The organism is Herpetosiphon gulosus, assembly GCF_039545135.1.
Classification (GTDB): Bacteria; Chloroflexota; Chloroflexia; order Chloroflexales; family Herpetosiphonaceae; genus Herpetosiphon; species Herpetosiphon gulosus.
On sequence record NZ_BAABRU010000018.1, the window covers coordinates 1 to 101993 of the forward strand.

Annotated in this window: 93 protein-coding genes; 51 read left to right on the forward strand and 42 right to left on the reverse strand. The window is 50.7% G+C overall.

The genetic code is table 11. The annotated features are described in order from the left end of the window. The first annotated feature begins 284 nt into the window (after window positions 1-284). From ABEB26_RS20680 to ABEB26_RS20710, 7 genes are all read left to right on the forward strand, one after another. On the forward strand, window positions 285-947 hold the full coding sequence (locus ABEB26_RS20680; protein WP_345723967.1) for a hypothetical protein: 663 nt from the start codon (window positions 285-287) through the stop codon (window positions 945-947). Window positions 948-1062: 115 nt separating this feature from the next. Next, window positions 1063-1617 carry a hypothetical protein gene (locus ABEB26_RS20685; RefSeq protein WP_345723968.1) on the forward strand — a complete coding sequence of 185 codons (555 nt, stop codon included), beginning with the start codon at window positions 1063-1065 and terminating at the stop codon, window positions 1615-1617. A 453-nt stretch (window positions 1618-2070) separates the two neighbouring features. Then, window positions 2071-3480 carry an FtsK/SpoIIIE domain-containing protein gene (locus ABEB26_RS20690; protein ID WP_345723969.1) on the forward strand — a complete coding sequence of 470 codons (1410 nt, stop codon included), beginning with the start codon at window positions 2071-2073 and terminating at the stop codon, window positions 3478-3480. A 135-nt stretch (window positions 3481-3615) separates the two neighbouring features. After that, window positions 3616-4044, forward strand: a complete 429-nt coding sequence (locus ABEB26_RS20695) for a thioredoxin domain-containing protein (protein WP_345723970.1) — start codon at window positions 3616-3618, stop codon at window positions 4042-4044. Between the two features lie 444 nt (window positions 4045-4488). Continuing rightward, window positions 4489-5256 (forward strand): CHRD domain-containing protein, encoded by a 768-nt coding sequence (locus tag ABEB26_RS20700; protein ID WP_345723971.1) that lies wholly within the window; start codon window positions 4489-4491, stop codon window positions 5254-5256. 116 nt (window positions 5257-5372) lie between these two features. Further along, window positions 5373-6488: a glycosyltransferase family 4 protein gene (locus ABEB26_RS20705; protein ID WP_345723972.1), complete on the forward strand. Its 1116-nt coding sequence runs from the start codon at window positions 5373-5375 to the stop codon at window positions 6486-6488. A 21-nt stretch (window positions 6489-6509) separates the two neighbouring features. Beyond that, entirely contained in the window at window positions 6510-8366 is a 1857-nt protein-coding gene (locus ABEB26_RS20710; RefSeq protein WP_345723973.1) for a serine/threonine-protein kinase, read from the forward strand. Window positions 8367-9369: 1003 nt separating this feature from the next. Here ABEB26_RS20710 and acnA read toward each other — a convergent pair. Continuing rightward, window positions 9370-12087 carry an aconitate hydratase AcnA gene (acnA, locus tag ABEB26_RS20715; RefSeq protein WP_345723974.1) on the reverse strand — a complete coding sequence of 906 codons (2718 nt, stop codon included), beginning with the start codon at window positions 12085-12087 and terminating at the stop codon, window positions 9370-9372. A gap of 703 nt (window positions 12088-12790) precedes the next feature. Here acnA and priA point away from each other — a divergent pair. Beyond that, a complete protein-coding gene (priA, locus tag ABEB26_RS20720) occupies window positions 12791-15280 on the forward strand; it encodes a replication restart helicase PriA (RefSeq protein WP_345723975.1) in 2490 nt (829 codons plus the stop codon). Window positions 15281-15470: 190 nt separating this feature from the next. On the opposite strand, the gene ABEB26_RS20725 is transcribed toward priA, so the two are convergent. Beyond that, window positions 15471-16502: a hypothetical protein gene (locus tag ABEB26_RS20725; protein ID WP_345723976.1), complete on the reverse strand. Its 1032-nt coding sequence runs from the start codon at window positions 16500-16502 to the stop codon at window positions 15471-15473. A 709-nt stretch (window positions 16503-17211) separates the two neighbouring features. On the opposite strand from ABEB26_RS20725, the gene pfkA reads away from it, so the two are divergent. From pfkA to ABEB26_RS20740, 3 genes are all read left to right on the forward strand, one after another. Continuing rightward, the gene (pfkA, locus tag ABEB26_RS20730) at window positions 17212-18207 is read left to right on the forward strand and encodes a 6-phosphofructokinase (protein ID WP_012191626.1); all 996 of its coding nucleotides are present in this window, start codon (window positions 17212-17214) and stop codon (window positions 18205-18207) included. A gap of 128 nt (window positions 18208-18335) precedes the next feature. Then, a complete protein-coding gene (locus ABEB26_RS20735) occupies window positions 18336-19130 on the forward strand; it encodes a DUF2270 domain-containing protein (RefSeq protein ID WP_345723977.1) in 795 nt (264 codons plus the stop codon). Between the two features lie 23 nt (window positions 19131-19153). Next, window positions 19154-20575, forward strand: coding sequence for a dihydroorotase (locus ABEB26_RS20740; protein ID WP_345723978.1), 1422 nt, complete (start codon window positions 19154-19156; stop codon window positions 20573-20575). Between the two features lie 186 nt (window positions 20576-20761). On the opposite strand, the gene ABEB26_RS20745 is transcribed toward ABEB26_RS20740, so the two are convergent. Both ABEB26_RS20745 and ABEB26_RS20750 read right to left on the reverse strand, forming a co-directional pair. Continuing rightward, window positions 20762-21814, reverse strand: coding sequence for a dipeptidase (locus ABEB26_RS20745; RefSeq protein ID WP_345723979.1), 1053 nt, complete (start codon window positions 21812-21814; stop codon window positions 20762-20764). A 6-nt stretch (window positions 21815-21820) separates the two neighbouring features. Beyond that, window positions 21821-22306, reverse strand: a complete 486-nt coding sequence (locus ABEB26_RS20750; RefSeq protein WP_345723980.1) for a DinB family protein — start codon at window positions 22304-22306, stop codon at window positions 21821-21823. 62 nt (window positions 22307-22368) lie between these two features. Here ABEB26_RS20750 and ABEB26_RS20755 point away from each other — a divergent pair, with 62 nt between their 5' ends. After that, complete coding sequence (locus ABEB26_RS20755) at window positions 22369-23538, forward strand: alanyl-tRNA editing protein (RefSeq protein ID WP_345723981.1); 1170 nt, start codon at window positions 22369-22371, stop codon at window positions 23536-23538. On the opposite strand, the gene ABEB26_RS20760 is transcribed toward ABEB26_RS20755, so the two are convergent. The 6 genes from ABEB26_RS20760 to pheT all read right to left on the reverse strand — a co-directional run bounded on the left by ABEB26_RS20760 (window position 23530) and on the right by pheT (window position 30321). Then, complete coding sequence (locus ABEB26_RS20760; protein WP_345723982.1) at window positions 23530-24411, reverse strand: ATP-binding cassette domain-containing protein; 882 nt, start codon at window positions 24409-24411, stop codon at window positions 23530-23532. The genes ABEB26_RS20755 and ABEB26_RS20760 overlap by 9 nt on opposite strands. Next, window positions 24398-25303 (reverse strand): ABC transporter ATP-binding protein, encoded by a 906-nt coding sequence (locus ABEB26_RS20765; RefSeq protein WP_345723983.1) that lies wholly within the window; start codon window positions 25301-25303, stop codon window positions 24398-24400. The genes ABEB26_RS20760 and ABEB26_RS20765 overlap by 14 nt, the downstream gene beginning before the upstream one ends. 15 nt (window positions 25304-25318) lie before the next feature. Continuing rightward, entirely contained in the window at window positions 25319-26005 is a 687-nt protein-coding gene (locus ABEB26_RS20770) for a hypothetical protein (protein WP_345723984.1), read from the reverse strand. A 12-nt stretch (window positions 26006-26017) separates the two neighbouring features. Beyond that, the gene (locus tag ABEB26_RS20775; protein ID WP_345723985.1) at window positions 26018-26860 is read right to left on the reverse strand and encodes a hypothetical protein; all 843 of its coding nucleotides are present in this window, start codon (window positions 26858-26860) and stop codon (window positions 26018-26020) included. A gap of 68 nt (window positions 26861-26928) precedes the next feature. Beyond that, window positions 26929-27354, reverse strand: coding sequence for a hypothetical protein (locus ABEB26_RS20780; RefSeq protein WP_345723987.1), 426 nt, complete (start codon window positions 27352-27354; stop codon window positions 26929-26931). Window positions 27355-27804: 450 nt separating this feature from the next. Further along, window positions 27805-30321, reverse strand: coding sequence for a phenylalanine--tRNA ligase subunit beta (gene pheT, locus ABEB26_RS20785; protein ID WP_345723988.1), 2517 nt, complete (start codon window positions 30319-30321; stop codon window positions 27805-27807). 408 nt (window positions 30322-30729) lie between these two features. On the opposite strand from pheT, the gene ABEB26_RS20790 reads away from it, so the two are divergent. From ABEB26_RS20790 to ABEB26_RS20815, 6 genes are all read left to right on the forward strand, one after another. Next, on the forward strand, window positions 30730-31149 hold the full coding sequence (locus ABEB26_RS20790) for a hypothetical protein (protein WP_345723989.1): 420 nt from the start codon (window positions 30730-30732) through the stop codon (window positions 31147-31149). Between the two features lie 272 nt (window positions 31150-31421). Beyond that, complete coding sequence (locus tag ABEB26_RS20795; RefSeq protein ID WP_345723990.1) at window positions 31422-32423, forward strand: hypothetical protein; 1002 nt, start codon at window positions 31422-31424, stop codon at window positions 32421-32423. Between the two features lie 125 nt (window positions 32424-32548). Next, window positions 32549-33709, forward strand: coding sequence for an aminotransferase class I/II-fold pyridoxal phosphate-dependent enzyme (locus ABEB26_RS20800; RefSeq protein ID WP_345723991.1), 1161 nt, complete (start codon window positions 32549-32551; stop codon window positions 33707-33709). A gap of 17 nt (window positions 33710-33726) precedes the next feature. Beyond that, entirely contained in the window at window positions 33727-34002 is a 276-nt protein-coding gene (locus ABEB26_RS20805; RefSeq protein ID WP_345723992.1) for a hypothetical protein, read from the forward strand. 37 nt (window positions 34003-34039) lie between these two features. Beyond that, window positions 34040-34732: a glycosyltransferase family 2 protein gene (locus ABEB26_RS20810; RefSeq protein WP_345723993.1), complete on the forward strand. Its 693-nt coding sequence runs from the start codon at window positions 34040-34042 to the stop codon at window positions 34730-34732. Window positions 34733-34770: 38 nt separating this feature from the next. Beyond that, entirely contained in the window at window positions 34771-36057 is a 1287-nt protein-coding gene (locus ABEB26_RS20815) for an adenylosuccinate synthase (protein WP_345723994.1), read from the forward strand. Window positions 36058-36181: 124 nt separating this feature from the next. Here the strand turns inward: ABEB26_RS20815 and ABEB26_RS20820 are convergent, their stop codons facing one another. The 3 genes from ABEB26_RS20820 to murJ form a co-directional block, all read right to left on the reverse strand. Continuing rightward, window positions 36182-37357 (reverse strand): ArsA family ATPase, encoded by a 1176-nt coding sequence (locus tag ABEB26_RS20820; RefSeq protein ID WP_345723995.1) that lies wholly within the window; start codon window positions 37355-37357, stop codon window positions 36182-36184. Window positions 37358-37471: 114 nt separating this feature from the next. After that, window positions 37472-37915 carry a YqaA family protein gene (locus ABEB26_RS20825; RefSeq protein ID WP_345723996.1) on the reverse strand — a complete coding sequence of 148 codons (444 nt, stop codon included), beginning with the start codon at window positions 37913-37915 and terminating at the stop codon, window positions 37472-37474. Beyond that, window positions 37912-39411: a murein biosynthesis integral membrane protein MurJ gene (gene murJ / locus ABEB26_RS20830; protein WP_345723997.1), complete on the reverse strand. Its 1500-nt coding sequence runs from the start codon at window positions 39409-39411 to the stop codon at window positions 37912-37914. The genes ABEB26_RS20825 and murJ overlap by 4 nt, the downstream gene beginning before the upstream one ends. A 39-nt stretch (window positions 39412-39450) precedes the next feature. Here murJ and ABEB26_RS20835 point away from each other — a divergent pair, with 39 nt between their 5' ends. The 5 genes from ABEB26_RS20835 to ABEB26_RS20855 are packed head-to-tail and all read left to right on the forward strand — an operon-like array spanning window position 39451 to window position 42062. Beyond that, window positions 39451-39948: a pyridoxamine 5'-phosphate oxidase family protein gene (locus ABEB26_RS20835; protein WP_345723998.1), complete on the forward strand. Its 498-nt coding sequence runs from the start codon at window positions 39451-39453 to the stop codon at window positions 39946-39948. Continuing rightward, window positions 39945-40352 (forward strand): pyridoxamine 5'-phosphate oxidase family protein, encoded by a 408-nt coding sequence (locus ABEB26_RS20840; protein WP_345723999.1) that lies wholly within the window; start codon window positions 39945-39947, stop codon window positions 40350-40352. Before ABEB26_RS20835 ends, ABEB26_RS20840 begins: the two co-directional genes overlap by 4 nt. A 9-nt stretch (window positions 40353-40361) precedes the next feature. After that, window positions 40362-40802 (forward strand): SRPBCC family protein, encoded by a 441-nt coding sequence (locus ABEB26_RS20845; RefSeq protein WP_345724000.1) that lies wholly within the window; start codon window positions 40362-40364, stop codon window positions 40800-40802. Window positions 40803-40812: 10 nt separating this feature from the next. Next, a complete protein-coding gene (locus ABEB26_RS20850; RefSeq protein WP_345724001.1) occupies window positions 40813-41430 on the forward strand; it encodes a sugar transferase in 618 nt (205 codons plus the stop codon). After that, the gene (locus ABEB26_RS20855) at window positions 41430-42062 is read left to right on the forward strand and encodes an acetyltransferase (protein ID WP_345724002.1); all 633 of its coding nucleotides are present in this window, start codon (window positions 41430-41432) and stop codon (window positions 42060-42062) included. Before ABEB26_RS20850 ends, ABEB26_RS20855 begins: the two co-directional genes overlap by 1 nt. 257 nt (window positions 42063-42319) lie before the next feature. Here ABEB26_RS20855 and ABEB26_RS20860 read toward each other — a convergent pair whose 3' ends face one another. Continuing rightward, complete coding sequence (locus ABEB26_RS20860) at window positions 42320-43780, reverse strand: trigger factor (protein ID WP_345724003.1); 1461 nt, start codon at window positions 43778-43780, stop codon at window positions 42320-42322. Window positions 43781-44019: 239 nt separating this feature from the next. Further along, window positions 44020-45216, reverse strand: a complete 1197-nt coding sequence (nifS, locus tag ABEB26_RS20865) for a cysteine desulfurase NifS (protein ID WP_345724005.1) — start codon at window positions 45214-45216, stop codon at window positions 44020-44022. A gap of 213 nt (window positions 45217-45429) precedes the next feature. Here nifS and ABEB26_RS20870 point away from each other — a divergent pair, with 213 nt between their 5' ends. The 4 genes from ABEB26_RS20870 (at window position 45430) to pnp (ending at window position 49988) form a co-directional block, all read left to right on the forward strand. Further along, window positions 45430-46464 carry an NAD(P)H-dependent glycerol-3-phosphate dehydrogenase gene (locus ABEB26_RS20870; RefSeq protein ID WP_345724006.1) on the forward strand — a complete coding sequence of 345 codons (1035 nt, stop codon included), beginning with the start codon at window positions 45430-45432 and terminating at the stop codon, window positions 46462-46464. A 15-nt stretch (window positions 46465-46479) separates the two neighbouring features. Beyond that, window positions 46480-46926, forward strand: coding sequence for a GNAT family N-acetyltransferase (locus ABEB26_RS20875; RefSeq protein WP_345724007.1), 447 nt, complete (start codon window positions 46480-46482; stop codon window positions 46924-46926). 212 nt (window positions 46927-47138) lie between these two features. Then, complete coding sequence (gene rpsO, locus ABEB26_RS20880) at window positions 47139-47411, forward strand: 30S ribosomal protein S15 (protein WP_012191408.1); 273 nt, start codon at window positions 47139-47141, stop codon at window positions 47409-47411. A 243-nt stretch (window positions 47412-47654) separates the two neighbouring features. Beyond that, complete coding sequence (pnp, locus tag ABEB26_RS20885) at window positions 47655-49988, forward strand: polyribonucleotide nucleotidyltransferase (RefSeq protein WP_345724008.1); 2334 nt, start codon at window positions 47655-47657, stop codon at window positions 49986-49988. Window positions 49989-50176: 188 nt separating this feature from the next. On the opposite strand, the gene ABEB26_RS20890 is transcribed toward pnp, so the two are convergent. From ABEB26_RS20890 to ABEB26_RS20935, 10 genes are all read right to left on the reverse strand, one after another. Continuing rightward, window positions 50177-50986 (reverse strand): AAA family ATPase, encoded by an 810-nt coding sequence (locus ABEB26_RS20890; RefSeq protein ID WP_345724009.1) that lies wholly within the window; start codon window positions 50984-50986, stop codon window positions 50177-50179. A gap of 3 nt (window positions 50987-50989) precedes the next feature. Then, window positions 50990-52168, reverse strand: a complete 1179-nt coding sequence (gene xseA / locus ABEB26_RS20895) for an exodeoxyribonuclease VII large subunit (protein ID WP_345724010.1) — start codon at window positions 52166-52168, stop codon at window positions 50990-50992. 214 nt (window positions 52169-52382) lie between these two features. Then, a complete protein-coding gene (gene accB / locus ABEB26_RS20900) occupies window positions 52383-52850 on the reverse strand; it encodes an acetyl-CoA carboxylase biotin carboxyl carrier protein (protein WP_345724011.1) in 468 nt (155 codons plus the stop codon). A 98-nt stretch (window positions 52851-52948) separates the two neighbouring features. Continuing rightward, the gene (gene efp / locus ABEB26_RS20905) at window positions 52949-53506 is read right to left on the reverse strand and encodes an elongation factor P (RefSeq protein WP_012192247.1); all 558 of its coding nucleotides are present in this window, start codon (window positions 53504-53506) and stop codon (window positions 52949-52951) included. A 33-nt stretch (window positions 53507-53539) separates the two neighbouring features. Continuing rightward, complete coding sequence (locus ABEB26_RS20910) at window positions 53540-54625, reverse strand: M24 family metallopeptidase (RefSeq protein ID WP_345724012.1); 1086 nt, start codon at window positions 54623-54625, stop codon at window positions 53540-53542. Window positions 54626-54765: 140 nt separating this feature from the next. Beyond that, on the reverse strand, window positions 54766-55473 hold the full coding sequence (locus ABEB26_RS20915; RefSeq protein ID WP_345724013.1) for a class I SAM-dependent methyltransferase: 708 nt from the start codon (window positions 55471-55473) through the stop codon (window positions 54766-54768). 189 nt (window positions 55474-55662) lie between these two features. Then, a complete protein-coding gene (locus tag ABEB26_RS20920) occupies window positions 55663-56502 on the reverse strand; it encodes an SDR family NAD(P)-dependent oxidoreductase (RefSeq protein ID WP_345724014.1) in 840 nt (279 codons plus the stop codon). 13 nt (window positions 56503-56515) lie between these two features. Next, the gene (locus ABEB26_RS20925; RefSeq protein ID WP_345724015.1) at window positions 56516-57436 is read right to left on the reverse strand and encodes a hypothetical protein; all 921 of its coding nucleotides are present in this window, start codon (window positions 57434-57436) and stop codon (window positions 56516-56518) included. Window positions 57437-57446: 10 nt separating this feature from the next. Continuing rightward, window positions 57447-58121 carry an HAD family hydrolase gene (locus ABEB26_RS20930; protein WP_345724016.1) on the reverse strand — a complete coding sequence of 225 codons (675 nt, stop codon included), beginning with the start codon at window positions 58119-58121 and terminating at the stop codon, window positions 57447-57449. After that, a complete protein-coding gene (locus ABEB26_RS20935; protein WP_345724017.1) occupies window positions 58118-58708 on the reverse strand; it encodes a hypothetical protein in 591 nt (196 codons plus the stop codon). Before ABEB26_RS20935 ends, ABEB26_RS20930 begins: the two co-directional genes overlap by 4 nt. Before the next feature lie 338 nt (window positions 58709-59046). On the opposite strand from ABEB26_RS20935, the gene gatA reads away from it, so the two are divergent. From gatA to meaB, 4 genes are all read left to right on the forward strand, one after another. Then, on the forward strand, window positions 59047-60501 hold the full coding sequence (gene gatA / locus ABEB26_RS20940) for an Asp-tRNA(Asn)/Glu-tRNA(Gln) amidotransferase subunit GatA (protein WP_345724060.1): 1455 nt from the start codon (window positions 59047-59049) through the stop codon (window positions 60499-60501). 173 nt (window positions 60502-60674) lie between these two features. Continuing rightward, window positions 60675-61994: a hypothetical protein gene (locus tag ABEB26_RS20945; RefSeq protein WP_345724018.1), complete on the forward strand. Its 1320-nt coding sequence runs from the start codon at window positions 60675-60677 to the stop codon at window positions 61992-61994. 115 nt (window positions 61995-62109) lie between these two features. Beyond that, window positions 62110-62523 carry a cobalamin B12-binding domain-containing protein gene (locus ABEB26_RS20950; RefSeq protein WP_345724019.1) on the forward strand — a complete coding sequence of 138 codons (414 nt, stop codon included), beginning with the start codon at window positions 62110-62112 and terminating at the stop codon, window positions 62521-62523. 7 nt (window positions 62524-62530) lie between these two features. Then, on the forward strand, window positions 62531-63502 hold the full coding sequence (gene meaB, locus ABEB26_RS20955; protein ID WP_345724020.1) for a methylmalonyl Co-A mutase-associated GTPase MeaB: 972 nt from the start codon (window positions 62531-62533) through the stop codon (window positions 63500-63502). Window positions 63503-63672: 170 nt separating this feature from the next. Here meaB and ABEB26_RS20960 read toward each other — a convergent pair whose 3' ends face one another. Further along, window positions 63673-64800 (reverse strand): citrate synthase/methylcitrate synthase, encoded by a 1128-nt coding sequence (locus ABEB26_RS20960; RefSeq protein WP_345724021.1) that lies wholly within the window; start codon window positions 64798-64800, stop codon window positions 63673-63675. Window positions 64801-64939: 139 nt separating this feature from the next. Here ABEB26_RS20960 and ABEB26_RS20965 point away from each other — a divergent pair, with 139 nt between their 5' ends. From ABEB26_RS20965 to sucC, 12 genes are all read left to right on the forward strand, one after another. Next, window positions 64940-66127, forward strand: a complete 1188-nt coding sequence (locus ABEB26_RS20965) for a citrate synthase family protein (RefSeq protein ID WP_345724022.1) — start codon at window positions 64940-64942, stop codon at window positions 66125-66127. A gap of 392 nt (window positions 66128-66519) precedes the next feature. Continuing rightward, window positions 66520-67530: an N-acetyl-gamma-glutamyl-phosphate reductase gene (gene argC, locus ABEB26_RS20970; protein WP_345724023.1), complete on the forward strand. Its 1011-nt coding sequence runs from the start codon at window positions 66520-66522 to the stop codon at window positions 67528-67530. Between the two features lie 9 nt (window positions 67531-67539). Further along, a complete protein-coding gene (gene argB, locus ABEB26_RS20975; protein ID WP_345724024.1) occupies window positions 67540-68286 on the forward strand; it encodes an acetylglutamate kinase in 747 nt (248 codons plus the stop codon). Then, complete coding sequence (locus ABEB26_RS20980) at window positions 68286-68807, forward strand: NUDIX domain-containing protein (protein ID WP_345724025.1); 522 nt, start codon at window positions 68286-68288, stop codon at window positions 68805-68807. Before argB ends, ABEB26_RS20980 begins: the two co-directional genes overlap by 1 nt. Before the next feature lie 159 nt (window positions 68808-68966). After that, entirely contained in the window at window positions 68967-69470 is a 504-nt protein-coding gene (locus ABEB26_RS20985) for a GNAT family N-acetyltransferase (protein WP_345724027.1), read from the forward strand. A 147-nt stretch (window positions 69471-69617) separates the two neighbouring features. After that, a complete protein-coding gene (locus ABEB26_RS20990) occupies window positions 69618-70829 on the forward strand; it encodes an argininosuccinate synthase (RefSeq protein WP_345724028.1) in 1212 nt (403 codons plus the stop codon). 2 nt (window positions 70830-70831) lie between these two features. Next, entirely contained in the window at window positions 70832-72019 is a 1188-nt protein-coding gene (gene argJ, locus ABEB26_RS20995) for a bifunctional glutamate N-acetyltransferase/amino-acid acetyltransferase ArgJ (protein WP_345724030.1), read from the forward strand. A gap of 191 nt (window positions 72020-72210) precedes the next feature. Further along, on the forward strand, window positions 72211-73575 hold the full coding sequence (gene argH / locus ABEB26_RS21000; protein WP_345724031.1) for an argininosuccinate lyase: 1365 nt from the start codon (window positions 72211-72213) through the stop codon (window positions 73573-73575). A 50-nt stretch (window positions 73576-73625) separates the two neighbouring features. Then, window positions 73626-74594: an ornithine carbamoyltransferase gene (gene argF, locus ABEB26_RS21005; protein ID WP_345724032.1), complete on the forward strand. Its 969-nt coding sequence runs from the start codon at window positions 73626-73628 to the stop codon at window positions 74592-74594. Between the two features lie 430 nt (window positions 74595-75024). Next, window positions 75025-75999, forward strand: a complete 975-nt coding sequence (locus ABEB26_RS21010; RefSeq protein ID WP_345724033.1) for a dienelactone hydrolase family protein — start codon at window positions 75025-75027, stop codon at window positions 75997-75999. A 123-nt stretch (window positions 76000-76122) separates the two neighbouring features. Then, window positions 76123-77898, forward strand: coding sequence for an arginine--tRNA ligase (argS, locus tag ABEB26_RS21015; RefSeq protein ID WP_345724034.1), 1776 nt, complete (start codon window positions 76123-76125; stop codon window positions 77896-77898). Window positions 77899-78177: 279 nt separating this feature from the next. Next, window positions 78178-79314, forward strand: a complete 1137-nt coding sequence (gene sucC, locus ABEB26_RS21020; protein WP_345724035.1) for an ADP-forming succinate--CoA ligase subunit beta — start codon at window positions 78178-78180, stop codon at window positions 79312-79314. A gap of 1 nt (window position 79315) precedes the next feature. On the opposite strand, the gene ABEB26_RS21025 is transcribed toward sucC, so the two are convergent. Next, window positions 79316-79747, reverse strand: a complete 432-nt coding sequence (locus ABEB26_RS21025; protein WP_345724036.1) for a helix-turn-helix transcriptional regulator — start codon at window positions 79745-79747, stop codon at window positions 79316-79318. A 139-nt stretch (window positions 79748-79886) separates the two neighbouring features. On the opposite strand from ABEB26_RS21025, the gene gmd reads away from it, so the two are divergent. Together gmd and sucD are read left to right on the forward strand one after the other, a co-directional pair. After that, entirely contained in the window at window positions 79887-80864 is a 978-nt protein-coding gene (gene gmd / locus ABEB26_RS21030; protein ID WP_012192089.1) for a GDP-mannose 4,6-dehydratase, read from the forward strand. A 204-nt stretch (window positions 80865-81068) separates the two neighbouring features. Next, entirely contained in the window at window positions 81069-81950 is an 882-nt protein-coding gene (gene sucD / locus ABEB26_RS21035) for a succinate--CoA ligase subunit alpha (protein WP_345724037.1), read from the forward strand. Window positions 81951-82030: 80 nt separating this feature from the next. On the opposite strand, the gene ABEB26_RS21040 is transcribed toward sucD, so the two are convergent. The 4 genes from ABEB26_RS21040 to ABEB26_RS21055 all read right to left on the reverse strand — a co-directional run bounded on the left by ABEB26_RS21040 (window position 82031) and on the right by ABEB26_RS21055 (window position 87029). Then, entirely contained in the window at window positions 82031-83173 is a 1143-nt protein-coding gene (locus ABEB26_RS21040; RefSeq protein ID WP_345724038.1) for an ABC transporter permease subunit, read from the reverse strand. Further along, window positions 83166-84203, reverse strand: coding sequence for a carbohydrate ABC transporter permease (locus tag ABEB26_RS21045; RefSeq protein WP_345724039.1), 1038 nt, complete (start codon window positions 84201-84203; stop codon window positions 83166-83168). The genes ABEB26_RS21040 and ABEB26_RS21045 overlap by 8 nt, the downstream gene beginning before the upstream one ends. A gap of 167 nt (window positions 84204-84370) precedes the next feature. After that, on the reverse strand, window positions 84371-85675 hold the full coding sequence (locus ABEB26_RS21050) for an extracellular solute-binding protein (protein ID WP_345724040.1): 1305 nt from the start codon (window positions 85673-85675) through the stop codon (window positions 84371-84373). Between the two features lie 109 nt (window positions 85676-85784). Next, entirely contained in the window at window positions 85785-87029 is a 1245-nt protein-coding gene (locus ABEB26_RS21055; RefSeq protein WP_345724041.1) for an ROK family transcriptional regulator, read from the reverse strand. Window positions 87030-87172: 143 nt separating this feature from the next. On the opposite strand from ABEB26_RS21055, the gene ABEB26_RS21060 reads away from it, so the two are divergent. Continuing rightward, complete coding sequence (locus ABEB26_RS21060; RefSeq protein WP_345724043.1) at window positions 87173-88534, forward strand: anaerobic glycerol-3-phosphate dehydrogenase subunit C; 1362 nt, start codon at window positions 87173-87175, stop codon at window positions 88532-88534. On the opposite strand, the gene ABEB26_RS21065 is transcribed toward ABEB26_RS21060, so the two are convergent. Together ABEB26_RS21065 and ABEB26_RS21070 are read right to left on the reverse strand one after the other, a co-directional pair. Continuing rightward, complete coding sequence (locus ABEB26_RS21065; protein ID WP_345724044.1) at window positions 88527-89405, reverse strand: tetratricopeptide repeat protein; 879 nt, start codon at window positions 89403-89405, stop codon at window positions 88527-88529. The two genes, ABEB26_RS21060 and ABEB26_RS21065, sit on opposite strands and share 8 nt — an antisense overlap. 88 nt (window positions 89406-89493) lie before the next feature. Further along, window positions 89494-90189 carry an aspartate/glutamate racemase family protein gene (locus tag ABEB26_RS21070; protein WP_345724045.1) on the reverse strand — a complete coding sequence of 232 codons (696 nt, stop codon included), beginning with the start codon at window positions 90187-90189 and terminating at the stop codon, window positions 89494-89496. Between the two features lie 175 nt (window positions 90190-90364). Between ABEB26_RS21070 and ABEB26_RS21075 the strand changes: the two genes are divergently transcribed. Next, complete coding sequence (locus ABEB26_RS21075; RefSeq protein ID WP_345724046.1) at window positions 90365-91213, forward strand: CPBP family intramembrane glutamic endopeptidase; 849 nt, start codon at window positions 90365-90367, stop codon at window positions 91211-91213. 57 nt (window positions 91214-91270) lie between these two features. Here ABEB26_RS21075 and ABEB26_RS21080 read toward each other — a convergent pair whose 3' ends face one another. The 4 genes from ABEB26_RS21080 to ABEB26_RS21095 form a co-directional block, all read right to left on the reverse strand. Beyond that, window positions 91271-91681 (reverse strand): ADP-ribosylation/crystallin J1, encoded by a 411-nt coding sequence (locus ABEB26_RS21080; protein WP_345724048.1) that lies wholly within the window; start codon window positions 91679-91681, stop codon window positions 91271-91273. A gap of 338 nt (window positions 91682-92019) precedes the next feature. Next, the gene (locus ABEB26_RS21085) at window positions 92020-92544 is read right to left on the reverse strand and encodes an O-acetyl-ADP-ribose deacetylase (protein ID WP_345724049.1); all 525 of its coding nucleotides are present in this window, start codon (window positions 92542-92544) and stop codon (window positions 92020-92022) included. A gap of 437 nt (window positions 92545-92981) precedes the next feature. Next, window positions 92982-94241, reverse strand: coding sequence for a Glu/Leu/Phe/Val family dehydrogenase (locus ABEB26_RS21090; RefSeq protein WP_345724050.1), 1260 nt, complete (start codon window positions 94239-94241; stop codon window positions 92982-92984). 50 nt (window positions 94242-94291) lie between these two features. Then, the gene (locus ABEB26_RS21095) at window positions 94292-94969 is read right to left on the reverse strand and encodes a GNAT family N-acetyltransferase (protein ID WP_345724051.1); all 678 of its coding nucleotides are present in this window, start codon (window positions 94967-94969) and stop codon (window positions 94292-94294) included. A 207-nt stretch (window positions 94970-95176) separates the two neighbouring features. Here ABEB26_RS21095 and ABEB26_RS21100 point away from each other — a divergent pair, with 207 nt between their 5' ends. Both ABEB26_RS21100 and ABEB26_RS21105 read left to right on the forward strand, forming a co-directional pair. Continuing rightward, window positions 95177-95353 carry a hypothetical protein gene (locus tag ABEB26_RS21100; protein ID WP_345724052.1) on the forward strand — a complete coding sequence of 59 codons (177 nt, stop codon included), beginning with the start codon at window positions 95177-95179 and terminating at the stop codon, window positions 95351-95353. A 62-nt stretch (window positions 95354-95415) separates the two neighbouring features. Then, window positions 95416-95592, forward strand: coding sequence for a hypothetical protein (locus ABEB26_RS21105; protein ID WP_345724053.1), 177 nt, complete (start codon window positions 95416-95418; stop codon window positions 95590-95592). 43 nt (window positions 95593-95635) lie between these two features. Here the strand turns inward: ABEB26_RS21105 and ABEB26_RS21110 are convergent, their stop codons facing one another. Then, window positions 95636-96526: an MBL fold metallo-hydrolase gene (locus tag ABEB26_RS21110; protein WP_345724054.1), complete on the reverse strand. Its 891-nt coding sequence runs from the start codon at window positions 96524-96526 to the stop codon at window positions 95636-95638. A 26-nt stretch (window positions 96527-96552) separates the two neighbouring features. Between ABEB26_RS21110 and ABEB26_RS21115 the strand changes: the two genes are divergently transcribed. Then, window positions 96553-97041, forward strand: coding sequence for a hypothetical protein (locus tag ABEB26_RS21115; protein ID WP_345724055.1), 489 nt, complete (start codon window positions 96553-96555; stop codon window positions 97039-97041). Here ABEB26_RS21115 and ABEB26_RS21120 read toward each other — a convergent pair. From ABEB26_RS21120 to ABEB26_RS21130, 3 genes are all read right to left on the reverse strand, one after another. After that, complete coding sequence (locus ABEB26_RS21120; RefSeq protein WP_345724056.1) at window positions 97022-97450, reverse strand: methyltransferase family protein; 429 nt, start codon at window positions 97448-97450, stop codon at window positions 97022-97024. The two genes, ABEB26_RS21115 and ABEB26_RS21120, sit on opposite strands and share 20 nt — an antisense overlap. Window positions 97451-97478: 28 nt before the next feature. Next, a complete protein-coding gene (locus ABEB26_RS21125) occupies window positions 97479-98273 on the reverse strand; it encodes a GNAT family N-acetyltransferase (protein WP_345724057.1) in 795 nt (264 codons plus the stop codon). Between the two features lie 192 nt (window positions 98274-98465). Beyond that, window positions 98466-99722 carry a carboxypeptidase regulatory-like domain-containing protein gene (locus tag ABEB26_RS21130; protein WP_345724058.1) on the reverse strand — a complete coding sequence of 419 codons (1257 nt, stop codon included), beginning with the start codon at window positions 99720-99722 and terminating at the stop codon, window positions 98466-98468. 179 nt (window positions 99723-99901) lie between these two features. Here ABEB26_RS21130 and ABEB26_RS21135 point away from each other — a divergent pair, with 179 nt between their 5' ends. Further along, window positions 99902-101350 carry a hypothetical protein gene (locus ABEB26_RS21135; protein ID WP_345724059.1) on the forward strand — a complete coding sequence of 483 codons (1449 nt, stop codon included), beginning with the start codon at window positions 99902-99904 and terminating at the stop codon, window positions 101348-101350. A gap of 343 nt (window positions 101351-101693) precedes the next feature. On the opposite strand, the gene ABEB26_RS21140 is transcribed toward ABEB26_RS21135, so the two are convergent. Next, a complete protein-coding gene (locus ABEB26_RS21140) occupies window positions 101694-101885 on the reverse strand; it encodes an HNH endonuclease (protein ID WP_345724062.1) in 192 nt (63 codons plus the stop codon). Window positions 101886-101993 lie beyond the last annotated feature (108 nt).

The window sequence follows — 101993 nt, forward strand, 5'->3', positions numbered from 1 at the left end:
CGCGATATCACTGCAAAATGGGTCACGCTGCCAAACTGGGCACGGATTCGCAACCAATTGGCCATTCGCTTTGACGGACGCTTTCCGGGGTAATGGGGCGAAATACACAATCTACTTGACAGTCCCTCGTGGTTATTAAAACTTCAACCCTGTTCCCTCGTGGATCAATCTTCATCATGCATGCTATTGCTGAGTCCACTATCTTCAACCCTGTTCCCTCGTGGATCAATCACTGCTAAATGGTACAATCGCCAGCAGTTTAGCGCCATTGCTTGGAGGATTACATGCGCTTTTGGCCATTATGGCTTATCGTGATAATCGGCAGCTTGGTGAGTTGTGGATCTACTGCGCCAGCCTTGCCACCAATCGCCGCCAACCAACCAAACCAAATTTTGTTGCTCAACGAGCTAGATGGAATTGGAGCCAACAGCACAATCACCGTGCTAACCCCAGCATTATTGAGCCAGCCCAATACTATTTTAGCAGCAGCGATCGAGCTAGGTGATCAACCAATTGCCTACCAACCAACTCTCGCAATTCCCGCCCAAACCTTCGCAATAACCAATAGCTATGGCGTTTTGCGGGTGAATGGTGTACTCAAAAGTAGCACCGAATTCGAACCAATCACAGTTAAAGTGGTTGAGCCAACCAGCATTAACCTTGGCGAGCTTAACCAAAATTTGTCAGTCTACAACAACCAAGTCTTGCGGCTCAATGGCACGTTGTTGCTTAAAGATCAAGCAGCCTTGCTGGTTGAAGAGGTTGGTAGCGGTGGCGTACCGACCGCTAATGCTGCCCAAATCACGGTTGAACAAATTCCCAGCCAATCGCCGCTTGTGCAACAATTGCCCAACGAACAAGGCAACATCCGCTATGGCCAAATCACGCTAGTTGGCATGTTGCGCGGCAAAAGCTTGCATGTGTTTTGGGTGGAAGCCCAGCCCTAAGCTAGAAATGGACTCGATTTTAGCCCGTTTGCAGGCCAGCAAAACGGGCTTTTTTTAATGCGCTGAATGTGCTACGCTCGATGTTAAAAACTGTGTTCAGGCTGCGAGGCGATGCATGAAAGATTCCAAGTCGATGCCACTGATGCCGACTGCAAGCACACCCCGATCAACCGCTAGTTTCTTGCAGGAACTGGTGAATGAGCCTGTGCCCAGCAGCCCGATTGCTAACCTGCCCCGCCGCACAGCTCCAATGGGCATGTATGAACGTTGGTTGAGCACCTTGGCCTATCTGAGTATTATCGGCTTGGCAATTTTAATTTGGTGGATTGGGGCACAGTTTACTTTGGCATTTTTGGCTGGGCTAGGCTTGAATTTGGCGTTGCTTGGTACGGCTCAATGGTTTATTCCAATCGTCATCACAGCAATCGAAGTGGCCTGTTGGCCACGCCGCGCGATCAATCAACATGTATTGGCGGTATTTGCCTTGGTCGGCGGCTTGGATTTAATTACCAGCGTGATTGGTTGTGTGCGCTGGCTCAGCAACCAGCAATTACCACTCTCAACAACCTGGCTTTGGATTTTGAGCCTCGCGATTGCAGCGTTATGTGCCTTCTGGCCTGAACGGCTTGCACGAGCAGCAGTCGGCGAATTAAGCCGTTTGTGGCGGTAATTGAGGCTATAGGCTTTTGGCTATCGGAAATTTTCGAATTATGGATGAGTGGGCTAGCCTTGAAGGATAGATCGCCATCACGTTCCGAACCACGAAATCCGAGGTTCATCGATGGATGCCTGGTGTCCACTGATTGTCCTTGAGGGGGTGCAGGGGGATTAAAGCCCCCTGCGTTTCCCGCCTTGAGGCGGGACGGAAGGGTGGTGATCACCCATAAGCTTATATCATCAGCCGATGATTAAAAACCACAAATACCCATGCTAGCAAGCGCTGGGTATTTGCGATTTTGTTCGAGACCAGACCAGGAAAACTATCGGAGGCTGCGTTGATTGTTGGCGTGTCGGTTCAGCAATCAACATAAACATAATAGCACAAAAGTTCTATTCTGGCAAGTAGTTAATTCACAACCATGGAGCCAATTTCGGGGTTGCATCTGGATAAAGGTGGTTGGGCTTGGACGCTGAGGCAGTACAAATTGGGGCATTAATTTTGGCAATGGCCTTGGTGGCCTTGATGTTTCGTCAGCGCTTTGGCCGCGATTGGCGCGAATTTCGGCTGTGGCAAGCTCAACAACGGGCGAATCAGCCTGAACCAACCACCATCAGCCAATTTAAACCCTTGGCGACCAGTCTCGATCCACGGACTTTGCCCGAAGCTGGCACAGCATTGCTCAATCCACCCCATGATCTACGAGTTTTAGCCCACGAATTGCGTCAAACCAACAAACGTTTTGTGTTGCCCTTGGGCTGGCGTAGTGTTCAGGGCGTGGTTTCGTTGGTGCATGGCTCGTTGATCGACGATTTTACCCATGTACAAGTCAGCGGGGCAACTGGCTCGGGCAAAGATGGTTGGGTGCGCACCGCGCTGCTCTATCTGTGTCTCACCAATCCTGCTGAGCGCTTGCAATTGGCCTTGGTTGATGGTAAGGCGGGCTTATCGTGGCTAGGTTGGCGCGAAAAAGCCCATGTTGGCTTATTTGCTGAAGCGGAGCATGAACTAGCTCCAGCCTTGACATGGCTGACTGAACAGCGTTTGCAGCGCCAAAAATTGCTCAAGGCCGCTGAATGCGAGCGCTGGGAAGAATATCAAGCTCACGATCTGCCCTTATTAGTTGTGTTTATCAGCGAATTGACCTTGCTCGAACAAGCAATCGGAGCTAAACAGCTTGAGCAATGGCTCAATAGCGAGTTGACCAGTGGCCGCGCCGCTGGCATTCGCTATATTATCGCCACTCAAACATTTAGCAATTTGAGCACCCGTTTTCGTTCGCAAATCAGCTTGGCTGTGGCTGGCTATCAACCGCGTGATGATGCTGATGAGCCAAATACGACGCTTCCAACCAAAGCCTTCCCCAGTAGTGCCTTGCCACCATCGCGTTTGCCCTGCCCACCCGCAGGCGCTGGCGTATTTAGCTGTGTTCAAGGCCGCAATGCCGTCACGGTACGTACCAGCTTTATCGATAAAACTCAGCGCCAACAATTGCTGAGCCTCTTGCCAGACCGCCAACAAGCCCTGCCAATTCTCGAAGTTGCACCAACTAAAGCAGCCAGTTTGCCGATTGCCACCGAACAACCTTTGATTGCCCTCGCCCAAACCCCCAGCCAAAGCTACAATCGCTATGATTTGGCCCAACTTTTGTTGCAATACCTCAATCGCCCCGACCAATTGCTCGATAGCGAGCTTTTTCGCAATGCTTGCAGCATCGAATACAAACGGTTGCGCAGTTATGCTGGTGTGGCACGCTTGTTTTGGGGCAAAGATGCCGCTCCCAACAAAAGCCGCCTGATCAAGCAAGCCCTCGAACGCCAAGCTAACCCCAATGAGCAAGAAATGTTAGCCAATTTGCTTGGCACGGTTGCCTAAACCTCAATTGTGTACTAAAAAGGTTGTTAAATCTTTCACAAAGAGAATTAAATCAACACGCAGTAATCAACGCAAACGCGGTACACTTTCTGCAATGAATTGATAAGCGAACCACGATCAGTTGAGGAATAAACGATGCAAACTCTGCAAGCAGGCACTATCGTACCGAATTTCACCCTTCAAACCGCAATGGGCGAACGATTTAGCCGCAATGATCTCCGTGGCAAAGCCGCCCTTGTCATTGTGTTTTTGCCCGCCTACGATGGCTTGAATCCAACCTATTTGGCTAATCTCAGCACCGCCGTTCAGCGCTGGTCGCATGAACAAAAAGCTGTGGTTATTTCAGCTGAGGCCTTGCCGCCAACCGAAGGCTTAATCGTGCTGCGCGACCCAGAGGCCAAGGTCATTACCCAATTTTTGGGCGAAGGCAAGGGCGGTTGGTTTATCACCGATCGCTATGGCGAGCTGTATGCCCAAGGTCAAGCACTCTCGACTGCCGATTTACCCAAACCCATGAGCCTCAGCGAATGGCTCGAATACGTCAATATGCGCTGTAGTGGCTAGACAAAAGGATGAGGGATGAAGGATAAAGGATGAAATTGATCCACGAAGAACATAAAACATAGGGATGCGCGATTGATTGATTGGGATCGTGGGCGATGGTTTAAGTTATCAGTAACAGAAGTATAATTTGTGAAATCTGTGTAATTCGTGGCTAAAAATATATATTCCTATTGCCAATAGCCATTTATAGAACCGAGATAAATATGGTTTATCCAACCACTTCCAGCGATTAAGGCTGCTCCAGCTTTAATCGCTGGTTTGTTTTAGTTGGGGATCGGGGGCCAGACAGCTTAATTTCAATAGTTTCAAAACTCTGATCCCTGAACCCTAGCCTCTGATCCCTCAATTAATTTTGGGTATTGACACACAGTGTGTCATTTGAGATAATAGCAGTCATGCGGCGCAGGATTGAATCAAAAAAATCAAGCATATAGGAGTGTGTTTATGATCAAGCAAGCGATGGTTCGTGGCATTGCAGGATTGACCTTGATTGGCTTGTTGACAGCGTGTCAATCGGCGGAATCGACCCAACCAAGTGCAACGACGGCTCCAGCAGCGGCTCACACCCAAATGGCGCATGCCAGTAACACTACCGCCAGCCAACCAGCCAACAATCCAGCGCTTGATACAGCGCTTGATCCTAGCCGTGGGCAAGAAATTGGCTATGTTTATGAAGCATTTTTAAGCCCGCACCAAGAGCCAGGCGAAGAAGAAGATGCGCCAGCGTTTACGCCCGATGAGCTACTTTCAAGCGCTCCATCGCAGCCCCGCGCCAATCGCACTTCACGCGGCCACGGTTTCTTGCGAATTACCAAAGATCTCAGCAAGGCCTATGTTGATGTTAAACTCGAAAACGTCAAACCCGAAGATGTGGTGATGTTTCATATTCACTGTGGCAAGCCCGATATCCTTGGCCCAATCTTGATCGACTTCGCCTTCTCGGGCAATATTCAAGAAAATTTGGCTGATGGGACGTTTTCGGTCGAGCTAACCAATACCGATATCGAAAAGGAAAGCGAAGCAGGTTCGGGCTTATTGGGCTTGTTCACGGCTGGGTGTCCGATTGTCCCAGGCTTGCCCGATGAAGTTCAAACAATTTCGGGCATGCAGCATATCGCAGAGCAAAGTGAGCTTTATTTCAATCTGCACACCAAAGGCCAAACCTTCTATGGCGATATTCGTGGCAAATTGCAACCAGTCAAAAATCCTTAAATTGGCCGAAGCTGCGCTCCCTGCTCATATCTGGGCAGGGAGTTGCATTTAACAAATCAACCCCAAATGCGATATGCTACAATGCCTAAGCTAGTTTTGGCGAGAAATAGGGCTGTATGCAGATTGCAATTGATGCTAGTCGTTTGGCGGTTGGGCAGCGCACTGGCACCGAATCATATACAACTGAATTAGTGCGAGCGCTGGCTCAAACTGACCGTACCAACCACTATTGCTTATATGTTAATCAACTCCCCGCAGCGTTGCCCCCGTTAGGCCGCAATTGGCAGATCAAGCCGATTCCTGCGCCACGTTTGTGGACGCACTTGCGACTTGGCCCAACGTGGCAGATCGATCGGCCAGATGTGGCGTTTGTGCCAGCCCATGTCTTGCCAAGTTTGCCGCCGCGCCGTAGCGTTGTGACGATTCACGATTTGGGCTACGAGCACCACCCTGAATCGCACCCCGCCCGTCAACGGCTATATTTGCGCTACTCAACCTTGTGGAGCGCTCGTATGGCCAGCCAAATTATTGCGATCTCCGAAGCCACCAAGCGCGATCTATTGCACTACACCGGCATTGCCGCCGAAAAAATTAGTGTGATCTACCACGGTGTGCACGAGCGGTTTTATCCCCATTCAAGCGAGCAAATTAAAGCAACTGCCGCTAAATATGGCTTGCATGACAAATACCTCTTATTTATCAGCACGATCCAGCCGCGTAAAAATTTAGTGCGCTTGATCGAAGCCTATGCCCAAGCTCGTCAATACTGCCCTGATTTGCCGATGTTGGCCTTGGGCGGCAAAACTGGCTGGCTCACCGAACAAATTACCCGACAAGCTCAACAGTTAGGAATCAGCCAATATGTGGCCTTTTTAGGCTATGTGGCCGATGACGATTTACCAGCGCTGCTCAGTGGTGCGACAATTTATCTGTTGCCATCACTCTACGAAGGCTTTGGCATGACCGTGTTGGAAGCGATGGCTAGCGGTGTTCCAGTCATTACCAGCAATGTAAGCAGCTTGCCTGAAGTTGCTGGCGATGCAGCCTTGTTGGTTGAACCAACCCAAACCGATACAATTGCCGCAGCGATTGTTGAGCTTTGGCAAAACCCACAGCAACGCCACGATTTAGCCCAACGCGGCTTAGCATGGGCCAAACAATGGACATGGCAGCGCTGTGCTGAGCAAACTTTAGCAGTTCTAACAACGGTTGGCCAACATGGCTCATTCTAAAAAACGGTGGGTGGAGGAAGCATGCGCATCGAAGATTTAATTGGCAAGCAACTTGGGCGCTATACGATTAAGCGCATTCTTGGGCGCGGCGGTATGGCCGCAGTATTCGAGGCCGAGGATACCATTTTGAGCCGATTGGTGGCGCTCAAAGTTTTATATGCGCAATATGTTGCCGATGCTAGCCTTGTTGAGCGCTTTCGGCGTGAGGCAATTTTGGCGGCTCGCTTGGAGCATGCGCATATCGTGCCAATTTATGATGTTGGCGAATCCGATGGCGTGGTCTATATCGCCATGAAACTGCTGGCTGGGCAATCATTGCAAGATAGCTTGTTAATTGATAGCACCTTGCCGCCAGAACGCGTTGGCGAAATTGTGCGTCAAGTTGCGAGCGCCTTAGATTATGCCCATGGTCGTGGGGTGGTACATCGCGATATCAAGCCAGGCAACGTGATGCTTGATGCTGATAATCAAGTTGTTTTGACTGATTTTGGGATTGCCAAATCGCTTGATGCCCCAGGCCTTACCACTACTGGCGTGATGGTTGGCACGCCCGATTATATGGCTCCTGAGCAGATCGATAGCAAAATTGGCCCGGTTGATGCGCGGGCTGATATCTATTCGCTGGCGGTGATGGCCTATCGCATGTTGACTGGGGCACGACCCTTCGATGGCTCGACGACTGATATTCTGCTGGCGCATCTTTCGCGTGTGCCCGAAGCGGCTTCATTGCGTAACCCACATGTGCCGCCATCAATTGATGCAGTGCTCAGTGCGGCGCTGGCTAAAAAACCTGCTGATCGGACCAAATCGGCAGGCTTATTTGCCCGAGCTTTAAATGAAGCCATTGGCTCGCCCACTGGGATTGCGGCCACTCCGCCGCCTGGGGCCAAGCAAGCAGTGGTCATTCCGAGTGTTGCCGCTGAACAAATTGTGGCCAAGGCCCAAGGTGCAGGCCAAACAGCTGCAAGCACCCGTCACAAACGCCCATCAACCTGGCCAATTCTATTGTTAATTGGCTTGATTATTACCGGCGTGCTGATGTTTGTCACTGATACCGTTTTGGATAATCGCCAAGAGGCCAAACAGACCCTTGCGACTGAAGCCGCCGAACGGGGTCAATATCAAACCCAGGTTGCCCAAATTGGGGTAACCCAAACCGCTTTAGCCGCCCAAATCAACCAAACACCAACCGCAACTCTGCCTGTCAGCAGCACCGCCACGGTTGAAGCGAGCGCTCCTAGCCCTACAACTGAGGCTGAGCAACCAAGCCAAGCTGCTCAAGCAACCGCTCGGCCCGTTGCAACTCAGGTAGTTCCAGTAGCAGCAAGCCCTACGCTTGCCCCAACCAATAATCCGCCAACCCCAACCGTGGCAACTCCAACGGTTTTGGCAGCCTGTATTGGGCCATTGCAAGGTGGTTTTGGCACACTTTGGCGCACTAATCCCAACATTGCCGAAGCGTTGGGCTGCCCGAGTAGTGGCGAGGCCGCTAGCACCGCCTCAATTCAATATTTCGATGGCGGTATGATGTATTGGGTTGGCAATAGCGACCAAATTTATGTTTACTATAGCGCGGCGGCCAGCGGCTCGTGGCAAAGTTTTACCAACCCTAACGATCCTTCATATGACGAGCCACGCGAAACCGCACCTGCTGGCAAATTGGAGCCAATTCGTGGCTTTGGTACGCTTTGGCATACGATTAGTGATATTCGCTCAGCATTAAGTTGGGCCAATAGCCCCGAATACCCAATTACTGGTGTGGTGCAATATTTCCCCAATGGCATGATGTTGTTCTCGCCAGCCCTCGAAGGTCGTCCAGACCGCATTTGGGTCATGACCAATGACGGCAGTTGGACGCGCTATACCGATCCAAATTAAAGGCAGAAGTCAAAAATCAAAAGAGGATAAAGCCAAAAGGGAGCGCTGCAGATAGAGAATGCTTATTGAAACCACGAAGGACACGAAGAGTACAAATTATCTCTCTACAAACCCATCAATTTCGCTGTCACCTCTCTATCAGTACATAGATGCTCAAAAAGGGAACTATGGTAGTCCATAGTTCCCTTTGAGTAGTAATTTGTTACTAGGTAAGTTACTTATCGTCTTTATTCAATGAATCAAGGGTTATTTGTGTTACTACGCGTATGTTGTAGACTATCATAATAATACCCGAGTCTGGTATAAGTTGATAGTTATTAGAAACAACACACAAGACTATTCCAATAACCGAAACTAAAAAGATGATCAACTTCAAATATGACTTGTCCATAAATAGAAAGCCTCCACATATGTAGATAATTGCTCGACCAACCAATCGGACTTGGAGTAGTCATTCATCCACATATATATTTGGAGGTTGACTATTCCTTTTTTATTCTCACAAAGGCTATTGGCTCTTTGGAGGTTTAAAGTGGGAAAATGGACAGAACGTCATAAAAACTCCTACATGAATATAGCAGTAAGAAATTCACTGCTGCCTAACAGTATACAACATGTTGTGGCTGAATCAATACGTGTATTTTATACTATGCGTTTCAGTATTTGACGAAACTAAGAAATAGCTATACCATGGGATAGTCCCGTTTCGAGGGGTTTAAAACGCAATGTTTGATTCCTTTTTTATTCTCACGATAATAACAAAGGCTTTCAAAAAATAGAAGAGCTTGCCTTCAAGGCAAGCTTGTTCTATTTTAGCTATTCTGATCTATTGATGATCAAAATAATTTTTAGTATTCTATGAACATACAAGAGCCAAGAGCCTATAGCCAAGCGTTCATTTTCGTGCAATTCGTGGCTAAAAATACCTTGATGTTCTAAGCTGCTTAAACAACAACATCCCCATGCTGCCCGTAAACAACATGGGGATTATTGGTTTTAGTGATTAGGCGGTTTTGGCCAATTGACGTAGAACGGTGTGGAGAATCCCACCGTTCTTGTAGTATTCAACTTCAACTGGCGTATCGATCCGCACGACAGCTTGGAAGCTGAGTTCGCTGCCATCAGGGCGTACTGTCCGCACGGTCAATTCTGAGCGAGCTTGTAAATCGGCGTTGATGCCTTCGACTGAGAAGGTTTCGTCGCCTTTCAAGCCAAGGCTAGCCGCCGATTCGCCAGCGCGATATTGCAATGGCAACACGCCCATCCCGACCAAGTTCGAGCGGTGAATCCGTTCGTAGCTTTCGGCAATGACTACTTTTACGCCTAGGAGATAGGTGCCTTTAGCAGCCCAGTCGCGTGAACTACCAGTGCCATATTCCTTGCCAGCCAAAATCACCAACGGCGTGCCGCTAGCTTGATAGGCCATTGAGGCATCGTAAATCGATTGTTGTTCGCCAGTTGGGAAGTAGAGTGTATAGCCGCCTTCAACCCCATTCAACAACAAGTTTTTCAGGCGGATGTTGGCAAATGTGCCACGCATCATCACTTCGTGGTTGCCACGGCGTGCACCATACGAGTTGAAATCTTGTGGCTCAACCCCATTATCAATCAAATACTTGGCGGCTGGGCTATTTTTAGCGATCGAACCTGCTGGCGAGATGTGGTCAGTGGTTACCGAATCGCCCAACAAAGCCAAAACCCGTGCGCCCTTGATATCGCCGATTGGCGCTGGCTCAGGCTGCAAATCTTGGAAGAATGGCGGATGTTGGATATAGGTCGAGTCGTTGTTCCAAGCATAGATATTGCCAGTTGGCGCTTGCACGCGCTTCCAAGCATCGCTGCCAGCAAAGACATTGCCATATTGTTGGGTAAACATTTCAGGCTTGATCGCTTTGCGCACGGTTTCTTGAATTTCACTTTGGCTTGGCCAAATGTCGCGCAAGTAAACTGGATTGCCTTCTTTGTCGTTGCCCAATGGCTCAGTTGCCAGATCAAGATTGATCGTGCCAGCCAAGGCATAGGCTACAACCAATGGTGGTGAGGCCAAATATGCCGCCTTGACCAGTGGATTGATCCGGCCTTCAAAGTTGCGGTTACCGCTCAACACGGCAGCAGCAACCAACTCGCCTTCTTGCACGGCGGCGGCAACTGGCTCGGGCAACGGCCCGCTATTACCGATACAAGTGGTACAGCCATAACCAACAACGTGAAAGCCCAGTGCTTCAAGTGGCTCAATCAATTCGGCTTGTTCAAGATAGCTTGAAACCACCCGTGAGCCAGGAGCCAAACTGGTTTTGACGTAAGGAGCAACAGTCAAGCCTTTTTCGACGGCTTTTTTGGCTAGCAAACCAGCACCCAACATCACCGATGGGTTTGAGGTGTTGGTACAGCTGGTGATCGAGGCAATGACGACAGCGCCATGACCAATTGTGGCCGAATGACCGTTATTTTGCACCGTAGCAGTGTTTTCGGCCTTCTCAGTTGATAAGGCAAAACCACGCTCAGCGATTGGTGCGGTCAACGATTTTTGGAACGAAGCCTTGGTGTTTTGTAATTCGACCCGATCTTGCGGGCGCTTGGGGCCAGCAACGCTTGGCACAATCGTCGAAAGATCTAAATGCACAGTGTCGGTATATTCGGCTTCGGGTGAGTTGGCATCAAGGAACAAGCCTTGAGCTTTGCTGTAAGCTTCGACCAAATCGGCCAATTCATCCGAGCGGCCAGTGCTGCGCAAGAAGTGGATAGTTTCTTGATCGACGGGGAAGAAGCCCATGGTTGCGCCATATTCGGGAGCCATATTGGCAATCGTTGCGCGGTCTGAGAGCGCCATATTGGCCACGCCTGGGCCATAGAATTCGACGAACTTGCCGACCACACCTTTTTTGCGCAGCAATTCGGTGACGGTCAAGGCTAAGTCAGTCGCGGTCGCACCTTCAGGCAATTGGCCAGTTACTTTGAAGCCAATCACTTCAGGCAAGAGCATGTAGATTGGCTGACCAAGCATAACTGCTTCGGCTTCGATCCCGCCAACACCCCAACCAACCACGCCAAGACCATTGATCATGGTGGTGTGTGAGTCGGTGCCAACCAACGAATCAGGCAAGGCTACCAATTCGCCTTCTTCGGTGAACACTTGAACAACTTTTGCCAAGTATTCAAGGTTGACTTGGTGCACAATCCCGGTTTCGGGTGGCACGACGCTGAAGTTATCGAAGGCTTGCTGACCCCATTTCAAAAACTCATAGCGCTCGGCGTTGCGTTCAAATTCGCGTTCGGCATTGAAGAACAAGGCCATTTTTGAGCCGAATTGATCAATTTGCACCGAGTGGTCAATTACTAAATCGACCGGAACTAGTGGGTTAATACGTTGGGGATCGCCACCTTGCTGAGCCATCGCAGCCCGCATTGCAGCCAAGTCAACTACTGCCGGAACGCCCGTGAAGTCTTGCAAAATTACGCGGGCTGGCTTAAACGGAACTTCAATTTTTTCGGGATTGGCGGCATTCCAACGCGCCATATTCTCAACATCTTGTTTGGTTACGGCAAAACCATCGTTGTTGCGTAGCATAGCTTCCAACAACACCTTGATTGAGAACGGCAATTTGGAGACAGTGGCAATCCCAGCTTCTTCGAGTTTGTTGAGCCGATAGTAAACCAACGACCGATCACCGACGGTCAACGTGGCTTTGGCCCCAAAATCATCTTGGCGTTTGTGCGTCATCGCAACCTCTCTAGGCACTAATGGGTCATCCCAAGCATCAGGACATGCTGGGTCTAGAACAATTGCTTGTTTCTAGTTCTAGCTTCTATGGTACTCGCCGCCTGCCGTTCCTGCAACTAGAGAGACCCTTGGCTTAACATAGGCTTTATCTATGCTTAATCGTGTTTGTAATAGAAATTTCTTTGAGCATTGATCTACGAAGGAGACGAAGGGCCGGAACCACGAAGGACACGAAGAGCGCGAAGGGTTCGTATTTATGGATTTGTCCATTTCATCCTTCGTTCACCACCCTTCCGTCCCGCCTCAAGGCGGGAGACGCAGGGGTTTGCATCCCCTGCACCCCTAATATTCATCTTGTGGATTGTTATTGTTGGTTCCAAGAACGACCCTTGGTGTGCTTCGCATCCTTCGCGGTTTCGGGATTGCTGATCTCTGACAGCTGGTCTCTAATCCTTCGCTCACCACCCTTCCGTCCCGCCTCAAGGCGGGAGACGCAGGGGTTTGCATCCCCTGCACCCCTAATATTCATCTTGTGGATTGTTATTGTTGGTTCCAAGACCGACCCTTGGTGTGCTTCGCATCCTTCGCGGTTTCGGGATTGCTGATCTCTGACAACTAGCCCCTTGCCCCTAACTAGAAAGCTAGCAAGGATGTGCTATGATGAAGCTGCGCTGTTTTGTGTGAAGGAAGTACATTCGCCGTTATGTATGCCCACGTTGCCCTGAATGCCTATTTGCCCGATAACCCCGAGGCGATTTTGACCTACGCTGTGCCGCCGCATCTCCGGCCTTTGAGCGTTGGCGCGTTGGTTTGGGTTCCGCTTGGGCCGCGTCGCGTGCAGGGCGTGGTTTTAGAATTTAGCACTCAACGACCTCAAGGCTTTGTGGTGCGCGATATTTTAGAACACGCCGACCCCGAAGCGATCGCCGCGCCAGCTCAATTGGCCTTGGCCCAATGGTTTAGCCAAACTCAGGCCGTGCGGCTGTGGGACGCTGTGCAATTGACCATGCCACCTGGGGTGAAGCAAGAAATTGAGCGCACATGGCGGCCAACCGAGCATGGCCAGAAGATCGAGCTTGGCACACTCGATGAGCGCGAACGGGCAATTTTGTTTCATTTACGGCGGGTTGGCGAGCAAAGCGAACGTCAGCTCCGCGTCGATTTACGTGGCTCGGACGCTGATCTGCGACGTAGTTATACCGAGTTGCATGAACGTGGCTTGATTGCCTTGGGTAGTTTGGTTTCGCGACCTGCGGCTAAACCTAAGCGCGAATGGAGTGCCAAGCCAACCAGCGCCAATCCTGCCGAAGCCTTGGCTGAGTTGAGCAAAGCTCCACGCTTGGCCGCAATTTTTCAGGCAATTTTAGAGCAAGCAGTTGATGGTGAACTGGTGCTGTTGCCCGAGTTGCGTGATGTTGGCGCAACCTTGAACCATTTACGTAGTTTGGCCTTGCGCAATTTGATTCAGCTTGAGCAAATTGAGGTACGCCGCGACCCCCTGCTTGGCCGCATCCCGCCCTTGGAGTTCCCACCCGAACTGACGCTTGAGCAAGAACGCGGTTGGCGGCAGATTGTTGCGGCCCAAGATACAGCAAGTCGAACTGGCAAAGCTAAACCAATCTTGTTGCATGGCGTGACGGGTAGCGGCAAAACCGAGCTGTATTTGCGGGCAATTGGCCGGGCCTTGCGTAATGGCGGACAAGCCTTGGTGCTCGTGCCCGAAATTGCCTTAACAACCCAATTGGTTCGGCGTTTTGCCGCCCGCTTTCCGCAACAATTGGCGGTGCTACACTCCGAACTGAGCGTTGGCGAACGCTATGATGAATGGCGGCGCTTGCGGCGCGGCGATGCCCAAGTAGCAATTGGCTCGCGTTCAGCAATTTGGTCGCCGATGGGCAAATTGCAGTTAATTATTGTTGATGAAGAACACGAACATTCCTTCAAACACGAAGCCACGCCCTACTATCACGCCCGTGATTTGGCAGTGAAATTGGCTGAATTAGCTGGAGCCGTGTTGATTTTGGGCAGCGCCACGCCCTCGCTAGAAACTGCCTACGCTGTGCAGATCAACAAATATGAAGTTTTGGAATTACACGAACGGGTTGGGCGCAAAACGGTGGCGGGAGTCACCAAAGCTGATCCCATTCCCATGCCGCCAGTACAAATTGTGGATATGCGTAGCGAACTCAAGGCTGGAGTGCGTTCGATGTTTAGTCGTCCCTTGCAAAGCGCGATTCAACGTACCCTCGATAAGCGCGAACAAACAATTTTATTTTTGAATCGGCGCGGGATTGCCTCATTTGTGATGTGTCGCGATTGTGGTACGACGATTCAATGCCCACGTTGTGCCGTAGCCTTGGCGGTGCACGCAACCGAGGGCGATCCAGCTGCGCCTGCAACCTTGCGTTGCCACTATTGTGGCCATGTCGATTGGGTTCCGCGCAACTGCCCAAGCTGTTTCAGCACCCGCATTCGCGATTTTGGGGTTGGCACGCAACGAGTGGTCGAAGAAGTCAAATTGCTCTATCCCCAAGCGCGGGTGATGCGTTGGGATCGCGATGTGACTGGGCGCAAAGGCTCACACGAAGCGTTGCTGAATCAATTTACTCAGCACGAAGCCGATATTTTGGTGGGAACCCAAATGGTTGCCAAGGGCTTTGATTTGCCGTTGGTCACCTTGGTTGGGGTAATCACCGCTGATACTGCCTTGAATTTGCCTGATTTTCGTTCAGGCGAGCGCACATTTCAATTGTTGGCTCAAGTGGCGGGGCGGGCAGGGCGGCGGGCGGGCGGTGGTCAGGTGATTATCCAAAGCTATAATCCTGAACATTATGCGATTCAAGCCGCCGCGCAGCACGATTATCGTCAATTTTATCGCGAAGAAATTGCCTTTCGTCGCACCGCCCACTACCCACCATTCAGCCGCTTGATTCGCTTTATGACTCAATCGCCATCGAACAAAACTGTCGAGCGGGTTGTACGCCAATTCGATACCCAATTGCGCGAGGAGCTAGAACGGCGGCGCATCCGCGATTGGGCGATTATTGGGCCATCGCCAGCCTTTTTGCAAAAAGTGCGCGATCTCTATCGTTGGCATATTTTGGTGCGCCTGCCCTACCCCACTGATCTGCTGCACGACTTGAAAATCCCCTCAGGCTGGACGATCGACGTTGATCCAGTTAGTTTGTTGTGATCGGCGAAGGGCACGACGGCTGACACCACGAAGGACGGGAAGAGCACGAAGCCGCTAGGGATCAGCGTTCAGGGATCAGGTTAAAGCACCCTGTTGCAAATTTCTGACTCCTAGCCCCTGACTCCTGACCCCTCACTCTGCGCCTCTGCGTTAAACTTGTTCATGATCGCTTGCCCCTGAACCCTGATCCCTAGCTCTGATCACTCACCAAAACGGCTTTGCGGCGGGTAAACAGCTTGGCAAGTTGCAACACCAGCCCAATCAACAAAGCTAGTACGGCGATCAGCGCATATTCGATTACTGGGATTCGCACAATTTCATCGATTTTGTCCCAGCCACGCCAGGTGTAAATGCCAATCACCAACGCGAGATAGCCGCCACCAAGCAGCCAGCGCCAAGCCTTGCTTAAGCCCAAGCCATGCATTTGGGTGATCACGAAAATGCCGAAAAAGCCAAAGAAGAACATCGGCCAAAAGCCAGTTGGCCCAGCTTGAACGAAGGCCACCATCGTGCCGTGGAACAGCACCATGACCTCTTGGGCTAACATCCACCAGCGATTAACGTGAATGCGGGTGAGAAACAAGCTGCCTTGGAGCAGCAAAAAGAACATATAGATGAACCCAACCAAATGGCCGCTGCTGGTTTCCATCGGGTGATACCAGAAGGTGTAAATCGCTGCCCATGAGAAAACATAGCCATGATATTGCCGTGCAGCTCGGCCAATTTCCTTGCCGATTGGTGCACGCTTGCCCATAAACAAGCCACGGCGGCTATTCTCCATTAACAAAATCCAGACCAGCATCACAATTACTGAGCCTTGCGAACTGAAGATCGACACATCTTGGGCGAGGCCGTCATACCAAAAATGGGTCTGGATGAAATGCAAAATGATGAAGAGGGCATTTGCCCCGAGCGCTACCCAATTGATCGTTTGTAAGCCCTTGGTATATTTTTTGACTCGCGTTTGAGCGTAGTAAATCGCACCCCAAATCGTTAGTTGATGCAGCAAATAACCACCCCAAGCGGTTACTCGTGACCAAAGCGTTGGGTTGGGCAACTGCCAATAATACCAACTTGCGCCTTGATCGGGCAGCTTTTCGATCGCGTGTAAGCGCTGACCAGCCCACCAAATCAGCGCGGTAAAGCCAAAACTGAATAAAATTCCCAGCCAAAGTGCCATTTGGGCTGAACGCGGCTGCGACTGATCAAGCGACGATTGCATACAAAACCCCTTTGATAGAAGGATGAAGGATGAGGGATGAGGGATGAAAAAGAACAGAGAACAGAGAGCATAGCTGTAATGGTTCATTGGGTTGGCAACCAGTGCTCGTTCCCTCACCCCCAGCCCCTCGCCCACGGCGGCGGGCGAGGGGAGCACTGTTGGAGCGGTTCCCCCTCGCCTCGCGGGCGGAAGAGGGGGTCAGGGCATGCTGGCCGTTGTTAACGCGATAAACCATTACACATAGAACAGAGGACAGCTGATGCTCTTCGTGTTCTTTATGGTTTTGTTGGCGTGCTCTGCTTGTCCTGAGTGGTTAGAAATTTCATCCTTCATAATTCATCCTTCATCCCTACGTAAACGCTTGCTATTTGGATTGAACAATGCCATGATAAGCTTGAAATGAATTAGCAACGCAATAGTCGCTTCTTGGTATAATGGGGCGCACCAAGGCCGAGGCACATATGCGAAAATCGTCAACCAATCGGCTACTCCTGTGGGTAGCAATCGCAATCGTTTTGTGGGTGGTAATCCGGCGAACTTCAATCGTCATTGTCGTTCCAGTAAGTGGGTTTGGTTTTCTGGGGTTTCTGGTGGCGAGTGTGATCTTGGTCTGGTGGCTTTTACGAAAAGTGTTTTGAACTCAATGGCAAGGGTGCCATCGACGGCAATGTCGCCGCTTCAAGCATAATAACTTCAATGAGGTTTGATCATGCATCGCATTGCCGTTTTAACCAGTGGTGGCGACTCCCCAGGGATGAATCCCGCAATTCGTGCAGTCACGCGGACTGCGCTCCATGCAGGTTGTGAAGTGTTTGGTGTGTATCGAGGCTATGCTGGCCTGATTCAAAATGATATGCGTCGGCTTGAATATAAAGATGTTGGCGGCATTATCCAACGTGGTGGCACCATGCTACTCACCGCTCGCTCGCCCGAATTTATGACTCCCGCTGGCCGTGAAAAAGCTATGGAAAATTTGCGCTGGCATGGCATCGAAGGCTTGGTGGTGATTGGTGGTGATGGTTCGTTACGTGGGGCCGCTGCCCTGACCGCCGAACATGGCTTACCAACAATCTGCTTACCAGGCACAATCGATAACGATATGTATGGCACTGATATGAGCATTGGTGCTGATACGGCACTCAACACGGTGTTGGAAGCAATCGATAAAATTAAAGATACTGCTTCATCGCACCAACGCGCTTTTATCATCGAAACCATGGGTCGCCATTCCGGTTATTTGGCCTTGATGGGCGGCTTGGCGGGCGGTGCTGAGGCAATTCTGATTCCCGAAATTCCCGATACCACGATTGAAGATGTGGTTGAAGTGATCAAGCGTTCGTTTCGCAAGGGTAAAACCAACTGCGTGATTGTGGCTGCCGAAGGGGCGCACTTGAACGCTCAAACCATCCAAGACCAAATTAACCAAATCGATGCTGAGGAAAGTGGCTTTAGCTTTAGCTTTCGCACACGGGCCACAATTTTGGGCCATATTCAGCGCGGCGGTTCGCCCTCGGCTTTTGATCGCACGTTGGCGACGCGGCTTGGTTCGGGCGCGGTCGAGTTTTTGCTATCAGGCAAGAATGGTGGGTTGGTTGGCATGCAATCCCGTAAATTAACCGTCACGCCCTATGATGAAGTGCTGGCGAATCCCAAAGTGCTTGATGCCAAACTCTACGAACTTTCCAAAATTCTTGATCGCTACTAAAGAACAAAGAGCATAGAACATAGAACAGAGCGATCATAAGGACTTAATTGATCCGACGAGCGAAAAGAGCATAGCTGAATTTGTTCTATGCTCTTTGTTCTATGTTCTTATGCACAAAGGTACTGGCTATGCAACGCCCAACCTTTATTCCGCCAAGCCCGACTGAGCCACCAACTATGCGTGGCCCACGGGTTACCACAGCCGCACCAATGCCCCGTGCGCCGCTGCCGATTACCCGACCGCTGACTCCTAACGAATTTAACACCGCCTTGGTGCACTTGTATCGTGGCGAATTGACCCGTGCCAACACCTGGCGGGTGCGGCTCGATGGCACAACCAACTGGGCGGTGCTAACGACTGGGGCGACGCTTTCGTTTGCCTTCAGCAGCCCTAGCAACACCCCCGTGATGATTCTGCTCAATTCGTTGTTGATTATGTTTTTCTTGTTTATCGAGGCACGGCGCTATCGTTTTTACGATTTATGGCGGACGCGGGTGAGAGTAATGGAAACCGAATTTTTCGCCGATATGCTTGCACCCGAGCCAGATAGCGATCAGAGCGGGCCACATTGGCGCGAACTGTTGGCGCAAGATTTAATGGAGCCGCACTTTAATATTAGCCTGCTCGAAGCCATGAGTCGGCGTTTGCGGCGCAATTATGTCTGGATTTTTGCGCTGCTGGCTTTGAGTTGGGTCACCAAAGTCGGCATTCATCCCACAATTGCCCAATCGTTTGGTGAGGTGTATGATCGGGCGGCGGTAGGCCCGTTGCCAAGTTGGTTTATGCTCTTGTTTGGAGCTGCCTTCAATGGCGGCTTAGTCTGGCTCGGCTGGCTAGGCGAGCAATCTCAAGAATCAAGTGGCGAAATTCTGAGCCGTAACGAGGCCCGCGATAAAATGGGCAGCGGTACGCCTAACGAATAAACGCCCAATCAGTGGAGTTCTACATGTCACGGATTGTGATCAAAAACGGCTGTATCATCGATCCAGCCCGCAAAACTGCGACCGTCGGGGATTTGGTGCTGGAAAATAATCGGGTACGCGAGGTCATCGAGTTGGCCATGGCTCCCGATTCTTATGGCGATGATGTTGAGTTTATCGATGCTTCGGGCTGTTTTGTGACCCCTGGCTTCATTGATATTCACACCCACTTGCGCGAACCAGGCTTTGAAGGCAAGGAAACAATTGCCACAGGCATGGATGCGGCAGTGCGCGGTGGCTATACCACGATTTGCCCAATGCCCAACACCAATCCTTCGCTCGATTCGGCTCCGCTGATTCGCCAACAATTTGATATTGCTGCCCGCCATGGGCCAATTCATGTGCTGCCAATTGGCGCAGTCACGCTTGGGCGTGAGGGCAAGGTGCTGGCTCCCTTGGTCGAATTGGCCGAGGCTGGCGCACATGGCTTTAGCGATGATGGCTCGCCCGTTTGGGATGCCCACATCATGCGTCAAGCCTTGCTGTATAGCAAAATGACTGGTCGCCCGGTGATGAACCACTGTGAAGATTTGAGCATTGTGCGCGGCGCTCCGATGAACGAAGGGGCTGTTGCCACTCGTTTGGGTTTGAGTGGTTGGCCTGCTGCTGGCGAAGAGGTGATGATCGCCCGTGATATTGCTTTGGCCGAGGAAACTGGCGGGCGCTTGCATATCTGTCATGTCAGCACTGCTGGCGGCGTAGAATTGATTCGGGCCGCCAAGGCTCGCGGGGTGCGCGTGACCGGCGAAGTTACGCCGCACCACTTGACCATGACTGATCGCTGGGTGCTGGGCAGTATGGAGCCGTGGGATGGCAAAGGCCCATACGATCCTTCACAATTAGCGCCTTACGACACCCGTACTCGCGTTAGCCCACCCTTGCGCACCAGCGAAGATGTGGCAGCGCTGATCGCGGGCCTGCGTGATGGCACGATCGACGCAGTAGCTACCGATCATGCCCCGCATACCCATGTCGATAAAGAATGTGAATATGGCTTTGCTGCTCCAGGCTTCACTGGCTTGGAACTAGCCTTGCCCATGGTGTTGACCTTAGTCCAGACGATGCAGATCGATATTGTGGAACTAATTTCGCGGATGACAATTGGTCCAGCGGCAATTATCGATGTGCTGCCAATTTCGTTGGGGCCAAACGACCCCGCCACCTTGACGATTTTTGATCCAGCTGCAATTTGGAAGGTAACTCCAGAAGCCTTGGCCTCGAAAGGCAAAAACAGCCCATTGATGGGCCAAGAGATGCGTGGCCAAGTGATGTTGACCATGATGGAAGGCCAAATCGTCTATCGCCGTGAGCAGTTTGGTGAATCCAGTCGCCGCGAGCATGGCGGAGCCGTTGGCAAATTGAGCGGCGTATTCGATGAAGAAGAGTAGTTTCGAAGGGCTAGCGGTCAGGGACTAGAGGCCAGTCAATTTGAGACCACGAAGGGTGCGAGATGAGTAGGCTATCGGCTATAGACTTTTGGCTATCGAAATTTAAACTATCACATCGATAGCCGAGAGCCTTCAGCCAACACAGCCTCAACCTTCGTGTCCTTCGTGGATCACAAACTCAGCAACCTACACAATTCGTTGAAACCAGCGTAACCAGTTTTGGCCGAGCACATTGGCAATATCGTTTTCGGGCCAGCCCCGCTCGGTCAAGGCTTTGCCAATTTTGGGTAAGTCGCTCCAACGATCAATTTCAGCCGGAATCATCTCAACCCCAAAGCCACCATCGAGGTCGGAGCCAAGCGCCACATGCTGGGTATTGCCTGCAAGCTGACAGATATGCTCAATTTGCGCCACCACATGCTCCAACGTCACATGATTTTTGCTGCCATCCCAATCGGCACGCAGCATGCGGTTGTAGAGCGCAATCCCAATCACCCCATCACGCTCAATAATCGCTTTGATCATCGCATCACTTAAATAGCGATCTTGGTGGTTGGCTCCAGCCAATAAGCTGCGACAATTGGAATGTGAGGCCGAAATTGGCCCTTGAAAGTGTTCAAGCGCTTGCCAAAAACTCTCTTCGGCCAAATGACTAGCATCGAGTGCCACGCCTAGTTTTTGCATCAATTCCAATAATTCCAAGCCCAATGTAGTTAATGGGCCAGGTGCACCAGTGCCACCAGCATAGCGAGTTGCCTGCCAAGCTGGGCCAAGCCAACGCAAGCCCGCCGCATACCACTCGATTAGCTCATCAGGCGTGCGCAGGCCATCGGCTCCTTCCATCAACAAGAGCAACCCTGGCACTGATTGGTTACGAGCTTGAATCGCTTGGAGTGCTGGTTGATTGTCGATAAGGTGCAAAAAGCCAGTAGCACATTGTTGCTTATACCAATTCAGTTGCTCCCATGCTTGGTCGTGGGCTTCATCGGGCGTAGCATAGGCCACGCCATCAAGCGTAGTTTGGGCTTCTGCTGGCAAAATAAAAATTGTGCCACACACAATACTTGGTGTGTGTAAGCCAATTTCGGGCAAGGTGGTGGTCAATGTGCCAGCCTCAGCAATCCATTCAGCGGTTTGTTCAGTTGACCGTTGGCGGCCATGATCGACGGTTTGGGTCAAATCGCGGCCCAAGTTAATTGCGTTATAGGCCAAATCGAGGTGTGCATCAACGAGAATCATGAAGCCTCATTCTAACGAGCGTAGGCCCGTTTCGATTTCATTGCGATGCAGCCGAATATGCAATGAAATCAGATTTAATAGTTGCTCAAGGGTCATCTGTTGCTTTTTAACAAATTCGACGGGTAATGCTAAATCGGCTGGTTGCAAGGTGGCAATGTATTCAGCCAATTGCACCCCAGTTTTATCCCAATGCTGGCGAATTTCGCCAAAGCTCTTGCCTTCCCAAGCAGCAACTTGCTCAATATTCATGCGATCAACATCAAAATCGGGGGCGAAAATTGGGCTGGTATCGCCAGTTTGGGCTTGCTGATGTTGTTTTTGTACCAAGCGTAAAATTTGGCGCGAGGTTAGGGCAATATGGGCCACAATTTGCCAAGCGTTCCAGCCATCATCACGAATTGGCTGATACAAATTAGCTTCGGTTTGCTCAGCAACAATCTTCCAAACCCGTTCAGTTTCTTTGGCGTAATATTCAGCGGCCTTACTCGTCATTGAGCTATCTCCTATACACAGATTGATCTATCATAGCATATTCTGTTTTGCAGGAGCAGTTGATGAGCACTGAACGACTTTATTGGCACGATGCCTATTTGCGCGAATGGTCAGCCCAGATTGTGGCCCGCGATCAGCAACGGGTTGCACTTGATCGCAGCGCTTTTTATCCCGAAGGTGGTGGCCAGCCCGCCGATCATGGCTGGATCAATGGGGTGGCCGTGGTCGATGTGCAGGCTGATGATCAGGATTTGGTGTGGCATACCCTCGCTGCACCAATTGATGCTGAGAGCGTGGAATGTCGCTTGGATTGGCAACGACGCTTCGATCATATGCAGCAACATCATGGCCAACATTTGCTTTCGGCGGCGTTTGATCAGCTATTCAATTGGCGCACGGTTGGTTTCCATCTCAGCGGCGAATATGTCACAATTGATTTGGCGACCTGTGAAGCTAGCCCTGAGCAACTGGCCGAGGCCGAAACCCTAGCCAACCAAATAATTTGGCAAAATTTGCCGATTGTGGTGCGATTTGTAAGCGCTGAGGAGCTTGCCTCGATTGCTTTGCGCAAAGCTCCCAGCGTGACAGGTGCAATTCGCGTGGTTTCGGCAGGCGATTTTGATCATTCAGCCTGTGGCGGAACTCATCCCAACGCAACTGGTGCAGTTGGTCAGATTCATATTCGGCGCAGCGAAAAGCGTGGCGATAGTTTGCGAATTGAATTTGTATGTGGTGGCCGAGCATTGCAGGATTTGCGCTGGAAGAATGCCACGCTAGGCCGAATTGCCGCAGGGTTTAGTGTGGCTCAGCAGCAAACCGAGCAAGCAGTACAGCGTTTACGCGACCAAGAACAACAAGTACGCAAACAATTTCAGCAGGCCGAGCTGCAATTATTGGAGTTCGAGGCCAAAGGGTTGGTGGAGCAGGCTCAGCCTATTGGTCAATTAAAAGTTGTAGCCCATGTTTGGCAGCGCGAACCGCAGATCGTGCGCCAATTGGCCAATTTGGTAGCTCAGGCAGGCGGGGTAGCCTTGTTTGGCGTGGCGGCCAGCAAACCCCAATTAATCTTTGCCGGCCAAGGCTTGGATTGTGGAGCGCTCTTGCGGCAGGTGGTGGCAGCAGTTGGTGGCAAGGGTGGTGGTAGCGCCCAACAAGCCCAAGGTGGCATTGCTGAGGTCAACGATTTAGCTGCGGCCTTGGAGTTGGCGCTTAGCAATTTGCAATCATACTAGTGCGGTTTGGCCCATGAGCCATAAATAGGCCTCATTTAATGTATAGTCGCGGGCTGGTTGCAGCGGATAATTGGTTAGCTTTGGGCCAATCACCCGATACCAATAGCGTCCAGCCTGATAGCGACTTGCAGCAACGGTAAATTGTGGCTCATGCAATGGCTGCTCCGTTTCTAATTCCCAAATTTGCTGGCTGGTTGCAACCATATTGAGTAGGTGCGTAATTGGGCCATAATAGCGAACTTGCTGTTGTAAAATCAACACCTGTTGGCAGGTTTGCATCACATCTTCAACAATATGGGTTGCAATCAGCACAATCCGATCACGACCAAGTTGCTGCAAGAGTTGGCGAAAGCGCATGCGTTCACTTGGATCAAGCCCGACGGTCGGCTCATCGATAATCAACAGCCGTGGATTATGTATCAGCGCTTGGGCAATCGCCAGCCGCCGTCGCATACCACCTGAAAGCTCGCGGATCTTTTTATTCGCATGTTCGGTTAAACCAACCTGCTCGAAGGCTTGCTCGACTGCCTGTTGGCGCAATGATTTGGGGGTTATCCCTCGCACATGAGCTAGGTATTCTAAGGTTTTGTAGGCGCTGAGCCATTGATCAAATTGTGGATGTTGGGGAATATAGCCAAGTTGGCGGCGTAGTTCAAGTTTTTGGCCTTGCTTGCATGGGTCTAATCCAAATACCCGAATTTGGCCCTCGGATGGCTGGAAAATACCACACAGCAGCCGAATTAAGCTGGTTTTGCCTGCACCATTTGGCCCCAGCAGTCCAATCATGCCCGCTTCGATAGTCAGATTGAGATCGCGTAACGCCCAAAGTTTGCCATAGCGTTTGCTGACATGGGCCAGTTCAATTGCCGCCATGGCTACGCTCCTGCAAGGCTAGTTCGGGGTTGAGCACCCACGCAAAAGCTTCGTTTAGCCCAATGCTAGTTGCTGGAGTTGCTTGTACATGCGCTGGTGGTGGGCCAACAATTCGCGATAACATAGCCTCGGCCTGCGGCATACTACTGATGATTCGTCGATGATCGATCGCTAGTGGCGCGGTATGTTGGCAATCCCACACTGCTCCGGCAGCGATGGTCTCTGCAATTAATGCTTGGATGTTGCCATGATAGCGTGTCGTTTGTTGCAAGATAATCACATCATTGCAGGTTTGCTCAATATCTTCGACAATATGGGTTGAAAAAAGAATCAAGCGTTCAGCTGCAATTTGGGTGATCAAATGGCGAAACCGCAGGCGTTCCTCAGGATCTAAGCCCGCCGTTGGCTCATCAAGAATCAGCATAGTGGGATCATTCAGCATTGCTTGGGCGATTGCCAAGCGTTGCAGCATGCCACCTGAGAGGGTGCGAATTTTAGCATTGCGCTTTTCGGTTAGACCAACCAGACTCAAACATTCCTCGGTTCGGGCGAGGCATGCAGCTTTGTTGCCAAGGTCGCGCAATTGGGCGAGATGCAGCAAAAACGACTTAACGGTCCATTGAACAAAAAATTGCGGATGCTGTGGCACATAGCCAAGTTGCCGTCGGGCCGCTAATAATCCGCGATCAGTGGCGATATCATGGCCAGCAATGCTAATGTTACCAGTGTCGGGTCGTAGAAAGCCGGTGATCATTTGCAGCAAACTGGTTTTGCCTGCGCCATTTGGCCCAAGCAAGCCCACTACGCCCGACATCAAATCCAAATCAATATTGCTGACGGCTGGCGTTTTGCGATAGGCTTTTGAAACATTGGTTAATCTGAGCAGTGACATATCCATCCTCTATGCTTAATCAGCTCGTTGTTTGCGAATTAGCGGCTCTTCAAAGCCATACAACCACCACGCCATAAACCACGCTAAACCACCAATTACCCCAAAACGCAATGCATTGCCCCAGCGATAGGCCTCAATCTCTGGCGGTAATATAAACAAATCAAAGGGCATAAAGAAGGCCCGCTTCCAATGATTAAAGGTGGGGTAGCGATTATCCATCAAGCCTAACCATTCGCTTACACTCGATTGTTGTACCAGCAACAGCATGCTCATGATGATGATCGCGGTCAGGCTATGTTTGAAGGCGCGGGCCAGCCAATGACAAACCCCAACCATAAAGAGTGTCATAATCAAGGTAAAACTATAGCTTTGCCAATTGCGGGCAAAGGGCAAGGCGGTTGTCCATAGCCCTGCTTGCAGCAGCAACGATGGCACGGCAATAATCCCCAAGCGCACCAGCCAAAGGCTTTGCGCACTTGCTTGCCCTGAAAGAATGCTTAGTTCAATCAAGGGATCATTTAAAATGCTGCCGCTGGTAAAGCCACTAATGCAGATCGGAATCAGGCACACCAAACTCACCATCGGGGTGAATTTTGGCGCAAGGTTAAGATAGCTCATCGGAATCGCGATCAGGTACAGTAGCCCACAGCCAAGCAAGCGCCAGCGCATCTGCCATAGTTGATGCTGAATCAGCGTGAACATCAGCAAACTCCTTTACATGGCTGGCGCAAACAGTTCAACAAACCGCAAATGCAGCATCCATGCACAGATGGCATAGGCCAACGCACTGCCAAGCACTACACTGATTATTTGGCGTTGTGACCATGGCCATGGTCGCCCGACCTCCAAGCGTTGCGCCAGCCATGCCCCAGCAAAAATGCTCAAAGCGATCATACTGGCGCTAATTGGTAGCCACGGCAAGGCTCGATCCCTCCAAAAATCAAAGATGTAGGATAAGGGATAGAGAATATACCAAGTAGCTTGGGTTGGCGAGGTTGGGCCAATCAGTAGCATGAGGCCCATATAATACAGAATAAAGCTAATAATCCAGGCAGTGGCAATCCGTGGCCATGAGTAAAACCAAATCTGCTGGGCCATCAGCATACCAATTAATAGCATATGGTAGCCAAATAAATTTCTAAATTCATAGGCATCACGGCTATAGCTATAGCCATTGGGCATGGTATAGGTAGCCCGCTCAAAAACGGTTTCAGCCGTATGTAAAGGATAGGTACATAGCCAAATTAGCACAATCGTGCTAGCAACCACCAGCATATGGGCCAGAAATCGCCCCAGAATATAGGACAAGCGTTGTAGTTGGCTTGTCCAGAGGAATTGATATGTAGCCTTGTGCTTACGTGATTGAGCAATAATGACAAAGACTAAAATGATAGCTATTTGATTTATTAATGCACTTTGGGCACTATCACCATAATCAGGACCATTTAAGCCCATCAGGACTACCAATAAAGCACTACAGATCCAGAAAAAGCGATTCGCTACGATATCGGCCAGTTCAGCCAGACAGATTAAGCGCATTTGCCGCAACGTTGTCATTGTTTCAATCTTTCATGTTGCTTGGGTCACATTCCCTCTTGAAAATGTGACCCAAGCCAATACATTCCTTATTTCGTTACTTTATCACGTAGGGTAAGAGTGTTTTTACCTTTGATTGAGAGCGTTGCATCCGATGTAGCACTATAAAATATAGTCGGAAACTGATCTCTTAGTGTGCATTTTCCCTCAATCGTCTTATTCATAACCGCTTTGGCTGAGGCACTATAAGCACATGATACAGCTAATCCAGAGGCATTCGTTGAAGTTAAAGTTCCATTAACGCTAATATCATGGGGCGTGGTTGCGGCTTCGATTGTGGCTTGTGCGCCACTAGTAATCTCAGATAGTCCTTTATTTACAAAAGCCCCGCCATAAAAGCGCCCAGCCAAGGCCAAATTCTGCGAGACTTCTTCGGCGTGGCTCCCAAGCACGGTTGCGCTGAATAATAAACCAACCCCACAAATGGTATTGACCAGCATCCGACGAATGTGCATATATTCCTCCTCAGGATATGCTAAGAATCGATTTTTATTATTGATCGAATGTTATTTTTTTTTGCAAATGCAGCTATTTTATGGATATATATATTTTTAAATATAAATAGAATCAAAAATTGTATTTTGATATGAAAATCTCTTTATTGAAATTGATGATTATTTTATTCCATAGAAAATAATCATCAAAATAGCATTTTGACATGCTTCTGATAAAGAGTGTATTCGTATGAGTGCAAAGTCTGAATAATAAAAATACTCTGGAGTGGTGTCGGTTAGGGGCGCAATGAAGAATAAAATGATTCCGATCAGGTAATCGATGTTCCTCGCTTCTAATCTCTACAATACGGCTTGATTATAGGGAAAATTGTCTAGGTGTCAAATTTTTGTTAGGCTATAATTGATGCAAAAAGCCCCACTACCAGCATTAGCAGTGGGGCTTCAATTGGTTTAGCTGCGAATTTGCACGCCCAATTCGCGTTCGAGTTGCTTGAGCAACTTCTCGCGAGTTTTGAGCAAATCTTTGTCGGCCAAGGTGCGGTCGGGGGCACGGAAGCGTAGGCGAAAGGCGAGGCTGCGCTGACCAGCCGGAATCGGCGAGCCAGTATAGACATCGAACAAGCGCACATCTTCTAAGAATTCGCCACCATACTGCTTGATAGTTTTGGCAATCAGATCGGCAGCTAGTTCATCGTTGGCAACCAAAGCCAAATCCTGCACCGTGGCGGGGAAGCGCGAGATGCTGGTGTATTTGGTTGGTTGGCTAACCTTGAGCAATTGATCAACGCTCAATTCAGCGATACAAACCCGTGGCACGCTGAAGCCAAAACGATCACGTACTAATGGATGTAACTCACCAAAGATCCCAATCACAACCTCATCGACCACAATTTTGGCGCTGCGACCTGGGTGCAAGCGTTCGTCACTGGCAACTTGGAAACTGGCCCGATCGCGCAAGCCATGACGGCGTAGCACTTCCTCAATCACCCCTTTGAGGTCGAAGAAATCGAAGCTTTCAGGGCTTGGTTGGCTCCAAGTGCTTGGTTGGCGCGTTCCAGCCAAAATAATTGCTAAGTTGCGTGGCTCGTCGGGCAGCAATTGACCCGCCGCTGGGTGAAAAACCGCGCCAATTTCAAACAAGGCTACTCGTTCGCGTTCGCGCAAATCGCCAACCACAATGCTCAACAGTTCGGGCAAAATCGAGCGGCGCATCACTGAACGCTCGGGAGTTAGTGGGTTTTCCAAACGCACAAATTGCTTAGCGGTGGCACCTTGTTCACTCACATACACCGAATTTTGCAGGGTATCGTTGCTGAGCGAGTAGCTAATTGCCTCATCCAAACCTGCGGCTACCAACATATCGCGCAAGCGTTCGGTGGCCTCGAATACAGGGTTAGGGCGCTGAATTGGCAGAGTATCAGCCATCAAGGCTTCAGGGATGCGATCGTAGCCATACATGCGGGCCACATCTTCGAGCAAATCGGCTTCGATTTCAACGTCGGTGCGATGAGCCGGCACCAGCACATGCAAGGCTGGGCCACGGCTTGATTCAACTACCGCACATTCGAAACCCAAACGACTTAGTAAATTGGCAACTTCGGCTTGCTCAAGATCGATGCCCAAAAGGCGTTTTACTTCACTTAAGGCTAGCTCAATTTCGCGGCGATTGAAGGGTACAGGGCAAACATCAACCAAGCCATTGGCAATTGTGCCGCCAGCTATTTGTTGAATTAAGTTCAAACCGCGAATCGCTGTGCGTGGTGGCAGGGTTGGATCAACTCCTTTTTCGAAGCGTTTGGAGGCTTCGGAGAAAAGCTTGAAATGTTGGGCAGTACGGCGAATTGAAATCGGATTCCACAAGGCTGCTTCGTATAACACATTGACTGTGCTATCGCTAATTTCCGAGGCTGCACCACCCATGACCCCAGCCAAACTTGATGGGCCATTGGGATCAGCCACAACCGTATCGATCGGGCGCAACTCACGTACAACGTGATCAAGCGTTTCGAGCTTTTCGCCCACCACTGCTGGCCGAATAATCAAGCGTCCTTGAGCAACCTGATCAGCATCGAAAGCATGGCTGGGCTCGCCTAGTTCCAACATCACATAATTAGTAATGTCAGCGATGTTATTGATTGGGCGCTGGCCTGCCAAACGTAAGCGCCGTTGCATCCACCATGGCGAGGGTGCAATTTTCACCCCTTCGATCAAGCCAGCCACAAAGCGGGGGCAAATGTTCGAATCGACAATTTCAACCTGAATTTTATCGGCGATGGCTGGGCCATTGGTTGGCAAATCGAAGCTGGGCATGCGCAATTCAGCCCCAGTCAAAGCTGCTACTTCACGCGCTACCCCCAAGATACTCAGGGTATGGGCGTAGTTGGGGGTGGTTTCAATTTCTAAAACGGCATCGCCCCAATAATCGGCCAAGGGTATACCAACGGGCGCATCATCGGGCAAGAAGATAATGCCATCGTGCTCATCGGAGAGCGCCAGTTCCATCTCTGAGCAGACCATACCTTCTGATGGCACGCCGCGCAATTTGGTGGGCTTGAGTGTCAACCATTGGCGGGTTTCGCTATGGCCATCGAGCAGGCGAGCGCCTTTGGTGGCCAGCACCACTTTTTGGCCGCTCATGCCAAATTCAATATTGGGTGCGCCGGTTACCACAGTTAATTCGCGGCCTTCGCCGTAGGCAATGCGCGGCAATTTTAGGCGTTCAGCGTTGGGGTGCGGCTGCACATCGACAATCTGGCCCACGAAAATCGTCTCGCGATCCCATGGAATATAATCTGGGGGCGTGGTGCTGCTCAAATCGGGTGCCCAAGCCGAGCCTGTGGGAGCTTGCAGCCCGACATAATCAATGCTGGCAACTTCCAAGCCCGCCCGCGTGAGACGCTCGGCCAATTCTTCTGGGCTAATCGTTATATCAACAAATTCGCGTAACCACGAAAGCGGTACTCGCATGCCGTTTTACCTCATCGTATCTAGTAGTTTAAGCCAATCAGCATTATACAAGATAAGCCAACAGTATAAAGGATGAGGGATGAGGGATGAGGGATGAGGGATGAGGGATGAGGGATGAGGGATGAGGGATGAGGGATGAGGGATGAGGGATGAATTTAGTGGCGTTCAATGGTACAGGGAAACAATAATTTTTGCCTTTATCCCTCATAATTAATACTTCATCCTTTGGTTTAGGGGTTGACAAGGCGTGTATGATGCGTTCGTCAACAACGCACAATCATCGTCCTTGATGTGCCTTAACAACCAAAAACACCTTGCCAAGCAATTGGACTAACTTTTAAGGAACGGTTTGCAAAATTGATACGTCATGATGGCGTAACAACAAACAACCAGTAGGAGGATAGTCACATGCAACGGTTTTTTGGGTATGTATTGCTCGTCGTATTGATGGTAGGCTTGGTGGGCTGTGGTGGTGGCGTAACCGATACAACCATTCCGGCTCCACCCAGCAGCAGCGAATATCAAAATGGCCAAGATCCAATTCTTGATGCAGCGGTTAGCAGCTTTAGCCAAAGCGCCGCCAATGTTGGCACTGGCACAACCACCAAATTCTATATTTCAACCGCAACTATGGATGAAATTAAGAATTTCTATACAACTGAAATGCCCAAGCGGGGTTGGAAAACCATCGAATCACCAGCAGTTCCTAACACTGTATCAGTCAATTTCCAAGCTGATGCCAATGTGGCCGCAATCAACGCGATCGATTTGACTATGACTGGGAGCAGTGGAATTCTGGTAATCACGACTGGCACCAACGTCAAATAAGCTTCACAATCTACTGAGTTTTCAAACGCCCTCAGTGTTGAGCAATTGCTTAGGCTGAGGGCTTCGTGTGGCAGATTGCAAGAGTTTGGCTAAGTTGCAACCTTTTAAATGTATCGGCGTACCAAACCTTGTGATTATTACCACACTGTTTTGGGTATAGCACGTTTTTGATTTGAGAGTTAGGATGAATGGGTGGCGCGAACATTGCTGAGCGTAACGCCCTTGGCAATGCGAATGCCGACAACAGATTTTATTTAGGAGGAATGACCCTCATGTCAAAACGGACGATTAGCGCAATTTTAATTGCCCTTGCATTAAGTGCATGTGGTGGTACTGCTGCTCCAACCGCGACGACCGCTCCAACGGCAACGACGGCTCCAACTGAAGCGCCAGCACCAACCGCAACCGAAGAAGCGGCTGCACCAACCGAAGCGCCAGCAACTGATCCAAGCGGAGCCGCTGCTGAAATTCCAGCACCACCGCAAAGCGAGCCCTACGTCAAGGGCGAAAACGAAATCATTGATGCAGCAATCGGTGGTATGGAAGGTGAATTCGAAAACCAAGAACAACAAACTGGCTTGGATCTCGAACCATTGACTTACTACTTGACCGAAGAAGACCCACAAACAATTGTGGACTTCTACGAAGGTGAAATGGCAACCTATGGCTGGGGCACAGGCCAAGTCGAAGATCAAACCTTCGGCAAAGTTTTGGTCTACCCAAGCGCCAGCGAATTGACCACCATCGCAATGATCGGCGTGTTGGATCTTTCAACCGTTGATGCAAGCATGAAACAATCGATCATCTTCACCACGGTTGGTCGCTTGGGCGGTATGCCTTCAACTGATCCAACTCCTGATAGTGGCGGTAGCACCACTGACCCAATGCCTGCTGGCGACTTGAGCGATATTCCTGCTCCACCAAGCAGCGAAGAATATCAATCAGGTGACGATGCCTTGACCGATACCTTCATGGATAGCTTTGAAAAAGGCTTTGCTGGTAGCGCTGGCAGCACGACTGTCTTGGGCAAGCAAGCCTATATCTCAACTGCAACTCCTGAAGAAATCAAAACCTTCTATGATGAAGAATTAGAAGCTGCTGGCTGGAGTGTCATGCCAACTGGTGCTGATACCACTGGTGGGATGGCTGGCGCACAAACCTTGACCTACGCCAACATGAGCGCAGGCGAAGCTTTGGTCATTATGACCATCGATCGCAGCAGCATGGGCATGGGCGATGGCATTTTGGTCATCATCATCAAAGCTGGTCAATAAGCTTCAGGCTTAATTAACCATTCACTCCCCCTGAGTTGCTCCGGCGATTCAGGGGGATGTTTTTTTGCAAAATGACTGTGGTATCATACACCCGCGATCCAAATCAAGCAGCCAAGGAGGCAGCCATGACGCGCGAACGACTTTCTGCAAGGGTGCAGAGCGTTCCACCTTCAGGGATACGGCGGTTTTTCGATATTGCTGCCACAATGGATAATGTAATTTCGCTCGGGATCGGCGAGCCAGATTTTGTTACGCCATATACGATTACCCAAGCTGGGATTCGTTCATTGCAACAAGGCAAAACTGCCTATACCTCGAATTCTGGGACGATCGAATTACGCCAGGAATTGCAAAAACATCTCAATCATTTATATGGACTCAATTATGATCCTGAGAATGAGTTGTTGATTACGGTTGGGGTCAGCGAAGCCTTGCAAAATGCCATGCTGGCAACGATCGATCCCGGCGATGAGGTGATTATTCCTGAGCCATGTTTTGTGGCGTATGGCCCAAGTGTGGTGTTTGCTGGCGGGGTTCCGGTGTATGTGAGTACCTCAGTCGAGCAGGAGTTTCAAGTAACCCGCGAGGCAATCGAGGCTGCGATCACACCGAAAACCAAGGCGATCTTGATTGGCTATCCCAACAACCCAACTGGCGCGGTGATGAGCCGTGAACGCTTGTTGGATATCGCCGCCTTGGCCGAACAATACGATCTGTTGGTATTTTCCGATGAGATTTACGATCGTTTGGTGTATGGGGTTGAGCATACCAGCTTTGCCCAATTGCCTGGCATGCGCGATCGCACAATTTTGCTTGGTGGGTTCTCCAAGGCCTATGCCATGACTGGCTGGCGTTTGGGTTGGTTGGCGGCCTCAGCCGAAATTGCCAATGCTGTGCGTAAAATCCATCAATACGCTATTATGTCTGCGCCAACGGTAGCCCAATATGCTGGCTTGGCGGCGCTGCAAACTGGCGAAGAAGATGTCCAGCGTATGGTCAGCGAGTATGATCGCCGTCGGCAAGTGATTGTATCTGGATTGCGCCAAATTGGCTTGCCAACCTTTGAGCCACAGGGGGCGTTCTACGTTTTCCCACAGGTCAGTGGCCTTGGACTCACCAGCGAAGCCTTTGTTGAAGGCCTGCTTTACGGCGAAAAAGTGGCAGTTGTGCCAGGCGATGCCTTTGGCCCAAGCGGCGCTGGCTTCGTACGCATGTGTTACGCTACCAGTATGGATAATATCGAAACCGCCTTAGAACGAATTGAGCGCTACGTTCGTTCATTGTAAGTTTAGAAGGATGCGCCATGAGTACCGAATCACCTGTTGAATGTACCCGCTGTAAACGACAGCTTTCGTCCGATGACGTGCGCATGGCGCAGCCTTTGATCACCTTCAAAGAGCTGGTGCAAGCTGCAATCAAAACCCCGTCCTTGCTCAGCGCTAGCTTGCCCGATGTCCCCTATTGCCCAGAATGTCGGGTGATTATTGCCAAACAACGCCAAACTGAACAACTCAAATTTTTAGGTGCTGCCGTCGCCGTATTAGCAATTCTGATTGTGCTTGTGTTGGTTGTATTTTAGTGGGATTCATGCCTGGGGGTTAAATTTTTAGGACAAAATGATGCTTTTATCTGTGTTAATTCCTTGCTACAATGAAGCAGCAACAATTGCAAAAATGCTAGAGCGGTTGGCGCAAATTACAATTCCCATGCAATGGATCGCTGTTGATGATTGCTCACGTGATGCGACCTACCAAGTTTTACAACAATTAACTGCAACATACCCACACATGCAGGTTGTCCAACATCGCCAAAATAGTGGCAAGGGCGCGGCTATCCGCACAGCCTTAGCCCATGCCACTGGCGAGATTGTGATTATTCAGGATGCCGACCTCGAATATGACCCTCACGATTTTTATGAATTGATCAAGCCAATTGAAGCTGGTTTGGTTAATGTCGTGTTTGGTTCGCGCTTTATGGGTCGGCATACGGGTATGTATTTCTGGAATGCTATTGGCAATAAAGGTCTCACCTTTTTAACCAATTTGCTGTTTAACTGTTGGATCTCCGATATGGAAACCTGCTACAAGGTGATGCGCACCGATATTATGCGCTCGATGAACCTGGTTTCCAATGATTTTCGGATTGAGGCAGAAATAACGGCGAAGGTTCTGATGCAGGGTGAGCGAATTTTTGAAGTGCCAATTACATACTTGGGGCGTACTTACGAAGAAGGTAAGAAGATGCACCCCAAATATGGCTTTTTGACGGTTTGGGCGCTATTCCGGCTGCGTTTGCTCGGTCGCCCATAACCACGGTATTTGCTCCTCTTACAGAAAAGGTGATACATATGCCAGTCGTTGCAGTTCTTGGCGCTCAATGGGGTGACGAGGGCAAAGGTCGTGTTGTCGATTTATTGGCAACCAAAGCTAAAATGGTTATTCGTGCTGCTGGTGGCTCTAACGCCGGCCATACTGTGATTAACCATCTTGGCACATTTAAATTGCACCTCACGCCCGCCGGAATTTTCGATGCCAATGTAGTCAATATTATCGGCGCAGGCACGGTGATCGATCCTGCGGTGTTGATGAAGGAGTTGCAAGCCTTACGCGAGGCCAATGTTTCGCTTGATCAACTTTATATCAGCGATCGGGCGCATGTGGTTATGCCCTATCACGTTTCGCTCGATGCCCTCGAAGAAAAAGATCGCGGCGCGAACGAAATTGGTACAACCAAACGCGGGATTGGCCCAGCTTATGTTGATAAAGCTTCGCGGATGGGCATTCGCATGGGCGATTTGCTGCATGAAGAAACCTTGCTCAGCCGCCTAACCAGTGTGCTCGAATATAAAGGCCGCGTACTCAACAAGATGTATGGTGCTCAGCCAAGCGCTTCATTGCACGATATGTATCTGCAATATTTGGAGTTTGGTCGCCAACTTGAAGCGCATATCGTGCCCATTCACACCATGGTTCAAGATGCCTTGCGTCGCGATATTCCAATTCTGATCGAGGGCAATCAAGGGGCATTATTGGATGTGGATTATGGCACATTCCCTTATGTTACTTCGACCGCAACTGGCTCAGCGGGCGCGTGCCAAGGCGCGGGAATTCCGCCAATGCGCTTAAATGGCGTAGTCGGAATTTACAAAGCCTACACCACCCGCGTTGGTGGTGGGCCATTTCCAACCGAATTAACCGACGAACTTGGTGAGCATATTCGCCAAGCTGGCCATGAATTTGGCACAACCACAGGCCGTCCACGGCGGGTTGGCTGGTTCGACGCGGTGGCGGCGCGTTACGCTGCTGAAATTAATGGCATTAGCTCAATCGCCCTCACCAAACTCGATGTGCTTGACGACGTTGAGACCCTCAAAATTTGTATTGGCTATCGCTGGAACGACACCGAGCTTGATTCGTTTCCTTCGTCGATTTCAGTGCTCAGCCAAGTCGAGCCAATTTACGAAGAATATCCAGGCTGGAAAACCAACACCAGCCATGCTCGCACCTTGGATGAGTTGCCCGAAGCAGCTCAACGCTATGTTCGCCGCCTAAGCCAATTGGTTGGCGTGCGCTTGGGTATGATTTCGGTCGGCCCATCACGTGAGCAAATGGTAAGCTTGCAGGAAATTTTCTAGACTTTGTTCATGCCCTGCATTGCTTAGCAAGTTTGTAGAATCACCAACGGCATAGAATTCGCGGAGACTGGAAGTAGCATCCAGCTTTAGGCGAATTCTATGCCGTTGCGCTTGGTCGTAAGAATTAAATGGTTTCGAGCGGGGCAGGCGCACCAAATTGCACTACCAACTCGCCATTGCGAAACACCGCTCGTAGGGCTGGTCGATCGGCTAACATCGTCGGTAAAATCATCTCGCGCCGGAAGTTGCCAATTTCAATAAACAGTTGATCGCCGCGTTTGGTCATATTCACTTTATTAACTTCAACATGTGGCAAGGGCAAGCGTAGTTCATACTGATCGCCCTGCTTGGTGATGTCCATGGTTTTGCCCACATAAAACACATCAAGCGGATTGCGCTCGCCAAACAAAGCTGCCCCAACATCGGCTAAATCATCAAGTCCTTTAATCTCACGGGCATACATTGGGGCTTCCCAAATTGGCAGCGGCGTAAAAATATCATGGACTTGAGCACGATAGCTGGCCTGAATTTCTTGCATTTGTTCGATAAAGCTATGGCCGCGCACATCGCTAGGCATCACCCGATTGAGCACCACGCCATCGACCGGATAGCCATATAAGGCCAAGTAGGTTGCGGCGCGTTGAGCCTCTTTGATCACCATACGCTCGGGGTTGACCACCAAACGATAGGAACTGATTTTGGGGTCGGCCAAGGTTGCCCGCAGGGCTTCAACCTGCTCAACAAAGCGCGGCAAGGTATCGAACATATCTGAGGCTGGCACCAACGCCCGAATCAAGGGCTTGGCCACTTTCATGGTGCTGGTTTCCCATTGCATCACCCGCGAAGCATACCAAGTGAAGGTTTCGGGCATGGTTAGCAAGCGCACGGTTTCGCCAGTTGGCGCGGCATCAACAATCACCGCATCGTAGTTGCCTTCTTTAGCTTGCTTGCGAATATGCAACAAACTGACAACTTCTTCCATGCCTGGAATTACTGCTAGTTCTTCGGCTGCAACTTCGTTAACGCCTTTGCGCTTGAGCAAATTGGAGACAAAGCCTTGCAACTCGCCCCAGTGTTGGCGCACTTCCTCCAACACATTGATTTCTTGGGCCCAAAGGTTTTCGCTCAGTTGGGTTGGGCTAGGGCCAACTTGGCAATCAAGCGCATCGGCCAAGGAGTGGGCCACATCGGTGCTAACCACCAAGGTTCGATAGCCCATACGTGCTGCTCGCACGGCGGTTGCCGCAGCGGTTGTGGTTTTGCCAACGCCACCCTTGCCAAGATATAAAATCAAACGCATTGTATCTTCCTTTCGCTGCATTGCGAGAATACATGAATCGCTCGCTGCACTGCTGCTTTGGACGTTATGGTCAACTGGGTAGTTGCAGCCTAACCGTATTATCGCATATCGTTGTTACGTAAACAGGGGTATTTGGGTTTTGGCAAGCGCTGCTGCGCCGATTGCCGCATAGCGCAAAGCCTTGCCCAGCGTAATCCAAGCCAAACTTGGCAGCCATGGTTTGCCTAAGGCTCCAGCCACCCCAACCAACACATCGCCAATTACAGGCAACCAGGCTAAAATTAAGGCTGGCGTACCCCAACGCCCCAGCCAACGCTCAGCCCGTTGCATGCGCTCAGCCATGGTGTTATTGCGCTGATCGATTGCATTGCGTGCTCGTTGCCCAAGCCAAAAGGTCGTAGCAGAGCCAAGCACATTGCCCAACGTCGCAATTAACAATGGCAACCACAACGATTCAGCGTGGACTACCATTGCCGCTAAGGCCAACTCTGAACCAAGTGGCAAGACTGTGGCCGCCAAAAAACTCACGCTGAATAAACTTAGGTAAAGCCAAATCATCGTATTCTTCCTTGTCGCCAATGTTGCCAGAGCAAGCCGATTTCGGCATTGCGCCCTAAGACCAAGCTTACCACAAAGCCAATTAAGCCCAAGGTCGAGGCACTGGTTAAACTCAGCAATAAACTGCTGGGGCTGGATGGTTGCCAACTCTGGATTACCCACCACGCCAAACCACCCGCCACACTGCTTGCTCCCAGTACCTGCCCCATAAAACGCCAATCGAGCTTAATTGGTTGCTGAACGGTTTTTTGGGCCAGCCATGCCAAGGCCAAGGTTTCGGCCCATAACGAAACGGTGGTTGCCCAACCAAGCCCAGCTAAGCCCCAACGTCGCCACCACAAGGCCAAGCCGATTTGCAATAACGCTCCGAGCACTCGCATCACACTGGGCCAACGGGTATCGCCCATGGCATAACTAAATCGAATCAACAAGGTACTTAATGCCAAAGCGGGCAAGCCTGGCAAGGCCGCCCATAAGGCAGTGCTGGTCAACTGCACCGATTGTTGATCAAACGCGCCACGTTGCAGCAACAAGGCGACAATCTGTTGGCACAGCACCATTCCTAATACCATCAGTGGCAAGGTTAGCAGTAACGACCAACGCCAACAACGGGCTAGCCATTGTTGCAAGGCCTGATAATTGCGTTGTAACACCAAGCTTGTCAGCACTGGAAACAAGACGCGACCTAGTACCTGCGGCAACAAAATAATTGGCACTTCAACAATTCGGCGGGCATAGGTTTGGGCTGCTACCGCGCCAGCGCCCACGGTTGAGGCAATTGCATTCTCAATCACGCTAATTAAATGCACCGATACTAGCGATGTTAATAACAATGGATAGGCATGCTGCAAAACTGTGGTTAATCGTGCTCCGCGCCAGCGCCAACTTGGCAACCACGGCACATCGGCTTGTAACAACGGCATTAAGCGCAAAACCGCCCCGACCACCAAGCCCCAAGCCAAACCATACACGCTGCCAGTTGCAATTAAGGCAATCACGGGAGCCAATTTCAACATCAAATCGGCCAAAGCTGGGCGGGTAAATTGCTCGAATGCTTGATACCACGCACCTAACACCGCAGTAAAACACATCACCGGAAAGGCCAATAAGCCAATTCGAATAATCGTGGCAGTCATCAACAGCGTTGGTTGATCGAAGCCTGGGCCAAATAAGTGGGCCAATTGCGCGGCATACAGCCAGCCCAAGCCTGTGAGTGGCACTGCCGCCAAGCTTACCAAGCCCAAGCTCGCGCGAAGTGTACGTGGGCTATTGGTTTGATCGTGCAAAATCATGGGAACGAGGGTTGGTCCGGCAATATCGCCCAATAAGAATCCCATCAATAAAACCACCGCTGCTCCGGCCAAATAGGCATCAGCAGTCGTGCTTGTGCCAAAAAAATGAGCTAAAGCTACTTTTTCGGCAAACCCTAGCACTTTATAAGCGGCGGTTGCGGCAATCAAAATCAGCGATGTGCGAAATAGGGTTTTTGGCTGCATAGATACTCATTTAATTAAATTGCTCGTATAATTGACATTATGCAACAGCAAACTGAACAATTAAGCGATGGGCAGCGGTTAAATGCGGCGCAAATTTGGGCATTTTTAGCCAAAGCCTCGGTTGGCCGCTTGGCAACCCACGATCACGCTCGTAATCAGAGCAATCTTATACCACTGTTTTTTGTCTGCGAAGCGCCACATATTTATTTTGCCACCCAACCAGGCCACAAGCTGAATTTGTTGCGGCGCTATCCCCAAGGTGTGGGCTTGCAAGCCGATGCCTTTGAGCCAGAATCCTCAACCAGTGTCTTTGTTTGGGGGCGTTATCGCGATGTGCCGCTGGGCACGGAGTATGCCCATGCCACGCGGTTGCTGGCCTTCAAATATGGCACTGGCTTTTGGCAACAAATTCTTGATCAAGCCACTAAGGCCTTGAAGGCGGGGCCACGTGCGTTAATCACGACAATTAGCCAGGCCACCACTGGTTGCATTCAAATCGAGCGGATCGGCGGGCGACGCTGGGAGCATGGCTTATGATGCGTATTTTAGCGCCAGCCGAAGCCTTGACCTTGCTCGATCAACTATCGGTAATACGCATTGCAGGTTTTGATCAAGCACGATCTGCCAGTTATGCCGTGCCCTTGGCTTTTGTGCGGCGTGATCAAAGCCTGCTGATTGCTATTCGCGCTACGGGCCGCTTGGCCCAGCTATTGCAACAGCAACCTCAAGGCTGGTGCATCGAAGCCGATCAGATTAACCCTGATTGGACGTTTCGCTCAGTTGTTGCTCAAGCCACAGCTCAGCTTTTGGCCGATCCACAGATTACGCTGGTGATGCTGGCTGAGCGCTATGGCCGCAATTGGCCGCAATGGCGACCGAATGCCCCAATTCAAGCCTTTTCATTGGAACTAGCGGCGATCCAAGGCCGCCACAAATCCTAAGGAGCGCCGATGATCACCGTTACCCGCGAACGCCAACTCCGCCGTCCAATCAGCGAACTCTGGCAACTCTTAGCCAATCCGCATAATTTGCCCCGAATTTTGCCGCGCATCGCCCGTGTCGAAGTTAGCGAGCTAGCCAACGATCGCCAGCCGGTAACTGCCTATTTCGATTTTGGCATCCCGCTTGGTACGCAGGCCGCCCAAGGCACTTTTAGCCTGATCGAGCAGCAATCGATTCGCTTTGATGCCGAGCAACCCTTGCCGATTATGGCCCACTGGCAACTCCAAGCGCATGCCAATAACACCAAAGTACATGCCAGCCTCAGCTTCGATCTCAAACCAATTTTGGGGCCAGTCGCCAAAGTTGTACCAATGAGCCTCGTCAAAAGCGAAGTTTCGCGTGAACTTGAGCAAGCTCTTGCCCGTATCGAACGCCTGCGACTGAGCTAGAGGATGAATCATGCCACCAAAGCCGCTTGCGCCAAGTAAACGCTGGTTTGATCTGATCGTCGCTGGCTTGGGCTTGCTACTGCTTAGCCCATTGCTGCTGCTGATTTCCTTGGCGATCAAATTAACCTCGCGTGGCCCAATTTTCTACATTCGCCCCCGAGTTGGCCGCGATGGTCATGAATTTCCCTTCTATAAATTTCGCACGATGGTGGTGAATGCTGAAGGCCAAGGCTTGGGCATTGAGGTTGCCCACAACGATCAACGCATTACCCGAGTTGGCCAATGGCTACGGCGTTGGAGTTTCGATGAATTGCCGCAATTATTGAATGTTGTGCGGGGTGAGATGAGCTTAATCGGTCCGCGCCCAAGCTTGCCCGACCAAGTAGCGCGTTATACTCCCGACCAGCGCCAACGTTTGGCGGTACGCCCAGGAATTACTGGCTGGGCTCAGGTTAATGGCCGCAACGACATCGATTGGGCTGCTCGGATTCAGCTTGATTGTTGGTATATTGAGCATTGGAGTTGGCGGCTTGATGGCTTGATTTTGTGGCGGACAATTGGAGCAATTTTGCGGCCAGTTGGCATTTATGGGCGCGATGGGGTGGCCAAAGATTTGCGGAGTAAATAATGCGACCGGTGATTATTGTTGGCACTGGCGGCCATGCGCGTGAGGTGGCCGAAATTGTGCAAGCCCAACATCTGGCGGGCAAAGGCGGTCCGTTGCGTGGTATGCTCAGCGACGATGCTGCTCAGCATGGCACAAGCATTTTGGGTATTCGGGTTTTGGGGCCAATCGATTGGCTAAGCACCCGTTTGGCCCAAGTTCATGTGGTAATTGCGATTGGTGATAATGCCACTCGCCAACGCATCGCCCAACAATTTGGCGCAGATTTACGATCGACCAGTGCAATCTCACCACAGGCGCTGGTTTCGCCGCATGCCACGATTGGTGCAGGCGCAATGATTTTTCCAAATGCAGTGGTTGGGCCGCTTGCCACCATTGGCGAACATAGCATCGTGAATGTTGGGGCGAGCGTTAGCCACGATAGCATAGTGGCGGCATTTTGCAATCTCAACCCTGGCTCGCGAGTTGCTGGCACATGCAAAATTGGCGAAGGCGTTTCGCTCGGGATGGGTACACAGGTCATTCAAGGCCGCAGCATCGGGGCATGGACGGTGGTTGGGGCTGGTGCAGTGGTTATTCGCGATTTGCCCGGCCAAGCCAAGGCAGTTGGTGTTCCCACGCGTTTGTTGGTTTGATCCACGAAGGGCACGAAGAGCTGAAACCGCGAAGAACACGAAGATCGCGAAGGAGCTGTGGCTATAGACGCTAGGCTATCGGAACGACTGTAGGTATTTCCAACGCATCGCCGATAGTTGAGAGCCTTCAGCCAATAGCCACGCTTCGCTCTGTGCCTCTGCGTTAAATTTAGGCTTCATCCCTCATCCTTCATCCTTAAATTAAAAACCCCCTCGCCCAATTGCTTGGCCAAGGGGGCTTGATGCGGTTTTTTTAATTAGGCCGCAGCGTTGCCAGTTGCCAATTCGACCAAGCGATCTTGCAATTTCTTGTCGAGCAATGAGCCAGCAACTTGAGGCCGCAATTCTTTTTCGAGGCGGCGGCGAGCTGGGCCACGTTGTGCATCAGGGAAGTCGTTCAAGATGCGTTCGATTTCAGCATTGATTTCGCTTTCGTCAACGCTCAAGCCTTCGGCTTCAACGATTTTGCGCACAACCAACGATGATTTCAAGCTTTCTTCGCCACGGGGCAACAATTCTTGAACTGCTTCGTCGTGGGTTTTGCCAACGATTTGCAGATATTGCTCCATGTTGATGCCATAGCGAGCCAACGATTCAACTTGCTCGTGGAGCAATTCGTGGGCGCGTTCGGCAATCAAGGCATCGGGCACATCGAAGCTGGTTGCGGCAACAACTTCTTCGAGGTATTGGTTCAGAACGTTACGGCGATGGTGATCGCCTGAATTCTTGACCAAACGCTCCATCAGATCAGCCTTGTAGGCATCCAAATCGCCTTCAAATTCTTCCAAGCCTGGGAGTTCTTCCCATGCTGGCAATTGGCGATTTTGAATTTCGCTGACGGTTACTTTGAAAACAACATCTTTATCGGCAACCCGCGCATCTGGATGATCGGCTGGCAGGTGAGCGCTGATTTCGCGGGTTTCACCAGCTTTGATGCCTTTCAAGCCTGCATACAGTTCAGGCACGATGCGGCGTTCTTCCATGATTAAGGTCGTTGGCTCGCCTTCATCGTCGTCATCATCATCATCGTCATCATCATCATCGTCATCATCGTCGTCATCGTCGTCATCGTCGTCATCGTCGTCATCGTCGTCATCATCGTCGTCATCTTCTTCGTCGTCATCATCGTCGTCATCTTCTTCGTCGTCATCATCATCTTCTTCGTCATCTTCTTCGTCGAGTTTGTGCAAAGGCACGCCATCGACTAAGGTTTGGACGGTAGCGGTGAGTTGATCGCCTTCAGCGGCTTCTGGTTCGCCTTCGGGAGCGCTCAAAACGACGTGTTTTTCACGAGCTTGATCCAACGCGACTTCTAAGGTTGCATCGGTAACTGGTTCTTCGGTGAGATCAACCGTGATCGCCTTGTAATCGGGCAAAATCACTTCAGGCTCAACTGGAACCAAAATGCGGAAGCGAAATGGCTCTGGCTCTAATTTTTCCAATGAGGCTTGAGCAACTGGCTTGATATTTTCTTGTTCGAGGGCAGCGCGGAAGGCCACGTTGATAATTTCGTCGGTCGCTTCTTCTAAAATTGCGGCCTTGCCATAGTAGTTTTCAACGATAAAGCGAGGAGCCTTACCTTTGCGGAAGCCTGGAATGGCAACCTTGCTAGCAATCCGTTGGGCGGCCTTGTTCAATTCTTTTTCTATCGTTGCTGCGTCTGGCTCGATCTCAAGCGCAACAATGCGCTTTGGTAATTGTTCAGTTGTGACTTTCACACGATCTCCAAAGTATATGTTATTTAAGCGATCTTTAACTATCGCCAACGAAGGCAGTCTAGCGTGACATTATACCAGAACATCGCTCAGGCGGGGCTAGCGAATCTGACGGTCATGCCCTCACCCCCTAGCCCCCTCTCCCGCCCAGCGAGGCGAGGGGGAAACCCTCGATCATGAAGCATGAACGCCCCTCGCCCACCGCAGTGGGAGAGGGGCGGGGGCTAGGGCTTACACTTAATTTAATAAACAGTTTGTTCGGCCAAGAAATGGCGATACATTGGCGAAACTGCCCGCAAGCGCTCGACGATGGGCGGCAATAATTCTAAGACGCGCTCGATTTGCTCGACGGTGTTCTCGCGGCCAAGGGTCATTCGCAGGCTGCCATGGGCGCGTTCGGCGCTCAAGCCCAAGGCCATCAGCACATGCGATGGGTCAAGCGAGCCACTAGTGCAGGCCGAACCACTCGAGGCATAAATGCCCTGTTGATCAAGCAACAGCAACATGCTTTCGCCCTCAATAAAATCAAACGACATGTTGACATTATTGGGCAAACGCTGCGTGCGATGACCATTTAAATAGACATGGGGAATCGCTGCTTCAATCCCACTAATCAGCCGATCGCGCAAGCTGGTCAATTGATTGCTGCTCTGCGGCAATTCATCGACGGCAAGTTGCAAGGCTTTAGCTAGCCCAACAATCCCAGGCACATTTTCGGTGCCGGCGCGTAAACGCCGTTCCTGCGAGCCACCATTAATCAACGGTAGCAAGGGCACGCCGCGCCGCATATATAACGCCCCCACACCTTTCGGCCCATAGAATTTATGCGCAGTCAGGCTCAACAAATCAACATTCAATTCTTTAACCTTAATTGGTTGCGCCCCGATCAACTGCACTGCATCGGTATGAAACAGCACATCGTGCTCGCGACAGACCGCGCCCAATTCGGTAATCGGCTGAATTGTGCCAATCTCGTTGTTGGCGGCCATGATGCTGACCAACACGGTGGTTGGGCGCAACGCAGCCTGTAAATCAGCTACAGCAACCAAGCCAGTGCTATCGACTGGCAAGATCGTAATTTCAAAGCCAAAGCGTTCGAGGTATTCGACCGCATGCAGCACCGCGTGATGTTCGATTGCACTGGTGATGATGTGATTGCCTTTGCCTGCATCACGCTGAGCAAACGCCACACCCTTGATCGCCAAATTATCGGCTTCGGAGCCGCCGCTGGTAAACACAATTTCTTTGCGTTTGGCCCCCAACAAGCCTGCAACGGTTTCGCGGGCTTCATCTACGCCTTCGAGTGCTGCGCGGCCAAGCCGATAGATACTCGATGGATTGCCATAGGCCGTGTTGAAGTAGGGCAGCATGGCCTCAACCACCCTTGGATCGGTCGCAGTCGTCGCTGCATGATCTAAATAAATTGTTTCCGGAGCCATTCCAGACCACCTTTGATGCTAATTGCAAGTTTGTCGCTGGTTTGATTCTACCGCTTTTTAACCCCAACCTGCTGTAAACATTTCGCTACATTCGGCCAAAACCGCAGCTTGGGTCACAACTTGCAATCGCTGGTTCATGATTGTTCAACGTGGGACGCTTAGGAATAATGGTATGCTAAGAGCACCTGAATCGCAACATTTGGAGGCATAATTATGAACCAACGGCTTGATGTAGCTGTGATTGGCACTGGCAATTGGGGCACAACTTTGGCCTTGGTTTTAGCTCGCGGCGGGTGTAATGTCACGCTATTTGGCCGCAATCAAGCTGAAGTTGGGCAATTGCAGGCTGCTGGCGAAAACAGCCGTTTTTTGCCTGGGCAGCGCTTTCCAGCAAATTTGGGTTTAGCCTATGATCTTGCGCTGGCCGCTCAAGCCCAAGTTATTCTGCTCGCTGTGCCTTCGAAAACCATTCGCAGTAATGCATTGCAACTTGCCCCACAGCTCGCTCCCGATAGCATTATTTTGAGTTGCGCCAAAGGTATTGAGTCGGGTAGTCTTGAAACCATGAGCGAAGTGCTGGCCGAGGCACTTGCGCCGCATCCCCGTAGCTTGATTGGGGCGCTTTCGGGGCCAAATATTGCCAACGAAATTGCCCAAGGCTTGCCTGCAACCAGCGTTGTGGCATTGAGTGATGATCAAGCTGGTCAGCGGGCGCAGAGCTTGCTCACCACCAATCTTATGCGGATCTATCGTTCGAGTGATGTGGTTGGGGTTGAACTGGGCGGAGCACTCAAAAATATTGTGGCGCTGGGCGCGGGCATTTGCGATGGCATGGGCTTGGGCGATAATGCCAAAGCGGCCTTTATCACCCGTGGTTTGGCCGAAATGACCCGCTTGGGCATGGCACGAGGCGCACATCCGCTGACTTTTGCGGGTTTGGCAGGCTTGGGAGATTTGATCGCCACTTGTGCCTCGCCGCATAGCCGCAACCGCCGTTTGGGCGAAGCGTTGGCGCGGGGTCAATCGCTCGAAACAGCTTTGGCTCAACTTGGGCAAGTGGCCGAAGGCGTGAATACCACCGCCACCGCCCGCCAGCTTGCTGAGCAGTATGGGGTTGAATTGCCAATCGCTGATGAGTTGTATCGGGTGTTGTTTGAGGGCAAATCGCCGCAACAAGCTGGTCTTGATTTGATGCAGCGTGACCCCAAAAACGAATTAGCAGGCTTACAAGGGCTATTTTCAATCTAGCAAGGGAGTTTGGGTATGCAGGAGCTACGAACATTTAACCACAACCATCTCGCCGAATTGGCTCCTTTGATCGCCGCTAGTACCGCCGAAGGCTATAGCATGGTCCAACGTTTTTACGATGAATGGCAGAGTGGCGTACAAACATTTTCGCACCCAGGTGAAGGCTTTTGGGGCATTTGGCAGGGCCAGCGTTTGCGAGCGATTGGTGGCATCAGTCACGACCCCTATCAGCCAAGCATTCAGATTGGGCGCATTCGTCATGTGTATGTGCTGCCTGCCTGGCGGCGGCATGGTTTGGCTCAACAACTTGTGCTGCATAGCCTGAAGCATGCTGCTGGCCACTTTGCGCAAATTAGCTTATACACCAGCAATCCAGCGGCGGCGCAATTGTATCTGCGTTGTGGTTTTGTGCCAGCGACGGGTTTGGTACGCACGACCCATTGCTACAACTACCCAAGCTAGCAGCGACATTGCTTTTAGGCCATTAGCATGAGCAATTTCGCGTATAATTCTCATCCGTTTCTCATCCAAAATATTAAATCGGCTTGACATATCAATTTGCACAGAATCGATTTTGCTGGTATACTCGCAGCCAATGTGCCGCGAATGGCGTTGCACAGGGAAGGGTGGGAAAACCGGCATTCCCATGCCCAATTACTCTAAGGAGGCACACTGTGTCGCTGGAAAAAGATAAGTCAACCGTTATCAATAACTATAAACTGCACGAATCAGATACTGGCTCGGCAGACGTACAAATTGCCCTTTTGACCGACCGCATCAACCAATTGATCGAGCACTTGAAGTTGCACAAGCAAGACCACCACTCACGTCGTGGTTTGCTGAAGTTGGTTGGTCGTCGCCGTCGCTTGTTGGCCTACCTGAGCAAAAAAGATAATGCTCGGTTCCGCGCTGTCAGCGAACGCTTGGGTCTGCGGATCAAAGCCTAAATTGGGTAGAGTGCTTGCAAAGCATGCTAAAATATACGTCTGGGAGTACAATTGCTCCCAGACGTTTTTGTGTTGAGCCGAACATAGCCTCGCTGGCTCAATGATTGCAATACAAGAGGCGCACTGATGGTTTGTGGACGTTAGGAATTGGCGCGTGAACAGTGACAGGGAGTTGCTGTGCAGGCTCCAGTGCCTAACGCTCCACATTGTGAAGCACCCAAGTGGGGTGTTTGGAGGCACATTTTGAGTGAACAACAAGTTCATAGCGTAACTGTCGAGCTGGCGGGTCGCCCGTTGACAATTGAAGCAGGTCGGGTTGCGCAGTTGGCCAATGGAGCAGTTTTGGTACGGTATGGCGATACAGTTTTGCTCGCCGCTGTGACTGCTTCAACTGAACCACGCGATGGGATTGATTTCTTCCCACTGACGGTTGACTATGAAGAAAAGATGTACGCCGCAGGTAAAATCCCCGGTTCGTTCTTCAAACGTGAAGGCCGCCCAACCGAAACTGCCATTTTAACCTCGCGCTTGACCGATCGTCCATTGCGACCTTTGTTCCCCAAAGGTTATTACAATGACGTGCAGGTCTCGATCACCACACTTTCAACCGATCAAGTTAATGATCCGGGTCCGTTGGCAATTATTGGCGCTTCGGCAGCCTTGGTGATTTCGGATATTCCGTTTGCTGCGCCAGTTGGCGCGGTGCAAATGGGCCATATCGATGGCGTTTTTGCAATCAACCCAGTTATGGGCTTGATGGAAAATAGCCGCCTCGATTTGGTGGTTGCCGGTACTAGCGAAGCCGTGATGATGGTCGAAGCTAGCGCCTACGAATTGACCGAAGCTGAAATGCTCGAAGCGGTTAAGCGCGGCCACGAAGCCATGCAAGCAGTGATTCAAGCTCAACTTGAATTGGCCGAAAAATGTGGCAAGCCCAAAAAAGAATTTGTGGCTCCGGTCGTTGATACCAGCCTGCAAGACGAAATCAAAGCTTGGATGGGCAATCGCTTCTTGCAAGCCTTGAACAACAGCGACAAAGCTGCTCGTGAAGCTGCTACCGATAGCTTGCGCACCGAAGTGTTGGAGCAATTCAGCGCTGGCGTAGCCGAAGAAGAATTGGCTGCTCGGGTCAAGGCAGTAACGAAAAACTACGATGCCTTAGTCAAAAATGAAGTTCGTTCTTCGATTCTTGAGCAAGGGATTCGGGTCGATGGCCGTAAGGTCAACGAAATTCGCCCAATTGCGGTCGATGTTGGGGTCTTGCCGCGCGTTCACGGCTCGGGCTTGTTTACCCGTGGTCAAACCCAAGTGCTCACCGTGGCAACGCTTGGCTCGCCTGGTGACGAACAACGGCTCGACGATTTGGGCATCGAAACCACTCGTCACTACATGCACCACTACAACTTCCCAGCTTTCTCGACTGGCGAAGCGCGGCCTTCACGTGGCCCACGTCGCCGCGATATTGGGCATGGCAAATTGGCTGAACGGGCTTTGGTACCAGTCCTGCCTGAAAAAGATACATTCCCCTACACCATGCGCTTGGTCTCGGAAGTGTTGGCCTCGAATGGTTCATCATCGATGGCCTCGGTTTGTGGTTCATCGCTGGCCTTGATGGATGCTGGTGTGCCAATCAAAGCTCCGGTTGCTGGTGTGGCAATGGGCTTGATCACTGGCAAAGAAGCTGGTCAGTTCAGCGTTTTGACCGACATCCAAGGCTTGGAAGATGCTTTGGGCGATATGGATTTCAAGGTTGCTGGTACGACTGCTGGTATCACCGCGCTGCAAATGGATATCAAAACCACAGGTATCACGTATGAAATTATGCAGCAAGCGTTTGAGCAAGCTCGCCAAGGTCGCGTGTTCATTCTCGATAAGATGAACGAAATTATCAACACTGCGCGTAACGATATTTCACAATTTGCGCCACGAATTATCACCCTGCAAATCGACCCATCGAAGATTGGGGCATTGATTGGGCCTGGTGGTAAGACGATTCGCTCAATTATCGAGCAAACTGGCGCTCAGATTGACGTTGAGGATGATGGCCGCGTATTCGTGACCACGCCCGATGCTGATGGCGCACGTATGGCTCAATCGTTGATCGAAGGCTTGACCCGCGAAGCCAAAGTTGGCGAAATCTTTACTGGTAAAGTTGTGCGGATTATGCCGTATGGCGCGTTCGTCAATGTGTTGCCAGGCAAAGATGGCATGGTTCACGTTTCCGAGCTTGATGAAAAGCGCGTCGAAAACGTCGAAGATGTGGTCAAAATTGGCGATGAACTAACCGTGATGGTGATCGATGTTGAGCCAGGCACTGGTAAATTGAGCCTCTCACGCCGCGCAATTCTGACTGGCGAAACCGCTGAGCAACGCAAGAGCAGTAGTAGCAAAGGCGGCCCTCGCGGTGGCGGTGGTGGCGGCGACCGTGGCCCACGTCCAGGTGGCGATCGTGGCCCACGCCCCGACGGTGATCGCGGCCCACGCCCTGAAGGCGACCGCCCTCGTGAAGGCGGCGACCGTGGCCCACGCCCAGGTAACGGTGGCAGCGACCGCCGTGGTGGTGGCTTCCGCGGCTAATAGATTCTGATCCACGAAGGACACGAAGTTTTTGTAACCACGAAGGACACGAAGCGCACGAATGTTTGGTATATTGGAATCCTGAGGTTTTTAGAACTGACAGCAAACCAATAAATCGAACTTAGTAGAACTTCGTGTCCTTCGCGGTTAAAAACCGATCCCCAACAACCAATCCCCGACCTCACAATTCACAAATGGCGTAAAAAGCGTTCGGGATGATTGAGAAAATCGCGCAACAAGCTGACATGTTCAATCGCGTTATATTCAATTGGTTGCAAACCTGTAGGGCTAATCTGTAATAAGCGGGCTTTGGGGTAGGCCATAATAATTGGCGAGTGGGTCACAATCACAAATTGGCTTTGTTGCTGTTCAACTGCATCACGCATGAGCGCCAACAAACTCAATTGGCGAATTGGTGCTAGCGGAGCTTCAGGTTCGTCGAGCAAATATAAGCCATTGGGCACAAAACGTGATTGAAATAAGCGTAAAAAACTCTCGCCATGCGAGGCATGATCGAGCCCATCACCATAACGCTGGCGCAACTCGCCGAGTGTGCGCGAATGGGTTTGACGAGCTTGGGCACGCGCCAAGGGCGAAAGCGTGGTGTCAGCCTCGATCTCGCGTAAGCCAGCTTCAGCTTCAAGCCGCAATTGATTTACCCGCTGAGCATAGCCGAAAAAATCTTCAGCCCGCAAGAAAAAGCCGCGTCCAGTGCGTTTATGCCAACTGAGTTTGAGATATTTAGCCAAACGGTGGGCCGACGTTAGGCTTTGATCACGCTCTAAATCGTAGGTTCCGACGGCGATCGAGCGAGTGGCAACCGCCAAACCTTCTAGAAAAGTTGATTTGCCCGAGCCATTGTCGCCCACAATAATCGTCACAGGCGCATCAAAATCGAGGGTTTGACCAATCAAGGCTTGGATGGCCGGCACATTTAGGGGAAATTGCTCAGCATCGTGGGCATCGGGTGGTTTAATTTTCAAACTAGCGAGTAGCATGGCTCAATCTCGTAGCTCAGTGATTGTGGCTTGAAGCTGGCCTTGGTGCAATTGAATATTAATTGGATCGCCAACTGCTACGTGGCTGGTGTTAGTGAGGGTACGATCATTATGCAATACAACTGCATAGCCTCGCGCTAATGTTCGTTCGGGATTGAGTGCCACCAAACTGCGCTCGGCAACTTGAACTTTTAAGCGAGCCATTTCGAGCATGCGCTGGATCGCTCGCTGCAACTGTTGTTGTTGGGCGGTAACCTGCTCACGCGCTTGATGCAGCCGCATTTGAGGGTTGTGCCGTAAAAGCTGTTGTTGCTGTTGGCCTAATTCGCTGCGCAGCAATTGCAAACGCCCTTGAAACAAGCCATGCAACAGCCCAACGTGGCTGATCAATTCATCACGCAACGTTGCCAAATCGGGAGTGACCAATTCGGCGGCAGCTGAAGGCGTTGGCGCACGCAAATCGGCAACAAAATCAACAATTGTTGTATCGGTTTCGTGGCCAACTCCGGTGACGACTGGTACTGGCGAGGCAAAAATCGCCCGCGCTACAATCTCTTCGTTAAATGCCCAAAGATCTTCAATCGAGCCACCACCACGGGCCACGATAATCACATCTGGCTCAAAATCGAATAGCTCATACAAGGCCTCAACAATCGAAGGCGCGGCATCTTCGCCCTGCACAAGAGCAGGAGCGACAATCACTTCGGCCAAAGGAAAACGGCGGCGCAGCACATTCAACATATCCTGCAAGGCCGCCCCAGTGGGTGAGGTGACAATACCGATGCGTTGAGGAAATAGTGGTAATGGCCGTTTGCGTTCGGTTAAGCCCTCAGCTTCTAATTGGGCTTTGAGTCGTTCATATTGGGCTTGCAACAGGCCTTCGCCAGCAGGTGTAATAAAATCGATGTATAGTTGCAAGCGCCCATTATAGAGTTCAACTTTGCCATGACCTAAAATCGCCATGCCATCTTGGGGCAAGTAGCTCAAACGCAAGGCTGTAGAACGCCAAATCACCGCATCAATGCGGGCATCGGCTTCTTTGAGGGTCAAATACCAATGGCCTGATGAATGGCGTTTGCAGTTAGAAACCTCACCATAAACCCAAATATCACTCACCACTGGGTCGCTAGTGAGCACTGCATTAATATAGCCACATAATTCACTGACTGAAAGTTGTTCCATGGCTTGACCTGCTTATTGAGGATAGTAGCACAATTGTACGAGGATTTAACCAAAAAAACAATCGACAATTATTTAGCGGATTGAGTATGTTCCCTCACCCCCATGAAGATTGGAACTCCCCTCGCCCGCCGCAGTGGGAGAGGGGTTGGGGGTGAGGGCATGGAGATGATCCTTAAAACCAACCCTTGTAGGTCGGTTGATGAGGGAGCCAAACTTAATCAAGCGGCACGATTGAAATTAGCACTTGACCATATTCAACAGGCTGACTATTTTCAACGTGAATCGCGGCTACCCGCCCATGAATTTCGCTCTCGATTTCGTTCATCATCTTCATGGCTTCGACGATGCCAATCACATCGCCTGGATGAACCTCATCGCCAACTTTGACGTAGGCTGGGTCTTTGGGTGATGGCGAAGCATAGAAGGTTCCTACCATTGGCGATGTAATTGGTTGACCAATGGGAGCGGCAGGTGTTTCGGCAAGGTTGACAGCAACTGGCGCAGCCGCTACACCACTGGTTACAACCACGGGGGCCGCCACCGCATAGGGCGTGCGCTTGACATGAATTTTGGCATCGCCACGCTCAAGGCTTAGCTCAGTAATATCAGTTTGGGTGATTAACCGCAGCAACTCACGCACATCCTCGGTGAGTAAATTCTGTTCGGGTGTTTGCTCACTCATGGGCTAGCATCCTCAACTACACTGGAAAATGGCGACGGCGCAGGGATTCTTGCCCAGCGCCGTGATGATCAGCTTTAAACTAATGGGCCAAACCCCACTTAGATCCGAGTAATGTACTTACCGTTGGTGGTATCAACCCGAATCCGTTCGCCAACCGCGACGAATGAAGGCACTTGAACCACCAAGCCTGTATCGGTGGTTGCAGGCTTGCCGCCACCTGAAGCGGTATCGCCTTTGTAGTTTGGCTCGGTTTCAACCACGACCATCTCAACTGAAGGTGGCAACGAAATATCCAGCACTTCATCTTCGTAGGTCAAAACGTCGAAGGTTTCGTTTTCGCGAATGTACAACAACGCATCTTCGAGCAAATCCACGCTAACCGGGAATTGATCGTAGGTTTCGGTGTTCATCACATAGATGTAATTATCTTCGCGATAGAGATATTGCACGTTACGGGTTGACAAGCGGGCAACTTCGAAGCGTTCGCCAGCCATAAACGTTTTAACCGTTGTAGCACTGGTGCGGACATTGCGTAAGGTCAGGCGCAAGAATGCCGTGCCACGACCTTGCTTGACGTGGTTGGCTTCCATCACGCGGAACAATTCACCATCAATAATGAGGGTTAGACCTTTGCGTACTTCACCTGTTGAGACCATGATACAAGAACTCCCTTTGGGTTGTAATAAATTTTAGGCTTGCTCGATCACAATAATCGGGTCAAGTGGCGATTGTGTAAGAGTTTCAACGCCATTGGCGTTGAGCAAAACCAAGTTTTCGAGCCGCACGCCGCCCCAATCGGGCAGATAAATGCCTGGCTCAATGCTAAAAATTGAGCCAACTGGCAGCAGATCGTTATGCACACGACTGAGCCGTGGCTCTTCATGAATTTGTAGGCCAACCCCGTGGCCTGTGCCATGGCTGAAATATTCGCCATAGCCTGAGGCTTCGATCACATTGCGAGCCAAGGCATCGGCTTCTTTGCCAGTGGTGTTGGCGCTGATACCGTTGGTTGCATCGGCAAGGGCGTGGCGCACAATGCCATAAATTTCATCAAATTTGGCATCGGGCTGGCCTAAAACCAATGTGCGCGTCATATCGCCATGATAGCCAGCATAGAGCGCCCCAAAATCGACCACAATCGGCTGGCCTTGGCCCAGCGGGGCGTTGCCAGCGTGATAATGGGGCAAAGCGCTATTCAAGCCAGCACCCACAATAATCTCAAAGGCTAAACCATCGCCGCCATGCTCAACAATCGCCTTGTGCAATTCCCAGGCAACTTCGCGTTCGAGCATGCTTGGGCGCAACATCGGCTTGACTGCGGCTAAGGCTTGGTCGGTAATGTTAATTGCTTGGCGCAAGGCCGCAACTTCTTCACTGCTTTTGATCGCGCGGAGTTGCTCGGTCAATGCCCCAATGGCAACCAAGGTTACATCAGCAGGCAAGGCTTGGCGTAAGGCATTGTAATCGGCAACGCTGAGGGTTGCTGGCTCAAAGCCCAAGCGCGTGATCGGTGCAATATGGCGGCCAACACAGCTATACAAGCTTTCATCAAGCGTGCGGGTGATCGTTTCAAATTGGCTGGCCTCTTGGGCTGCTTGCACGGTATAACGGCCATCGCTGATTAATAATGCCCGTTGAGCATCAATAATCAACAAGCCTGCCGAGCCAGTAAACCCGCTCAAATAGCGTCGATTTTGGCTATTAGCGACCAACAATCCATCGATTTGGGCTGCTTCAAAAAGCATCCGCAACGCTGCGAGCCGTTCTTGAGACACCGCGCACCAGCCTTTCAGCACACTACAAGCCCGCTTGGGGTTGCCAACGGGCTTTGTGTAGTATATATGCCATCAAAGATGCTTGTCAAACGTTTTTATTGTAAAGCTGGTGTTCAGCCTATGCTTGTTTGATCCTCGGGCTATTTTACCCCGCCAAACGCAGCAAAGCAGCTATTTTTATGCAAAATATCGATCTTTTGGAAGCCAACGTTGCGCAAAATGTCAATTTGCCAGAGCAATGGGCGCGGCGAATCTTCGATTTCGATATACTCAAATACTTGGTCGCGGTAAGCCTCATCGCGGAAATCACTGAGATATTGGCCATAGCGTTGCCACATCAAGTTATGGACGGCCTCACTGGAATGTTCCACTAGATCGAAAATCCACAGCGAGCCGCCTGGCCGCAAGGCTGCATAACATTGGGCAAAGACCGCCTGCCATTCAGCATCGTCGCGTAGGTGGTGAAATACCGCCGCTGCCACAATAATATCAACCTGCTCATTGCCCAATTCAAGCTGGCGTACATCGCCTTGCAGTGCAGTAACCGTGCCTGTTGTGGCCGCCCCGACCCGTTGTTGCGCTCGCTCAAGCATTGGCAAACTCAAATCGATCAGGGTCACATCAAGGTTAGGTAATTCTTGCAAGATTCGTAGGCTATAGTTGCCAGCGCCGCAGCCAATATCCAACATATGACGAGCATTAGGAGTGGTGGCAGCGGCAGCTTGGGCAACTAAAGTCATTGCTAACGGGGCATCGACGGTCGCTGATTGACCAGTTTCCAAATTGGAAAAACGCTCAACATCAGCATCGAAGCGGGCACGAATCGTTTCAACGGTTGATTTGGTCATGGGAAATATCCTCAAACACAAACGAACTTCAATCGCGCTATTTTAGCAGGCTTGAGGAATTTTGTACTGATCAATATAGGATAAATTTAGTGCGCTTTTGGCTGGTTGAGTTTTTGGTGTTTCCAATCCCTGCCCCCCAACAACCGAACCCCGATCCCTCGCTGCGTGATTTCGCTGCTCAATCAATCCTTAATCGATGGTGGTCATTTTGATTGGTAATGCTGGGGCGGGCTTGCCGCGTACACGCCGAATTACTTCTTTGAGTGCTCCCAGCAGCAAACGTGGTGGCGAAAGCAGGCTGATTGTCAAGCCATTGCGGCCATCGGTGGCCTTCGATGCCAGCCAAACCGCTTTCTGGGCAGGCACACTGGGCGGATTGCCCCACATGCGCAAGATCGTGCTGAGCGCTTCAAGTTTGGCCTCGTAGCCCGCCATCACTTGCACGTCAGTCAGCATATCGGTGGTCATCAAGCCTGGGTTAAAGCCCAAAACTTCGATGGCTTGGTTGCGATGTTCTTTGGCGAGGGCCAAGGTAAAATTGCGTACCCAGCTTTTGCTAGCACCATAGGCGGTTTGAAACGGCACAGGCCCAGTATCGCCCCGCCCAAACAGATTGATCAATTTGCCATGACCTTGTTGTTGAAAATGTTTGAGCGCAGTAATTGAGCCGTGGTATGTGCCAAAAATATTCGTGTCGATCACGCGCCGATAATCGCGAGGATGAATTGCCACAGTCGCACCATAAGGCCCAGCCACGCCAGCATTGTTGATCCAGACATCAAGTTTGCCAAACTGGGCGATGGTTTGATCGCGTAGCGCTTCGATTGCTGCCAAATCGCCAACATCGCAGGTTGTCGCCAGCACATGGCTCGATTGGCGTTTGAGTTGAGCCAGGGCTTGTTCAAGACTGGCCTGATCGCGGCCAGCAATCACAACTTTGGCTCCTTGGCGCAACATTGCTTCGGCCATTGCCAAGCCCAAGCCACGGCTACCACCAGTAATGACAATCACTTTATCTAAAAGTTTCATTGGGCACTCCTAACTACTTGCGCTTGAATGTTAATTCTTCTTGCAAAGCACCGTTGACAAAACGCTGTAACCGCATGTCTCCATCCGAATTCTTAGGATATAAACGCCACTCTTCTGGCTCAACATTTACAATCAACATGTTGGTTTCGATTTGCGGAGTAGCCGAAAATTCTTTGTTAATTTGGGTTGCTGGGCACGCTGTAGTTAAACCCACAAATGCTTTATTGCGCGGAAGACCTTCAAAACGAATGTTAAGCATTTGAATTTCTGAGATCGAATTCTCGTTTTGCCAACATCCTGCAAACCAACCAAAACTTGTAGGAATATTTGGTCCTGTTGGTTGGCTAGTCGTCTTGGTTAGCTTGATTTCCAATCGGTTATTAGCATCGTTAATGTTATATGCAGCCTTAATTGAATTATAGGTATCGGCCTTAATTTCAATGATGATTGAATTTTTATCTTTTGAGATACTTACTGTAGCATTCCCATTAGTATCTGTGTTAATTATTGTAGTATTATCAATAACAACTGTTGCATTATTAATTGGCGTATTAGTTTCTTGATCAATCACAATAATTATGATATCGCGTTTTTGATCAAACGGTAATATATTGAAATACATCAATATTTGACAAATTGCTGCTACAGTGGCAAGAATGGCAAATAGGAAAAGTATTTTCTTGTTTTCTTGTAATCGTTCAATTAAAGAAGATTTTTTTGAAGTAGTTTTAGCGTTTTTTGGTTCATCGTTATTAGCAGGTAACGTTGAGGGGGTAGAGTTATTTAATTGATTCTTTTCGGCTGCCTTGATTTGTTGCTCTAGTTTTTCGCGCTGTTGGAGCAAGGCTGGCGCTGAATGCTTATCGCCACCATCTTGAGTAATTTGCTTTTGAATCTCATCAAGTTTTTGCTTCAATTGATCGATTGTTGGCATAACTTCAACCTCAGGTAGTTATAAATTGAAGCAGCGCTTCATAATGGGTCAGATCTTCCAACAGCAAATCGGGCTGGTGCTCAGCAAGTTGTTCGAGGCTGAAGCGACCAGTTGCCACGGCGACCGAGCATGCTCCAGCAATTTTGGCGCAAGCAATATCAAACGGCGTATCACCAATTACCACCACATCATCAAACGTGCCATGCCAACCAGCAGCTTGTGCTCGTTGCAATGCCACGGGCACTAAATCGTTGCGAATATGGCTATCCGAGCCGAACGCACCCCATTCCCAACGAAAATGGCGACTGAGATCGACGGCATCGAGTTTGATCTTGGCGGTGCGTTGCATATTGCCAGTCAGCAGCGAGTGAATTGTATGCGCTTGTAAGTGGCTCAAGGCTGCATGAACCCCATGTAAAATTGTGGTTTCATGTTGTAGATATTCAAAACGGGCCTGCAATTCACCTTCGTAAACCACATAAAATTGCTCAAGCCGTTCGAGAATCGCCACCTCATCCCAAGTATGCAAGGTCTCGCGAACGATCAAGCCATCGGTTTTGCCAGCAGTCGAGCTAAGCGGCAGATCAACCTCGTATACACGCTGAAACGCAGCCTTGAAAGCTTCAAGACTGCGCCCATGTGACCGAATCAGGGTTCCATCAATATCCCAGAGCAGCAATTTCATTGTTCGGTTGGTTCCCCATTGACAAGGTCGGCCAGCGGCTGCACCAATTCGCCAAGGCTGCGGAATTGTGGCCCCAGCTCGGTATCTTTAAGTGGAATATTGACTGGCACGGTTAAACTGACGGGCACTGAGGCTTGCAGCGGAATCGTCAGGCTCAGATAGACTGGCAATTCCAAACCTTCGGGCAAATTCAAGGCCACACTGGCTTTGAGATAACCCACGCCAGGCAGGGTAATATCGGCGGGCACTTGCAACGGCACGGCTTGGGTTATCCGCACATTGGTATTTTGGCTAACTGGCACTTGCAAGGTAATCGGCAATTGCTCGTTCAACGGTACGCTAGCTTTAATCGTGGCATTGCTCAGGCCATCAATCGTATCAGTTAATTTGGCAATAGTTGGTTTGAGTGGCGCTAGGCCGGTTTTATAGCCAAATAGCGCAATTGCTAAAACGCCTAAACCAATAATCAGCACAATATTGAGGATAAAGGAGGTCATGATCATAAACTTGTACGAGCGATCGATATCAACTCGTTCAACAGCAGTTGTTTTGGTCGAATCGGTGGATTTGCGGTTGCGATTGGCCACGTCAACCTCCTTGCAGTGCCTCGAAGGGGAAAATTCATCAGCAGTATACCACAGCCGATCGTTGCTTGTTAGAGCCATTCTGTCATAAATATTGTGATCACCACCCCTCCGCCCCGCCTCAAGGCGGGGAACGCAGGGTGTTTTCATCCCCCTGCACCCCCTAATAGTTGTTACGTGGACTGTCTCTGTGCTTTCTTATACCCTAAAGTGAGATATTCTTCTGAGTATTTAGCTGTAAATTGATCATCTAATAGCCAAATAATGCCTTTTGATCCTGAAACGATGCGCTATGCTACAATGCGCGTTGGTAAACAAGCAAGCCCATGCGTGAGGATGTGATTATGGCCCTCCATGAATTGACAATTGCCGAGGCCCGCGCCCAATTGGATCGCGGTGAGATTACCTCGGTGCAACTGACCGAGGCTCTGCTGGAACGCATCGCCGCGTTAGAGCCAACCCTGCATTCGTTTTTAACTCAAACGCCCGATTTGGCTTTGCAACAAGCGCAAGCTGCCGACGAGCGCATCAAGGCTGGCAACGCCACAAGCTTAACTGGCATTCCGTTGGGCATTAAAGATGTGATTGTCACCAAAGATGTGCGTACCACCTGCGGCTCGAAAGTGTTGGAGAATTGGGTTCCACCCTACGATGCCACCGTCGTGAGCAAACTCAACGAGGCTGGCACGGTAACTCTCGGCAAGCTCAATATGGATGAGTTTGCTATGGGTTCGTCCAACGAAAATAGTGCTTTTGGTGGTACACGCAACCCATGGGATACCGAACGTGTGCCTGGTGGCTCATCGGGTGGTTCGGCGGCGGCGGTTGCTGCTGGTCAAGCTTTTGGCACGTTAGGCACTGATACTGGTGGCTCAATTCGCCAGCCTGCCGCTTTGTGTGGGATTGTCGGTTTGAAGCCAACCTATGGGCGGGTTTCGCGCTATGGTTTAGTGGCCTTTGCCTCATCACTCGATCAATGTGGGCCATTCGCTCGCACAGTTGAAGACGTGGCACTGCTGCTCGAAACCATCTCAGGCCATGATCCCAAAGATTCGACCAGCGCCAATTTGCCAGTGCCCGATTATCGCGCTAGCTTAACTGGCGACATTCGCGGCCTCAAAGTTGGCGTGCCCAGTGAATATTTCGTTGATGGCATGGAGCCTGGGGTTGAAAAAGCGGTACGCACGGCGATTGAGCAGATTAAGGATTTGGGTGCTGAAATCGTTGAGGTTTCGCTGCCCCACACCAAATATGCCTTGCCAGTGTATTACATCATTGCTCCAGCCGAATGTAGCACCAACTTGGCTCGCTTCGATGGCGTGCGCTATGGCGTGCGCTTGGAAGGCAATGGGCTGTTCGATGAAATTGAATCGACCCGCGGCCAATTGTTTGGCTCGGAGGTGCGCCGCCGGATTATGCTTGGAACGTATGCGCTCTCATCGGGCTATTACGATGCCTACTATCGCCGTGCCCAACAAGTGCGTACCTTGATTCGCCGCGACTTCCAAGAGGTTTGGAGTAAAGTCGATTTATTGGCAGCGCCAACCTCGCCCAGCGTGGCCTTCAAAATTGGCGAAAAAGCTGATGATCCAGTGGCGATGTATCTTTCGGATGTGTGTACCTTGCCAATTAACTTGGCTGGTGTGCCTGGCTTGGTCGTGCCATGTGGCTTTAGCGACAATTTGCCAACCGGCCTGCAATTGATTGGCAAGCCGTTCGATGAAGCAACCTTGCTGCGCGTCGGCCATGCCTACGAGCAACATAACAGCTGGTACAAACAACATCCAAGTTTGTAGCCAAACGTTTCGTAACCACGAAGAATGCGAAGACCACTAAGTAATGATCCTTCGTGCTCTTCGTGTCCTTCGTGGTTAAATTTCATCCCTCATCCCTCTCCCTAAGCTATTGCAATCTCTGAGCGCCACGGCTACCATTGAACTACGGAAGCATCTAGTAGGGAGCCAACGGCATGACCAGTTATAGCATCACTGGGCGGGTGGTTCGGACGATTGATCTTGCGCCGCTTGCCAACATTAGCGTGCGGTTTATCTCACAAGCAGGCTATCTGAGCAATGTGGCCAATCGCAGCCTCTTGCCAGCAGGCCAAGTCGATTGGACGCGCTCGCTGACAGGGTTTAGCGGCACACGCTGGGAATGTTGGGAGCAGCAGATCAATGGCAAAGTAGCAATTGCTTGGGGCGATTTTCGCGATGGTGCCTTGATCTACAACCCACATTTGAGCGACGATGGACGGGTGTTTCATAGCGACAAAACCTATTTGATGCCCGAAGTTTCGCCCGCCCAAGAAGTCAGTTGGACCCGCCAAATCACTGGGTTTGCTGGCTCGCGCTGGGATTGCTGGGTGCAATATATCGATAAGCGCGTGCCAATTACTTGGGAATTATTTCGTGATAATGCTTTGATTCATAACCCCCAATTGGCTGCTGATGGCCGTTTATTCCAAACCGCCAAAACCTATCTGATTCCCGATGTTGCGCCTGTGGCCCGTGCTGCCTGCGAAGTCAAAACCGATGCCCAAGGCAATTATCGCTTTGACAATATTGGCGCTGGTGCGGTTGGCTTGCTCGAAGTCAATGTGGCTGGTTATACCCCGGTTCGCGTACCAGTGATTGTCAACAATACGATTAATCAGCCGATCAATGTACGCGGTGGTGGTAGCGGTGTGCGCTCGGCTCACCCTAGCTATAATGCTTTACATCCCAAAGTGCGGGCGATTATCGATCAAGCCTTGTTTATGCTGGGCGATGAAAAAACAGTTTATGATGCGCTGCCCACTAATTTGCAACAAATGTGTTATGGATCACAATTCGCCAGCAATCCCAATCATCAATACTATAAAGATATTGTTTGCGCCGATTTGGTGAGCATTTGTTTGGCGGCAGCAGGCTTTAACGTGAATTGGAACAGCGGGGCCAACCCACATATGGCTCAGCATTATGCGCCTGGCCCAGCCACCCTCCAAGAAATTAGCGATGCCAACGATTGGCAACCAGGCGATGTGCTGGTGTTTGGCAATAATGGCGCTGCGCGGGCTGGCCATGTTACCTTGTACGTTGGCCCGTTCCAAGGCACTGATCGTTCAGGCACAAATTATGCGCTGAGTGCCAATTTCGATGTGATTGAAGCCAGCATGAACTTTGATCTTGCCAATGGTCAGCGTTGGGGCTTGGGCAATATCGCCACCACCCGCCAGCAATGTTTGCAAGGCAAGCGTGGCTATCAATGGGTCAAGCGGGTGCGTTTGAAAGAAGTCGCAGCATTAATTTAAATTGCTAGGCACTCAAATGAAGTGACGATCTGCAACCGATTGCTGATTCGCAGGTGAGCTAAACTGCGCTACAATGGGGCATATCGTCATTTCTCAATGTGGAGGAAAGACCCTCATGGAACGACCAATTCGGGTGTTAGTGGCCAAACCAGGGCTTGATGGCCACGACCGTGGCGCAAAAGTGATCGCCCGTGCCTTGCGTGATGCAGGCATGGAAGTTATTTATACAGGGTTGCAACAAACCCCCCAAATGATCGTTGAAGCCGCCTTGCAAGAAGATGTTGATTGCATTGGCTTGTCGATTCTCTCAGGTGCGCATATGACCTTGCTGCCCAAAATCACCACGATGCTGCGCGAAAACGATGGCGCGGATATTTTGGTCGTGGCTGGCGGCATTATCTCCGATGAAGATGCAGCAATCTTGCGCAAGGATCATGGGATTGCGGGAATTTTCGGGCCTGGCTCTTCGACCCATGCAATTATCGATTTTATTCGTGAGCATGTTGAGCGTAGCTCGGTAGAAGGGTAGGTTGGGCGTGGAACTTGTAGCAAAGGCTCGTGCTGGCAATCGCCGCGCACTGGCCCGCTTGATAACCTTGGTTGAAGCTGGCGATGCCCAAGCCCAAACGGCTTTGGCGGCGCTCTACCCCTACACTGGCCATGCCCATATCGTCGGGGTAACTGGTGCACCTGGCACTGGCAAATCGACATTGGTCACCCAAATGGCTTTGCATTGGCGTAGTCTTGGGCGCACGGTCGCCGTGTTGGCAGTTGACCCAACTTCACCATTTAGCGGTGGCGCAATTTTAGGCGATCGGATTCGCATGCAAGCCTTGGGCGGCGATAGCGGCTGTTACATTCGTTCGATGGCGAGTCGTGGCAGCCTTGGTGGTTTATCACGGGCTACTGGCGATGCCGTCAAAGTGCTCGATGCAGCAGGTTTTGACATCGTGATTGTTGAAACTGTGGGAGCTGGTCAGGCCGAGGTTGAAATTGCCCGCGAAGCCCATACCGTGGTGGTCGTCGAAGTACCGGGCATGGGCGATGATATTCAGGCAATCAAGGCGGGCATTTTGGAAATTGCCGATGTGTTTGTGGTCAATAAAGCTGATCGCGAGGGCGTTGAGCGCACGGTTCGCCAATTGCAGATGATGTTGCATCTTGGCAGCGGCGAACATCGCGATGGCTGGGAGCCGCCGATTGTCCAGACCGTTTCCAACACTGGTAAGAATATCGCCGAAGCTGCTGCTGCGGTCGAACGCCATCTCGAACATCTTAAAAGCAACAATTTGCTCGAATTGCGCGAACGCGAGCGGATTGAGCGCGAGTGGAAAGTGATTATGCGTGAAACGTTGCTGCGCCAATTGCTGCAACGACTTGAGCCTCACGTCCATGAACAACTGCTCAAACAGATGAGCGAACGCCAACTCGACCCGTATGCTGCCGCCAACCAAGCGATTGAAAGCGTTTTGGAATTCCCGCAACCGCCAGCTCCCTCTCCCGCCTAACAGTCGAGGCGAGCTGTGCTCAGAATGGCATCGATCTGGCGAATAATGGCTGGAATCCTCGGCATCCGACCTCGGTTTTGGTTGAGGTTTGGTTTGCGCACCACCCAACCAACCCGAGGTCGTTATGCCTACTTGTCTACACGCACTGTGAGCGAGGGCTGAGCAAAGATTTAGCGCTCAGCAACCTCAACCCAAGTGCGATTGCGGTCGCCAGTGTAAATCGATTGTGGACGAATGATCCGGCCAACAGTGCGTTGCTCGAAGGCGTGGGCAATCCAGCCGACGGCGCGGCTGATCGTGAAGGTTGGGGTGAAGAGGTCGGTTTCAAAGTCGATGCCATGCAACAGCAAGGCGGTATAGAACTCGACGTTAGTTTGCAATTTGCGACCTGGCTTGTGTTCTTCAAGCAGTCGAATCGCGGTTTGCTCAACGTGGCGCACAAGTTCATACAACTCACGATTGCCATCGTTGGCAAAGAGTTGATCGGCTGCGCCTGCCAAAACCTCGGCCCGTGGATCGCGCACTTTGTAGACGCGATGACCAAAACCCATCAAGCGCTCACCGCGTGCCAACTTGGCGCGGAGCACTTCCTCAGCACGATCAGCTGTGCCAATTTCAAACACCATATCTAAGGCTGGGCCAGGTGCGCCGCCATGCAACGGCCCTTTGAGCGCCCCAATTGCTCCAGTCACCGCTGAAACCAAATCCGATTCAGTCGAGATGATCACGCGAGTGGTGAAGGTCGAAGCATTCAGACCATGGTCAACCACGGTGTTGAGATAGGTTTCGAGTGCCCGTACTTGCTCGGCGCTTGGCTCTTTACCAGTCAACATCCACAAATAATTGGCAGCATGGCTTAAATCGCTACGTGGCTCAATAAATTCAGCTTGGTTGCGTGCTCGCCAGTAGGCCGCCACAATCGTCGGCAAGGCGGCCACGATTCGTTGGGCCGTAGCTTTTTCATCGGCCAATGGGGTTAATGTGGCGGTGGCAGCCCGCAGCGCATCCATCGGATCTGCCTGTTCGCGGCCAAGTTGTTGGGCAACTTCTAATGTAAGGGCTGATAATTGGCGCTGGCTAACTAGGCTTTGGTGTAATTCAGTTAGTTCGCTTTGGCTTGGTAAATGGTCATTCCACAAGAGAAAAATCGTTTCCTCGAAGGTAGCAAACGGGGCCAACCGCTCCAAGGGAAAGCCGGCAATAATTAATTCCCCAGCTTGGCCATCGACACTGCTGAGCCGCGTTGCCGCCGCAACGATCCCTTCCAAACCTACATGAACTTGGGTTTCAGTCGCCATTGACAATCGATCCTTTCCAGCGTGTTAGGCCTTGAGCGGCAATTTTGCCGCTTGAAATTCCTGCTGCTATCGACTATAAATAGATTTATCAATGTTGTCAATGTTGATTGATGAATCAATATTGGAATGGAGCAACGCAATGACGCGCTATTTGAGTGCTCGCGAAGTGGCCGAGCATTTGGGAATTAGTGTGCCAACCGTGTATGCCTATGTGAGCCGCGGGTTGTTGCACTCGGAGCCAGCCGGAGCGCATGCTCATCGCTATTTGTTCGATCAAGTTGAGCAATTGAAATTACGCCGCGAAGGTCGGCGCAATCCGGCCAGCGTGGCGGCTGGGGCATTGCATTGGGGCACGCCAGTGCTCGATTCAGCGATCACGCTGATCGATAATCAGCAGGTCTATTATCGTGGGTTTGATGTGCGCGAATTGGCCAGTAGTGCTAGCATCGAAGAGGTTGCCAACCTGATTTGGGTTGGTGATCGTCAGCAAAGCCAGCAATTATGGGCCGATTTGCCAGCGCTAAACATTCCACAGTTGCCTGATCTGCCGTTGCTTGAGCAATTTGTCGTGGCTTTAGCAATCGTTGGCAGCAACGATCATGCCGCTTTCGATCAACGCCCGCAAGGTTTGCAACGCACGGCGGTGCGGGTGGTGCAATTGCTGATCAGCGTGGCCGCCAAGCAACCTTTGCAAGGACCAATCGTGGCCCAGCTCGCCGAGGCTTGGCAGATTCCGCTACATTTACAGCCTTTGCTCAATGCTGCGCTGATTGTCAGTGCTGATCATGAACTCAACGTTTCATCGTTCACTGCTCGCTGCGTGGCTTCGGCGGGCACAACCTTGTATGCTGTGGTTAGTGCAGGCTTGGCGGCGCTGGGCGGGGTGCATCATGGCAAGCAAAGCGAATTAAGCGAGCTACTGTTGGATGAGCTATTACGTAGCCCCGATATTTATACGGCGTTGGCCCAAAAGTTGCGCTTAGGCCAGCCGATTCCTGGCTTTGGCCACCCAATGTATCCCAACGGCGACCCACGCGGCAAGGTGTTGCTCGATCTGATTCGTCAATTAGCGCCGCAATTTAGCAACGATATTGATCGCATTATCCAAGCCGTTTATGAATTATTGGGCGATCATCCGACGATCGATTTTGGCTTGGCGTGGGTCGGGCGGGTGCTGAATTTGCCCTTGGGCAGCGCAATGAGCCTATTTGCCCTAGGCCGCAGCGTCGGCTGGATTGGCCATGCCTTGGAGCAATATAGCGATGCACGGTTGATTCGGCCCCGTGCTCGCTACACGGGCGAACGGCCAAATATAATCAAGATTTAACCTGTGCTGCAACGCGTTATTTAGCCGATTCTAATGGGCTAAATTGCGCTTTTAAGCACTACTTGACAAAATATCTAAATCGCACTATTATTCGCGACATTATGAAGAAACAAATGCTCACCAACCTTTTTTCGCCAGCATTGCGGCTGCGTCGTCCCCGTACCAACGAGGTTCGGTGGGCTTGCGCCGTTTGTGCTGCATAACAGGCAACGAGCAAGATTACAAACGCCCAAGCGTTTCCCCCCGAACCTCATTTGATGGTTCGGGGGGAATCTTTTTTAGCTCGAAATTATGAATTATGAGGGATAAAGGATGAAACGTTTGAATGATGCACTATCCATGTGTTCATCCCTCATAATTCATCCTTCATCCTTAACCATAGGGAGTTCGCAATGATTCGTGTTGGTATTTTTGGCGTGACGGGATACGCCGGATACGAACTAGCTCGCTGGTTGCAGCGCCACCCAAGCGCCAGCGTGGTTTGGGCTGTTTCCGAATCGTCGGCGGGCAAGCGCTTGGCGCAGGTTGTGCCTGGGCCACTTGATATGCCTTTGTTGGCTGCGAATCAGGTTGATTGGCAGGCAGTTGATCTAATTTTCACGGGGTTGCCGCATGGTGTCGCTGCCCAAACGGTGGCAGAGGCTCGCAAGCATGGTGTCAAAGCCATCGACCTCTCCGCCGACCTGCGACTGGACAACCCCGCCGCTTACACCCGCTGGTACGACCACACGCATCCCCACCCTGAACTTTTGAATGCTCCCTATGGCTTGCCTGAACTGAATCGCGCTGCATTGGTCGATGTGCCAGCAATTGCCAACCCAGGTTGCTACCCCACCAGTGTTTTACTTGGTTTAGCACCTTTGCTCGAACAAGGTTGGTGGCAAACTGGTCAAACCATCATCATCAATGCTGCTTCGGGCGTTTCGGGCGCTGGCCGCGCACCCAAACAGCACTTGCATTTTGTCGAGGCTCACGAAAATTATAGCCCCTACAACATTGGCCATACCCACCGTCATGTTGGCGAAATTGAGCAAGAATTGAGCAAGTTGGCAAACGCACCAGTTAACACGATTTTTGCACCACACCTCTTGCCGACCCAACGCGGTATTTTAAGCACAATCTATGTGCCAATTCAGCCAGAGCTAGATTTGGTCAGCATTCATGCGCTTTATCGCCAACGTTATGCTGCTGAGCCATTTGTTAATGTGCTCGATCAAGGTCAGTTGGCCAGTTTGGCCCATGTTGTGCATACCAACGATTGCGCAATTGGCTTGACGCTCGCTCAGCCTGGCATGTTGATCGTCACAGCGGCGATTGATAATTTGCTCAAGGGTGCTTCGGGTCAAGCAATTCAAAATATGAATATTATGTTTGGTTTGCCTGAAACCACGGGCTTGCGCTAGGAGTGTGCAATGCGGATCTTGAAGCTTGGCGGCAATGAAATAGATGACCCAACCTGGCTGGCCCGTTTGGTCGCGGTGATCCAAACCATGGTCAATGTCAACGATGTACCAATTTTGGTCCATGGCGGTGGCAAGGAAATTGGCCAATTGCAGGTAGCGCTTGGTGGTGAGCCGCAATTTGTGGCTGGCCTGCGCGTCACCGACCAAACCGCGCTCAAAGCGGCCACGATGGTGCTTTGTGGCATGGTCAGCACCCGTTTGGTTGCGGCCTTGAATGTAGTTGGCGTGGAAGCCCTTGGCTTGTCGGGGGTTGATCGCAACTTGGTGTATGCCACCCGCTTGGAGCATGGCGCTGGCGATTTGGGTGCAGTTGGCAAGCCAGCCCGCATTCGCGCCACGGTTTTATTTGAAGCCTTGGCAGCAGATGTTGTGCCTGTGCTAGCTCCCTTGTGTGCTGATGGCGTTGGCGGCACGCTGAATGTCAATGCTGATGTGTTTGCGGGAGCGATTGCTGCTGCTGTTGGAGCCGATGAAGCGGTGTTTATCTCGAATGTACCTGGGGTTTTGATTGATGGTGTGGTTGCGCCACGGCTCAACACCAACGATATTCAGGCATTAATCGCCAATGGCACAATCAGCGGCGGCATGATTCCCAAGGTCGAATCGGCCTTAAGCGGCTTGCAAGCTGGGGTGAAAATTGTGAGGATCACCAACATCGATCAGCTTGATGCTGGCACAATTATCGAGACTGCCTAATGCCAAGTCATTCGGTTTACGACAATATTCGCACCCGAGTGATTGTGCTGCGTGAGCAAGAACTCTTGATTTTGGCCACCGAAGATCAGCCAGAATTAGTTTGGCGTTTGCCTGGCGGTGGTTTAGAACGCGGTGAATCATTGGCCGATTGTGCCGCCCGCGAAGTTTGGGAAGAATGCGGTATTCGGGTGCAAGTTGGCAAAGTTGCTTTCTTGCGCGAGTGGGTTATTCCAACCTATGCCATCATCGACCCTGAGGATCGCGAGCCAAACTATGGCTTAGAAGTGTTTCTGTATGCTACGCCGTTAGATCCGCAGGCTACACTTCATGCCGAGGCCGCCGATAAACCAATGCCCGAATGGCGAGCCTTAGCTGACATTGCCAGCCTGCCATTTTGGCCCAAAGAGCTGAAATCGTTGGCAACGTTTTTGGCTCAAGGTCAACGCCCAAGCGCCACCCATTCATTCGTTAGCAGCTTTGAATCTGGTTGGGCAATCCCGCCAGCAATCGACTGGGCTTGATGCCTCACCCCCTCTCCCGCCCAGCAGGCGAGGGGGAAACGCTCTAAAATTCTCCCCTCTCCCGCCGCAGTGGGAGAGGGGATGGGGGTGAGGGCAGGGTACACACTTTATCGATATTAAACATTATCCGGCGCAAGCCGTTTTGGGAGTAACCAATCAATGGTTGCCATTCAACACAGTACACTTTTGGCTCCAATCGATCCTGCGGACGTTGTAGTTCGGCCAGCCCATGAAGACGATGTAGCTGGTATGAGTGAATTGGTAGCTGAAAATGTGCGGGCTGGGCATTTATTACCCCGTTCCGCTGACGAAATTCGTGCTTCTTTAGCAAATTGGGTAGTTGCCTGCCATGGCCAACGGGTGATTGGCATCGGCTCGTTGTTGCTGATGAATCCTGATCTGGTTGAGGTTCGCTCATTAGCTGTAGCAACCGAGTATCGTGCCGCTGGTGTAGGAGCCAAAATTGTGCTCGAACTGGTTGCGCAGGCAAAATTGCGCCGCATTCATACCGTTTTTGCCTTGACCCGTGCCGTCTCGTTTTTTGTGCGCTTGGGCTTTAGCATCACCGACAAAGAACGCTTCCCTGAAAAGGTTTGGCGCGATTGTGTCAAATGTCCACTCGTCACCTGCTGTGACGAAACCGCCGTCGTTTGGGAACATTAAATAAAAGGATGAAGGATGAAGGATGAGGGATGAAGATCTAATCCCTTGGGTTTATCCTTAACTTTGTCTGTTGTGAAATGAAGGATAGTTCAGGGATTTTATCCCTCATCCCTCATCCTTCATCCCTTCATAAGGAGTTCATTGGTCATGTCGAATGCGACTGCAAATAAAGTGGTGCTGGCCTACTCAGGTGGTTTGGATACCAGCGTGATCGTGCCGTGGTTGAAGGAACACTATGGCTGCGAAGTCGTCTGTTACTGCGCCAATCTTGGCCAAGATGACGATCTGAGCGGCGTAGAAGCCAAAGCGATTGCTTCAGGTGCAAGTGCCTGCTATGTCGAAGATTTGCGCGAAGAATTCGTGCGCGATTTCTTGTTTCCCATGCTGCAATCGGGCGCAACCTACGAACGCACCTACTTGCTCGGCACCAGCATCGCCCGCCCACTGATCGCACGTGGTCAGGTGCAAACTGCCTTGAAAGTTGGTGCTGATGCACTTTCCCACGGCTGCACGGGCAAAGGCAACGATCAAGTGCGCTTTGAATTGACCTACATGGCCTTGGCTCCGCACATGAAAATTATCGCGCCATGGCGTGAATGGCACATTCGCTCACGTGAAGATGCACTGGATTATGCTGCGTTGCACAATGTGCCAGTTACCAGCACTCGCGCCTCGATCTACAGCCGCGACGGCAATATTTGGCACTTGAGCCATGAAGGTGGCTCGTTGGAAGACCCATGGTTGGAGCCAGAATTGACCATGTTCCAACGCACCGTAACCCCTGAAGAAGCCCCCGATTTGCCAGAATACTTGGAAATTGGCTTCGAGCGTGGTATTCCAGTTAGCGTGAATGGCGAGCAACTTGGCCCGGTGGCCTTGCTGCAAACCCTCAACGACATTGGCGCTCGTCATGGCGTTGGCCGCGTCGATTTGGTCGAAAATCGCTTGGTCGGCATGAAGAGCCACGGCGTATACGAAACGCCAGGCGGCACATTGCTCTATCGTGCTCACCAAGGCCTCGAAGAATTGGCGCTTGATCGCGAAACGTTGCACTTCAAAGATACCTTGGCAATCCGCTTCTCAGAGTTGATTTACAACGGTCAATGGTGGTCGCCGTTACGCTATGCCTTGTCGGCATTTTTCACTGAAACCCAAAAGAACGTTACAGGTGTTACCCGCTTGAAAGTCTTCAAAGGTGGCGTACATTTGGTTGGCCGCAAGGCTGAACGCAGCTTGTACGTACCCGATTTGGCAACCTTCAGCGAAGATGCAGTCTATAACCAAGCCGATGCTGAAGGCTTTATCAAGCTCTTTGGCTTGCCCCAAAAAGTTGAAGCCTTAACCTCAGGAGCTGAATAAGCATGAGTATCTTTCGTTTTGCCGCCGGCTTCCGCAGTGCTGCGGGGCGATGTGGCTTGAAGGCCAGTGGTAATCCTGATTTAAGTTTACTTGTTGCTGATAGTGTTTGCACCGGGGCTGGGGTATTTACCACCAGCCTCGTCAAAGCTGCTCCAGTGCTCTACGATCAAGCAGTGTTAGCCGAGCACGCCAGCGAAATTCGGGCAATTATTGCCAATGCTGGCTGTGCCAATGCTTGTACTGGAGCACAAGGCGATGCGGCTGCCCGCGAGATGGCTCGTTTGGCGGCTGAAGCAGTTGGTTGCGAACCACATCAAGTTTTGGTGCTTTCAACTGGTGTCATCGGCCATCAACTGAATGTTGAAAAAGTTGCTAAGGGCGTGGCGGCAATTGCGCCTGAATTAAGCGTTGAGCATGCTCCAGCGCTTGCCGAAGCGATTATGACCACCGATACCCGCCCCAAAACGTCGAGCGCCACGGCGGTGATCGATGGAGTTGAGGTAACGGTGGCTGGGGTGGCCAAAGGCGCAGGCATGATCCATCCGATGATGGCAACCATGCTTTCAATTGTCACCACCGATGCAGCAATCGATGCCGATTTGGCCCAAAGTTTGTTGCGCGAAGTCACCGATGCATCATTTAACTGTGTAACGGTGGATGGCGACCCGAGCACCAACGATACGCTGTTGTTGTTGGCCTCTGGCGTGAGTGGCGTAACGATCAACGCCAGCAATATTGCGGCCTTCCGCCAAGCACTCGAAATTGTCTGCATCGATTTGGCTAAACAAATTGCTGCCGATGGCGAAGGCGCAACCAAGTTAATCACCATCACGGTTGATCATGCGCCGAGTATTGCCGCAGCCCGTACCGTTGCCCGCAAAATTGCCTGCTCACCCTTGGTCAAAACCGCGATTCACGGCGGTGATCCCAATTGGGGGCGGATTTTGGCGGCAGCTGGAGTTGCTGGTGTACCCTTCGATCCCAGCCACGTTGAATTGTGGTTGGGCGAGGTGCAATTAGTTGCTGGTGGCACGCCGACCAACTACAACGAACGCGAAGCCGCCAGCCAAATTAGTGGTCAACAGGTCGCGATTCGGCTAAATCTTGGGGCTGGCGCGGCTACTGGCTATGCTTGGACCTGCGATTTTAGCGCCGAATATGTGCGAATTAACGCTGATTATCGGACGTAAATGAGGGACTAGGGGTCAGGATTCAGGGATCAGTGATTAGGGATCAGTAATTAGGGATCAGGGGTCAGAATCTAATTTTGACCTAGCTTCATGACTTAGGGCTGAGCCAAACTTACTTTCTCTGCGCCGCTGCGTTAATCCTGATCCCTGACCCCTAGCCCCTGATCCCTAAATAACGAGGTAACCAAACCATGTGGGGTGGACGATTTAGTGGCTCGTTGGCTGAGCATATGCGCTTATTCAACGATTCGTTTCCAATCGATCGGCGCTTATGGGCCGAAGATATTCGCGGCTCAATTGCTTGGGCCAATGGCCTCGAACGCGCTGGCATTTTGCAAGCCGCTGAATGCCAAGAACTGATCGCAGGCTTGCGCCAAGTCTATCAAGAATTTGAAGAAGGCCTGTTTTTGCCATTAACCAGCGACGAAGATATTCACACGGCGGTCGAACGGCGTTTGGGCGATTTCATCGGAGCCTTAGCGGGCAAATTGCATACTGGTCGCTCACGCAACGATCAAGTGGCGACCGATACCCGTTTGTGGACGTTGGGCGCACTCAAACTAGCCGATGATCTGATTCGCGATGTGCAAGCAGCCTTGCTTGAGCAAGCCAAAGCGGTTGGCGAAACAATTTTACCTGGCTATACCCACCTGCAACGGGCACAGCCAGTCTTGTTATCGCACGCACTTTTAGCCCATTTTTGGCGTTTAGATCGCGATCGCCAACGTTTGCATGATGCAACCAAGCGGGTCAGCGTGCTGCCACTTGGCTCAGGCGCACTGGCTGGCACGGCCTTCGCAGTTGATCGGGCAGCACTTGCAGCCGAATTAGGCTTTGCCAGCATCAGCCAAAATAGCCTTGATGCTACCAGCGACCGCGATTATATTGTCGAAATTTTGGCAGCAATCGCGCTGTTAGGTGTGCACATCAGCCAACTCGCCGAAGACTGGATCATCTGGAGCAGCTCGGAATGGGGCTTTGTAGCGCTAGACGATGCCTATTCAACCGGCTCAAGTTTAATGCCCCAAAAGAAAAATCCTGATTCGTTGGAGTTGGCTCGCGGCAAATCTGGCCGTTTGATCGGCAATTTAATCACCGTTTTGACCTTGCTCAAAGGCCTGCCATCGGCCTACGACAAAGATTTACAAGAAGATAAAGCGCCCTTATTCGATGCGATCGATACATTAAGCCTAACGTTACCAGTGGTTGCGGGTGCGATTCGTACCGCTCGTTTCAATACCGAACGCATGGCAGCGGCCTTGGATGATGCGATGTTGGCGACTGATGTAGCCGATGAATTGGTACGCCGGGGAGTGCCATTCCGCGAGGCTCATCATATTGCTGGGCGCTTGGTGCGCGAAGCCGAACAACGTGGGGTTGGCATGCGCCAATTGCCCGCCGAAAGCTTTGTAGCCGCCCACCCAAGCCTGACCGATGTTGCTGGTTTATTCGATTTTGCTCGTTCCGTCGCCATGCGCGACGTACCTGGTGGAACAGCGCCCAACGCCGTGCGCGACCAACTGATTGCAGCTCAACACGTTTTAGCAGAAGGTTGAGGTGGCTGCTAGCACCCTCGCCCTGCCGTTAATCAAACGGAGGCTTCCCAATGACACACCCACTTCTTGGTCGCGATTTACTGACCTTGGCGGATTGGAACGACACTGAATTATTCGACGTGCTGGAAACTGCCGCCGAACTCAAACTACGTCAACAACGCCGCAAAGCTCACCCTCTTTTGGCCAACCGCACCTTGGCGATGATTTTCGAAAAGCCCTCAACCCGCACCCGCGTTGGCTTTGAATCGGCCATGGTTCAACTTGGCGGACACGGCATCTACCTTAGCCCACGCGATACTCAAATTGGCCGTGGCGAGACGATTGGCGATACTGCTCGGGTGCTAAGCCGCATGTGTGATGCAATTATGGCACGGGTCAACGATCATGCAACCTTGGTCGAGTTGGCTCAGGCCGCCGATGTGCCTGTGATTAACGGGCTTTCCGATTGGCTGCATCCTGTGCAAGCACTCGCCGATGCCTTGACCATTCGCGAATATTTTGGTAGTTGCCAAGGCGTAAAATTAGTGTATCTCGGCGATCCCAATAATGTTTCCAATTCGTTGCTTGAGCTGGCCCCACGTTTGGGCATGGATTTTGCGATCGGCACGCCATTTGTCGCCAATGTTGATCAGCATTTGTTAGCCCAATCTCGCCTGCAAGCCGCTGCCAATGACACCAAAATCGTTGTCACCAACGACCCATTAGAAGCCGTGAAAGATGCCGACGTGTTGTATACCGATGTTTGGGTCAGTATGGGTCAAGTCGTGGCCGAAGGTCATTTGGAAGCCTTACAACCATTTCAAATTAATGCTGAGCTTTTAGCCGCAGCGCGGGCTGGAGCCAAAGTTATGCACTGCTTGCCAATGCATCGCGGCGAAGAAATTAGCGCCGATGTCGCTGATGGCGAACGTTCAATTGTATTTGATCAAGCTGAAAATCGCTTGCACACCCACAAAGCCGTTTTGGTGGCGACCATCGCTGGCTTAGCCTTGCGCCGCACCAAGCGCCTAGCAGCCTAAACTGAGGGATTAGTTGTCAGGGGCTAGGGTGCAGAGAGGCAGAAACCGCGAAGAACACGAAGAGCGCGAAGGGTAGGTGTTGGTAGAAGCTAAACAAGCTACAGATTCATATCGGAGCAATAGATAAAACACCAATAATCCACGAGGTAAAAATTAGGGGGTGTAGGGGATGAAAACCCCTTGCGTCTCCCTCCGGCGGAGGGACGGAAGGGGTGGCGAAATGATCAGGGATCAGTTGTCAGGGGCTAGGGTTCAGGCAAACGGAAACCGCGAAGAACGCGAAGAGCGCGAAGGTGGGAGAGGAGTTGGGGTGAGGGCATGTAGTTTAAATAGTAAATGAAATTAATAAATCCTCATCTTTCAAGCCATCCGTTCAGGCCAAACCAGGCGTAGACTGAGGTATGGACTGAAATTCGTGTGAGGATGAACGATGAATCATTTACAACAGTATCTGGTCGATGAGTTCGTCGAAGATTATCAAGAAGGGCTGATTAGTCGGCGGCAGGCCTTGAAGAAAATCGCGGGTATTACGGGCCTCGTGGTGGCAACTCAATTGTTGGCAGCCTGTGGCGATCCGGCTAAGCCTGCTACGGCAACTAGTGCGCCCAACCCGACTACCGCGCCAACTGCCACGACTGCTGTTGCCACCGAATCCACACCAACCACCGCCAGCACAGGCGGCAGTGTGCCCAACAGCGTGGCCGAAAATGATCCAGCAATCAAAGCGGCAATGGTGGAGTTTGCTGGTGGCGACGGTCAGCTAATGGCCTATCTGGCGCAGCCTGTTGGTGATGGGGCATTTCCAGTCGTGTTGGTTTGCCACGAAAACCGTGGGCTTACGCCGCATATTCAGGATGTAGCCCGACGGGTCGCCAAAGCTGGCTATGTTGGCTTAGCGCTTGATTTGCTCTCGCGTGAAGGCGGTACGGCCAGCATTACCGACGCTGATAGTGTGCCCGGCTTGCTCAGCGGCGCACCACCCGAGCGCCATGTGGCCGATTTCAAAGCCGGAGTCGAGTATCTTAAAACTCAGGCGTTTGCCGATACCAGCAAGATTGGAATGGTTGGGTTTTGCTTTGGCGGCGGGGTTACTTGGTTGGTTGCAGCGGGCATGCCCGAATTAAAAGCCGCCGTGCCATTTTATGGCCCACCAGTGCCAAGCAGCGAAATTCCCAAAATTAACGCCCCAGTTCTGGCAATTTATGCCGAAGAGGATGATCGAATTACCAGCACGGTAGCCGAGGTTGAAGCAGCGATGCAACAAAACAACAAAGTCTATCGCAAAGAAATTTATCCTGGGGTCAATCACGCTTTTCATAATGATACTGGACAGCGGTATAATGCAGAGGCTGCCCAAGCGGCGTGGGCTGAAACGCTGGCTTGGTTTAAGCAATATTTGGTCTAGTCGATAGCATCCAGCAGCTTTTTCTGCTCGCACTCATCGACAACGATGGGTGCTTTTTGATCGGCTAAAATAAGGCTTTTCGGCTATACTGCCGCTAGATATTAACCAATTGGAGTTTCAATAATGTATACCTTTGCTCGCTTCGAGCAAGCCATTCGCGAGGCCTTGCTTGCCACCAATTTAATTAGCGCCGCCGATATTGATTTAGGCGCACCCAAAGCTGCTGGCGTACAGGCCGATTTAGCCTTGCCTTGTTTTCGTGCCGCCAAAAGCCGTGGCAGTAATCCAGCTCAAGTTGCCCAAGAATTAGTTGCCGCGCTGCAATTTGCGCCCGATAGTTTGGTAGCTATCGCAACAATTTCTGGCCCTTACGTTAATTTCAATCTCAACCCTCAAGCTTTTGCTAAAGCCGTTTTGACCGATATTCAGGCTGGCGGCGCAACCTATGGCAGCAGTACCAAGGGCAACAATCGCAAGGTAATTGTCGAATATTCATCGCCCAATATTGCCAAGCGCATGCACGTTGGGCATATTCGCTCAACGATCATCGGCCAAGCGATTGCCAACCTCTACCAACGACTGGGCTATGAAGTGATTCGCGATAATCACTTAGGCGATTATGGCAAGCAGTTTGGGGTTAATATTGCCGCTACCCTACGCTTTGGCAAGCCCGAAGGCGAAGGCGAGGCCGTGCTTGCAGCGATTGAAGAGCAATACAAACGCTATAATTTGTTGATGAAGGGCACGGTTGCCGAAGATACCGAGTATGACCCTGATTCAGATGCTGGCTTGGATGATGAAGCTCGCGCTTGGTCGTTGAAGTTAGAGCAGGGCGATCCGCAAGCAGTTGAAATTTGGCAATGGATGGTTGATCTAACCAAAACTGCCAACCAGCCCAATTATGATCGGTTGGGCGTACATTTCGATCTGCAACATGGCGAAAGTTTTTACAAAGATATGCTAGCCGAAATCATCAGCGATGCTGGCGAGAGTGAGCTGGCAGAACGTGATGGTAATGCCATTATTGTCAAAGATTTACCCGACCATCGCGGCAAAAAATTGCCAACCTTTTTGATTCAGCGCTCGGATGGTGGCACGCTCTACATGACCCGCGATATTGCCACAATCAAATATCGTGAGCAAACCTACAATCCTGATGCGATGATTTACATTGTTGGTCAGCCACAAGAATTGCACTTCCGCCAAACCTTTGCCATCAGCAAGGCCTTGGGCTACACCGATGCCGAGTTGATTCATATTTCGTTTGGCACGGTGTTTGATGCCAAAGGCCAGCCGCTTTCAACCCGCAAGGGCAATATGATTTATCTCGAAACCTTGCTGGATGAAGCTCGCAATCGCGCCAAAGCCTTGATTGAGCAAAAAATGGCTGAAGGCAAAACCCAACTCACCGCCGAATTGATCGATCAAGTCGCTGAGCAAGTTGGGGTTGGCGCGGTGATGTATAACGATTTGTACCAAGATACCAAGCGCAATATCACTGTCGATTGGGATCGCATGTTGGCATTCGAGGGCAATAGTTCGCCCTATTTGCAATATATGCACGCTCGTTGCTGCTCGATTCTGCGTGATTTCGGCGAATTGCCCACTAGCTACGATGGCAGTTTGCTGAGCCATCCAGCTGAAACTGGCTTATTGAAAGAGCTAGCCCGTTTGCCGCAAATTATCGACGAAGCGGCGGCTCGCTATGCTCCATTTGTGGTCGCCGATTGGCTGTATGCAACTGCACGGGCTTTTTCGGCTTTCTACGATGCCTGTTCAGTGCTCAAAGCCGAAACGCCAGAATTACGGATTGCGCGTGGTCATGTAGTTGCCGCCACTGCCCAAGCACTTCGCAACGGCCTAGCGTTGCTCTCAATCGCTGCCCCTGAGCGTATGTAAAGGTTAACCACGAAGGACACGAAGAACCACTAAGGGTAATAAATTCGCGTTCTTCGTGCTCTTCGTGGTTAAATTTTGCCCCGCATTATGTATCCCTCTGTGCCTCTGCGTTAAAATCTAGCCCCCGATCCCTGAATCCTATTCCCCTTGTCCTTTTGCCTTTTGATTTCTGCCTTTTGATTTACTTTGACTTCTCTAGGTGAGCCTGATACCATGCCCAAGGGCTAAACACCTCTGTTTAGCCATCTTGATTGATGCATTTACTCGTGCGGAGGTGCAATGAAGCTCCACGAATACCAAGCCCGTGATATCGTGGCTCGTTATGGCATTCCAGTGACAGGCGGCGGTGTTGCTGCGACGGCGGAAGAAGTTCAAAAAGTTGCCGAGCAAATTGGCGGCCCTGTGGCTGTCAAGGCGCAAGTGCATGTTGGCGGTCGGGGCAAAGCTGGCGGGATCAAGTTGGCCAACACGCCAGCTGAAGCCTTCGATGCTGGCAAAGCCATTTTAGGCATGGATATCAAAGGCCTGACGGTTGAAAAAGTGCTGGTAGCCGAAGCAATCACCTTTGAAAAAGAAATTTACCTTGGGGTGATTTTGGATCGTGCGACCAAGCGAGTCGTGTTGATCGCTTCATCAGAGGGTGGCGTTGAAATCGAAGAAGTCGCCAAAACCAATCCTGATGCGATCATCAAATTGGCAGCCGACCCCTTACTTGGCTTGCAATCGTACCAAGCCCAAGAATTGGCCTACAGCATTGGTTTGACCGATGCCAAACAAGCTCGCCAATTCGCCAGCATTGCAACTGGTTTGTATCGGGCATTTGTTGAAAATGATGCTGAATTAGCCGAAATCAACCCCTTGGTGGTGTTGCCAAACGGCCAATTGCAAGCCCTCGACTCGAAAATTGTGCTTGATGATAGCGGTTTGTTTCGCCATAGCGAAGTTGCGGGCATGCGCGATATCGCAGGCGAGCCAGAATCAGAAATCAAAGCGCGTGAAAATGGCCTGACCTTTATCAAGCTTGATGGCAATATTGGCTGTATGGTCAATGGCGCTGGCTTGGCAATGGCCACCATGGACGTGGTAAATCTGTTCGGCGGCGAACCAGCCAACTTCCTTGACATCGGTGGTGGTGCTAACGCGCAAAAAGTCGCCGCAGCCCTCGATATCATTCTTGATGATCCCAATGTTAAAGTTGTCATGGTTAATATTTTTGGTGGCATCACCCGCTGCGATGAAGTCGCCAAGGGGATTGTCGAAGCCCAAAAGATTATCAAGCGCCAAGTGCCGATGGTGGTTCGCTTGGTTGGTACCAACGAAGCCGAAGGCCAGCGCATTTTGGCTGATGCCAGCTTAACTCCAGCTTCAACCTTGGCCGACGCAGCCCAAAAAGCTGTCGATATTGCCAAACAATAATTTAGCTAAGTTGGGCTAACATCGCCTGAATCAATTGGCGTTCATGCAGATCAACACAATTGCGCTGGAGTTGTTCTAAGTTGGTTTGCCAATGCAGCAGCGTTTCGGCTCTAGCTGCTGGCAAACGTTCGCACCACGCCAAATCACGGGCACACAAGGCCAGTTGTAGCTCAACTTCGCTATAGCGTGGCGCAACGCTGGGCAAACGCAAACTTTTGCCTTCAGGGTAAAACGTATCGGCGACCAACTCATGCGGTTCGAGCCGAAACAAGCCTGCGAGCAAAATAACCGTGCGCTCTGAAGGCGTGGCCAAACCCATTTCAAAGTGGGAGATCGCCACCCGCGAAAGCGCCAAGCGATCAGCAAGGGCTTGTTGTGTCCAGCCATGCAAAGCCCGTAAACGGCCCAACCGCTGGCCAAATGATTCTGGCATAGAGCAATACTCCCAAACATGTGTCGTTGATCATACTGCACATTCGCCAAGGTGATTGCTAAGCCACTTAGCAGCCACCCCAACCATATCGAGCTATGCTAGAACGATATACATCTAGCCTAGATCGAATGAGGATAGCATGACCAATAAAGTCGCAGTGGTGACCGGAATTACCGGCCAAGATGGTTCGTATTTAGCTGAACATTTGCTGGCCCAAGGTTACCGCGTAGTCGGGATGCTGCGGCGTTCCAGTACAGTTAATTTCGAGCGCATCAAACATATTCAAGATGATATCGAACTGGTCACGGGCGATTTGCTCGATGAAGTTTCGTTAATTAATATGCTGCAAACCTATCGACCTTCCGAGGTTTATAACTTAGCAGCCCAAAGTTTTGTTCAAACCTCGTGGTCACAACCAGTCTTTACTGGCGAAGCTACGGCCTTGGGCGTGACGCGGATTCTTGATGCGGTACGCACAGTCGATCCCTCGATTCGCTTTTATCAAGCAAGTTCGTCGGAGATGTTTGGCAAAGTGGTCGAAGTGCCACAAACCGAAAACACGCCATTTTACCCACGCTCGCCCTATGGGGTTGCCAAAGTGTATGGCCACTGGATCACCGTGAACTATCGTGAGAGCTACAATATGTTTGCTTGCTCAGGCATTTTGTTCAATCACGAAAGCCCACGCCGTGGCCGCGAGTTTGTCACCCGCAAAATTACCGATGCTGTAGCGCGAATTAAGCTTGGCTTAGCGACTGAATTACGTTTGGGCAATCTCGAAGCCCAGCGTGATTGGGGCTTTGCTGGCGATTACGTCAAAGCTATGTATTTGATGTTGCAACAAGACCAGCCCGATGATTTTGTGGTTTCAACTGGCGAAACCCACTCAGTACGTCGCTTCTGTGAGATCGCCTTTGGCCATGTTGGCTTGAATTATGCCGACTATGTAAAAATCGACGAACGCTTTATGCGGCCTGCCGAAGTGGACTTGTTGATTGGCGACCCAGCCAAGGCCAAGCGTATTTTAGGCTGGCAACCAGAAACGCCCTTCGAGCAACTGGTGACCATGATGGTCGAAGCCGACCTCGAATTATTGAAACATGAATACCGTATTTAAAGGCAAAAGGCAGAAGTAAAAAGTCAGAAGTAGGGTTAACGAACAAACATGGTCATTTGTCCGTTGATTTTCATTACAGCAGAAGTCAAAAGTAGGTCTACTAATTATAGCCATTTTGCCTTTTGACTTTTGCCCTTTGATTTTCAGTGTCATTTTGCCTTTTGACTTTTGCCTTTTGATTTTCTGTCAAGGAGGACATTTCCATTGAGTATTTTGGCTGATAAAAATACCCGCCTGATTGTGCAGGGGATTACAGGCCGCGAAGGTGAGTTTCATTCGCGCCAAATGCTGGAATATGGCACAAATTTGGTCGGTGGGGTTACGCCTGGTCGCGGCGGCCAAAAAGCCGTTGATGGCCGTGTGCCTGTATTCAATACGGTCAAGCAAGCCGTCAAAGAAACTGGCGCAAACGCAACCGTGATTTATGTGCCAGCAGCGTTTGCTCCCGATGCCGTCCGCGAAGCCGCTGATGCAGGCATTCCGTTGATCGTTTGTATCACTGAAGGCGTGCCAGCACTGGATATGGTGGCAACCTATGAGTTTGTTAAGCTCAAAGGCTCACGCTTGATCGGGCCAAACTGCCCCGGCTTGCTGACCCCCGGCGAAGCCAAATTGGGGATCATCCCCGGCTCAATTGCCAAGCCCGGCCCAGTTGGTGTGGTCTCAAAATCGGGTACATTGACCTATGAAGCGGTCGATGCCTTGACGCGCATTGGCCTTGGCCAAACCTCAATCGTCGGGATTGGTGGCGACCCAATCATTGGCACCAACTTTATCGATGTCTTGGCAATGTTCCAAGCTGATCCAGCCACCGAAGCGATCGTGTTGATTGGTGAAATTGGTGGTAATGCTGAACAAGATGCCGCCGCCTTTATCAAGGAAAATGTCACCAAGCCAGTGGTCTCGTTTATCGCTGGTCAATCGGCTCCTCCAGGCAAGCGCATGGGCCATGCTGGCGCAATTATCGGCGCTGGTGGCGAAGGCACTGCCCAAGAAAAAATTACGGCATTGGAAGCAGTTGGCGCGAAAGTTGCCAAATTGCCCACCGATATCGCAAAGTTGGTTGCCGAAAGCCTTGGCAAATAAGCCAATTAGTTGGCACGAAAAAACCACTCCAATTGCTGGAGTGGTTTTTTGTTTGCGATACCAAAAGCCCGCTAGGCTGATTAACCTTTTACCCCGCCCAAGGTTAAGCCACCAACGATATATTTTTGCAACGCCAGATAGACAATCGAGACTGGCAGCGAAATCATAATCGACATCGCCGCAAAATTCGACCATGAAACCGTGGCATATTGGCCAGTCATGGTTTGCAAGGCAATTGCCAAAGTATAATTTTCGGCCTTGTTGATAAAGCGTGCGGTCAAGGCAAACTCTGTCCAACCAGCCATAAAGCCAAGGAAGGCAGTTACGGCTAGGGCTGGGGTTGCCAACGGCAGAATAATTCGGAAGAAGATTTGGTTGGGTGAAGCGCCGTCAATAATCGCGGCTTCTTCCAATTCCTTGGGAATCGTATCCAGATAGCCTTTGAGATTCCAGATTGCGAATGGTAAAGCGCCAGAGATCATGGCCAAGCCTACGCCATACAGCGAGCGGCCAAGTTCAAATGGTCGGGCATTTTTAGGAATTTCAATCTGCATGCCGCCCCATAAAAACAGTGCAGCCACCGCTAAACCACCAACTAAGAATGCAGCTGAGCCAGCCCGAAAATCATCGGAGCGAATCCGTGAGATCGTCATCAGCGCTAAACCAGCGACCAGCAAGCCTGCCATCGTGAAATAAATGATCCGTAAGATCTCAAGGCTGGTGCTAATTTTGGCCAACATCGCAAAAAGTGGCGCAAGTGTGGCAATCCCTGGCATCAACAAAATAAAGCCAATGCTCAAGAAAATCAGCTTACGACCGACAAAGTTCAAGCGCGAGAAGGCATAAGCTGCGGCAACCCCGATCATTACCGAGAAGAACGAGACCCCTGCTGCCAAGAAAAAGCTATTGCCCATCAACTTCCAGAACGAGATATCGCCTGCCGATTTCGACAGCGGCTGCTCAATCACTGCTTGATAGGAGCTTAATGTGATTGATGAAATTGACGGTGGAATAACTTCCAATTTGAGTGGTCGGGCACTGCCTGCTTCCTTGAATGAAAGCGTGACGATCCACATAATAGGAAACAAGACTGAAACTGCCACTGTCAAGCAAAAGGCTTGCAACAGCAATTGTTGCCACCATTCCAATTGACGGCCAGCACCGCGCCCACGAGCAAACAGGCCTTTGCGGCTGGTCGGTTGTGCAATAGATGAATTAGCCATCGTATGACTCCGCTACTCGTGAAATTCTGGCGGTAATTGCCGAGATACAGCCAAGAATAATAAAGATAAAGACGCTAAATGCGGCCCCAATCCCAAACAAGGAGTTATTATTGATCAGCTTATAGGCTTGGGTCACCAAGATTTCGGTTTGGCCGAGTGGGCCGCCACCACTGATAAAATAAATCACATGGAACAGATTGAAGGTTTGGATAATCCCCAAGATGGTTGCAGGAACCATGGCGGGGCGGAGCAATGGCAGCGTAATTGTCCAGAATTTATTCCAGCCAGTTGCGCCATCAATTGAGGCCGCCTCATACAATTCTTTGGGGATACTCTGGAGTGCACCGGTAGCCACAATTGTCATAAAGGGCCAGCCCAGCCAAATATTAGCGATTAGCATGGCAAAGTACGAAAGTGGCAAGCCAAAGGCGACTGGCTCAATCCGCTGGAGCCAATCAATCCCACCGCTGGGGAAGGCTGGGCCAAGAAAGATCTTCAACATCAAATTGATCGCGCCATATTGCCCATCGAACATATTGCGCCAAATTGTGGCAATAACCAACTGTGGCAGCACCATGGGCAAGATATAAATTGCGCGATAGATCTTCTTAAACCACAAACCCTCAACGTTCAACATTACTGCGATGACGATCCCCAATGAAACGTGAAAAATCACATTCGAGAATGTCCACCAAATGTTGAAGCCTAAGGTTCGCCAGAATTTGAAGCTGGCTAAGTCGGCATTTTTGGTAGCCAACTTATCTTGCAAAATTAATTGATAGTTTTCAAAGCCCACATATTTGGGGGGCGTATAGTTTTTGGCCAGAGGATTGATGTTGGATGGGCCAAAGTCGGTTAGCGACATCCAAAATTGGTAGAGAATCGGATAGAACGTGATGATTGACATCACGATCAGAGCGGGAAAAAGATAGGTATAGGCGGTTCGTGAGCTTCTGGTGCGTGCCCACCACGAAGGTCGTGGGATGGCGCTATCACTAGCACGCTCGACGCTGCTTTCTGCCGATGCCATGGCGTGGCTCCTTTGCTGACAGGGGCGGGGTCTGTGATGATTTGGTATCGCGTGAGCGAGGAACAGGCCAGACTACGGCATCGTTACAGCACTATCTTTAGGTAAGCCCACCATAGCCTTGGCGCGACCCGTTCCCTCACAAGGAAGGAACGGGTCGGTTGATTGCCTTATTTACCGTTAGCGGTATCCATTGCAGCACAGGCATCGGTGATCGCCTTAGTTGCATCTTCGCCGCCATCGAGTGCTTTAGTTACGGCATCGCCAACTGGAGTCCAGAAGTTGTTAAGTTCTTGGTCTTGTGGGCGAGCGTAGCCAGTTGAAGCAGCTTGGCTGAAGCCGAGCACCAACGCGTCGGTTGGCACAACGTTGACATCGGCTGGAACGTGGCCAGCTTTTTCGGTGTAGATTTTTTGTGATTCGGTGTTGGTCAAGTACATTGCCAAAGCAACTGCACCTTCAATATTTTGGCTGTTGATGTTGACATAGAAGCCGTCAACGCCAGTCAATGGACCAGCAGGACCCTTAGGCCCAGCAGGCATTGCGGCAACACCAAGTTTGTCTGTCAAAGCAGTTTGGTAATCGGCCAAAACCCATGGCCCGTTGATGATCATGTCAGCTTGGCCTTCGCGGAAGAGGGCATCAGCTTGAGCACCGTCGGTTGAGAAGGTTGCGCCAGCAGCTTTGAGATCTTGTAAATACTTCAAAGCATCGCCGCCACCATCGACCAAGCCACATGACTTGTCGGCGGTGAACAAGCTAGCACCGAAGGCTTGGAAGAAGCCAAAGTTGTGGTAGGCGCTTTGGTTCAAGACCAATTTCTTGCCATCTTTGACCATTTGCAACAACTCATCGGTAGTTGCTGGTGGGGTTGCTACGGTTGATTTGTTGTAGTATAAAGCAACAGCTTTGAATGATTCTGGAATCCCGTAGAGCTTGCCATCAACCGACATCCCAGCAACGCCAGCAGGAGCGATGTTGGTCAAGTTGGCTTTGTAAGCATCGAGGTCGGCCAACAAGTTCTTGCGAGCCAAATCGCCCAAGCTATCGTTGGGAGCCAAGAGCAAGTCTGGGCCACCAGCAGCAGCAACGTCGTTTTCAAACTTGCTGAATACTTGGTCGAATGGTACTTGCAAGACGCTAATGTTAGCATCTGGGAAAGCAGCCTTGGCTTTTTCAATCAACTCGGTCAAGGTTGCATCTTCAGCGCCACCGGTGCTGTAAGCGTGCCACAAGGTGATATCGCCAGTTGCTGCCATGCCACCAGTAGTTGGGGCGGTAGTTGCTTCGGGAGCAGCGGTTGCTTCTGTAGTTGCAGCGGTTGGTTCGGCAGTTGCTTCTGCCACAGTAGTTGGGGCGGCGGTTGGTTCTGCTGCAGTGGTTGGCGCAGCAGTTGGGGTGCTTTCGCTACCACAAGCTGCCAATAAACCGACCATCATGATACTGACGAGCAGGAAGCTCAAAATACGCTTCATTGCTGTACACTCCTTTGTACCATATTGAAAAATCTGTTACCGTGCCGATTAGGGCGAACAGGTGAATATAAGCACGTGACGCTAGGCCACGCTCCATCAAGGACAAGTGTTAGCTTGCCAACGAACCAACCTCGTTGGAGTGCACCCCTAAAGTTGCAGGGCGTTCCAGGGCTGGCGGCGCAAATAAGCGCTCGGTAGCAAGGGCTGCGGCTCCCAAGGCGGCGACATTGCGGCCTAGTGCGCCGGGCACAATCGAGGTATTATTCACTGCAATCGATAAAGCGCGTCGCGCCACCGTTGCACGAATAGTCTCGATTAATAATGGTGAGGTTTCCGGAATAACCCCGCCAATCACAACCCGATCAGGATTGAATATATTAATGATACTGGCAATTGCCACACCAAGATAGTGGGCAGTTCGCCGCAAAATAGCTTGAATCTCGGGGCTGCTCTCGGCTTTACGCACCAAGGCATGCACATCATCATCAGCACTAATCAGCTTTTGCTCACGGGCTAGCCGTAAAACTGTGATTTGTGAGGCCAAGGCTTCGAGTGAGCCAGCGTTGATTGGCCCAAATGACTCGTCGTTTTCGACGCTGAGGGTGGTGTGACCAACCTCGCCAGCGCTGCCGATTGAGCCACGGAACAAATGACTATCAATAATCAAGCCAGCGCCAATCCCGGCGCTACTCATATATAAGTAGACCATGTTTTGTGCGCCTTGGCCTGCTCCCCAACGATACTCGGCCATTGCGGCTAAGTTGGCATCGTTATCAATTGATACGGGCAAGCGGAAGGTTTGGCTTAACTCTTCGCGAATTGGCACATTATCCCAGCCAGGCATGACTGGCGGGGCAATTGTGCGGCCATTACGGAAATCCAATGGGCCAGGCACACCAACCCCAATCGCGCTAATGCGGCCACGACCAACCGGCGATTCGGTCAGCATCGTGCTAATCAATTGTTTGATCAGCGGCATTCCAACCGTGGGGCCATCGTTAACATTGAAGGAAATTTGACGACGTGAACAGATTCGGGCGTTCAAATCGGTAATAACGGCACTAACAGCGTTGCGCGAAACATCAAGCCCAATAATATAATTAGCTTGATAATTGAATTCGAGGATAATTGGCCGTCGGCCACCTTTTGAGGTACCAATACCCGTTTCCGTAACAAGGCTTGCGTCAATCAGATCGTTAATGATGCTTGAAACGGTCGAACGACTTAACTTGGTGTGCTTGGCGATATCTGCCCGCGAAATCCGTCCTTCACGCCGAATTAACTGGAGTACCAGGGCGCGGTTGAGTTCTCGCATCAAACTCAGATCAGCTGTCAATGCCGAAGGACGATTCATTTGCAAGCTCCTACTTGGTAAGTGGCTCCGATTTTAGCAACTATTTGGTACTTTGTCAAGACAACAAACAAACATGACTGTTTTATGATAGAATGCGATTTAGGCCATTCTAAAGCTTTAAATCGTAATTGAGGCTTGTCGCTATGGATGATCGATTATCAATCAGGCTGGAGCAATCGCTCGATTTTTGTATTAAATGTAATATTTGTACGACCGCATGTCCGGTAGCAGCGGTCACCGATCAGTTTCCTGGCCCAAAATATGTTGGTCCGCAAGCTGGGCGTTTTCGCCATGACCAAGCTGAGCATTCGCCCGATCATTCGGTGGATTATTGCTCGGGCTGTCGGGTGTGCAACGAGGTTTGCCCAACTGGCGTGCCGATCGCTGAACTCAATGCCCGTGCCCGGGCGCAGATGGTGCGCGAACATGGCTTGCCCTTGCGCAATCGCATGCTTGGGCGCTCGGAGTTGTTGGGCATGCTGGGCACGCCCTTCGCCCCGCTGGCCAATTGGACAATGAGCAATCGGCCAATTCGTTGGTTGATTGAAAAATTATTTAAGATTGATCGGCGTGCGCCGCTACCCCAGTGGGCTGGCTATACCTTGCGCGGCTGGGCACGCAAACATCTGCCCCGCGCTGCCACGCCTTTGCGCTGGACGTATGGCCTGCGTTCGTGGCTCAGCCGCACCGCGCTTGTGCCACTTGAGCAACGTCGTTTGGTGCAAACTCAAACGCAAAAACCAGCAACTTCGACAATTTCGCGCAAAGTCGTTTATTTTCATGGTTGCTCAACCAATTATTATGAGCCGCACGTTGGCAAGGCTGCCCTAGAAGTGCTGACCCGCAATGGTTGCGAGGTGGTGTTGGCTAATCAAGGTTGTTGTGGGTTGCCGATGCTTTCCAATGGTGAATTTAATGCAGCCCGCCGTTATCATACCGCCAATGTACATGCCTTATTGCCATGGATTCGCCAAGGCTATGTGGTGGTAGGCACTTCGACCAGTTGTACCTTAACCCTCAAAGATGAAGCCCCCGAATTGTTGGGCTGGCATGATCCCGAGGTTCAATTGGTGGCCGAACAAACCTACGATATTTTTGAATATTTGCGTTTGCTTGACGAGGCAGGCAAATTTGATCGCAACCTGGGCGCAATCGAAGAAACCTTGCCCTATCATCCGCCCTGTCAATTAAAAGCCCATCGCATCGGATTGCCAGCCCGCGATATTTTGGCGCATATTCCAGGCTTGCAGATTGAGCGAAGCCAAGCAGCCTGTTGTGGGATTGCTGGCACCTATGGCCTAAAAACCGAAAAATACCCAATCGCGATGGATGTGGGTAAACCATTATTTGAGTGGGCCAACCAACATCCTGCTGATACGGTGCTGTGTGATAGCGAAACCTGTCGCTGGCAAATTAGCCACGGGACGGGCTTGGCAACCCGTCATCCCGTGGAGCTTTTAGCCGAGGCCTATCGACGGTTTGATCAGCAGCGCCAACTTAGCTGACGCTGGTTTCAACTTTGGCTCGCCATGCCGCATGAACATAGCCACCTTCGCGGTCGGAGTATTCGATTCGTTCAAAGCTTGAGCGGGCGGCATCAACCTGACCAAAGCTACGTTGCAATTGGCCAATTCGATAGAGCAATTCAGCTTGTTGGGGAATTGGGCAGCCATTCAATAAAAGTTCAGCTTGATCTAAGGCCAATTGGACTTGGCGCTCGTCGTTAGCCAAAAAGGCCAATTCAGCGCGGGCAACATACAGGCTGGCTTTGGCAGCAACATGAGGCGCTAAGGCCAAGCCTGCTTCGATCCATTGCTTGGTCGTTTGGCTGGCTTCATCGAAATGCAAACTCAACAAGGCATTGTGGCTATAGCTCAAAGCCAATTGCTCATCCAACACCAAGGCCATGCTGGCATAATGGCGAGCTTCGTTCCAATCGCCGTGAGCAGCCAAAGCGCGGCTCATTTCTAAGTAAATTGGGGCGTGAAATGGATAGAGTTGGTCGGCCCGTTCGATCGCTTTGATCGCAGCTTCGGTTTCACCTTGAGCTAATTGAATCGAACCCATTGCCAACCAAGCATCAGCCGAATCGGGGTAAATCCGCAGCGACCATAAAACGAGGCGTTCAGCTTGGGCATACGAACCGCGTGCCCAAGCGCGTCCAGCGTACCAAACTAAGGCAATCCGAGCAACAAATAAGCCAATCAACAACTCGCCGAGCAAAGCCACGCCAACTGCTTGATTGGTTAAAAAGTACAAGCCACAGAGCGCTGGAAACACCACAAGTTCTGGCATTAGCATCACCGCTCGACCAACCCGTATTCCAGTGGTTAGCTGTCGTCGTTCCTGCCGTTGCGCCGTCATGATTGTTGCCATAGCTCAACCCCTTGTTATATATACTCGTATCAGGGTTAAGTATCGCCCAAGGTTGTGACAACGAGTGTCACAACCTTGAAAATTTGTGCTATTTTGCTAAACTCCAAGCCACTGCTGCCTGACCATGCAACAAGGTGGTATCGAACAGTGGCACATCGCAATCAGCTTGGTTAATCAACAAGCCAATTTCGGTGCAGCCCAAAATAATGCCCTGTGCTCCGCCTGCCACCAGATCGTTAATCACCGCCAAATAATAGGCTTTGGAGCTAGCTTCGATTTTGCCAAGGCACAATTCATCGAAAATGATCCGATGAATTTCGTCACGCTGTTCTGGCTCAGGGGTGACGACTGCCAAGCCGTAGCGTTGGCGCAAACGCCCAGCATAAAAATCGTGCTCCATGGTGAAGCGTGTGCCAAGCAAACCAATTGTGGTTAATTGTTGCTGCTGAATCGCTGCCGCCGTTGGATCGACGATATGAATGAATGGCACTTCGACCGCTTGCTCAATTGCGGTTGCCACTAAATGCATGGTGTTAGTGCAAAGCACAATACATTCAGCACCAGCCGCCACCAAATTGCGGGCAGTTTGGGCCAAAATTTCCCCAGCAGTTTCCCATTGATCAGCCTTTTGCAACGCAGCAATTTCGGCAAAATCGACCGAGTAGAGCACACATTTGGCTGAATGCAAACCGCCAAAACGCTGTTTTACCGCTTGGTTGAGCACCTGATAATAACTGACGCTCGATTCCCAACTCATCCCGCCAATGAGGCCAATCGTTTTCATGCAAAGCTCCTTGGTACAGCAAACATCAAAATGGAGCAATGGTTGGTTGGCCATATGCTACGCCGCCTATAATACGCGCTTTTGCTTACGACAATTCTGCGACAGCGCTGCGATTGGCTTGTGACAAGTGGAAAGTATGCTCAGCTTGTTCGTTTTTGAGCATAGGAGCATTACCTTGAACCAGTCTCAAGCTGCATCATCAAACAACCTGGGTGCGAAAATCGCCATATTTTTGCTGCTAACCACAGTTTTAACCAGCATTTGTTATTATTTTTTGGTTGGCTCAAATCCCCAAGAGGCGTTTGGATTAGGTTTGATCTTCAGTCCAGCGCTAGCCGCAATCATCACCCAATTAGTTTTCGAGCGGCGCTTAGCAGGTTTAGGCTGGAAAATCTCAGCACCCAAGGATTTATTGATCAGCTATAGTTTACCTTTGGGCTATGGTCTAGTGGTGTATAGCGTAGTTTGGCTGAGTGGCATCGGTGATTTTTCATTACAAGCCTTGGCAAGCCAGGTTGGCCTCGCCACACCATTGGCCATTAGTGGATTTTGGGTCTATCTTGGCGAGGTCGCAACAGTTGGCATCGTTCGATCGGCAGTATTGGCATTTGGCGAAGAATTGGGCTGGCGTGGATTTTTAGTGCCCGAGTTGAGCAAACGCTATTCGTTGGTAGCAACTGCTGCAATCAGCGGGGTTATTTGGGCGATCTGGCATTATCCTGCAATTTTGCTCGTTGAGTATAACAATGCTGGTGCACCATTGTGGTTTGGCTTGTGCTGTTTCACAATTTTAGTGATTGGCCTGAGCTTTGTCATGGCGTGGTTGCGCCTAAAATCAGCCAGTGTTTGGCCAGCAGTGCTGTTACATGCTAGCCATAATATCTTCATTCAAACTGTTTTTAATCCGCTGACCAGCAAAAATGCCATCACGCCCTATGTGATTGATGAATTTGGAGTTGGTTTGGCACTCGTCGTGGGATTATTAGCGTGGTTGGTTTGGCGGCGAACAAAATATCAACAATAACCCTTGGATATCCTACAAAAAAGGCTCCTGCTCAACTGAACAGGAGCCTCTGTTTAGTTACAAAACAGGTGAGATGAAGGTGGGTAGGGCAGTTACAGGGTTAACCATCCCACGAAATTGCTTGCCATAGAACGAGGCAATCACCTTGATATGGCCAAGAATGCGCGTGTTGAAATTGTGAAATTCTTCGATTGGCACTAAAAGTTCACGATGACGGCGACGAATGCCGACCGATTTAACCGTAAATTGGCGGGCATATTGTTCGCTAATTTCAAATTCAGCCACAAACCCAGCGTAACCAGCCTGGGCATCCTTGGTTTTGACTGATTCAGCAACATGGCTGGCATACTCAAGGTTGAGGATGGGATAAGCAATTGGTGGCTCGGCCAATTGTGCTGGGAATGAACGATAGCCCGCTTGCGCAATTAATGTTAGTTCTTCTAACCCAACAGGTCGATATAGGATCATCTGCTTGTCCTTTCCCTTGTGCCACCAAGGTGTGATTGTAAGAAGCTATAACGTATCGTCTAAAGGTCACATCACACTCAAATTATTCCACATCTATTTAGATACAAATCAGATTTTAATTTTGCATGAAATTTGGTGATTAATCAAGGGATTTTTGGCCTAATTTGGCTTAATCCACTATCAACTGCATGTCAGGAATCCAAAGCATGAACCATACCACAATTGAATCACCCGCCGACAACTGACTCAATGGGATAGTTGGCATGTGCTTGGTCTTGATAGTGGATCAAGCCTTATATAGCTATATACATCTAGGTTGAATAAATTGGATGCATGGGTTAGAGATTGGTTTGATAGATTGCCCACGCGGCACAATAGGCTTGATAAACTGTTGTTTCAAAACAGATCAAGCTGACTTTTTCGGGGATTGAATTGGTTGCAAGAAAGCTATCAATCGTTTGGATTGCAATCGGGGCAGCTAATTCGACTGGATAGCCATAAATTCCACAGCTAATTGCTGGAAAGGCCAGCGCTTCAAGTTGATGTTTGGCAGCAAGTTCGAGGCTATGTTGATAGCAGTTGGTTAGCAATTCGGCTTCTCGTTGATTGCCGCCCCGCCAAACTGGCCCAACTGTATGGATGATTGAGCGTACTGGCAAACGATAGCCTTTGGTGATTTTAGCTTGGCCAGTTTTGCAACCACCCAGCATGAGGCATTCCAGCCCAAGTTTTGGGCCGGCTGCTCGATGAATTGCGCCATCAACTCCGCCACCACCGAGCAAATAGCTATTAGCAGCATTAACAATCGCTGCTCCGGCAAATTTGGTAATATCGCCTTGGAGAATCTCGATTCGTTGATTCACAGAAAATCTCCTCTCAATTTAATCTTGATTCACGAATTGCACGAAGGTTAAGTTTTTAGCCACGAATTCCACGAATAATTATTTTTAGCCACAGATTATCACAGATTACTAGGATTATGTTCTTGAACCCCAGCCAATAGCTGTCATGGTTCATTGGGTTGACAACGCATAACATGCCCTCACCCCCTCGCCCCCTCGCCCGCACGCGAGGCGAGGGGGCACCGCTCCAGGAGTTTTACTCCCCTCGCCCGCCGCAGTGGGAAAGGGGTTGGGGGTGAGGGGGCATTAACGGTTGTTAACCTCATAAATCATTACAAATAGCCAATAGCCCTATTTCTTACTTTTGATTTTTGATTTCCTCCCTCATAATTCATCCTTCATCCTTAACTAAAAAGCCCCTCGCCCATGTGCATGGACGAGGGACTGTCAAGCCTTGCTTATGGATAAATCCCACGGATTTGGGTTGCTTCAGCGACCCGTGCCACCGCGACCATATAGCCACCCATACGCATTGAAACTTTGTGCTTGAGGGTTTGGGCTAGCACCGATTCAAAGCTGTGTTGCATAATCCGCTCAAGCTTGTTGTTGATTTCTTCTTCAGTCCAGAAGAATTCTTGCAAGCCTTGAACCCATTCAAAGTACGAAACGGTCACACCACCAGCATTGGCCAAGATATCGGGCACAACAAAGATGCCTTTTTCAAACAAGATATCATCAGCTTCAGGAGTAGTTGGGCCGTTCGCACCTTCGACCAGCAATTTACAGCGAATCCGGCCTGCGTTTTCCTCGGTAATTTGGTTTTCCAAGGCACATGGAGCCAAAATATCGCACTCAATTTCGAGCAACTCGCTATTGCTAACCCGCTCGATGCCTTCGGCTTGATAGCCTTCCAGCGAACGATGTTGCTTGGTATAGGCAATCATTTCGGGAATGTTCAGGCCACGGCGGTTGTAGTAACCACCAGAAACATCGCTAACCGCAATCACTTTGCTGCCCATGCGCTGCATCATATCGGCGGTAACGCTACCCACGTTACCAAAGCCTTGAATCACCACAGTTGCGCCTTCGATGCGCAGACCAAGATGCTTGGCGGCTTCGCGGGCCACAATGCTAACTCCGCGCCCAGTTGCTTCGACCCGCCCAAGCGAGCCACCAACTTCAACCGGCTTACCAGTGATCACAGCTGGCACAGTGTAGCCACGGTGCATCGAGATTGTATCCATAAACCAAGCCATTACTTGGCCGTTGGTACCAACATCAGGAGCAGGAATATCTTTTTCAGCGCCAACCAAAATGCTAATTTCAGTTGCAAAACGCCGGGTTAATCGCTCTAATTCACTTTGCGATAGTTTCGTTGGGTCTACAATGACCCCACCTTTTGCGCCACCATATGGAATATTAACCAGCGCACATTTCCAGGTCATCCACATCGCGAGAGCACGAACTTCATCGATATCGACTGCATGGTGATAGCGAATCCCGCCTTTGGCTGGACCACGCGAGACATTGTGTTGGACACGATAACCGCTAAACACTTGAATCTCACCATTGTCCATTTTGACTGGGAAATTGACGCTTAATTCGCGTTGAGGGACGCGCAGAACTCGACGCAAGCTGTGGTCGAGATTCAGCTTTTCAGCAGCGAGATCGAATTGACGCTGAGCATTCTCGAATGCGTTGCGATGAGAGTCAGCCATTGACTTGTTCCTTTCTAATTGATCGCCTTTGATCAAAAGAGGCCTCTTGGTTATGCAGAAGTCTCTCTAAGATTATACGACATATAAATCCAACGGCGTTCACCGAGAAACAGGGCGTTCCACCATGAGCGGCGCACCTGGCCCTCGCTAAAGCCCAAATTACGATATAAAGCCCGAGCACTGTGGTTGGAGGCACTCACATACAGCCCTAGGCGTTTTTTGCCAAGCTCACGGGCTAGCGTCATGCTATGCCGCATCATTGCTTGGGCAATGCCTCGACGACGATACTGCTCGGCAACCGCCACATCGCTAATAAAACCTTCATCCCGCCCAATCCGATGGTCGATTTGGGAAAGCGCATGAACTGCGCGAAACGCGCCCCAAGCGCCAAGTTCGCGCAAAAATGCTTGCTCAACCAAGCCAACATCGTCTGGGCGCATCTCGATGGTGCGCAGCGTAATCGTGCCTACAAGTTCGCTGCCAGCTAACATGACGTACATTCCTTGTAGGCTACTTGGCCCTTGCATCTGATGCGATTGATGTAAGGCTGCCACACCACGTTGAATGCCGCGTTTGCCAAAGGCCGAGCTAAATTTATCGGCAAAGGCCAGCGCCTGCAATTGCAACATTGGCGCGAGATCATCCATTATGGCTGGCCGAATCATCAAAGCCAAGTCACCCAACTGAAAAGGCACCGTTGCACGGATTTGCGGTGATGGTACAATCATTGATATTTTCCAAACAAAAAAACCGTGCAACCTGCACGGATGATTGGAGCGTACCACAATCAACGCTGATCCGGCACGTTAGCTAGGCGCATTCTACACCCGCTCGGATCGCCCGTCAAGCACTATTAGTCGGGTGCACGAGGTAGGCGCGGGTGAGCTTCACAGCCTAGTATATTTATTGACCGGAATACTTTAGGAGGATTGTGTATGTCACTGTTTTGGATTGGTTGTTTCGTGATTTTGGGCTTACTCAGCATTAGCGGTTTGATTATGCTGTTGCTCAAGCTCGGCGTGATTGTGCAAAAAGCTGGCGAGCCACCACATATCGATCATGGCAATTATTCGATGGATCAAGGTCGTGAGGTCAAGGCCGAAGATCAATAATTAATCAACAGCGTACTGGGATTGTTCAGTACGCTGTTTATTTTAATGATGGAGTGTGAGCAATGCCCATTATCATCGCTATTTTCGGTATGTTTGGCTTAATTGGGCTGGCAAAAGTCATTTCAAAATTATGGCAACGGGTAAGCGTGCTGATTCAAAAGGCCAAGGAACCACCACATATCGATCAGTTAGACTATTCGCTTGAAGATCTGCATGAGATCAAATCTGAGCAAGGGTGAGCTAGGTTGAACGTGCTGGAGTAATTGCAGCACGTTCTGCATTTTAATAGATTGATTTAACCTCAGGTAGCGCCAAGCCTGCCAAAAATGCTTGCATAATTTCATGATGATCTTCAGTTAACGGCGTGGCCAGTTGTTGGCTGATTTGGGTCAGAATAGCCTCAGGATCAGGGCCAAGTTGGCTGACGATTGTGCCAATATGGCGCAACAACTGCGCTTCGGCCTCAAATTCAGATCGGGTTAATGGCTGCTCATGGTGGCTAGCACAATAATAATCAGCAGGCAAGGCCAACAATCGCTCCAACAAAGGGAAAAGTTGGCTGGTGGTTAAGCGTCTTGATCCATGATACAAGTCGTCGTAGATACAATCGCCTAAAAAGACCACCGCTTGGCTTGGCAGATAAACAATCATCGAATCGTGAGCGTGATCGCCGCCAACAACAATTAATTCAGCGGCACAATTGCCTAAATCAAGCGTTAATTGCTGTTCGATGGTCGTGGTTGCGGTCACAATCTGCAACTGACTGCGATCAGCCAACTCAGCCTTGATCATATCGCGGCAAAAGGCAATTTCTAAACCATCAGCCACTCGCTGATCTAAAGCTGCATCACCCCAGTCGAGCGTCGCTAGCACCTGCAAAATGCGGTTGGTTTCTTGCGAGGCATAGCTTGGCAGGTTGAGAGTCGCCGCACCAAACACATGATCCCAATGCCAATGGGTTATGGCAAGGCAGGTTGGCTGAGCCATGGCCTGGGCCTGAATCGCATTACGCAACAAGCCAACATGGGCTGGCGAATTACCAGCATCAATTAATAAGCATTCGCGATTACCAACTACCAGGCCCAACATCGGGCGATCGGTGCGACTATCAGCAGGGAGCCAAAAGATTCGTTCGGTCAAAGGGTGGAGTTGATCAAGGGCATGCATTGACATTCCTTCTCCAACATAAGGAGGCTACGATGGGTTCTTCGCAAACTTCTGGACGCTTGACCGGAGTTATTCTTGGTTCGATTGTTTTATATCTGATCTTCAATATTGGTTCGATTTTCTTGATTGATCCGCGCAAGTACCCAACCTTGCTGGTTGTGGTGACAGTGCTCGGTGTTTTGGGCTTTGGGCTAGGGATTTACTTGGCGACACGTTGGGCACTCAAGCCACCGCGTTATCGCGAAGCCGAGAAAATAGGTCAACTGGTGCAAGGTCGCATCGTGGATTGCGCCCCAACCGGCTGGAAACACAAACGTTCACGCGGCTTTTCGACGGGGATTGTTGCACAGGAATATCGGATTAATCTTGAGATTAACCAGCCCAATCAGCCAAGCATGCAAGCTACGATTTATAGCTATTTTGGCAATGCCAAAATTCCGCGTAAAGGCCAATACCTGAGCCTGAAACAACACCCACAGCACCCAGAAGTGATCGTGCTAGCTACACCAACCACGGAATGAAGCGTTTGCTCCGTTGTTGATAAGCGGCATAACTTGCAAAGCGTTGATTGAGCAATTGCTCTTCGTAACGAGCTTTGAGCCACAAATCGATTAATAAAATTGCCAATATCGTCCAGCGCCAAAGTTGTGGTTCAACCATCACCCACGCTAGGCTACAAACCGCCAATGCAGTGTACATTGGGTGACGAATCCAGCGATAGGGACCATGGACGGTTAATTGGGCGTTGCTCAGCAGTTCGGGCATAATCGAGAGATTGTTGAGGCGTATGCTGATCAGCGCCCAAATTCCCAAGCCAACACCCAATCCAAACACCACCAACCAAAGTGTTGAAACCTTCTGCAATGGCGTACTGACCGCCAACAAACTTAAACAGATAAATTGCAAGGCAACATAGATTTTCGAACGCATACATGCTCCTTTTAAATGATTAGTTTGCTTAGGCCGTTCGTTGCTGCAACAAGACCTCGCTATAATCGGCAACCCAGCCAAACCCCAAGGCTTGATAGGTATTGATTGCTGCTTGATTGGCACTATGCACATTCAATCCAATGTGATTAATCTCGTGGCGCAAGCTTTGGCACAGCTTAGTAGTTACTTGCTTGGCTAAGCCTTGGCCTCGATAGGCTGGATGGGTCGTAATATTGCCTAAGGCTGCCACGCGATAGTTTGGCGAATAGACATGAATGCCTGCAATGCTTATTAATTGGTCATCACGCCAAATCCCATAGTAACAACCTGTTTCGAGCATGCGCGGGTCGAAGGCGTTATCGGGGTAGGCCTCGGCATATAGTTGCTTGATCGCTGGTAAATCGTCTGGGTGCAATTGCCGCACAGGTTTATCGATCACCACCTGATCAAGCTTGCTGAAATCCTGCAAGATCATTTTTTGATGCAGGCCATGATCCTCAATCTGGTAGCGATCAGCCAAGCCCTCGGCAATTCCAGGTGAAAAATGGCAATAGATTTTGGCTGGCAGCAATGGGCGTAAGGCATCAGATAATTGAGCCGAATAGTGGTGCTGCTGGTCATCAAACATCAGCCAAATTGGGGTGCTATGCCCGAGATAGATTAAAGCAATGTGTAATAATTCACCGGCTTGCTCCAGCCCATACCAAACCGTTGATGGCCAGAAAAAGCGATCTAAATCGCCAATTTGGTAAATATTGAGATCAGCATTGCGGCTGAGCCACGCTGCAATTCGCTCTTGGTCATGCAAGGAAATTAAACGCATTTCAACCACCTTACTAAATCAATAGGATTTATACTTTCGAATGATACTCATGGTTCGCCACCCTTCCGTCCCTCCGCTGGAGAGAAACGTAGAGGGTTTTCATCCCTGGTCAACACAATGGTTACACTTGGTGTCAGGGCTGGCGCAGGCCCAGGAGCCGTTGCTAAAACGCTCTCCTGATTGGCAGGTAACCTAATTAACCCGTGCCAAAAAATCTAAGGTGATTTTATACAACTCATCAAGCTCTAGTGAAGGTTCGACCGCCCGCAGATAATGCGACATGCCATCGAAAAAGTAGCTCTCGACTTCAACGCCTAAACCCCGCCATTGTTCAGCCAAAAACTCCGATTGGCTGGCGGGCACAACTTCGTCATTACGACTGTGCATCAACAAAATTGGCGGCAAATCGGCGCGAGGGTGTAATTGGGCCGAATAGGTGGCATAGCGTTGAATCTCCTGATCGGGATACCCCAAGGCAATCAGGGCTTGATCAAGCCCAAACGGCGGCATAAATGTTCCGGCTACAAAGCTCTCGCGCATAGCAAACAAATCGCTAATTGGCCCCAACAAAACCACACCAGTAAAACCAACATCATCTTGCAACAGGCGCAAAACGTGGAGGCTGCTATAACTGCCTGCCATAATCGCAATCTGGCTGCCATCGACTCCAACGAACGAGCCACCCCGAGCCAATGCCAACAAGCGCTTGAGATCGGCAATATCAGTTTCGAGGTCGAGGCTATAGGCTGGGCCAACTGCCAACACACTATAGCCGCGCTTGGCCAAGGGAATGCTAACGCTCTCCCATTCGTCGGCAGGGCCAGGGTAGACTGCCAACATCAAGGGCAAAGGCTGAGTTGCGGTAATTGGTCGATAAAGCAAGGTTAATTGTTGCTCGCCGTTATTGTTCCAAACTTGCACCTGTTGGCGCAAGGCTTGGGTTGGGTAGGGCGTAGTTCGGCTAACCACGCTGGTTGGGCCAAGCACGAGTTTTTCGACTGGATCATAACTTGGGGCAATTGCAGGCAAGAGCTGTACATGTTGCTCAGTTTGGGCCTGCTGCAAATCAACATCGAGCAAATAATCGCGATAGCTCGGCGCAGTAACCAGTAAGCGATATTCGTTAGCTGGCAAATTGCCAAGCTTATAACAGCCTTGACGATCGCTGCTGGCTCGATGTAAGCTGCCGTTGCGCTCGCTAACAGCCACAATTGCCCCAACGATTGGTTGCTGCTGTGCATTCTTAATACAACCAACGATGCTGCGATTAGCGATTGGCTGGCTTGGCATTTGGCCGTCGGCTCGCCATTGATCAAATTGATAACGCAGCGTATTACGAATTGGCCAAATCGTCACATTATCCGTGGTCAGCAGCCAGACCAAACCAATTGCCAAAAGGCCAATCATAATTCCCCCAATTTTGCGCCAAGAACGCTTGAACCATTGCATAATTTGCTCCTTTTGCAATTGAGTATGGCTTAATTTTGCTGGCTCAACCAGTTTGGATGCTGGCAATTACTGTACAACCAAGCTGTTAAGTGCTGCATGAGGCTTGGCAAGCGCTAAAAGTAACGCATAATAGCACTATTCAGCGCAAGAAATCTAGCTAGGCCAAGGGAGAAAAGTCGATGGTCGAGGCACATTTATTTGGGTTTGGCGGAGCACTCTGGTTAGCCTTGTTTATCGCCACCCGCACCCCCCAACGTTCGTGGCTATTTTGGGCCAGCATTACTAGTCTACTTGGCTTGATGGGCTTTTTTGGTTCGGGCGTGCTCGGCGGCGAAGGGCTGAATCTTGAGCAACTGATCAGTTTAGAGCGTAGTTTTTGGTGGAGTTCGGTGCTACCGATTACGGCTTGGCTCATGGTATGTAGCCTGATCCACCAAACGTTGCAACCAAGTATTGCTAAAATCACTAAGCCTGAACGTTGGTTGGTCGGCATTCTTGGATTAATCCTAATTGGCCTGGGGAGTTTCAGTAATTGGTTATTGAATTATGCTGAGCCAGTGTTGCTTGCCAGTGGTAGTCAAATAATTGGTACAGGCCCAGCTTACCCAATTTATAGTGCGTATGTGATGGGCTGCGTTAGTGCAGCGATCTGGCATTTGGTTGCAAGCTGGCGCATCGCCGAAACAGGCATGGCGCGGCGTAGTTTGGCCAGTTTGGTGTTGGGAGCCTTAGGATTCTTAATTGGCACAAGCAGTTTGTTGGCACGGCTCATTAGCATGAGCACATGGCCAATCTTTTATGGCTATGTACCAATTTTTGCTGGCTTGTTGATTACGGGCTTTGGGTTGGTGCGATTTGGCTTATTGTTGCAAGGCCAAAATGTGCTGCGCGATTTGATTTATAGCTTTTGCGAAATTAGCATCCTCGCCTTGATCTATTTAATTAGTGTGAATATTTTAGCTCTGCTGCGGCCCAGCCAATTGGCCTTGCTTTTGGCTTGTGTGATCATCAGCCATACTGGGTTGGATCGTGGGCGACGCTGGCTTGATCGCTTGTTCTTTTCGCGGGCTGAACAAGAGGCTCGTAGCCAATCGCGCGAATTTGCGATCGCCTTGGCTTCAACTCCTACGCCAACTCCAGCCCCAGTAATTATTGATGCGAAGCCCGATAAAGCTTGGAACGATGCAGTGCGGCGGGCGATCAGCGGTTTGAAAAATCCAGTTCAATTAGCCCAAAATCCCTTGCTCAGTAGCGCTTTGGTCAGCAATATCGTGCAGAGTAAAACCCTAGAAGATAATCGGCTGAATCGCAGTGCGATTGCCCGCGAACTGCTGTTGCAAGCAATCGAGCAACTACGGCCTGATGCCAGTCAAGCTTTGGGTAGCGGCGATGCATGGCGTTGGTATAACGTGCTGTATCTGCCCTATGTGCGTGAAATCAACCGCAAAACTGCGATCGATTGGCTTCGACGCGGCCTAAGCGACCCATTAATTGATGCTAGTGTATTGAGTTGGTTGGCGGATATTGATGAAGATACGTTTTATAAGTGGCAGCGCCGCGCCTCAGATTTGATCGCGGCTCAATTGTGGGAGCAACAATTGAAATTATTGCAAGCAATAGTGGAGTAAGGATTGTGGTGGAATGAGGGTTTATGTATGCTCGATTTTATCGTGTTTCTCCTCCCTTCCGTCCCTCCGCTGTGGGAGCAACAATTGAAATTATTGTAAACGCTAGTTGAGTAAGGATTGTCGTTGAATAATGGTTTATGGATGCTCGATTTTATTGTGTTTCTCCACCCTTCCGTCCCTCCGCTGGAGGGAAACGCAGGGTGTTTTCATCCCCCTGCACCCCTAAATTCAATTTGAGGATTATAGACGTGTAATAGATCAATCAACACTGATATTAATTATTGAGGAGACATAAATTTCTACTATTCGAATGATATTGGGCTATGGCTAATATTCAACATAATTAATGCTGAAGCATGTTACGAACTTCATCAATTGTATATGGTTCTTTGCGCATATGAATCACAGCATGGCAATTCGGGCATACAGGGCGCAAATCATCAATTGGATCAACTTCGTAGTTTTCGCCAATACTAGCCAGCGGTTTAAGATGATGGACATGGATAAATCCTTTTGCTAGGCTCTGTCTGATAATTCCATGGTAGACTCTCCGCTAGGAGGTGTGTATGGCTCGCCATGAATTGAGTGATGCCCAATTTGCCGTAATTGAACCACTTTTGCCAGCCGGAACCCGCCGTGGTCG

Excerpts from the sequence above, each read along its gene's own strand:
- ABEB26_RS21095 (WP_345724051.1), bottom strand. The coding sequence starts at position 94,969 with ATGATTGTACCATCACCGCAAATCCGTGCAACGGTGCCTTTTCAGTTG.
- ABEB26_RS20725 (WP_345723976.1), bottom strand. The coding sequence starts at position 16,502 with ATGCAATCGTCGCTTGATCAGTCGCAGCCGCGTTCAGCCCAAATGGCA.
- ABEB26_RS21130 (WP_345724058.1), bottom strand. The coding sequence starts at position 99,722 with ATGCAATGGTTCAAGCGTTCTTGGCGCAAAATTGGGGGAATTATGATT.
- ABEB26_RS21115 (WP_345724055.1), top strand. The coding sequence starts at position 96,553 with ATGGGTTCTTCGCAAACTTCTGGACGCTTGACCGGAGTTATTCTTGGT.
- ABEB26_RS20845 (WP_345724000.1), top strand. The coding sequence starts at position 40,362 with ATGATCACCGTTACCCGCGAACGCCAACTCCGCCGTCCAATCAGCGAA.
- ABEB26_RS20805 (WP_345723992.1), top strand. The coding sequence starts at position 33,727 with ATGAGTACCGAATCACCTGTTGAATGTACCCGCTGTAAACGACAGCTT.
- ABEB26_RS20685 (WP_345723968.1), top strand. The coding sequence starts at position 1,063 with ATGAAAGATTCCAAGTCGATGCCACTGATGCCGACTGCAAGCACACCC.
- ABEB26_RS20750 (WP_345723980.1), bottom strand. The coding sequence starts at position 22,306 with ATGACGAGTAAGGCCGCTGAATATTACGCCAAAGAAACTGAACGGGTT.
- ABEB26_RS21135 (WP_345724059.1), top strand. The coding sequence starts at position 99,902 with ATGGTCGAGGCACATTTATTTGGGTTTGGCGGAGCACTCTGGTTAGCC.
- ABEB26_RS20710 (WP_345723973.1), top strand. The coding sequence starts at position 6,510 with ATGCGCATCGAAGATTTAATTGGCAAGCAACTTGGGCGCTATACGATT.
- accB (WP_345724011.1), bottom strand. The coding sequence starts at position 52,850 with ATGAGTGAGCAAACACCCGAACAGAATTTACTCACCGAGGATGTGCGT.
- ABEB26_RS20700 (WP_345723971.1), top strand. The coding sequence starts at position 4,489 with ATGATCAAGCAAGCGATGGTTCGTGGCATTGCAGGATTGACCTTGATT.
- ABEB26_RS20870 (WP_345724006.1), top strand. The coding sequence starts at position 45,430 with ATGAACCAACGGCTTGATGTAGCTGTGATTGGCACTGGCAATTGGGGC.
- ABEB26_RS20930 (WP_345724016.1), bottom strand. The coding sequence starts at position 58,121 with ATGAAATTGCTGCTCTGGGATATTGATGGAACCCTGATTCGGTCACAT.
- nifS (WP_345724005.1), bottom strand. The coding sequence starts at position 45,216 with ATGGCTCCGGAAACAATTTATTTAGATCATGCAGCGACGACTGCGACC.
- ABEB26_RS20790 (WP_345723989.1), top strand. The coding sequence starts at position 30,730 with ATGCAACGGTTTTTTGGGTATGTATTGCTCGTCGTATTGATGGTAGGC.
- ABEB26_RS20745 (WP_345723979.1), bottom strand. The coding sequence starts at position 21,814 with ATGATTCTCGTTGATGCACACCTCGATTTGGCCTATAACGCAATTAAC.
- ABEB26_RS21050 (WP_345724040.1), bottom strand. The coding sequence starts at position 85,675 with ATGAAGCGTATTTTGAGCTTCCTGCTCGTCAGTATCATGATGGTCGGT.
- ABEB26_RS20960 (WP_345724021.1), bottom strand. The coding sequence starts at position 64,800 with ATGGCGACTGAAACCCAAGTTCATGTAGGTTTGGAAGGGATCGTTGCG.
- priA (WP_345723975.1), top strand. The coding sequence starts at position 12,791 with ATGTATGCCCACGTTGCCCTGAATGCCTATTTGCCCGATAACCCCGAG.
- ABEB26_RS20950 (WP_345724019.1), top strand. The coding sequence starts at position 62,110 with ATGGAACGACCAATTCGGGTGTTAGTGGCCAAACCAGGGCTTGATGGC.
- murJ (WP_345723997.1), bottom strand. The coding sequence starts at position 39,411 with ATGCAGCCAAAAACCCTATTTCGCACATCGCTGATTTTGATTGCCGCA.
- ABEB26_RS21065 (WP_345724044.1), bottom strand. The coding sequence starts at position 89,405 with ATGGCAACAATCATGACGGCGCAACGGCAGGAACGACGACAGCTAACC.
- ABEB26_RS20775 (WP_345723985.1), bottom strand. The coding sequence starts at position 26,860 with ATGACAACGTTGCGGCAAATGCGCTTAATCTGTCTGGCTGAACTGGCC.
- ABEB26_RS20850 (WP_345724001.1), top strand. The coding sequence starts at position 40,813 with ATGCCACCAAAGCCGCTTGCGCCAAGTAAACGCTGGTTTGATCTGATC.
- ABEB26_RS20925 (WP_345724015.1), bottom strand. The coding sequence starts at position 57,436 with ATGCCAACAATCGATCAATTGAAGCAAAAACTTGATGAGATTCAAAAG.
- ABEB26_RS20695 (WP_345723970.1), top strand. The coding sequence starts at position 3,616 with ATGCAAACTCTGCAAGCAGGCACTATCGTACCGAATTTCACCCTTCAA.
- ABEB26_RS20820 (WP_345723995.1), bottom strand. The coding sequence starts at position 37,357 with ATGCGTTTGATTTTATATCTTGGCAAGGGTGGCGTTGGCAAAACCACA.
- argJ (WP_345724030.1), top strand. The coding sequence starts at position 70,832 with ATGAGTATCTTTCGTTTTGCCGCCGGCTTCCGCAGTGCTGCGGGGCGA.
- ABEB26_RS21100 (WP_345724052.1), top strand. The coding sequence starts at position 95,177 with ATGTCACTGTTTTGGATTGGTTGTTTCGTGATTTTGGGCTTACTCAGC.
- ABEB26_RS20875 (WP_345724007.1), top strand. The coding sequence starts at position 46,480 with ATGCAGGAGCTACGAACATTTAACCACAACCATCTCGCCGAATTGGCT.
- ABEB26_RS20965 (WP_345724022.1), top strand. The coding sequence starts at position 64,940 with ATGACGCGCTATTTGAGTGCTCGCGAAGTGGCCGAGCATTTGGGAATT.
- ABEB26_RS20825 (WP_345723996.1), bottom strand. The coding sequence starts at position 37,915 with ATGATTTGGCTTTACCTAAGTTTATTCAGCGTGAGTTTTTTGGCGGCC.
- ABEB26_RS20705 (WP_345723972.1), top strand. The coding sequence starts at position 5,373 with ATGCAGATTGCAATTGATGCTAGTCGTTTGGCGGTTGGGCAGCGCACT.
- ABEB26_RS21025 (WP_345724036.1), bottom strand. The coding sequence starts at position 79,747 with ATGCCAGAATCATTTGGCCAGCGGTTGGGCCGTTTACGGGCTTTGCAT.
- gmd (WP_012192089.1), top strand. The coding sequence starts at position 79,887 with ATGACCAATAAAGTCGCAGTGGTGACCGGAATTACCGGCCAAGATGGT.
- argS (WP_345724034.1), top strand. The coding sequence starts at position 76,123 with ATGTATACCTTTGCTCGCTTCGAGCAAGCCATTCGCGAGGCCTTGCTT.
- ABEB26_RS20980 (WP_345724025.1), top strand. The coding sequence starts at position 68,286 with ATGCCAAGTCATTCGGTTTACGACAATATTCGCACCCGAGTGATTGTG.
- ABEB26_RS20920 (WP_345724014.1), bottom strand. The coding sequence starts at position 56,502 with ATGAAACTTTTAGATAAAGTGATTGTCATTACTGGTGGTAGCCGTGGC.
- ABEB26_RS21010 (WP_345724033.1), top strand. The coding sequence starts at position 75,025 with ATGAATCATTTACAACAGTATCTGGTCGATGAGTTCGTCGAAGATTAT.
- ABEB26_RS21125 (WP_345724057.1), bottom strand. The coding sequence starts at position 98,273 with ATGCGTTTAATTTCCTTGCATGACCAAGAGCGAATTGCAGCGTGGCTC.
- ABEB26_RS20765 (WP_345723983.1), bottom strand. The coding sequence starts at position 25,303 with ATGTCACTGCTCAGATTAACCAATGTTTCAAAAGCCTATCGCAAAACG.
- ABEB26_RS21110 (WP_345724054.1), bottom strand. The coding sequence starts at position 96,526 with ATGTCAATGCATGCCCTTGATCAACTCCACCCTTTGACCGAACGAATC.
- ABEB26_RS20840 (WP_345723999.1), top strand. The coding sequence starts at position 39,945 with ATGATGCGTATTTTAGCGCCAGCCGAAGCCTTGACCTTGCTCGATCAA.
- xseA (WP_345724010.1), bottom strand. The coding sequence starts at position 52,168 with ATGGAACAACTTTCAGTCAGTGAATTATGTGGCTATATTAATGCAGTG.
- ABEB26_RS20680 (WP_345723967.1), top strand. The coding sequence starts at position 285 with ATGCGCTTTTGGCCATTATGGCTTATCGTGATAATCGGCAGCTTGGTG.
- ABEB26_RS21080 (WP_345724048.1), bottom strand. The coding sequence starts at position 91,681 with ATGATCCTATATCGACCTGTTGGGTTAGAAGAACTAACATTAATTGCG.
- argH (WP_345724031.1), top strand. The coding sequence starts at position 72,211 with ATGTGGGGTGGACGATTTAGTGGCTCGTTGGCTGAGCATATGCGCTTA.
- ABEB26_RS21060 (WP_345724043.1), top strand. The coding sequence starts at position 87,173 with ATGGATGATCGATTATCAATCAGGCTGGAGCAATCGCTCGATTTTTGT.
- ABEB26_RS20795 (WP_345723990.1), top strand. The coding sequence starts at position 31,422 with ATGTCAAAACGGACGATTAGCGCAATTTTAATTGCCCTTGCATTAAGT.
- pheT (WP_345723988.1), bottom strand. The coding sequence starts at position 30,321 with ATGCGAGTACCGCTTTCGTGGTTACGCGAATTTGTTGATATAACGATT.
- ABEB26_RS20770 (WP_345723984.1), bottom strand. The coding sequence starts at position 26,005 with ATGTTCACGCTGATTCAGCATCAACTATGGCAGATGCGCTGGCGCTTG.
- ABEB26_RS20800 (WP_345723991.1), top strand. The coding sequence starts at position 32,549 with ATGACGCGCGAACGACTTTCTGCAAGGGTGCAGAGCGTTCCACCTTCA.
- acnA (WP_345723974.1), bottom strand. The coding sequence starts at position 12,087 with ATGACGCACAAACGCCAAGATGATTTTGGGGCCAAAGCCACGTTGACC.
- ABEB26_RS20855 (WP_345724002.1), top strand. The coding sequence starts at position 41,430 with ATGCGACCGGTGATTATTGTTGGCACTGGCGGCCATGCGCGTGAGGTG.
- efp (WP_012192247.1), bottom strand. The coding sequence starts at position 53,506 with ATGGTCTCAACAGGTGAAGTACGCAAAGGTCTAACCCTCATTATTGAT.
- ABEB26_RS21040 (WP_345724038.1), bottom strand. The coding sequence starts at position 83,173 with ATGGCTAATTCATCTATTGCACAACCGACCAGCCGCAAAGGCCTGTTT.
- ABEB26_RS20890 (WP_345724009.1), bottom strand. The coding sequence starts at position 50,986 with ATGCTACTCGCTAGTTTGAAAATTAAACCACCCGATGCCCACGATGCT.
- ABEB26_RS20990 (WP_345724028.1), top strand. The coding sequence starts at position 69,618 with ATGTCGAATGCGACTGCAAATAAAGTGGTGCTGGCCTACTCAGGTGGT.
- argF (WP_345724032.1), top strand. The coding sequence starts at position 73,626 with ATGACACACCCACTTCTTGGTCGCGATTTACTGACCTTGGCGGATTGG.
- ABEB26_RS20740 (WP_345723978.1), top strand. The coding sequence starts at position 19,154 with ATGTCACGGATTGTGATCAAAAACGGCTGTATCATCGATCCAGCCCGC.
- ABEB26_RS20810 (WP_345723993.1), top strand. The coding sequence starts at position 34,040 with ATGATGCTTTTATCTGTGTTAATTCCTTGCTACAATGAAGCAGCAACA.
- ABEB26_RS21055 (WP_345724041.1), bottom strand. The coding sequence starts at position 87,029 with ATGAATCGTCCTTCGGCATTGACAGCTGATCTGAGTTTGATGCGAGAA.
- ABEB26_RS20945 (WP_345724018.1), top strand. The coding sequence starts at position 60,675 with ATGACCAGTTATAGCATCACTGGGCGGGTGGTTCGGACGATTGATCTT.
- ABEB26_RS21090 (WP_345724050.1), bottom strand. The coding sequence starts at position 94,241 with ATGGCTGACTCTCATCGCAACGCATTCGAGAATGCTCAGCGTCAATTC.
- ABEB26_RS20735 (WP_345723977.1), top strand. The coding sequence starts at position 18,336 with ATGCAACGCCCAACCTTTATTCCGCCAAGCCCGACTGAGCCACCAACT.
- argB (WP_345724024.1), top strand. The coding sequence starts at position 67,540 with ATGCGGATCTTGAAGCTTGGCGGCAATGAAATAGATGACCCAACCTGG.
- ABEB26_RS20780 (WP_345723987.1), bottom strand. The coding sequence starts at position 27,354 with ATGCACATTCGTCGGATGCTGGTCAATACCATTTGTGGGGTTGGTTTA.
- pfkA (WP_012191626.1), top strand. The coding sequence starts at position 17,212 with ATGCATCGCATTGCCGTTTTAACCAGTGGTGGCGACTCCCCAGGGATG.
- argC (WP_345724023.1), top strand. The coding sequence starts at position 66,520 with ATGATTCGTGTTGGTATTTTTGGCGTGACGGGATACGCCGGATACGAA.
- ABEB26_RS20915 (WP_345724013.1), bottom strand. The coding sequence starts at position 55,473 with ATGACCAAATCAACCGTTGAAACGATTCGTGCCCGCTTCGATGCTGAT.
- ABEB26_RS20815 (WP_345723994.1), top strand. The coding sequence starts at position 34,771 with ATGCCAGTCGTTGCAGTTCTTGGCGCTCAATGGGGTGACGAGGGCAAA.
- ABEB26_RS21070 (WP_345724045.1), bottom strand. The coding sequence starts at position 90,189 with ATGAAAACGATTGGCCTCATTGGCGGGATGAGTTGGGAATCGAGCGTC.
- ABEB26_RS20760 (WP_345723982.1), bottom strand. The coding sequence starts at position 24,411 with ATGGCGGCAATTGAACTGGCCCATGTCAGCAAACGCTATGGCAAACTT.
- ABEB26_RS21045 (WP_345724039.1), bottom strand. The coding sequence starts at position 84,203 with ATGGCATCGGCAGAAAGCAGCGTCGAGCGTGCTAGTGATAGCGCCATC.
- ABEB26_RS20985 (WP_345724027.1), top strand. The coding sequence starts at position 68,967 with ATGGTTGCCATTCAACACAGTACACTTTTGGCTCCAATCGATCCTGCG.
- ABEB26_RS20755 (WP_345723981.1), top strand. The coding sequence starts at position 22,369 with ATGAGCACTGAACGACTTTATTGGCACGATGCCTATTTGCGCGAATGG.
- sucC (WP_345724035.1), top strand. The coding sequence starts at position 78,178 with ATGAAGCTCCACGAATACCAAGCCCGTGATATCGTGGCTCGTTATGGC.
- ABEB26_RS20835 (WP_345723998.1), top strand. The coding sequence starts at position 39,451 with ATGCAACAGCAAACTGAACAATTAAGCGATGGGCAGCGGTTAAATGCG.
- ABEB26_RS21105 (WP_345724053.1), top strand. The coding sequence starts at position 95,416 with ATGCCCATTATCATCGCTATTTTCGGTATGTTTGGCTTAATTGGGCTG.
- ABEB26_RS21120 (WP_345724056.1), bottom strand. The coding sequence starts at position 97,450 with ATGCGTTCGAAAATCTATGTTGCCTTGCAATTTATCTGTTTAAGTTTG.